Annotated in this window: 94 protein-coding genes, 4 tRNA genes and 1 pseudogene (2 of these 99 running past the window's edge); 59 read left to right on the forward strand and 40 right to left on the reverse strand. The window is 37.8% G+C overall.

What is annotated here, in order from left to right; all coding sequences use genetic code 11:
- Window positions 1-849: the 3' portion of an acetyl-CoA C-acyltransferase FadI gene (fadI, locus tag RI844_RS19580; protein WP_348396323.1), read on the forward strand. It extends 462 nt beyond the left edge of the window; 849 of the gene's 1311 nt are visible here — the last part of the coding sequence; its start codon lies off the left edge, out of view; it ends in the stop codon at window positions 847-849.
- Window positions 850-853: 4 nt separating this feature from the next.
- Window positions 854-3004, forward strand: a complete 2151-nt coding sequence (gene fadJ / locus RI844_RS19585; protein WP_348396324.1) for a fatty acid oxidation complex subunit alpha FadJ — start codon at window positions 854-856, stop codon at window positions 3002-3004.
- A gap of 761 nt (window positions 3005-3765) precedes the next feature.
- Here fadJ and RI844_RS19590 read toward each other — a convergent pair.
- From RI844_RS19590 to RI844_RS19600, 3 genes are all read right to left on the reverse strand, one after another.
- The gene (locus tag RI844_RS19590; protein WP_348396325.1) at window positions 3766-4134 is read right to left on the reverse strand and encodes a hypothetical protein; all 369 of its coding nucleotides are present in this window, start codon (window positions 4132-4134) and stop codon (window positions 3766-3768) included.
- Window positions 4135-4389: 255 nt separating this feature from the next.
- Window positions 4390-8925, reverse strand: a complete 4536-nt coding sequence (locus RI844_RS19595; protein ID WP_348396326.1) for an EAL domain-containing protein — start codon at window positions 8923-8925, stop codon at window positions 4390-4392.
- Between the two features lie 200 nt (window positions 8926-9125).
- Window positions 9126-11891 carry an insulinase family protein gene (locus tag RI844_RS19600; protein ID WP_348396327.1) on the reverse strand — a complete coding sequence of 922 codons (2766 nt, stop codon included), beginning with the start codon at window positions 11889-11891 and terminating at the stop codon, window positions 9126-9128.
- Between the two features lie 233 nt (window positions 11892-12124).
- Here RI844_RS19600 and sixA point away from each other — a divergent pair, with 233 nt between their 5' ends.
- The gene (sixA, locus tag RI844_RS19605) at window positions 12125-12601 is read left to right on the forward strand and encodes a phosphohistidine phosphatase SixA (RefSeq protein ID WP_348396328.1); all 477 of its coding nucleotides are present in this window, start codon (window positions 12125-12127) and stop codon (window positions 12599-12601) included.
- Window positions 12602-12621: 20 nt separating this feature from the next.
- Here the strand turns inward: sixA and smrB are convergent, their stop codons facing one another.
- Window positions 12622-13164, reverse strand: a complete 543-nt coding sequence (gene smrB / locus RI844_RS19610) for an endonuclease SmrB (protein ID WP_348396329.1) — start codon at window positions 13162-13164, stop codon at window positions 12622-12624.
- A gap of 83 nt (window positions 13165-13247) precedes the next feature.
- Between smrB and prmB the strand changes: the two genes are divergently transcribed.
- The 5 genes from prmB to RI844_RS19635 all read left to right on the forward strand — a co-directional run bounded on the left by prmB (window position 13248) and on the right by RI844_RS19635 (window position 22172).
- Entirely contained in the window at window positions 13248-14183 is a 936-nt protein-coding gene (prmB, locus tag RI844_RS19615) for a 50S ribosomal protein L3 N(5)-glutamine methyltransferase (RefSeq protein WP_348396330.1), read from the forward strand.
- Between the two features lie 3 nt (window positions 14184-14186).
- Window positions 14187-15275, forward strand: a complete 1089-nt coding sequence (gene aroC, locus RI844_RS19620) for a chorismate synthase (RefSeq protein ID WP_348396331.1) — start codon at window positions 14187-14189, stop codon at window positions 15273-15275.
- 92 nt (window positions 15276-15367) lie between these two features.
- The gene (locus RI844_RS19625) at window positions 15368-17725 is read left to right on the forward strand and encodes a DUF748 domain-containing protein (RefSeq protein WP_348396332.1); all 2358 of its coding nucleotides are present in this window, start codon (window positions 15368-15370) and stop codon (window positions 17723-17725) included.
- 246 nt (window positions 17726-17971) lie between these two features.
- Window positions 17972-21097: an efflux RND transporter permease subunit gene (locus RI844_RS19630; RefSeq protein WP_348396333.1), complete on the forward strand. Its 3126-nt coding sequence runs from the start codon at window positions 17972-17974 to the stop codon at window positions 21095-21097.
- Window positions 21098-21107: 10 nt separating this feature from the next.
- On the forward strand, window positions 21108-22172 hold the full coding sequence (locus tag RI844_RS19635; RefSeq protein ID WP_348396334.1) for an efflux RND transporter periplasmic adaptor subunit: 1065 nt from the start codon (window positions 21108-21110) through the stop codon (window positions 22170-22172).
- Between the two features lie 83 nt (window positions 22173-22255).
- Here the strand turns inward: RI844_RS19635 and RI844_RS19640 are convergent, their stop codons facing one another.
- The 15 genes from RI844_RS19640 to leuS all read right to left on the reverse strand — a co-directional run bounded on the left by RI844_RS19640 (window position 22256) and on the right by leuS (window position 37462).
- Window positions 22256-22834, reverse strand: coding sequence for a hypothetical protein (locus RI844_RS19640; RefSeq protein ID WP_348396335.1), 579 nt, complete (start codon window positions 22832-22834; stop codon window positions 22256-22258).
- Between the two features lie 301 nt (window positions 22835-23135).
- Window positions 23136-24119 (reverse strand): lipoyl synthase, encoded by a 984-nt coding sequence (gene lipA, locus RI844_RS19645; RefSeq protein ID WP_348396336.1) that lies wholly within the window; start codon window positions 24117-24119, stop codon window positions 23136-23138.
- A gap of 5 nt (window positions 24120-24124) precedes the next feature.
- Entirely contained in the window at window positions 24125-24808 is a 684-nt protein-coding gene (gene lipB / locus RI844_RS19650) for a lipoyl(octanoyl) transferase LipB (RefSeq protein ID WP_348396337.1), read from the reverse strand.
- Window positions 24809-24892: 84 nt separating this feature from the next.
- Window positions 24893-25156 (reverse strand): DUF493 family protein YbeD, encoded by a 264-nt coding sequence (gene ybeD, locus RI844_RS19655; RefSeq protein WP_348396338.1) that lies wholly within the window; start codon window positions 25154-25156, stop codon window positions 24893-24895.
- 54 nt (window positions 25157-25210) lie between these two features.
- On the reverse strand, window positions 25211-26059 hold the full coding sequence (locus RI844_RS19660) for a D-amino acid aminotransferase (RefSeq protein ID WP_348396339.1): 849 nt from the start codon (window positions 26057-26059) through the stop codon (window positions 25211-25213).
- Window positions 26060-26219: 160 nt separating this feature from the next.
- Window positions 26220-27383, reverse strand: coding sequence for a serine hydrolase (locus tag RI844_RS19665; RefSeq protein ID WP_348396340.1), 1164 nt, complete (start codon window positions 27381-27383; stop codon window positions 26220-26222).
- A 163-nt stretch (window positions 27384-27546) separates the two neighbouring features.
- Window positions 27547-28500 (reverse strand): septal ring lytic transglycosylase RlpA family protein, encoded by a 954-nt coding sequence (locus RI844_RS19670; protein ID WP_348396341.1) that lies wholly within the window; start codon window positions 28498-28500, stop codon window positions 27547-27549.
- Between the two features lie 132 nt (window positions 28501-28632).
- On the reverse strand, window positions 28633-29748 hold the full coding sequence (gene rodA, locus RI844_RS19675; RefSeq protein ID WP_348396342.1) for a rod shape-determining protein RodA: 1116 nt from the start codon (window positions 29746-29748) through the stop codon (window positions 28633-28635).
- A gap of 27 nt (window positions 29749-29775) precedes the next feature.
- Window positions 29776-31716, reverse strand: coding sequence for a penicillin-binding protein 2 (mrdA, locus tag RI844_RS19680; RefSeq protein WP_348396343.1), 1941 nt, complete (start codon window positions 31714-31716; stop codon window positions 29776-29778).
- 6 nt (window positions 31717-31722) lie between these two features.
- On the reverse strand, window positions 31723-32193 hold the full coding sequence (gene rlmH / locus RI844_RS19685; RefSeq protein WP_348396344.1) for a 23S rRNA (pseudouridine(1915)-N(3))-methyltransferase RlmH: 471 nt from the start codon (window positions 32191-32193) through the stop codon (window positions 31723-31725).
- Between the two features lie 5 nt (window positions 32194-32198).
- Window positions 32199-32522 (reverse strand): ribosome silencing factor, encoded by a 324-nt coding sequence (gene rsfS / locus RI844_RS19690; RefSeq protein WP_348396345.1) that lies wholly within the window; start codon window positions 32520-32522, stop codon window positions 32199-32201.
- Window positions 32523-32651: 129 nt separating this feature from the next.
- Window positions 32652-33311 carry a nicotinate-nucleotide adenylyltransferase gene (nadD, locus tag RI844_RS19695; protein ID WP_348396346.1) on the reverse strand — a complete coding sequence of 220 codons (660 nt, stop codon included), beginning with the start codon at window positions 33309-33311 and terminating at the stop codon, window positions 32652-32654.
- Window positions 33295-34353 carry a DNA polymerase III subunit delta gene (holA, locus tag RI844_RS19700; protein WP_348396347.1) on the reverse strand — a complete coding sequence of 353 codons (1059 nt, stop codon included), beginning with the start codon at window positions 34351-34353 and terminating at the stop codon, window positions 33295-33297. Before holA ends, nadD begins: the two co-directional genes overlap by 17 nt.
- 8 nt (window positions 34354-34361) lie before the next feature.
- Entirely contained in the window at window positions 34362-34874 is a 513-nt protein-coding gene (locus RI844_RS19705) for an LPS-assembly lipoprotein LptE (RefSeq protein WP_348396348.1), read from the reverse strand.
- Window positions 34874-37462: a leucine--tRNA ligase gene (leuS, locus tag RI844_RS19710; protein WP_348396349.1), complete on the reverse strand. Its 2589-nt coding sequence runs from the start codon at window positions 37460-37462 to the stop codon at window positions 34874-34876. The genes RI844_RS19705 and leuS overlap by 1 nt, the downstream gene beginning before the upstream one ends.
- A 251-nt stretch (window positions 37463-37713) precedes the next feature.
- Here leuS and RI844_RS19715 point away from each other — a divergent pair, with 251 nt between their 5' ends.
- The 8 genes from RI844_RS19715 to RI844_RS19750 all read left to right on the forward strand — a co-directional run bounded on the left by RI844_RS19715 (window position 37714) and on the right by RI844_RS19750 (window position 44778).
- On the forward strand, window positions 37714-38199 hold the full coding sequence (locus RI844_RS19715) for a zinc ribbon-containing protein (protein WP_348396350.1): 486 nt from the start codon (window positions 37714-37716) through the stop codon (window positions 38197-38199).
- Between the two features lie 209 nt (window positions 38200-38408).
- Window positions 38409-40805, forward strand: coding sequence for a Lon protease family protein (locus tag RI844_RS19720; RefSeq protein WP_348396351.1), 2397 nt, complete (start codon window positions 38409-38411; stop codon window positions 40803-40805).
- 144 nt (window positions 40806-40949) lie between these two features.
- Window positions 40950-41120, forward strand: coding sequence for a hypothetical protein (locus RI844_RS19725; RefSeq protein WP_348396352.1), 171 nt, complete (start codon window positions 40950-40952; stop codon window positions 41118-41120).
- 15 nt (window positions 41121-41135) lie between these two features.
- Window positions 41136-41405 carry a DUF1161 domain-containing protein gene (locus RI844_RS19730; protein WP_348396353.1) on the forward strand — a complete coding sequence of 90 codons (270 nt, stop codon included), beginning with the start codon at window positions 41136-41138 and terminating at the stop codon, window positions 41403-41405.
- 170 nt (window positions 41406-41575) lie between these two features.
- Window positions 41576-42493, forward strand: a complete 918-nt coding sequence (locus RI844_RS19735) for a LysR substrate-binding domain-containing protein (RefSeq protein ID WP_348396354.1) — start codon at window positions 41576-41578, stop codon at window positions 42491-42493.
- A gap of 120 nt (window positions 42494-42613) precedes the next feature.
- Window positions 42614-43162 carry an RNA polymerase sigma factor gene (locus RI844_RS19740; RefSeq protein WP_348396355.1) on the forward strand — a complete coding sequence of 183 codons (549 nt, stop codon included), beginning with the start codon at window positions 42614-42616 and terminating at the stop codon, window positions 43160-43162.
- Window positions 43155-43862 (forward strand): hypothetical protein, encoded by a 708-nt coding sequence (locus RI844_RS19745; protein ID WP_348396356.1) that lies wholly within the window; start codon window positions 43155-43157, stop codon window positions 43860-43862. The genes RI844_RS19740 and RI844_RS19745 overlap by 8 nt, the downstream gene beginning before the upstream one ends.
- A 1-nt stretch (window position 43863) precedes the next feature.
- Window positions 43864-44778, forward strand: coding sequence for a hypothetical protein (locus RI844_RS19750; RefSeq protein WP_348396357.1), 915 nt, complete (start codon window positions 43864-43866; stop codon window positions 44776-44778).
- A 121-nt stretch (window positions 44779-44899) separates the two neighbouring features.
- Here the strand turns inward: RI844_RS19750 and RI844_RS19755 are convergent, their stop codons facing one another.
- The 3 genes from RI844_RS19755 to nadK form a co-directional block, all read right to left on the reverse strand.
- On the reverse strand, window positions 44900-45241 hold the full coding sequence (locus RI844_RS19755) for an outer membrane protein assembly factor BamE (RefSeq protein WP_348396358.1): 342 nt from the start codon (window positions 45239-45241) through the stop codon (window positions 44900-44902).
- Window positions 45242-45356: 115 nt separating this feature from the next.
- On the reverse strand, window positions 45357-47021 hold the full coding sequence (gene recN / locus RI844_RS19760) for a DNA repair protein RecN (RefSeq protein WP_348396359.1): 1665 nt from the start codon (window positions 47019-47021) through the stop codon (window positions 45357-45359).
- Window positions 47022-47287: 266 nt separating this feature from the next.
- Window positions 47288-48169, reverse strand: a complete 882-nt coding sequence (gene nadK / locus RI844_RS19765) for an NAD(+) kinase (RefSeq protein WP_348396360.1) — start codon at window positions 48167-48169, stop codon at window positions 47288-47290.
- 180 nt (window positions 48170-48349) lie between these two features.
- On the opposite strand from nadK, the gene grpE reads away from it, so the two are divergent.
- Window positions 48350-48970: a nucleotide exchange factor GrpE gene (gene grpE / locus RI844_RS19770; RefSeq protein ID WP_348396361.1), complete on the forward strand. Its 621-nt coding sequence runs from the start codon at window positions 48350-48352 to the stop codon at window positions 48968-48970.
- Window positions 48971-49260: 290 nt separating this feature from the next.
- Here the strand turns inward: grpE and RI844_RS20310 are convergent, their stop codons facing one another.
- Genes RI844_RS20310 through RI844_RS19780 form a run of 3 tightly spaced genes read right to left on the reverse strand, consistent with a single transcriptional unit; the run spans window position 49261 to window position 50173 of the window.
- Window positions 49261-49602 (reverse strand): response regulator, encoded by a 342-nt coding sequence (locus RI844_RS20310; RefSeq protein ID WP_405054431.1) that lies wholly within the window; start codon window positions 49600-49602, stop codon window positions 49261-49263.
- Window positions 49603-49806: a response regulator gene (locus RI844_RS19775; protein WP_348396362.1), complete on the reverse strand. Its 204-nt coding sequence runs from the start codon at window positions 49804-49806 to the stop codon at window positions 49603-49605.
- 43 nt (window positions 49807-49849) lie between these two features.
- The gene (locus tag RI844_RS19780; protein WP_348396363.1) at window positions 49850-50173 is read right to left on the reverse strand and encodes a hypothetical protein; all 324 of its coding nucleotides are present in this window, start codon (window positions 50171-50173) and stop codon (window positions 49850-49852) included.
- A 74-nt stretch (window positions 50174-50247) separates the two neighbouring features.
- On the opposite strand from RI844_RS19780, the gene RI844_RS19785 reads away from it, so the two are divergent.
- The 5 genes from RI844_RS19785 to RI844_RS19805 all read left to right on the forward strand — a co-directional run bounded on the left by RI844_RS19785 (window position 50248) and on the right by RI844_RS19805 (window position 60688).
- Window positions 50248-55332 carry a response regulator gene (locus tag RI844_RS19785; RefSeq protein WP_348396364.1) on the forward strand — a complete coding sequence of 1695 codons (5085 nt, stop codon included), beginning with the start codon at window positions 50248-50250 and terminating at the stop codon, window positions 55330-55332.
- Window positions 55333-56382 (forward strand): HD domain-containing phosphohydrolase, encoded by a 1050-nt coding sequence (locus RI844_RS19790; protein ID WP_348396365.1) that lies wholly within the window; start codon window positions 55333-55335, stop codon window positions 56380-56382.
- Between the two features lie 158 nt (window positions 56383-56540).
- A complete protein-coding gene (gene dnaK, locus RI844_RS19795; RefSeq protein WP_348396366.1) occupies window positions 56541-58463 on the forward strand; it encodes a molecular chaperone DnaK in 1923 nt (640 codons plus the stop codon).
- 107 nt (window positions 58464-58570) lie between these two features.
- Complete coding sequence (dnaJ, locus tag RI844_RS19800) at window positions 58571-59710, forward strand: molecular chaperone DnaJ (protein ID WP_348396367.1); 1140 nt, start codon at window positions 58571-58573, stop codon at window positions 59708-59710.
- Window positions 59711-59959: 249 nt separating this feature from the next.
- On the forward strand, window positions 59960-60688 hold the full coding sequence (locus RI844_RS19805; protein WP_348396368.1) for a tetratricopeptide repeat protein: 729 nt from the start codon (window positions 59960-59962) through the stop codon (window positions 60686-60688).
- Window positions 60689-60761: 73 nt separating this feature from the next.
- Here RI844_RS19805 and RI844_RS19810 read toward each other — a convergent pair whose 3' ends face one another.
- Window positions 60762-61229 carry an Lrp/AsnC family transcriptional regulator gene (locus tag RI844_RS19810; protein WP_348396369.1) on the reverse strand — a complete coding sequence of 156 codons (468 nt, stop codon included), beginning with the start codon at window positions 61227-61229 and terminating at the stop codon, window positions 60762-60764.
- A 146-nt stretch (window positions 61230-61375) separates the two neighbouring features.
- Between RI844_RS19810 and RI844_RS19815 the strand changes: the two genes are divergently transcribed.
- Genes RI844_RS19815 through RI844_RS19825 form a run of 3 tightly spaced genes read left to right on the forward strand, consistent with a single transcriptional unit; the run spans window position 61376 to window position 63404 of the window.
- On the forward strand, window positions 61376-61960 hold the full coding sequence (locus tag RI844_RS19815) for an elongation factor P hydroxylase (protein WP_348396370.1): 585 nt from the start codon (window positions 61376-61378) through the stop codon (window positions 61958-61960).
- Window position 61961: 1 nt separating this feature from the next.
- Entirely contained in the window at window positions 61962-63095 is a 1134-nt protein-coding gene (locus RI844_RS19820) for an ATP-NAD kinase family protein (RefSeq protein ID WP_348396371.1), read from the forward strand.
- A gap of 15 nt (window positions 63096-63110) precedes the next feature.
- The gene (locus RI844_RS19825) at window positions 63111-63404 is read left to right on the forward strand and encodes a YfcL family protein (protein ID WP_348396372.1); all 294 of its coding nucleotides are present in this window, start codon (window positions 63111-63113) and stop codon (window positions 63402-63404) included.
- Window positions 63405-63416: 12 nt separating this feature from the next.
- On the opposite strand, the gene mnmC is transcribed toward RI844_RS19825, so the two are convergent.
- A complete protein-coding gene (gene mnmC / locus RI844_RS19830; RefSeq protein ID WP_348396373.1) occupies window positions 63417-65450 on the reverse strand; it encodes a bifunctional tRNA (5-methylaminomethyl-2-thiouridine)(34)-methyltransferase MnmD/FAD-dependent 5-carboxymethylaminomethyl-2-thiouridine(34) oxidoreductase MnmC in 2034 nt (677 codons plus the stop codon).
- A gap of 200 nt (window positions 65451-65650) precedes the next feature.
- Between mnmC and fabB the strand changes: the two genes are divergently transcribed.
- The 10 genes from fabB (at window position 65651) to purF (ending at window position 77756) form a co-directional block, all read left to right on the forward strand.
- Window positions 65651-66862 (forward strand): beta-ketoacyl-ACP synthase I, encoded by a 1212-nt coding sequence (gene fabB, locus RI844_RS19835; RefSeq protein WP_348396374.1) that lies wholly within the window; start codon window positions 65651-65653, stop codon window positions 66860-66862.
- Between the two features lie 191 nt (window positions 66863-67053).
- A complete protein-coding gene (locus RI844_RS19840; RefSeq protein ID WP_348396375.1) occupies window positions 67054-68172 on the forward strand; it encodes a 4-phosphoerythronate dehydrogenase in 1119 nt (372 codons plus the stop codon).
- Window positions 68173-68229: 57 nt separating this feature from the next.
- Window positions 68230-69246 carry an aspartate-semialdehyde dehydrogenase gene (locus RI844_RS19845; RefSeq protein ID WP_348396376.1) on the forward strand — a complete coding sequence of 339 codons (1017 nt, stop codon included), beginning with the start codon at window positions 68230-68232 and terminating at the stop codon, window positions 69244-69246.
- A 439-nt stretch (window positions 69247-69685) separates the two neighbouring features.
- Window positions 69686-71623: a FimV/HubP family polar landmark protein gene (locus RI844_RS19850; RefSeq protein WP_348396377.1), complete on the forward strand. Its 1938-nt coding sequence runs from the start codon at window positions 69686-69688 to the stop codon at window positions 71621-71623.
- 174 nt (window positions 71624-71797) lie between these two features.
- On the forward strand, window positions 71798-72577 hold the full coding sequence (truA, locus tag RI844_RS19855) for a tRNA pseudouridine(38-40) synthase TruA (RefSeq protein WP_348396378.1): 780 nt from the start codon (window positions 71798-71800) through the stop codon (window positions 72575-72577).
- Between the two features lie 245 nt (window positions 72578-72822).
- Window positions 72823-73686, forward strand: a complete 864-nt coding sequence (gene accD / locus RI844_RS19860; RefSeq protein WP_348396379.1) for an acetyl-CoA carboxylase, carboxyltransferase subunit beta — start codon at window positions 72823-72825, stop codon at window positions 73684-73686.
- A 14-nt stretch (window positions 73687-73700) separates the two neighbouring features.
- Window positions 73701-74966, forward strand: a complete 1266-nt coding sequence (gene folC, locus RI844_RS19865; RefSeq protein ID WP_348396380.1) for a bifunctional tetrahydrofolate synthase/dihydrofolate synthase — start codon at window positions 73701-73703, stop codon at window positions 74964-74966.
- Window positions 74967-74982: 16 nt separating this feature from the next.
- The gene (locus RI844_RS19870; RefSeq protein WP_348396381.1) at window positions 74983-75639 is read left to right on the forward strand and encodes an SPOR domain-containing protein; all 657 of its coding nucleotides are present in this window, start codon (window positions 74983-74985) and stop codon (window positions 75637-75639) included.
- 89 nt (window positions 75640-75728) lie between these two features.
- Window positions 75729-76211, forward strand: a complete 483-nt coding sequence (locus RI844_RS19875) for a CvpA family protein (protein ID WP_348396382.1) — start codon at window positions 75729-75731, stop codon at window positions 76209-76211.
- Between the two features lie 27 nt (window positions 76212-76238).
- Window positions 76239-77756, forward strand: coding sequence for an amidophosphoribosyltransferase (purF, locus tag RI844_RS19880; protein WP_348396383.1), 1518 nt, complete (start codon window positions 76239-76241; stop codon window positions 77754-77756).
- A 217-nt stretch (window positions 77757-77973) separates the two neighbouring features.
- On the opposite strand, the gene RI844_RS19885 is transcribed toward purF, so the two are convergent.
- From RI844_RS19885 to RI844_RS19900, 4 genes are all read right to left on the reverse strand, one after another.
- Window positions 77974-78573 (reverse strand): Yip1 family protein, encoded by a 600-nt coding sequence (locus tag RI844_RS19885; RefSeq protein WP_348396384.1) that lies wholly within the window; start codon window positions 78571-78573, stop codon window positions 77974-77976.
- 434 nt (window positions 78574-79007) lie between these two features.
- Window positions 79008-79283, reverse strand: a complete 276-nt coding sequence (locus tag RI844_RS19890) for a hypothetical protein (RefSeq protein ID WP_348396385.1) — start codon at window positions 79281-79283, stop codon at window positions 79008-79010.
- Window positions 79284-79401: 118 nt separating this feature from the next.
- Window positions 79402-80769, reverse strand: coding sequence for an aldehyde dehydrogenase family protein (locus tag RI844_RS19895; RefSeq protein WP_348396386.1), 1368 nt, complete (start codon window positions 80767-80769; stop codon window positions 79402-79404).
- Window positions 80770-80810: 41 nt separating this feature from the next.
- The gene (locus tag RI844_RS19900) at window positions 80811-81470 is read right to left on the reverse strand and encodes a TetR/AcrR family transcriptional regulator (protein WP_348396387.1); all 660 of its coding nucleotides are present in this window, start codon (window positions 81468-81470) and stop codon (window positions 80811-80813) included.
- Between the two features lie 184 nt (window positions 81471-81654).
- On the opposite strand from RI844_RS19900, the gene miaE reads away from it, so the two are divergent.
- Together miaE and RI844_RS19910 are read left to right on the forward strand one after the other, a co-directional pair.
- Entirely contained in the window at window positions 81655-82410 is a 756-nt protein-coding gene (miaE, locus tag RI844_RS19905; protein ID WP_348396388.1) for a tRNA isopentenyl-2-thiomethyl-A-37 hydroxylase MiaE, read from the forward strand.
- A 158-nt stretch (window positions 82411-82568) separates the two neighbouring features.
- Window positions 82569-84434 carry a DUF885 domain-containing protein gene (locus RI844_RS19910; protein WP_348396389.1) on the forward strand — a complete coding sequence of 622 codons (1866 nt, stop codon included), beginning with the start codon at window positions 82569-82571 and terminating at the stop codon, window positions 84432-84434.
- Window positions 84435-84801: 367 nt separating this feature from the next.
- On the opposite strand, the gene RI844_RS19915 is transcribed toward RI844_RS19910, so the two are convergent.
- Together RI844_RS19915 and RI844_RS19920 are read right to left on the reverse strand one after the other, a co-directional pair.
- Window positions 84802-85527, reverse strand: a complete 726-nt coding sequence (locus RI844_RS19915) for a UDP-2,3-diacylglucosamine diphosphatase (RefSeq protein ID WP_348396390.1) — start codon at window positions 85525-85527, stop codon at window positions 84802-84804.
- On the reverse strand, window positions 85528-86019 hold the full coding sequence (locus RI844_RS19920) for a peptidylprolyl isomerase (protein ID WP_348396391.1): 492 nt from the start codon (window positions 86017-86019) through the stop codon (window positions 85528-85530). It lies immediately after the preceding gene.
- Window positions 86020-86249: 230 nt separating this feature from the next.
- Between RI844_RS19920 and cysS the strand changes: the two genes are divergently transcribed.
- On the forward strand, window positions 86250-87626 hold the full coding sequence (gene cysS / locus RI844_RS19925) for a cysteine--tRNA ligase (protein WP_348396392.1): 1377 nt from the start codon (window positions 86250-86252) through the stop codon (window positions 87624-87626).
- Between the two features lie 184 nt (window positions 87627-87810).
- Here the strand turns inward: cysS and folD are convergent, their stop codons facing one another.
- The gene (gene folD, locus RI844_RS19930; protein WP_348396393.1) at window positions 87811-88665 is read right to left on the reverse strand and encodes a bifunctional methylenetetrahydrofolate dehydrogenase/methenyltetrahydrofolate cyclohydrolase FolD; all 855 of its coding nucleotides are present in this window, start codon (window positions 88663-88665) and stop codon (window positions 87811-87813) included.
- A 317-nt stretch (window positions 88666-88982) separates the two neighbouring features.
- Here folD and RI844_RS19935 point away from each other — a divergent pair.
- The 10 genes from RI844_RS19935 to RI844_RS19980 all read left to right on the forward strand — a co-directional run bounded on the left by RI844_RS19935 (window position 88983) and on the right by RI844_RS19980 (window position 99486).
- A tRNA-Pro gene (locus RI844_RS19935) sits at window positions 88983-89059 on the forward strand.
- 58 nt (window positions 89060-89117) lie between these two features.
- Window positions 89118-89194 (forward strand) — tRNA-Arg (locus RI844_RS19940).
- Window positions 89195-89201: 7 nt separating this feature from the next.
- A tRNA-His gene (locus tag RI844_RS19945) sits at window positions 89202-89277 on the forward strand.
- A 36-nt stretch (window positions 89278-89313) separates the two neighbouring features.
- Window positions 89314-89390: transfer RNA gene (locus RI844_RS19950), tRNA-Pro, on the forward strand.
- Window positions 89391-90533: 1143 nt separating this feature from the next.
- Complete coding sequence (gene tig, locus RI844_RS19955) at window positions 90534-91844, forward strand: trigger factor (protein WP_348396394.1); 1311 nt, start codon at window positions 90534-90536, stop codon at window positions 91842-91844.
- A 112-nt stretch (window positions 91845-91956) separates the two neighbouring features.
- Window positions 91957-92574: an ATP-dependent Clp endopeptidase proteolytic subunit ClpP gene (gene clpP, locus RI844_RS19960; protein ID WP_348396395.1), complete on the forward strand. Its 618-nt coding sequence runs from the start codon at window positions 91957-91959 to the stop codon at window positions 92572-92574.
- A gap of 163 nt (window positions 92575-92737) precedes the next feature.
- Window positions 92738-94015, forward strand: coding sequence for an ATP-dependent protease ATP-binding subunit ClpX (gene clpX, locus RI844_RS19965; RefSeq protein ID WP_348396396.1), 1278 nt, complete (start codon window positions 92738-92740; stop codon window positions 94013-94015).
- Between the two features lie 499 nt (window positions 94016-94514).
- On the forward strand, window positions 94515-96863 hold the full coding sequence (gene lon / locus RI844_RS19970; protein ID WP_348396397.1) for an endopeptidase La: 2349 nt from the start codon (window positions 94515-94517) through the stop codon (window positions 96861-96863).
- A 287-nt stretch (window positions 96864-97150) separates the two neighbouring features.
- Window positions 97151-97423 (forward strand): HU family DNA-binding protein, encoded by a 273-nt coding sequence (locus RI844_RS19975; RefSeq protein WP_348396398.1) that lies wholly within the window; start codon window positions 97151-97153, stop codon window positions 97421-97423.
- Window positions 97424-97572: 149 nt separating this feature from the next.
- Window positions 97573-99486: a SurA N-terminal domain-containing protein gene (locus RI844_RS19980; protein ID WP_348396399.1), complete on the forward strand. Its 1914-nt coding sequence runs from the start codon at window positions 97573-97575 to the stop codon at window positions 99484-99486.
- 180 nt (window positions 99487-99666) lie between these two features.
- On the opposite strand, the gene RI844_RS19985 is transcribed toward RI844_RS19980, so the two are convergent.
- The 6 genes from RI844_RS19985 to pspF are packed head-to-tail and all read right to left on the reverse strand — an operon-like array spanning window position 99667 to window position 106079.
- Window positions 99667-100446, reverse strand: coding sequence for a peptide ABC transporter ATP-binding protein (locus tag RI844_RS19985; protein ID WP_348396400.1), 780 nt, complete (start codon window positions 100444-100446; stop codon window positions 99667-99669).
- A gap of 2 nt (window positions 100447-100448) precedes the next feature.
- Window positions 100449-101438, reverse strand: a complete 990-nt coding sequence (locus RI844_RS19990) for an oligopeptide/dipeptide ABC transporter ATP-binding protein (protein WP_348396401.1) — start codon at window positions 101436-101438, stop codon at window positions 100449-100451.
- Entirely contained in the window at window positions 101438-102331 is an 894-nt protein-coding gene (locus RI844_RS19995) for an ABC transporter permease subunit (protein ID WP_348396402.1), read from the reverse strand. The genes RI844_RS19990 and RI844_RS19995 overlap by 1 nt, the downstream gene beginning before the upstream one ends.
- Window positions 102321-103349, reverse strand: coding sequence for an ABC transporter permease (locus RI844_RS20000; RefSeq protein WP_348396403.1), 1029 nt, complete (start codon window positions 103347-103349; stop codon window positions 102321-102323). The genes RI844_RS19995 and RI844_RS20000 overlap by 11 nt, the downstream gene beginning before the upstream one ends.
- A 2-nt stretch (window positions 103350-103351) precedes the next feature.
- The gene (locus RI844_RS20005) at window positions 103352-104995 is read right to left on the reverse strand and encodes an ABC transporter substrate-binding protein (protein WP_348396404.1); all 1644 of its coding nucleotides are present in this window, start codon (window positions 104993-104995) and stop codon (window positions 103352-103354) included.
- Window positions 104985-106079 carry a phage shock protein operon transcriptional activator gene (gene pspF / locus RI844_RS20010; RefSeq protein ID WP_348396405.1) on the reverse strand — a complete coding sequence of 365 codons (1095 nt, stop codon included), beginning with the start codon at window positions 106077-106079 and terminating at the stop codon, window positions 104985-104987. Before pspF ends, RI844_RS20005 begins: the two co-directional genes overlap by 11 nt.
- Window positions 106080-106279: 200 nt before the next feature.
- On the opposite strand from pspF, the gene pspA reads away from it, so the two are divergent.
- The 11 genes and pseudogenes from pspA to RI844_RS20065 all read left to right on the forward strand — a co-directional run.
- Entirely contained in the window at window positions 106280-106975 is a 696-nt protein-coding gene (gene pspA, locus RI844_RS20015; protein WP_348396406.1) for a phage shock protein PspA, read from the forward strand.
- A 41-nt stretch (window positions 106976-107016) separates the two neighbouring features.
- Complete coding sequence (gene pspB / locus RI844_RS20020) at window positions 107017-107247, forward strand: envelope stress response membrane protein PspB (protein ID WP_348396407.1); 231 nt, start codon at window positions 107017-107019, stop codon at window positions 107245-107247.
- Entirely contained in the window at window positions 107244-107675 is a 432-nt protein-coding gene (pspC, locus tag RI844_RS20025; RefSeq protein WP_348396408.1) for an envelope stress response membrane protein PspC, read from the forward strand. Before pspB ends, pspC begins: the two co-directional genes overlap by 4 nt.
- A gap of 309 nt (window positions 107676-107984) precedes the next feature.
- Window positions 107985-109427 (forward strand): YcjX family GTP-binding protein, encoded by a 1443-nt coding sequence (locus RI844_RS20030; protein ID WP_348396409.1) that lies wholly within the window; start codon window positions 107985-107987, stop codon window positions 109425-109427.
- Window positions 109424-110452: a YcjF family protein gene (locus tag RI844_RS20035; protein WP_348396410.1), complete on the forward strand. Its 1029-nt coding sequence runs from the start codon at window positions 109424-109426 to the stop codon at window positions 110450-110452. Before RI844_RS20030 ends, RI844_RS20035 begins: the two co-directional genes overlap by 4 nt.
- A gap of 249 nt (window positions 110453-110701) precedes the next feature.
- A pseudogene (gene phhA, locus RI844_RS20040) lies at window positions 110702-111547 on the forward strand (phenylalanine 4-monooxygenase); the annotation flags it as partial.
- An 8-nt stretch (window positions 111548-111555) separates the two neighbouring features.
- Entirely contained in the window at window positions 111556-111897 is a 342-nt protein-coding gene (locus tag RI844_RS20045; RefSeq protein ID WP_348396411.1) for a 4a-hydroxytetrahydrobiopterin dehydratase, read from the forward strand.
- A 175-nt stretch (window positions 111898-112072) separates the two neighbouring features.
- A complete protein-coding gene (locus tag RI844_RS20050) occupies window positions 112073-113623 on the forward strand; it encodes a sigma-54-dependent transcriptional regulator (protein WP_348396412.1) in 1551 nt (516 codons plus the stop codon).
- A 12-nt stretch (window positions 113624-113635) separates the two neighbouring features.
- Window positions 113636-114277, forward strand: coding sequence for a maleylacetoacetate isomerase (maiA, locus tag RI844_RS20055; RefSeq protein ID WP_348396413.1), 642 nt, complete (start codon window positions 113636-113638; stop codon window positions 114275-114277).
- 140 nt (window positions 114278-114417) lie between these two features.
- Window positions 114418-115290: a DUF3014 domain-containing protein gene (locus RI844_RS20060; RefSeq protein WP_348396414.1), complete on the forward strand. Its 873-nt coding sequence runs from the start codon at window positions 114418-114420 to the stop codon at window positions 115288-115290.
- A 15-nt stretch (window positions 115291-115305) separates the two neighbouring features.
- A protein-coding gene (locus tag RI844_RS20065) for a lysophospholipid acyltransferase family protein (RefSeq protein WP_348396415.1) crosses the window boundary here: on the forward strand, window positions 115306-115343 show its beginning. It continues 553 nt past the right edge of the window; 38 of the gene's 591 nt are visible here — the first part of the coding sequence; it begins with the start codon at window positions 115306-115308; its stop codon lies beyond the right edge, outside the window.

The following is a 115343-nucleotide window of genomic DNA, read 5'->3' on the forward strand; positions in this document are numbered from 1 at the left end:
CAAAAAGCTAAACTTATTACCAGCTTAAAATTAAAGGATTTAATGCCAGAGCCACCAGCAGTTGCTGAATACTCTACTGGCCTTTCAATGGGGCAAACGGCCGAACAAATGGCTAAAAGCCACGGTATAAGCCGAGAGGAGCAAGATGCTCTAGCACATCGTTCGCATACGTTAGCGGCTAAAACATGGAGTGAAGGCAAGCTTAACGATGAAGTCATGACTGCCCATTGTGAACCGTATAAAAGAATCGTGACTCAAGACAACTGTTTTAGAGAAAATTCAGAGTTATCAGGATACGCCAGACTTCGCCCAGTGTTTGATCGCAAGCACGGCTCCGTTACCGCAGCTAATTCCACTGCATTAACCGATGGCGCTTCTGCGGTTATTTTAATGCGAGAAGGGCGTGCGAAAGAGCTAGGTTATAACATTTTAGGCTACATACGTTCATATGCATTTACCGCAATCGATGTTTGGGAAGATATGTTAATGGGTCCATCGTATGCTACGCCTCTTGCTTTACAACGCGCAGGCTTAACACTTGCTGATTTAGATTTAATTGAAATGCATGAAGCCTTTGCCGCGCAAACATTGGCTAACGTAAAAATGTTTGGCAGTACAAAGTTTGCCCAAGAGAAGCTTGGTTTAGATAAAGCCATTGGTGATATCGATATGGACAAGTTTAATGTACTGGGTGGCTCACTTGCCTATGGTCATCCGTTCGCCGCAACTGGTACAAGACTAATTACCCAAACCTTAAACGAATTAAAACGCCGGGGCGGTGGTCTTGGACTAACAACAGCTTGTGCTGCCGGTGGTTTAGGCGCAGCAATGATTTTGGAAGTGGAGTAAGCACATGACTGATGCGATTAAAGAAACAACTCAAACAGGAAATTCTACGTTTACGTTAACACCACAAGATAATGGTATTGCGCTGTTAAAAATTGATGTGCCGAATGAGACTATGAACGTACTCAAGGCAGAGTTTGCTGAGCAAATACAAGATATTTTGCAACAAGTTAAAAGCGATAGTTCAATTACCGGTTTAGTTATTTATAGCGGTAAAAGTAACTCTTTCGTTGCCGGCGCAGATATCAGCATGTTGGATAAATGTGAAACTGCCGAGCAAGCAATTGAAATTGCAGCAGGTGGCCAAATGATCTTCAACCAACTTGAGCAATTACCTATTCCTGTTGTTGCTGCTATTAACGGCCCATGTTTAGGCGGTGGCTTAGAGCTTGCTATGGCATGTCATATGCGCGTGTGTAGTGACTCGAATAAAACTGTTTTAGGTTTACCAGAAGTACAACTTGGTTTACTGCCTGGTAGCGGTGGTACGCAGCGGTTGCCAAAACTCGTTGGCTTACAAAAATCTTTAGATATGATGCTAACAGGTAAGCAATTACGAGCGAAACAAGCATTAAAAGCGGACCTAGTGTCAGATGTAGTACCCAATTCAGTTCTATTAGATGTTGCCATTAAAATGGCACAAAACGGTAAACGCAAAGCTAATAGAAAAGTGAACTTTGTTGAAAAAGCATTGGAGTCTAACCCTTGGGGCAGAAAGATAGTGTTCGATCAGGCGACAAAGACGGTGCTAGCCAAAACTAAAGGCAATTATCCTGCGCCTTTAAAAATTATCGACTGTATCCGCACTGGCTATGAAAAAGGCATCACGAAAGGTTTAGCCATAGAGGCAAATAACTTTGGCGATCTCACCCAAACGCCAGAATCTAAACAGTTGCGTAATTTGTTTTTTGCTACAACGGAAATGAAAAAAGAGCAGGGCGTTGCTGGCGTCGCGCCAGTTAAAGTAAATAAAGTAGGCGTGTTAGGCGGCGGTTTAATGGGCGGCGGTATTGCTTATGTTTCAGCAAATAATGCTAAAACGCCGGTGCGTATAAAAGATATCAATCATACCGGCATTTCACATGCACTTAAGTACAGTTTTGATATTTTAAATAAAAAAGTGAAACGCAGGTTTATGTCCAGCAGTACCATGCAAAAGCAGCTGAATATGGTCACTGGGACTGTAGATTATAGCGGATTTAAAGATGCTGATTTAATTATTGAAGCAGTATATGAAGATTTAGCGCTTAAGCAGTCTATGGTGGCCGATATTGAAGAAAACTGCAAAGATGGAATAATCTTTGCCAGTAACACCTCTTCATTACCAATTAACCAAATAGCAGCAAAAGCAGCTAAGCCTGAAAATGTTATTGGCCTTCACTATTTCTCACCTGTAGACAAAATGCCACTGGCTGAAATTATTGCTCATGAGAAAACATCCGACGAAACTATCTCTACAACAGTTGCTTATGCTAAGCGCCAGGGTAAAACACCTATTGTTGTTAAAGATAAAGCCGGTTTTTATGTAAATCGAATTTTAGCGCCCTACGTTAATGAAGCGGCCAATATTTTATTAGCTGGTGAGCCAATAGAAAAAATTGACCGGGCGTTAGTTAAGTTTGGTTTTCCTGTTGGTCCGATCAAATTACTAGATGAAGTAGGTATTGATATTGGTGCTAAAATTAGTCCAATTTTAGTCGCTGAGTTAGGCGAGCGATTTAAAGCTCCTGATGCTTTTGATAAACTGATTGATGACAATCGTAAAGGCCGTAAAACTAAAAAAGGCTTTTATAATTACGTTGGCAAAAAAGCCAACGGTAAAGATGTTGATGAAAGTGTCTATTCATTATTAGGTATTCAACCAACCAGCAAATTGACAGCTGAAGAAATTCATCAGCGTTGTGTACTGTTAATGGTGAATGAAGCTGTGCGTTGTTTAGATGAGGGGATTATCCGCAATGCTAGAGATGGCGATATAGGAACAATTTTCGGTATAGGGTTCCCTCCGTTTATCGGCGGACCATTTAGATACCTTGATAGTTTAGGCGCCACCACAGTTGTTGAAAAGTTAACAACTTATAAAGAAAAGTATGGTGATCATTTCGAACCATGTGCAGCATTAGTTAAAATGGCAGAAACTAGTCAAACTTGTTATTAATAAATAATTAATAAAATGCGGTAAGCAATTGCCGCTTTATCGACTAAGGGGCAATTTATTGCCTCTTTTTTTACTTCAGTATGATGGAATGTAAATTTCGATGGGTGGTTTAAATTTGTAATTTATCGATGAATTATTATATTGAATGGTTACAAGGGGTTAACAAATATACGCAAAAAACATGTTTAAACTACTTTAGTGTAAATAGTCTATTTGTTATACTGCGCGCCTTAACGTTGTCCTATAAGCCTTGTAGAGTTAAATATGTTGTTTGTTGCTGTATCCTTACTATGTGCCGTATTCTTTTATTGCCAAGCTCTACAGTCCGGAATGGGGCGTAAACGTTGGGCTACGGCTGGTTTTGTATTAGGACCTTTAGTATGGCCAATGTTCTGCATGGAGAAACGCATGAAAACCTTTAAAAGGTTTGGTACTAAGTTTGGTATCTTCAACGCATAGTCCTTATAAACTCATCAGTAAACAAATACCTATACGTTGAAAATTGCTCAGTTCGTTATGACCACCAGTTCGAAGCGGTCATTTCATACACTTCAATTCTTGCCGGGGCTTTTGTTATTTTCTTTGTGCCAAATATAGCTTTAAATACTTTTAACATAATCACCTCAATACCTTATTAATAAAGGCTTATGACCACCAGCTGCTTGCTGACATTTCACGAATCTCAATACTATCTGCAACTTGTTTCGCAGTTGTTTTAGAAGTAAATATAGTTTTAATCATTGCAATCATTGTCTTATCTCCTAGATGCGAATCTTGTTGCTTGCCGTAGGCTGAATGCGAATCTTGTTGCTTGCCGTAGGCTGAATGCGAATCTTGTTGCTTGCCGTAGGCTGAATGCGAATCTTGTTGCTTGCCGTAGGCTGAATGCGAATCTTGTTGCTTGCCGTAGGCTGAATGCGAATCTTGTTGCTTGCCGTAGGCTGAATGCGAATCTTGTTGCTAGCCGTAGGCTGAATGCGAATTTTGTTGCTAGCCGTAGGCTGAATGCGAATCTTGTTGCTAGCTGTAGGCTGAATGCGAATCTTGTTGCTTGCTGTTTCAATGAGGCTCAAATCATTTGCTGGAGCACCGGTTGAAAGTAATACTGATAAAATTAATGAACTAAGCATGGTATTTCCTATTTTTATTTTAAATAAATATATCTATAGGAATAATTAAGCTAATAACGTGCCAACATTTAAATAATGCTAGAAAACTTAATGAATTGTTTTTACTAGATTTTAATATCAGGTCTGAGAATGGTATTTTTATCGTGTTTAGTTTTAGGGGGGGTAATTGGGAAGTGTTTAAAATAAATTGCAGCTAAAAATAAAACCTTGATCATTAAACAAGGTTTTCTCAAGTCAGTTAATTAATTTTGATAGTTATATATTATTGTAAGGTGTCGATTTATTAGTGATGATATGAGAAAGAAGATAACGACTAAAGTCTTCTTCTGCTAAAGGTTTGGAATATAAATAACCTTGCATTTGTTCACAGTTAACCGTTTTAAGATATTTAAGTTGGCTTTCTGTTTCTACACCCTCGGCAACAACATCCATACCTAAATTGTGAGCGATAGTCACAATGGTGGCAACCATGTTCCTACCTTCTTCAGAGGTCTCTATATCATCGACAAAGGCTTTATCAATTTTTAAGGTATTAAGTGGGAATTGTTTCAAATAGGCGAGAGATGAATAACCGGTACCAAAATCGTCAAGTGATAAATTAATCCCCATCTTCCTAATTTGATGCATCAGTTCAATCGCCTCTTGAGGAGAGTTCATTACCGTCCCTTCGGTGATCTCAAGTTCAAGGTGTTTTGCCGGCAACTTGGTTTCTTCTAAAATTTCGGCAATAACCCGAACTAAATTAGGCTGTCTAAATTGCACGGCTGAAAGGTTCACCGCTATGCGGCCTTCAAACATGCCATTATCTAACCAAGCTTTAGTCGCTAAACATGCTTTACGTAACACAATTTCGCCAATTTCAATAATTTGGCCAGTTTCTTCTGAAATTGGAATAAAGATATCTGGGCGAATAATGCCTTTTTTACCGGCTTCAAAACGAACTAAGGCTTCCATGCCTTTTACTTTGCCGCTGGCAACATCAATTTTAGGTTGATAAAACACCGAGAATAAATCTTCTTTTAAACCATGGCGTATTAAGTTTTCTATTTGTAAGCGTTTTACGGCTTGTTTGTTCATAGAGTCGTTAAAGAATTGATAGGTATCGCCACCTTTATCTTTTGCGTGATACATAGCAGTATCAGCATTCTTCAACAGCTCGTGCGAATTTGCGCCATCATCAGGGAATAACACTATCCCAATACTACAAGACAACGAAATTTCTTGTTGGCGAATATAATAAGGCTCAACAATAGTATTTAATACTTCATCGGCAATAGAAGTGATTTTATGAACATCATTAGTCCCTTCAAGTATTAACGCAAACTCATCACCACCTAAGCGGTAACAGGTATCTTTAATATTACCTATGGTTGCTATGCGCTCTGTTACTTTACATAACAGTACATCACCAATTTGATGGCCTAGTGAGTCGTTGATCTTTTTAAAGTTATCTAAATCAAAAACAAGCAGGGCATGTTCTGTATCTTGGCTTACCAATTGCGAATGATTTGCCTGGAAGAAAGATCTGTTCGGTAAGCCGGTTAATGTGTCTGAGTTTGCCAACTTACGTAGTTCAGCTTCAGTTTCTTTACGTTTGGTTATATCTGAGAATACACCGACAAAGTGTGATATTTTGTCGTTTTCATCGCGAATAATATCTATGGTGATATCAATTAAATAAGAATCTCCGGTTGAACGTTTACTTTCGATTTCCCCTTGCCAAGTACCATGGGATAGAAGATTTTTTTTCAAATTCTGTAAAAAACTATCTGGGTAAGAATTAAACGCTAACAACTGTCCTAATGATTCTGATCGAGTTTGCCCAGTGATCGTCTGGTAAGAAATATTACAATCTACCAGTTTAAACTGATTGTCATAGACAACAACAGCATCAGATATGTTTTCAATACATTTAGCGAAAAGTTTTAAGCTTTCTTCATTGGCCTTTATTTGACTGATGTCTTTTAAAGTACCGGTCATACGTAATGGCGAATCATTTTCATCACGCTCAACTATTTTACCCCGGTCTAATACCCATAACCAATTATTGGTTTTATCTTTAACTCGGTATGCAGCTTCGTAATGCTCTGATTTACCTGCTTTATGTTCAAGCAATAATTGTTTAACTCGTGGGTAATCTTGAGGGTGTATATTACGACGTTCTTCACCTTCAGCCGTTGTTTCAGACCCTTCCATTGGAAAATCTAAGATGCCCCAAATGTTTGAGCGAAACATTTGATTGGTTTTTAAATTCCAATCCCACATTTCATCGCCAGAGCCCCATAATGCTAACTTTAAGCGTTCTTCAGATTCCTTAATCTTTATATTTGTGAGCTCTTTATTTTGAGCTTGGCGAATGAAATAATAAATTACGAAAAACGCCAACAGAATATACACGGCCCATGCAGTATTTGTTTTCCACCAAGGAGGGAGGATGTTAATCATTAATTGATTTGATGAAATATATTGTTTAGAACTGGAATGATAGGCTTCTATAATAAAAGGATAACTGCCAGCACTTAAATTAGTATATGTCGCTCTCTTATTTTTATAGTTGGTTTCAATCCAATGTTCATCTAAACCAATCAGTTTATATCTATATAAGACTTGTTCAGGGATACTCGAATTTGTAGAAGAAAACTCGATAGAAAATGGAGATTGATCATAATTTAATGTAATTTCTGAAAGTTTATAAAGTTGAGCTGGGAGCGTATAATTATTACCTTTATTTTTATTGGAATTTATAAGGACTTCTTTATTAGTAATTCTTAACTTAGTAAAAAGTGGTTTTAAAATGTTTTGAGAATCAGTTTTGATATCTTCAGGGAAAAAGCTATTAAAGCCGTTAACTCCGCCAAAGAAAAGTTTACCCTGAAGGCTTTTTAAAGATGAGTCTTCAGAAAACTCTTCAGATTGTAAGCCAACACTAGAATCAAAATTGATTATTGATTTTGTTATTGGATCTATCTTACTGATTCCTTTATTGGTGCTAACCCATGCATTACCATTATTATCTAATAAAAAGTCTGCAACAAAATTATTGGCTAACCCTGTACCTTCATTAAAGTTGAAATATTTTTTCTTACTTTTGTCATATAAAATTACGCCTTTATTCCAAAAACCAAGCCAAATATAACCTTCTAGTTCATTAATATTTGTAATATTATTTTCTGCTATTATTTTGTTTGGTGGTAATTTAATTTCAGTAAATAATTGTAAAAATGGGCTGAATTTATAAACTTTTCCTTGGTTGCTGTTCACCCAAATTTCATTGTTCGAGGTTACTGATAAAGTATATAAAGTTTGTGTTTTATCACTGATCTTAAAGGATGAAAGGCTTTTATTAGTCAGAGAATATCGATGAATGGTTGAATTGGTGGAACCAAACCAAATTTCATTATTCAGGTAGGTGAAGTCAATTCTATCATGGGTGCTTATTCCCAAACCTTTGAATGATTCATGTTTTGTTAGTTTATTGTTTTTAATATCGAAATATATCAGGTCATTTTCGTAGGTTATTAACCATAAATTATTTTTATCGTCTGGAAAAAAGGCATTTAATCTACCAAAATCTTCTAAAGGAGCTTTTACAATTTCATTTGTAGTTGAGTCAATTGAATATAAACCATTAAGCTCGGTGGAAATCCAAATATCTCCATTAGATAATTCAGCAAAGCCTAGAACCGTTTTGGGGTTTTTATTATCATTAGATAAATAATGGGCGAAAAGTGAATACGCCTGATTAGATTTATTTGCTCCTCTTTGGTAGGTACCAACCCAAATTGAATCCGCTCGGTCTTTAAATACAGAATAAACAAATTTAATGTCCAAGTGGCTAGAATCTAATTTAGATATAGCTTTAGAGCTAAGCGTGTCTTCAATTAAATTATAACTATAAAGGCCGTCTTCAGTGCCAATCAACACTTCATAATTATTTACTTGTGTTAGTGTTCTTGTTTTACCTGCTAAAGAATTTACTCCGTAATCTAAAGGGGTTATATGTTTTACGAGTTTATAATTTTTATCAACTACAAAAATGCCATTATCAGTCGCTACCCAATAGTTATTTTCTATTTTTTTAATTTCAAATATCCCCTTGGCATCTATATTTAAGTGCCATTTATTTACCCCATTAATTGGAGAAATAAAGTTGAAATCTTTATTAACTATATATAAGCCTTTTTCGAATGTACCAAGCCAATACTGGGAATTTTCATCTTGAAAAATAGTTTTAATTTCTTTGATGTTTTTTGAATGTGTACGAAAATTGACTTTTGAAAACGTGTCTGACTTTTTATTCAGCTTGAAAAGATCGTCAGCAGTAGCAACTAAAAGGTTGTTTTCATGATCTTCATCGATACTCCATATAGGACTACTTTTTAAATTATTATAAGGGCTACTGAATTGATCAAGTTCAGGGTCGTATTTACTGAGGCCTGCTTGTGTACCAACCCATAAATTATTCTGACTATCGACAAATACTACACGAACTAAGTTGTGTAACAGAGAGTTGGGGTTATTAATTTCATTTCTATAATAAGAAAAGTCATATCCATCATATTTATTTAAACCATCCTGGGTAGCAAGCCAAATAAAACCTTCATTATCTTGAGTTATTGAATAAACCGTACTTTGGGAAAGTCCTTGTTCTTTAGACAATTGTTGAAATTTGATTGGTGTTTGTGAAGATGAGTTTGCAGCAACAGAAAAAATGGTAAGCAGAGCCACCATAAGTAATTGGAATACGTTCAGAGCATTAAAGCTTTTCTTGTTATTGTTTTTAAACTGCACACAAGGCCTTTTGCGTAGTGCTTTGTTCCAAAAACTGGAACTTATTTTTTAATAATAAATAAGTAAAAAAAACACTGTATTTATTAATTATGCAAATAATATCTTAAAACAATTAGAAGGTGATTAAAAGGTGAATGTTTTGTAAAAAAATTGTCATTAATTTCAACGGTTTATTCTTGACCTAATAGTGGATTATTTTGCTACGACTTATAGATGTTTTTTTGATGAAAAACATCAATGTCGTTGATTACTCGGTTATTATTTAATAAATAAGCAAGTTCGTCAGAATGCTTTACGGAAGCTAGGCAAATTTTATCGACCGGTTTGTTGTTAGCAAGTTTGTTTTTGATGAAGTCAGCTATGTCTGTAAGTGTTAAATTTTCTATTTCTTTAACCAGTTGTTCCTTTTGATCAAAACCATAATCTTTATTACATATACTGACCCAGTAACGTTGGCTTTTTATTCTTGGACTGGTGTCTTTCTCTTGCAGTTGTCCAATTAAACCATGTTGTAAATGCTGCCATTCATCAGTTGATATGTTGACATCAAACTCATTAATAAAATCATCCATAGCTGAAAATAGAGCATCTGCTGTAGTGTCAGGAGACTGGATGTAAAAGGCTACACCTGGAAATCGGTTCATCGGAACGTAGCCTACTCCGACTAAATAACCAAATTGTTGTTCGGTACGCATTTGATGAAAAAAGTGCGGTGACAATAAATGACTGGTAACCATAGTTAAAGCTACACTTTGCACATCGTCATTTTCCATTGGGTAATATATAACACTGGCATAGTCATGATCAGGAATGTGTAGCGGTAGTAAACTTTTGCCTTTACCTTTATAGTCAACGACTTTGCTACTTACACCTTCGTTCTCGTCTAAATGTTCAGAGAGTTTAGCGCTGATTAACTTAGCCATGCTTTTAGCTTGTGGTTCTAACCAGTTACCGTAAATGAACACTTCTATGCATAGTTTGTTGAAATATGCTTCACAAAAATCGGTGAAATTTTCGTAGCTGACTTGCTCCAACGCTGCCGCTAAGTCTTTGCCGCTTGGGCTGTAGGGTTTCATTAATGCACTTAATTTAGCAAATAATTGTGAAATTGATTTACTCTTTTCGGCATTACGCCAATTAACCACTAACTGCTTTTTAAATAATTTGAATCTTTCAATCGCTAAGGAATGATCTTTTATGCTATCGAGAAGGTTTTCTAGCAACAACGGCTGCTTTTCATTTATGCCAGATAGCTGCAAGGTCATGCCGCCTTGGTGTGGATATAAATGATAATGAATACCAGCAAGTTCTGCGTGGTAATTCTGTTCAAGTACTGAGTCACTAAATAACTCAACAAACAAGCGAGTCATGGCGATATGTGCTTTACTTTCAACCGCAACGGTTGAGTCAATGCCAATAAATATTTGCCCCTTTGGTACAAAAAATGAGCAGTCTTGTTTAAACCACACTTTCAAGCCTGGTTTGTTTTTAATCAATGCAGGTACCGATATTTCATCTTTGGCAGGCACTAATGTTGGTTTATTCACAATATAAGGGTTAGGTTTGGGTAAGCTTAGTTCTTTAAATAAGAGATCACTTTGCCAATGTACGATTAAGTTGCTGTCAATAGCCGATTTTTTATAAGGGACTTTATACCAATGGCTTATTTGATCGGTAGTTACATGTTGGTTAATGCGAATAATACGCATATTTTCAGGTCGTAAATAATCTAAAAATTCGGCGACTAAATCAGGTTTTAGCTCGGCCATTACATAATCACCATAAATGTAATCATGAACAGGGTAGTGTTGCATATTAATGACTAACTGGTTCACTGAGTCTAGCGGTTTTAATTTTTCTTGATATTGAAACGAGAATTCTGAGATGGCCTTTTTTTCATTGAAGTAAGTGTCATTAATACCTGTTTTGCTCATCAACTGAATGTAGGCAAACACCAAGGCTATAATCTCATCTTGATGTTGTTCTCCTTCTTCAGTTAAACGTATGCTTATATTAAAATCTTTAAAATTTGCACCATTAACACCACCACCTGAGGTTAATGCCATTGCCCATTGCTTGTTTTTTAAATAGGCTAAAATGCTGCCGCTGCCTTCGTGGCCTAACAAGTAACTTAAATAACTGACCGGTTTGTACAAATACGAAGTGTCTATACCTGGCATGGCAAAGCTTAGAATAAGCTTGCGATCATCTTTCTCCGGTTTTATATCAACCGATATACCAAGATGTTCTTTTTTATAAAGTGGTTCACTAACTTTAATTTTGGGCTGTATTTCTGACCGGATAGCTGAGAATTTTTCAATAACTAAACGTTCTAAATCGGCAATAGGTTGTGGACCTTCAATGGCAAGTGTCATCCGCTGAGCACAATAATGTTCATTATAAAAACGAGTAACTTCATCTTTTAAGCAGCTATCTGTTCTATCTGAAAGTGTGTCTAAACTGCCCACAGAAAATTTACTAAATGGATGTTCGGGGTTAATGGTTTCTTTGTGAACATCATAAATACGGCGCATATCGTCTTTAAGCTTTAACTTAAACTCGGCGTCAATATTCTGTCTTTCTTTTTCAATAAATTCTTGAGATAACAGCGGGGCAGTAAAAAATTGACTAAAACGATCGATTGCATCATTAAAGTGTTGGTGATTAATATCAAAATAAAAGCAGGTATGTTCGGTTCCCGTCCAAGCATTGCTAGAGCCGTTATGTTGCGATAAATATTGCTGGTATTCACCACTTTCGGGGTATTTCTCCGTACCCAAAAATAGCATATGCTCTAAAAAGTGAGCTAATCCTTGTCTGTCGCTAGGATCGTCAAAATGCCCGGCATTTACAGCAAGGGCAGCTGCGCTACGATTAGACTCACTGTTTTCAATTAATAACACGCGTAAGCCATTTGCTAACGTAAATGGCTTATATTGTTTAGGATCGTTTGGACTTTGCTTCAATAAAGGCTCCGTTGCCAATTATTTAAACAATTTGTTTAAAAACAATTAGTTTAAATGACTATAAGTTTAATGATTGAAATACAAATATACCTGATAATAATTTATTTCTGAACTACTGTTTATCTATGGCAAGTAATTCTTTATTATTGCCTAAAATCAAAGCAGTGCCATTTCTATCTTTGTTGAAGCATTTAAAGAATGGCAAGCATTAACAGTCAAAGACTGAATTAACAATGAATTTATTTATCATGCGTCACGGCGATGCAGACACGAAAGTCCATATTGACGAACAACGTCCGCTTACCGAGCAAGGCGTTTTAGAAGTAAAGGTAATGGCAAAGTGGTTAGCCAATGAAGCTGTAGAATTTGATGCGATCTTTGTTAGTCCATACCTTAGAACTCAACAATCAGCACAAACCTTAAAGGCAGAATTAAATGCCAGTGCTGCTTTGCAAACCTTAGATTTGATCACTCCCGCCGGCTCAGCAAGCGCAGTCCATGACTACTTAGATGGTATGATGACCCTTGAACGTTACAGTAATGTATTAATTGTTTCACATATGCCGCTAGTGAGTTATCTCTTGGCTGAAATGTCATTTGAGAAAAGCGCACCAATTTTTGCCACCGCGGCGATTGCCCAAATTAATTACAATACTAAACTTATGGCTGGGCATATCGTAAAGCATGTTAGCCCTGAAGATTTTTGCTAATTATTTTTTGAGTAGGCTGGTTATTTACAAAAGAAATCGTCTTTTAAATCAACTAAAACCAAGAGGGCTCCAGCTCCGCCATATTCAAGAGGTGCTTGGTGAAATGCCATCACATCAGGATGTTGTACCAACCAATGTGGTACTTTAGTCTTTAATATACGATTGCCAATACCATGAATAATACATACACAATTTACATGTTGCTTTAGGCAAGCAGCGAGCACTGCAGCTATTTCTTGTTTTGATTCTTGCTGTTTTAATCCGTGTAAATCAAGGATAAGTTCAGGCGTATATTCACCGCGCCGTAAAAGCTTAGCCTCAAAGGCATCGACACCTTCTTTAACGTATTTCATTGGGCCTTTGCTTTCTAAAATAGGCTCAAATTCATCAGAAAAGAAAAACTGCTGTTTTTCAAACTCTTTTTTTTGCTTTTGTTGTATACTTTTCTTCTTGCTGACAAGGGTTTGCGGGTGTATTGTGTCCTGCTTAATAGGCTTAACCTTACCTATAGCATCTTTAAATAAACTTTTTTCGTTCTCATTGAGAACATCTTTAAATTTCATTGCTACAGTGTAAGTGATTTAAAGTTTAAATAACACTGAATACCCGTATTTTCAATGGTAAAGGGTATATATAGGAGCCAACTTTGCTTGAGTTAAATATTGATGAAGTCACTAACGATTTGCGCACCATTGCCGACTTTTTACGTTGGGGTGTTAGCCGATTCAATGAGGCTGACCTGTTCTATGGCCATGGCAGTGATAATGCCTGGGATGAAGTGGTTAATTTAACTCTGTTCGCTTTGCACCTACCTGGCAACATGGATAACGCCATTATGCAAACCAGACTCACCAAAACTGAAAAAGTAGCGGTTATTAATTTAATTCTACGCCGTATTGATGAGCGTATCCCAGCGGCTTACTTAACTAACTTAGCTTATTTTGCCGGATTACCTTTTTATGTTGATGAACGAGTACTGGTTCCGCGCTCGCCGATTGGCGAGTTAATAGATAAAAAGTTTGCTGAGCAAATTTCAGCTGAGCCTGCTCGCATATTAGATTTATGTACAGGTAGTGGTTGTATTGCTATTGCTTGTGCGTATGCATTTCCTGAGGCAGAAGTTGATGCCCTGGATTTATCTGATGATGCATTAGACGTTGCCAGTTTAAATATTCATAACCATGAATTAAATGAACAAGTTATTCCGATAAAATCTGACGTTTTCTCTGGTGTTCCTAGGGGCAAGTATGATTTGATAGTCACTAATCCTCCTTACGTAGATGCAGATGATATTGGTGACATGCCTGATGAGTTTCACCATGAGCCAGAGATGGGGTTAGGGTGTGGTGATGATGGCTTAGACATTGTCCGTACTATATTGGCACAAGCTAGTGAGCACTTATCTGAACAAGGCGTATTAATATGTGAAGTTGGTAATTCAATGTTACATGTATGCGCAGAATATCCGGAAGTAGATTTTACCTGGATTGAATTTGAACACGGCGGCTTGGGTGTGTTTAAGCTAATCCAACAACAATTATTGCAACACAAAGAATTATTTGAACAAAAGGCGAAGAAGTAAATTATGGCTGGTAATACAATTGGAAAACTATTTACCGTAACAACATTTGGTGAAAGTCACGGTTTGGCTCTGGGGGCAATTGTGGACGGTTGCCCTCCGGGCATCGAACTTTGCGAAGAAGATTTACAACTTGATCTTGACCGTCGTAAACCCGGTACTTCTCGTTATACAACAGCACGCAAAGAAGCAGATGTAGTTAAAATCCTATCAGGGGTCTTTGAAGGTAAAACCACCGGTACACCTATTGGATTAATGATCGAAAATACCGACCAACGTTCAAAAGACTACGGCGAAATTTCACAAATGTTCCGTCCAGGTCACGCTGACTATACTTACTGGCAAAAGCACGGTATTCGAGATTATCGTGGTGGTGGTCGTTCATCTGCTCGTGAAACCGCAATGCGTGTTGCCGCGGGCTCAATTGCTAAAAAATACCTTAAGCAAAAGTTGGGTATGGAAATAAAAGGCTGTGTGAGCCAAATTGGTGATATTTATGCTGACACCTATGATTGGAATGAAGTTGAAAATAATCCGTTTTTCTTCCCCGATGTAAGCAAAATTGACGCGTTAGATGAGCTTATACGTGGCATATTGAGAGAGAAAGATTCTATTGGCGCAGCCGTAAAAGTTGTTGCTACCAATGTTCCTGTTGGGCTAGGTGAACCTGTATTTGATCGATTAGATGCTGAACTGGCCCATTCATTAATGAGTATTAATGCGGTTAAAGGCATTGAGATTGGTGATGGCTTTGCCTGTGTAAACCAAAAGGGCTCAGAGCACCGAGATGAAATGACGCCGAATGGATTTTTATCAAACTCTGCTGGCGGTGTACTGGGTGGGATTTCTTCTGGCCAAGATATAGTTGCCAATATTGCGTTAAAGCCAACATCAAGCATTGGTGTAAGTGGTAAAACTATCAATATTAAAGGTGAGCCAGCAGATATCATCACTCGTGGTCGTCACGACCCTTGTGTTGGTATTCGCGCAGTACCTATTGCTGAAGCTATGATGGCAATCACGATAATGGATCATTATTTACGTCATATCGCACAAAATGGCGATGTAAATTGCCCAACACCTATTATTGAATAAAAACTAGGGTCAGAGTCAAGTTTTGCGGTGATAACTTGACTCTGACCCTAATTTATTTATTGTTAATACTCTCTTCACGTTAAAGTTTTCTTATGTCTTGGTTATTACAGTTAATACAAACCAACAAGATCAAATTTTCTATTCTGTTTAGTATTTTGGTCTTTATCATATTTCTCCCGTATATCGTACAATTTTGGATCCTGAATAATATTGCCAAGCAAGGATTTGAGCAGGCCAGTATTGATGATGTAGATGTAAATATCTTTCAGGGCGAAATAGTCTTTAAAAAAGTACATTTAATTCATCAAGGCGAAGAAAAACTGATTATTGGATTAATGCGAGCTAATTATCGTTGGCAAGGCCTTTTTAGCGGCGGTTTAACTACCGAGTTATTAGAGATTGAAGATGCATCCTTAGCAGTAAGGCAAGATGAAGATGGTAAACTTGAAGTTGTTTTCCCTATTCAACAGGGAAATGAGATAACTGAGGTAGAGCCTTCAACTGAGCCCGAAGATGACAGCTTGAAAGTCCCCAATTTAGATGTAGATTTAATCCGCTTTAGTAATGTTAATGTCAATATTAGTACGCCTAAATTTGAAGGTGGATTACTCATTGAAGAATTTAAGCTAACACGTGCCTCTACATGGCATGATAACCCTGTGCAATTGCTCATTGCAGCTAAACTTAACGGCAATCAGATCAATGTTAATCTACAAGCTGAACCATTAGCTGCAACACCAACATTGGAAGGTAACATTGAAATTGAACAATTTGATTTATCTAGCTTATCTAAATTAACACCCAAAGATGTAGCACAACTAAATGGTTCCTTCTCAACCAAGCTTGATTTTAGTGGCTACCGAGAAAATAAAAGCACGGTGCACATGTCGGTTAATGGTGAAATAAATATAGAGCAACTACAGGCATCATATAATCCACTGAACATCTCGATAGATAAAATTCAAAATTTAATTTCCAGCAACCTAACGTTAAGTGATTCAAAGTTAAGTTTCGATAGTAGTCACAATATAGATGTAAAGGATGTTCAAATAGTTGATGGTAAACAACAATATTCTCTGCTTTCCATTGATTCAGTTCAGTTAAATAAGCTGCAGCTAACCGATGCATTAACGTTGTCGTTAGATACGCTCATTTTGGAAGGTTTTAGCGCAGTTGAGAATTCTGGAACGAATCATAGTTTATTGGGTAGTAAGCGTACCTTAATCAAAAATGTGCAATTTGAACCTGTGTTGAATTCTTTAGATATAGAACAAATTATGCTTTCGTCTGTACAGGGGCTGTTTAACTTTGATCAACAAGGCTCTCTTATCAATACAGTCCAACTTAACAATACAGTAAATGACTTGCAGGCAGGTGCCATTGAAAAGACTGAAGTTCAATTACCAAATAAAGAACAAGCTGAAACGGAATTAGATACTGGATTAACCCTTAATATAAGTCAGTTTCTGATAGCAGATGAAAGCAAGATCAAAATTTCTCAACGAAAAGAAACTCATAATATATCGACCGTAATATCTATTGATAAAGTATTATTGGCGAATTTAGAACCTACCAATGCAGATTCCAAGTCTGAATTTGATGTTCAAGCGAGACTTGGAAAGTTTTCAACAATACAGGTGAGCGGTGAAGGGCAGTTATTTGCCGAACAGCCTACAATTACAGCTAAAGGTGAACTTGACGCCATTTCGTTAAGTGAGATATCTCCATATATTGAGCCTTTTGTTGGTTATCAATTTACTAGTGGCCAGTTTGATCATGTTTTTCAGTTATCACTCAAGAATAATGTCATTGATATGAGTAACGAATTACTAATACGCAAAGTTAAAATTAAAGATATTGATGGTAATGAACAAGTAACTACTTTGCCTTTACCTATGGCAATTGAAATGCTCGAAGATGGCGATGGCAACATCGATTTAAGCATTCCGGTTAAGGGCGATTTAAACAATGCCGAAGTTGGCTTAAGCTCGATCATTCAAAAGTCATTATCAAAGGCTTTACAAAAAGGATCGGTCAGTTTTCTAAAATATGCTTTGCAGCCTTATGGTGCCATTGTTATGGCCGCTGAATACGCGGTAGATTCTGCAAATCATATTGAGTTTGAACCCATGATTTTTGAGGCGAATTCTGCTGTGATTGATGCTCAACAACAGCCTTATGCGACTAAGCTGGCTGACTTACTGAGCAACAAAAAAGATTTAACCATTACCTTCTGCGGAGTAAGTAATGAGCGAGATAAGCAACAAATCCTGATGGACCCCAGCTTATCCGAGGAACAAGTTAAATTTGCCGTCGGCGATTTGGCAAAGCAGCGAAGTCAGGCATTGAAAAGTTTTTTTGTAAAAAAACAAATTAATCCTAAAAGATTGTTTTTATGTAAATATTCTTACCTTAAAGATGGTATTGGCGGCGTGAATATTTCTATGTAATAACTAGTTCAAGAAATTATCAGACTTGGTAAATTAAAACATTTCAATAAAATATTGGAATGTTTTAATGACAAGGTTTAGCGAAAATCGTTTAAGTCATGTCAAAATGTGTCAGCGTATTACAAACTATTTCTAGCAAGTAACTCATCGTAAATAATCTTCATTTAAACTTATCTGAATATCAAAATAATCAAACGTTGTTAAATTATTGTTAACAAATTAACACCACTTGGTTATTGATAAACTATGAAACTCACCTCGAAAGCGTTAAATTCTCCCGCGGCAGTCGCCGTAGCTGTGGCCTTAATATTATTGGTCGGTTTACTTAGTTTAAATAAACTGCCGGTACAGTTATTTCCAGATATTGAAAACCCTCGCATAGCAATTCAAACCTCATGGCGCGCAGCATCGCCACAAGAAATAGAGTCGGAAATACTTGAGCCACAAGAGAAAGTCTTGCGCGGTATACCAGGATTGCAATCGATGAATGCTTTTGCCAATCGGGGCAGCGCCTTTATTAATTTGGAGTTTGGCATCGATACCAACATGCAGGAAACATTAATGGAAGTGATTAGCCGCATGACTCGAGTTCAATCTCAACCTCGTGATGCAACTCCTCCAAGGGTCATGTTAGGTGGTTTTGGCGGCGGCAATCCAGCGTTAACTTTTTTCTTTTTGCAAGCATTACCTGGCAATGAAAATGAAATCGACGATTATATCGATTTTGCTGAAGATTCTATTCGTCCAAGAATTGAAGCAATAGAAGGCGTTGCCAGTGTGCAGATGTTCAATGGTCAAAATCGTCAAGAATTGCAAATTAGGTTTGATCCAATTAAAGCTGCAGAGTTTGGTATTGAAATCCCGAAACTTATTGCTTTAGTCTCGGGAACTAATGATATATCAGGTGGCTTTATTGATGTGGGGCGCAGACAATATACCTTACGCTTTAATGGCAAGTATGAAGTAGAAGAGCTGTCGCAGTTAATTCTTGAGTCCCGCAATGGTCGCAATATTCGTTTAGGTGATATTGCTACTGTGGTAGTTGGCCGTGCTGATAAAGAAGAGATCGCGGTGCAAAACGGTAATCCGGCATTTTCAATGCGAATTGACCGAGTCAGTGGCGCGAACGTATTAGATACGTTAAACCGGGTAAAGACTGAAGTTGAATTATTAAATAATGAAATACTGGCGGAAAAGAAACTGGTCATGATCCAGTCCTTTGACGCGTCAGTATTTATTTATCGAGCAATAAATTTAGTAACCAGTAACCTATTTGTTGGCGCGGTACTCTCGCTCTTAGTGCTATGGTTTTTTATTCGCCGGGCGCGAGCAACATTCATTATTGCTACGGCCATTCCTATTAGTTTATTAAGCACCTTTATTGTATTACAACTTACCGGTCGTTCACTTAATGTAATTTCACTGGCTGGTTTAGCATTTGCCGTTGGTATGGTTTTGGACGCGGCAATTGTTGTGTTAGAAAATATCCTTAGGATGCGTGATAAAGGCTTAAATGTGCATGACAGTGCCGAACAGGGCGCTAAACAGGTTTGGGGGGCATTATTAGCTTCTACCGCAACGACAGTGGCAATTTTCTTGCCGGTATTTTTTTTAAAGGATATAGAAGGGCAATTATTTGGCGATTTGGCTTTAACCATTGCTATTGCGGTTTCGGTCTCGTTAATTGTTGCAGTGGTATTGCTGCCGGTATTGGCGAAATACTTCATTAAAGAGCAACAGGTTAAGGATCCTAATCAAGCGATTTGGCAAGGTATGACCAATTGGGTGATTAAATTAACGAATAATGGTAAAAAACGTTTAGTCGTATCAGCCAGTCTGTTGATCCTTCCTGTAATTGTTACTGTGTTTACCGTACCTAATCTAGATTATTTACCACCGGTAAAGCGTGATGCAATAGATGCCAATTTGCAATTTCCTCCAGGTGCTAATTTACAAACTATTGAACGTGAGGTGGTAAATCCTATTATTGAACGATTAAAACCTTACATGGACGGCGAAAAACAACCAGCGCTTAAAAATTATTATTTATTTTCAGGGCCTTTTGGTGGAGCGTTAGGCGTAAGAGCAAAAGATCAATCTCAAGTTGAAGAACTTTTAAGGGTGGTTCGTGACGAAATACTTGTCGACTTACCTGACACTAGAGCGTTTGCAGTACAAGGCAACTTATTTGGTGGCTTTGGTGGCGGCAGACAAGTACAAATTCATTTACAAAGTCGAGACACCCAAGCGCTGCAGAATGCTGCTCGTCAGGGAGTAGAATGGGTAAATGATGCCATTGAAGGAGCCAATGTTAGTGCTAATCCTAGCCCTGAAATGTCGGCTCCAGAATTAAGGTTAACGCCCAAAGATAGAAATATACTAGAGCAAGGCTGGTCTCGTCGAGATTTAGGACAGGTTGTAAGAACATTGGGTGATGGTGTTTACGCTGGAGAATACTTTAACGGCAGTAAACGTTTAAATATTATCGTTCGCTCAGAAGGGTGGGACGATCCTGACAATTTAGGCGACGTTCCTGTTGTAACTGGCGCGGGTAATATTACCCAACTATCAGAACTTGTTGATATTAACCGTACTGTTGGACCAAACCGATTAACTCGTATTGATGGTAATCGCACCATCACATTAAATGTAAACCCACCTCCAGGCTGGTCTCTAGAGGAAACTATTGCGGTGCTAAAAAATGAAGTTGCCCCAAAATTAAAGGCGGCATTACCAGCAGATGGTTCAATTGTTTATGGTGGCAGTGCCGATCAATTAGAAAAAGCCATTACTGTGATGAGTGAAAACTTCTTATTTGCATTGGTGATTTTATTCTTATTAATGGCGGCTCTATTTAGGTCAGTTAAAGACAGCGCATTGGTTATTATCACTATTCCTCTGGCTACGGTTGGTGGCGTTCTGGCCTTGCAATTACTTAATGTCTTTGTTTTCCAACCGCTTGATCTATTAACCATGATTGGCTTTGTTATTTTACTTGGTTTAGTTGTTAACAACGCTATTTTACTTGTTCATCAGACTCGTTTAGCTCAAGCACAAGGGGTGAGTAGAGTTGATGCTGTACAACAAGCTTTAAGCTTAAGGTTACGCCCTATATTTATGAGTACCTGCACAAGCTTCTTTGGTATGTTACCGCTGTTATTGATCCCAGGAGCTGGCAGCGTGATTTATCGTGGGTTAGCAGCCGTAATAGTTGGCGGGTTGGCGGTAAGTACCTTATTTACCATTATTTTACTGCCTTGCTTGTTACTTTTACAGCGCCATGATTTTGGCTTTCGAAAATCTTCACTAAATAGCTCTGTAATAGAACCTGAGCTAAATGCGTTAGTGGTTCAACCACAATCAAAAATTTAAGGATAAAACGATGAAAAAATATTTATTAATTCTGGCTTCTATTACGTTCTTTGCAAGCAGCATCACTGTTGCGACCGAAGATGAAGCGCAACTAGTGAGCATCGAAGCGGCAAAGGTTGAACAAGTACAGGCACGCGTTTGGCTGCCAGGTAATGTCGTCAACCGAATGAATGCCCCTATTTCTGCCGAGCAAACAGGGCAGTTGCTATGGATAGTTGATATAGGCACACACGTTCAGCAGGGTGATGTGATCGCCCGTATTGATAATCGAAACTTAAAGCTATTAATGGCGCAACAACAGGCGAAATCAAAACAATATCAAGCAAATGTTGAGTATTTAACCAAACAAAAGCAGCGTTTACTTAAGCTTAATGAAACCAATAACACCGCATTAAGCGAACTAGAGCGCACAGAGAAAGATTTACTTGTCGCCCAAAATGAAATGATTGCCGAACAAATGCAAATCAAACAGACCAAATTAGCCATTGAAAAAACAGAAATTAAAGCACCGTTTTCAGGTTTTATTAGTGAGCGGTTTGCTTATGTCGGCGAATTAATTTCTATCGGCCGCCCTATGGTAGTTTTAGTGGATCCTAACGATCTTGATATCAAAATTGCGGCACCAATATCGATTGCGCCATTTTTAAAGCAAGGGGCTCAAATGCAGGTCAAATGGCAAGATCAATTGATCGAATTGCCTATTAGAACATGGAGCCGCGCCGGTGACCAATCATCTCGCACTTTCAATGTTAGGTTAGCTGCAACTAATCTAGACTTATTATCGGGTACTGCTGTTAGTGTGTCATTACCAAAGCAAAACCCAGTACAGGCGCTAATGATACCAAGGGATGCATTATTACTGAGGCAGTCTGATACATTTGTACTGACGGTAAGTGATGATTTAGTTGCCAAAAAAATTAACGTTATTGTAGGTCAGGGAGAAGGACAGTGGGTATCGGTAGCTGGAGAAATTGTTGCTGGCGATACAGTTATTGTTCGCGGCGGTGAACGTTTACAAGATGGTCAAACGGTCCGTATTGATCAACAAGTCATTGCGCTTGCAAAGCTAAATTAACCAAACTTAAGCTAGGGTCAGAGTCAAGTTTAAGCACATAACTAATACACATAACTTGACTCTGACCCTTGTTAATTTCATTGTCAATGCCCCATAATCATCAAAGGTAAGAATAAAACGAAAGCACCAGCGATTATCACTGTATCGGCAGCTAAGGTAAAAGGTGTTGCAATTACTTTACCTGCGAACTCTACAGGGTTATCTGGGTCTAAAATTTTCACACTCTTTTCATCTTGCAAATCATGATATTTAAGATCGTGGTTTATATCTTCTTCAGTGCCTTTTAGCCGTTTATTAATTAGTTGGTTATTTTCACCATCAAGAGGATAATCTAATTTAATTAATTCAATCGCCTCCTGCTCAGTTAAGTGTACATAATTAACGTTTATATTTAATTCCAGAGAAAGATGATCAGAATAAGGAGTAATGTTTATCGACTCATTAATATTGCTTGTTTCTTGTGTAAGAAGTAGTGTTTGAGTGAGGTGTTCATCTAGGTTAAAACGATAAGCTCGGTCTTTAGCTTTTAACGTAAACTCTTGTTTATCTTCATTAACATGGTAACCAGTAAAGCGTACCATATCATAGTCATCACTCCACATATGGCTTGTGGTATGACAACCTGTTAAACATAACATCACCAGCAATATTATAATTTTCATAACTTTCTCCCTATTGTTCACTATGCACAATTGCATTAAATGTTTTTAATTAAACAGGTTAACGTACTGCTGATTCGTGCTATTTAATATTGAAAGCACCTTATCATTAGGGGGAAATAAGTCGTAATATTATTATCAAAGTACCATTTTTATAACTTTTGGTATCGTATTTTGATACTTTATAGCAAGTCTGGTTGATCGATAACTTGCATTGAAATATTCATTCTCTTTTAATACGGCAATAATTTGCGATCAAAAAAGGCGCTAATGCGCCTTTCATCTAGTAAGGTAAAAGTGTAATTTACTTAACTTCTTCGCCAGCAGCTTGTTTGTCAGCATGATAAGAACTTCGAACCAGTGGACCACATGCTGCATGTTCAAAGCCCATCGCTTCGGCTTCACGTTTAAACATGTCAAAGTCGTCTGGGTGCACGTAACGTTCTACCGCTAGGTGATGCTTACTAGGCTGTAGGTATTGGCCAATGGTTAACATAGTTACACCATGAGCGCGTAAATCACGCATCACTTCTAATATTTCGTCGTTAGTTTCACCTAAACCAACCATTAAGCCTGATTTAGTTGGTACGTTCGGATTAGCTTCACCAAATTTTTTCAGTAAATCTAATGACCATTGATAGTTAGCGCCCGGACGAGCTTTAGTATAAAGGCGCGGTGCTGTTTCTAAATTGTGGTTAAAAACATGCGGTGGATTGGCATTTAAGATATCTAATGCACGGTCCATGCGGCCACGAAAATCAGGGACTAAAATTTCAACTTTAGTATGTGGAGCATGTTCGCTAATTTCGCTAATACAGTCAGCGAATTGCTGTGCGCCGCCGTCACGTAAGTCATCACGGTCAACTGAAGTAATTACCACGTACTTTAAACGCATATCTTTAAGTGTTAAAGCAAGTTTCTTTGGCTCTTCTTTATCCGCCGCTAATGGGCGACCATGGCCAACATCACAAAATGGACAACGTCGTGTACAAATATCACCTAAAATCATAAAGGTGGCAGTACCGTGGTTAAAACATTCTGATAGGTTAGGACAAGATGCTTCTTCGCATACTGAGTGCAAGCCGTGTTTCCTTAGTGATGATTTGATGTGATCAATATTTTCACTTGAACGGGGTAACTTGATCCGCAGCCAATCAGGCTTACGCAACATCGATTTACGGTCTGAAGGCACAACCTTAATAGGAATATGCTGCATTTTGTCGGCATCACGCATTTTTGTGCCTGGGGCAACACGTGTTGTTTTAACTTTTTCTGTTGTTTCTGTCATGACGATTACAAACCTGTCTTATAACTAACTGTGTCAGCATTTAATAAATGCTGTAATTGCTCAACTAAAGCGTTGCCTGTTTCGGCAACGTTGTCTGGACCATTCAAATCAATGGTTTGGATCATTTCTAACCCGGCATAACCGCATGGGTTTATGCGTAAAAACGGTGATAAGTCCATATTCACATTAATCGCTAGTCCATGGAAAGAGCACCCCTTACGGACGCGCAAACCCAGTGAAGCAATTTTTTTACCGTCAACATATACACCAGGTGCATCTGGTTTAGCTGCCGCATCAATATCATATTGCGCCAGCATACTAACAATGCCGTTTTCTATTAGCGTTACTAATTCACGAACGCCCATTTTTCGGCGACGTAAATTGATCATAAAGTAGATCACTTGCTGACCAGGGCCGTGATACGTTACTTGCCCGCCTCTATCAACCTTCACTACCGGAATATCACCAGGCATTAACAGATGTTCTTCTTTACCTGCTTGCCCTTGGGTAAACACCGGCAAATGCTCAACTAACCAAAGCTCGTCATCGACACTGTCATCACGAGTATCAGTAAAGTCTTGCATTGCATGCCAGACTGTTTCGTAATCCATGCTATTTAATTGGCGAATAACCAGTGGGTAACTCAAGGTGTTTTCTCTCTGATCGTTAAGTGGCGACATTATAGCCATATTAACTCAAATATCTACCCTAAGCACAGCATGGGTATTACTGAATTCGTAAACAATTTGATATAGCTCATATTAATTAGTTTTTTACAATACGTAGCGTACTTCTTCAATTGCCGATAACTCTTTGTAAAGTTTCTCAATATGCGCTTGGCTGGTAACTCGAATTGGTATTGAAACCGAGTGATAGTTTCCTTTACTGCTTGGCTTAATTGTTGGAACGTAATCTGCGGGAGTATCATTTTGCAAAACTTCAATGATCAAGTCAGGTAGGTTAGGGACGGCAACGCCCATAATTTTAAAATTTAATACGCAAGGAAATTCAAGTAGTTCATTGAATTTGGTTTTCATACAGCTCTCTTTAAACGTTTATAGCGACATTAGTAAGGGTTTATACCAATGGCACTAATTAATTAGGGTCTTTTTAAATGCTTGAAACTCACCATGGAGCACACTAGCAACAGGGCCTACTTGGCCTGAGCCGATGATTTTACCATCAATTTGGATGATAGGTGAAATTTCTCGTGAAGAAGATGAGATCCACACTTCGTCGGCCGTCAATAAATCATCAACAGTAATGTTTTGTTGGTGTACTTTTAGGCCCGACGCTTCGGCAAGTTCAATAATGACATCGCGGGTGATGCCGCCTAATATTAATTGGTTTTGCGGCGGTGTATAAACTTCTCTGAACTTAACCAGAAATACATTTGAAGTAGAGCCTTCAGTGATTAAGTTATCGCGATGTAGTATTGCTTCATCACAACCTAGCTGCTGAGCCTTATTACGCAGCATGATATTACCTAACAGAGCGATTGATTTAATATCGCAATGCTGCCAACGAATGTCTGCAAGTAATGTTGCTGTTGCTGTTTCAATTGACTCTTCGTTAACAATTAAGGGTGATGCGAGTAACATAACGGTAGGTGTTGAAACTTCATCAATGAGTTGATTTCGATCTTCGCTAACACCGCGAGTAACCTGCAGGTATATTGATAAATGCCCACCACCGTTGCGCTCAATAAGCGTTCGGATAATGTTCTTCCACTCAATTTCAGAGTGAGGGTTGCTTATGTCGAGTTGTTCTAGACAGCAGGCTAAGCGTTCTAGGTGTTGTTTTAAGCGAAAGGGAGTAGAGTTATAAACCGGTATTACTTCATAAATACCGTCAGCAAACAAAAAACCTCGGTCTAAAACCGAGATTTTTGCGTCTTTTTTGGCGAGTAATTCACCATTCAAATAAACGATGTCTGTCATAATGTCTACTTATGCCGTCATTCCCGTGAACGACTCCATGGATGGAGAAGTTAGAGTGAAGCAGGATGCCCGACCCGAGGCGGGAATCCATTTATGGATACTCTAACAATAGAGTATTACTTTATTTGAAAAATTATATGCTGCAAGTTTCAAGTTTCTATTAAAGCAATTGCAACTTCACGTAATCAACCAAACGGCTAAACAAGCTACCTTCATTCACTTCTTGTAACGTAACTAAAGGATATTCACCAACATCTTCGCCGTTAAGTTGTAAAAATACCTTACCAACAACAGTACCCTTAGCTAAAGGCGCTTCTAATTGTTGATCGAGTTTGAAGTTTGCTTCTAAGTTTTTACGTTGACCACGTGGAATGGTGATTGATGTATCGGTTAAAATACCTAAATCGACCTCTTTAATATCACCCATCCATACGCGGTTAGTAGCAAAACTTTCGCCGGCTTTATACGGGGTGATCGTTTCAAAGAAACGGAAACCATAATTTAGTAATTTTTTACTTTCAATTTTACGTGCTTGTTCGCTCTTAGCACCCATAACCACAGTAACTAAACGCATATTACCTTTAGTGGCGCTCGTTACTAAGTTAAAGCCCGCTTTTGAATGATGACCAGTTTTCAAACCATCTACATTCATACTTTTATCCCACAATAAGCTATTTCGGTTATATTGCTTTATGTTGTTAAAGGTAAACGATTTTTGCTTATAAATTGCATATTCATCAGGTACATCAGTAATTAATGCACTGGCTAGTGTGGCCATATCACGTGGAGTAGAGTAGTGCTCTGTACCACTTAAACCGTGTGAGTTTTGAAAGTTACTGCCTAACATACCAAGTTGCTGGGCATGAGCATTCATTAAATCAGCAAATGCACTTTCACTACCGGCAATATGTTCAGACATTGCTACACAAGCATCGTTACCAGAGGCAACAATGATCCCTTGATTAAGTAATTTAACTGATACTTCAGTACCTACTTCAATAAACATTTTTGATGAATCTGGAAAGTTTTTCGCCCAGGCGTTTTCGCTGATAGTAACTAAATCATCATTTGCGATGTTGCCGGCTTCAATTTCCTTACCAATGATGTAACTCGTCATCATTTTAGTTAGTGATGCGGGCTCTAATTGAATGTCTGCATTACCTTCGGCTATTACTTTGCCGGTAGCATGATCTAGTAAAATATAACCTTCAGCATTAATTTGTGGTGGCGCTGGAATAATTGTATTCGCAGAGGCGGTGAATGCGGCTGTTGCTAAAACAAGGCCGCTAAATATGTTTATAAGTTTACGTGCTGAGTTGCTCATCATTTACCTGTAAAATTCGATAATTTTTAGTTTTAATAGTTATAATTTTTAATGTTATATTGCCATGAATTAATTTTTTAATGGCAAAAAATTGCTGGTTAGTATATCAGCATTTAGTTTTAATATAAGCGCTGCTAACCGTTTTTATTCAGCTATTTATCGCTTATTTTGGTGATCTTAACGGGTATGCTTCCGGATAACCTTGTTTCTGTAAATTAGCGAGCAATATTTTTGCCTCATTGGCATTATTTATTGGTCCCACTTGCACCCGAAAAAGTTCATTTTTTTCTGATAATTTTACCGGCACTTGCAATAAGAACTGTATACCTTTGGCGGTATTGTTCGCTAACAGTTTATCGCGTGTAACTAAAACATGAATATAGGGCTTAAAATTTGTCAACATAGTTGCTGTTTTGGTTACTGGTGTGGAAGATGAAAGCTTTACCGGGGTGTTTATTGGCTGAATTGACCTGTTAGATTGGGCTGCTGGTCGCGAACCCGTCGTTACGGATATGGCTTCCAGTTCAGGTAATCGCTCGATTGTATTGGTCGCAATAATGTCGTTTGAAAAAACTGGTTTAGTGAATTTCGCTAAATTAGACTGGGTAATCGCCTCAATACTTACTTTCGCTGTCCCCTTATTTAGCATTCCTAGTTTGTAGGCCGCACTATAAGACAAATCTATTAAACGATCTTGGTGAAAAGGTCCGCGATCATTTACTCGTACAATCACCGATTTGTTATTGGCTAAATTGGTAACTTGTACATAAGTAGGTAAGGGCAGGGCTTTATGAGCCGCACTAAACGCATACATATCGTAAATTTCGCCATTTGAGGTTAAATGGCCATGAAACTTTTTACCATACCAAGAGGCCGTACCTGTAGCTTTATAGCCTTCTGCTGTTTTTAATACACTGTAAGGTTTGCCAAAGACTTGGTAATTTTTATTTCCACCACGACTGGGGGCAACGACCTTAGGAACAGGCTCTTTTAGTTCGAGTTCAGTCGGTAGGCGTGTTGGAATGCTGTCATGTGTTTGTGAATAACGCGAGTTGCTTTGACAAGCGACAAGAGTAAAAAAAATGAATACAAGGAGAATGGGTTTAGCTAACGGCACAATGGGCTTCTTATTATTATAAAAATTTATTCATATAAGCTCGCAGCGCTTATATTTGCAGCAATAAGTGTAGTAAGTTATAGGTATAGACTCAACCGTTTTATTGTTATTTCCAGCCATAAATAACTTTACCTACGAAATCAATCGCCTATGCGTACTAATTGCCATAATAACGCCAAACCCAGCCATCAAGGTTACCATAGAAGTGCCACCATAACTGACCAATGGTAGTGGTACACCAACAACAGGCAATATTCCTGATACCATCCCAATGTTTACGAAAACATAAACAAAGAAGGTTAGCGTTAGACTACCAGCCAGTAATTTTGTGAACGCTTCTTGGGCATTAAATGCAATCCATAAACCACGCATAACAATTAATAGATAGATCAGTAGTAAACCAACAATGCCTATTAAGCCAAACTCTTCACTGAATACAGCAAAAATAAAGTCGGTGTGGCGCTCGGGCAAAAACTCTAATTGCGACTGTGTTCCTTGCAGCCAACCCTTTCCTGAAATTCCGCCGGAGCCGATAGCAATTTTTGATTGAATGATGTGATAACCAGAGCCTAGTGGATCTTGCTCAGGGTTTAAAAACGTTAATACTCGCTGTTTTTGGTAATCACGCATTAAGAACATCCATAAAATGGGCATAAACGCTGAAACAACTCCTGCGGAAATTCCAATTAATTTCCAACTGGCACCAGCCAGAAATAATACAAAAATACCTGAACTGGCAATGAGTAATGAAGTGCCTAAATCGGGTTGTTTAGCTATCATCAAGGTAGGAAGCATTACTAATACAAAGGCAATTAATATATGCCTAGTTTTGGCGGGTAGATCATAACGACTAATAAACCAGGCGATGGTCATTGGCACAACCAGTTTCATGATTTCGGAAGGCTGAAATTTCATAAAACCTAAATCTAACCAGCGCTGCGCGCCTTTGCCAACATGGCCAAACAACAAAACGGCAAGCAACATCAATAACCCTAAAATAAACACGATCACAGCCCAGCGTTGATAGACCGAAGGTGGTATTTGTGCAACAACAAACATTACCCCAAGACCTATTCCTAGGCGGATAACTTGTCTAATGACTAAATCAAGCTCTTGGCCCCCGGCACTGTAAATTACACATAAACCTACGCTCATTAGCAACAACAGCACAAACAAAAGCGGCAAATCTATATGGATCCGCTCTAATAAGGTTTTCTTTTTAGCTTCGTCTTTGCCTACATAACGCATGTTTTATTATTCTCTAAAGGTAATTCTTTATTTAACCGCAACTAGCTTTTTATTGGCAAAGTACTGATCCATGATCTGTCTTGCCACGGGACCTGCGTTAGAGCCACCACCACCTACAGCTACATTTTCAATCGCGATAGCTACCACAATTTCTGGCGCAGTAAATGGCGCAAAGGCAATAAACATAGCATTATCGCGTTTATCTTCTGAAAGTTTGCTTGCATCATAATCAGTATCTTGCGCCCGACCTACGACCTCGCCAGTACCTGATTTACCGGCGGCATCATAACTTGTGCCTAAAAATGCGCGATAACCTGTACCGGCAGGTTTTCTTACTGTTTTATGCATCGCTTCTAAAATAATATCCCAGCTATTTGGGTTGTTTAATTCAATCGGCGGCTTATCATTTATTTCAAACGGGATAATTTCTTTAGTTAGTGCTGGGCTATTAGTCATATCATCTGTTTCGTCATAATTAACTTCGGCAGTAAACGATGAGACTTGATGAATTTTTGATAAAAAGTGCGGCTCTTTAATTTCGCCTTTATTCACTAAAATGGAGGTTGCTTGTGCCAATTGCAGTGGTGTAACTGTCCAATAACCTTGGCCAATACCAATATTTACGGTATCGCCATGATACCAAGGTTGATTATAACGCGCCCGTTTCCAACCTCGACTCGGCATTATTGCTTCACTTTCTTCATAAATATCGATACCAGTAGATTCACCAAAACCAAATTTGGCCATGGTTTCAGAAATTTTATCTATACCGAGTTTATAAGAAAGATCGTAAAAAAAAGTATTACATGATCGCATTACCGCTTCTTCTAAAGTCACCCAGCCGTGTCCCCATTTTAAATGATCACGGTATTTGCGTTTGCCATTTTTAAGTTTGAAAAAACCAGGATCCCAAATTTTTGACGTAGTGGTGATCATATTATTTTCCAGGCCTGTTAAGCCCAAAAATGGTTTGATAGTTGATGCTGGCGGATAAGTGCCTTTTGTTGCTCTGTTGACTAATGGGCGATTGCGGTTTTGTAGTTTTTTATAGTTTTTTGATGAAATGCCATGCACAAACAAATTGCCGTCATAGCTTGGGTTTGAATAAAACGCTAACACACCACCATCTCGTGGGTCGATAGCAACCACTGCTCCACGTTTTCCTGACAGGGCTCGTTTTGCAATCATTTGCAATTCTATATCTAGGGTTAAGGTGAGATCACTCCCTGATACAGGAGGAGTAAAACTTAAGGTACGCAGAATTCTCCCTTGGTTATTCACTTCAACTTCTTGATGCCCCATAGTGCCATGCAACATCTCTTCGTAATAGCGCTCTAGGCCTAACTTACCAATGTCACGAGTGGCTTTATAATCTTCCGACTTGCCTTGCTCGTCTAATTTAATTAAATCTTTGCGATTAATTTTGGCTACATAACCTAAAGAGTGAGTGGTTAAATCCGCAAAAGGGTAATAACGCTTTAAACGCGCTTCGATGATAACCCCTGGATACAAGTGTTGGCTTACTGAAATTTTAGCCACTTGCTCATCGTTTAACCGAGAAATTAACTCAATAGGCTTAAAGCGACGCTTATAACGCATCGCTTCTAAAAAGTCTGTTTTTTGCTCATCAGAAATATCTACAATGGTGCTGAGTAAAGCTAAGGTTTTGTTAATATCTTTAACTTGTTCAGGGATGATTTCTAGAGAATATACGGGTTTGTTCTCAGCTAACAATACGCCATTTCGATCATAAATCAGGCCTCTATTCGGTGCTACCGGCAAAAGTTTAATGCGGTTTTTATTCGATCTAGTTTGGTATTTTTCAAACGAATTGACTTCTAACTCATATAAATTATTAAATAAAATCAATAGCATAACCAATACACCTAAAAAGGTGATAAAGGCTCTGCGGGCAAACAGGTTTGCCTCAGCACTGTGATTTCTAATTGATACGTGTTTTATCGCCACTAACCATTACTCACGATGATAAGGATGGTTATTGTTAATGCTCCAAGCACGGTACAAACTTTCTGCGATCATAATTCTTACCATAGGGTGTGGTAAGGTTAGAGCCGATAACGACCACTTTTGTTCCGAGGCTTTTATGCAAGCTGGTGCTAAACCTTCAGGGCCACCAACCAGTAAAGACACATCGCGACCATCCATTTGCCACTTTTCCAGCTCTTGTGCCAGTTGTGGAGTCGTCCAGGGCTTGCCTTCTACTTCTAAAGTAACAATGCGATTGCCTTTAGGAATGGCGGCTAAGGTCTGTTCGCCTTCTTTTTCTAAAATGCGAGCAATGTCGGCATTTTTACCACGCTTACCTGGGGTTATCTCAATTAAGTCGAAGCTTAAATCACGAGGAAAGCGTCGGGAATACTCGCTAAATCCTTGAGCAATCCAACTTGGCATTTTATTGCCAACGGCAATGAGGGTGAGACGCATATGGGTTATTCGTCAGACCAAAGTTTTTCTAGTTGATAAAGGTCACGAGTGTCATCGGTCATTACATGCACAATAACATCACCTAAATCAAGCAGGGCCCACTCTCCAACATCGGTACCTTCAATACCAATAGGTTTCATCTGTTTGGCTTTCATTGCTGTGTTTAGATTTTCAGCAATTGAACTGACATGTCTTGATGAGTTACCTGAACAAATTACCATGTAATCGGTAAAACTGGCTTTTTCTGCAACATTTAGAGTTACGATATCACGGGCTTTAATGTCTTCTAGTTGGGTTTGTACAAATTCAACTAATTGTTCTGCTTGCAAAGTGTATTCCTTAAAATCTTATGTTTATTATCACCAGAGTGAAAATAAATGCTGCCAGTTCAGGCAAAAATTTATTGTATGGCACTTATTCTAACCCGAAGTGACAAAAGTTAACAGCGGTGCTAACTATTAACGATAAAGTTTATGCTGCTCAATAAATTGCGCCACACTTTTGGATAAAAACTCACTGCAGTCTTCTTTACCGTTAAGTTTTTTACGAATTTCAGTTGATGAAATATTTACCTGGCAAGTTTCTAGTAATAAAATTTTGCCGGCGCTTTGTTGTTTCACCAAGTTAATGTCGTCGGTAATCCTCTTACATATACTCTCATCGCATAATGTAGTTGGGCAATAACCGGGTCTTGTGCTGACTACAAAATGACAAAGTGTCAGCAACTCTTGTATTTGGTGCCAAGTCGGTAATGAAATTAGTGAATCGGTACCAATAAAAAAATAAAGTCTAGCATTTGGATGTTGCTGTTTTAATTCTTTAATTGAATCTATGGTAACTGATTTTGTGTGTCGCTTTAATTCGCGTTCATCCAAGGTAAATAATGAACTTTCATTACAGACTAGCTCTACCATTTTCTTGCGTTGCAATGTACTTGCCACTGTAGATTGCTTATGAGGTGGAATATGTGCAGGAACGAGTAATACCTGTGAAAGGCCAAGTTGTTTGGCGATATCTTCGCTAGGCTTTGTATGACCTAAATGGATTGGGTCAAAAGTACCACCGAAAATGCCAATATGTTGTTGGTCTTTTTCCAGCATGCTAGGCGAAATACTCATAATCGAGTGACAGGTTCTGGGTTACATCACCATAATATAAGGTTAAACAAACATCTGATAACAAAATAAAATCATCAAAATCGCTGCTAGTTTTACTGATCAAGTCGGTTTTAGCCAAACGCATTTTTGCTCGTTTTATATTGGCCAAGGTAACGTTGTTAAGTGCGTGATTGTATAAGGGCTTTTTTTTGTCCCAAATGCGTAGTTCTTTAAATAATGCATCACGATTCTCACCGTTTTTGATTCGAGTTAACATCATCTCAATTTGTAATATTTCTTTATGAACTATCCAAACAAGTTGGGCTAACACCACGCCTTCATGCTTCATTTGAGTAAGCATGTTATTGCATTGTTCGAGTTGGCCAGCGAGTAATGCGTCGGTCAACTGAAATGGACTAAATTTGGATTGTTTGATCAACAGTTGTTCTAGGTCTTCGCTGCGGATAAATTGTTGATCAAATAATAAGGTCAGCTTTTGCAGCTCTTGAGCTAACGCAGGAGTATTGCCAATAAAAAAATCACTTAATAATTGCTGCGCTTGCGAGTCCATGTTTAGCTTTAATTGTCGGCATTGATTATTAAGCCAAATGCTTAAGCTTTTTCCTTCAAGATCATAAAGCGGAATATAACAGCCAATTTTATCTAAGGACTTAAACCACTTTTTCTTGCTGGTAGATGCATCAAGCTTTGGTCCATGAAGAATTAACAACACATCACTTTGACCTTGCCCATCAATAAAATCACCAATATCGCTAAGCGTTTTTACAGCACGGTCATCAAGTTTATTATTGACTAAATCAATTTCAATAATTCGTTTTTCGGCAAATAAACTGAGCGATTGAAATTCATTGTAGACCTGATTCCAGTCAAATTTATCATCGTTACTAAAACGAATTAATTCATCATACCCTTGGTCTTTGGCGCTGAGTTTAATGTTGTCCAAGGCATCATTTTTTTGCCAAGGTTCATCACCAAATACTAACCAAACAGCAAGCAGTTGTTTCTGTAGTTGGTTAGCAAGTTGGTTATGATAAATGCGCATAAGAGAGGTTAAAGCTCTGTAGTTGCAAGGTTACGTAAGATGGTGTTGGCAGCTTCAATACGCATCTCTTTGCGTAATAAGCTTAGCTCTCTGGTTTTAGCGAGTGCTCTATCTGGATCTTCTTGATAATTGCGAGTAATTTCAAAGCTATGGTGTTGGTTATCTGTATTCTCAAACCTGATTTCATAACGTACTGAATAGGTTAATTCATACTCAGCAACTTGACCGTTTTCAAATAAGGATAAAGTGCGACGATTGAGTGAATCTTTTAAAATACGTAGCTCTGGGATGTTAGTGCTGCTTTTATTCAGCACCTTTACATCATTATCTTTTAAATTTGATTTTACAAAGCGGGTTAGCTCACCATGTGGGTCTTGTGAGCTTACATATAAGGTTTGCATTTCATCGGGTAATAAATAATCGCCACGTAAATGAAAGCCACAGCCAGTAAGGAAAGATGCCGTTAGCAGGACGCTAACGGATACTTTTATCCACTTTGTAAAAACAGCGATTTTTGTCATTAATTAGCCACGATGTTTAGAAGCTTGCCCGGTACGTAAATAATTTTACGAACGGTTTTACCTTCTGTAAATTTAACTACATTCTCTTCCGAAAACGCAATCTTTTCAACATCTTCTTGTGAAGCACTGGCACTAACGGTAATTTTTGAACGTAATTTACCATTTACCTGCACAATGACTAGTTTTTCATCTTGTACTAATGCAGCTTCATCAACTGTTGGCCATGTCGCTTCTTCTACAGCCGTACCGTCACCAATAGTTGCCCATAATTCATGGCCTAAATGTGGTGTTATTGGTGTTAGCATTAGTACAATCGATTGCACTGCTTCATGCATAATGGCTTTATCGGCATCAGATTCAAGTTTCGCTTTCGCTAGGTGATTCATTAATTCCATAATTGCAGCAATAGCTGTATTAAAGGTATTACGACGACCAATATCATCACTTACCTTGGCAATAGTTTTATGCAATTCTCGGCGTAAATTTTTCTGCTGTGAATTAAGTTGAACATCAGCTAACGTAGGAATAGCCGTGGCTTTTGTCGCTTCGCTGAAATCAAATACTAATTTCCACACTCGTTTTAAGAAACGATGTGCGCCTTCTACACCTGAGTCGGACCATTCCAGCGTTTGCTCTGGCGGTGAAGTAAACATAATGAATAAACGTACGGTATCAGCACCAAATTGGCTAATAACTTCTTGCGGGTCAATACCATTATTCTTTGATTTGCTCATTTTGCTCATCCCGGCTGATAATACCGGTAAGCCATCTTCTTTATAAGTGGCTTTGATAACTGCGCCTTTTTCGTCACGCTCAACGTCAACATCACTAGGTGCAATCCAAGTTTGAGCGCCATTACTTTCTTCACGATAGTAAGTATCGGCTAATACCATGCCTTGACATAATAAGCTTTTAAACGGCTCGTCTGAGTCGACTAAACCAACGTCACGCAACAATTTGTGGAAAAAACGTGAATACAACAAATGTAAAATAGCATGTTCTATGCCTCCAACATATTGATCAACCGGTAACCAGTAATTCGCTTTGTCAGGGTCTAACATGCCAGTGTCGTGATCTGGAGAACAATAACGAGCATAGTACCAAGATGACTCCATAAAGGTGTCAAAGGTGTCTGTTTCATGGAATGCGGTTTCGCCATTATAAGTGGTTTTTGCCCATTCCGGATCGGCTTTAATTGGTGACGTTACACCATCCATTACCACATCCTCCGGTAAACGTACCGGTAATTGATCTTGTGGTACTGGCACCGACTCACCGTTTTCAAGGGTTAACATTGGAATTGGCGTACCCCAGTAGCGTTGACGAGAAACACCCCAGTCACGTAAGCGGTAATTTACGGTGATTTTTCCTTTACCTGCGTTGTTCAAATTATCTGAAATTGCTTTAAAAGCCGCGTCAAAACCTAATCCATCGAACTCACCAGAGTTGATTAGCGTGCCTTTTTCAGTAATGGCTGCCGTAGAAATATCATCAGCCTCAGAGCCGGTGATCACTTGTTTAATGTTTAAACCGTATTTTGTGGCAAATTCGAAGTCACGTTGATCATGACCTGGTACTGACATAACTGCACCTGAGCCGTAATCCATTAACACAAAATTTGCTGCCCATACTGGTACTAGTTCGCCAGTGATAGGGTGTACAGCTTTAAGACCTGTATCTACACCAAGTTTTTCCATGGTTGCCATATCAGCTTCAGCAACTTTGTTGTTTTTACATGAGGCAATAAACTCACTTAACTCACTGTTATTTTTGGCTGCTTCCAATGCAAGTGGGTGCTGAGTAGCAAGGGCAACATAAGTTACCCCCATTAATGTATCTGGACGTGTTGTATAAATATCGAAGCGTTCTTTAGAGCCTGCTACTTCGAAGGTCATTTCTACACCTTCAGAGCGGCCAATCCAATTGCGCTGCATGGTTTTTACTTGTTCAGGCCAACCTTCAAGTTGGTCTAAATCGTTTAATAGTTCTTCGGCGTAATCGGTAATTTTGATAAACCACTGTGGAATTTCTTTACGTTCAACAATTGCGCCAGAGCGCCAGCCGCGACCATCAATTACTTGTTCGTTGGCAAGAACAGTATGATCAACAGGATCCCAGTTTACCGTGGCATTTTTTTTGTAGACCAAGCCTTTTTCAAAAAGCTGAGTGAAAAACCATTGTTCCCAACGATAATATTCAGGTGTACAAGTAGCTAACTCTCGATTCCAGTCATAACCAAAGCCTAATGATTTTAACTGATTACGCATGTAGTCAATGTTTTCATAGGTCCACTTTGCCGGTGCAGCTTTGTTTTTAATTGCAGCATTTTCTGCAGGTAATCCAAATGCATCCCAACCCATAGGTTGCATTACATTTTTACCTTGTAAGCGCTGATATCGGCTAATAACATCGCCAAGAGTATAATTACGTACATGGCCCATATGTAAACGTCCGCTTGGGTATGGGAACATCGACAAGCAGTAAAATTTTTCTTTACCCGGTTTTTCAGTTGCAACAAATGTATTGTTTTCGGTCCAGCTCTGTTGAATTTTTTCTTCAATAGACTGTGGATTATAAATGGATTCCATTAACGGTATTCTCAAGCGTTGGTCATGCTAAATTTTTTGCTAATCAAATTTTTATTTAGCACTAGACATGAATTTAAAATATTGCTCGGATAATAACTTAAATATTTGCTAAATGGTATAGAAGAGCGCGTCGTTTCTCCCTAATCAGCTCAGTTTGTCTATACTTTTAATGTAAGTATTGAAATTTATACACAATCCAACGCTTTGACGTGAATTAAGTATAAAAATAGTAGGTAAATTTAGGACGGTTTATGAGTGACAAAAATAGCAATTATCAAAACATTTTCGATAAAATTTATCTTTGGTTAAAAGATGCTAAAAATGATGAAGTTAAATCGATCATGCAATGGGTAAACAAGGCCGATGAATTTATTAATGCAGCTGAGCAAGTTTCTATTAACGAATACCAGTTGTCAATTGAGAGTTTTAAGCAAGACTTACTCGGTTTTTATCAACACAACAAAACCGATGCTGAAAACTCTATGTATCTCAATGCTATTAGTGAAGGCATGTGGCAGCATTTGGCTCATATGACCGATCAAACACAAGTTGAGTGGACTGAATTAGTCGATGATTTCAATCATGACGGTACCTATAAAACCGGAGATTTAATTGGCTTTGGGCGTATACAGTGTCAAGGATGTGCTAGGCAGGTTGATGTAACCCACGCAAGTACGGTCATTCAATGTCCAAATTGCGGTTCAAATGAATATTCTCGCCAGGCGTTTAGTGATTAATCTTTCATAACGTGCTCATGCAGAACACTTTTTATACGATTTTAAACTTAGTCAATTTTGGCTTTGCATTTTTATATTACCTAGGTATACACTGATTCTATAGGGTTGTTCTTTTGGTCGAATCTAACTCTTTAAAGTTATCAGTTCGACATGATTAAAATAACAATAAAACCTCCTTCTTTTATGTCTTTAAAGGATATCAATATTACATGACAATATCTAACGACGCACTTAAGGTGCCAGCCAAGAAATTATGTGCTGAATTACCAGAAAGTTTATTTTCCAAAAGCCAGGTAGATGTCAATGTTAAACAGAAATTTATTGGCCATGAGCGGGCCAAAGAAGCGCTGAATTTTGGTCTTTCCATGCCATCAACAGGTTTTAATGTATTTGCCAAAGGCGAACCTGGCAGCGGCAGACAAACGTTGATCAGCCAAATGTTAGCTGAATTTGCTAGTCAACAAGATACAGCCAATGAATGGTGTTACATAAATAATTTTGATGATCATCAAGCGCCGCATAAATTGTATTTAAATGCCGGTGAAGGAAAACAATTACAAGGTAAAATTAATTCATTAATAGATGATTTGATGGATCTATTTCCTGAGATATTTGATAACCCGGGATATCAACGCCAGAAAGCCGCTATAGATCGCGCTTTTAATAAGAAATATGATGAAGCCATTGAAAGTGTTGAAGAACATGCCTATTCAAAAGAAGTTGTTTTGTATGAAGAGAAAGGCGAAATAAGCTTTGCGCCACTCGTTGATGGCAAGCCATTAAACGATAAAGATTTTGCTAACTTAGATGAAACCAAACGAACCGAGTTTTATCAATTGTTGGAAGAGCTAGAAACCATTCTCAGTGAAAAATTACTGGAATTACCATTATGGAAACGTGAGTCCAGCGTTGCCATGCGAAAATTAAAATTTGGTACCGCTGAACAAAGCATACGTCCGTTACTAAAAGAACTTGAACGTGAATTTGCGGCAAACCTTGGCGTGTTGAAATACCTTCATCAAGTGAAAGGATCTATCACTGAGGCGGTATTAGATATATTGGTTGATGAAAACTCAGAAAATCCTCGTGACGACAAAGGTTGTCGCAAAATGATGGAAGAGCGTTTCATGCCAAACTTGCTGGTTTCTCGAGTACCTAACGAGGGGGCGCCTGTTGTTTATGAACAAAACCCTACCTACCAAAACCTTTTTGGCTCTATTGACTATTCATCATTTCAAGGGGCGGTGTATACCAATTACCGGTTAATTCGCAGTGGTGCTTTACATCGTGCCAATGGCGGTTATTTATTATTGGATGCCGAAAAGTTATTAACCCAGCCAATGATTTGGCAACGGTTAAAATTGGCATTAAAAACCGGTGAAGCACAAATAGATCATCCATACGCTGATATGGCTATGGGCAGTAGTGTTAGTTTGCAGCCTGAAAAAATCCCGCTGAAAGTGAAAGTGATTTTACTCGGCAATTCTGAAATTTATTATACCTTACAAGAGTATGATCAAGAGTTTACCGAGCTGTTTCGCGTACTGGCTGACTTTGATCGTCACGTTGATAAAAATCAGGAAAATTTAAAGGCGTATGCCACATTAATACGCCAACACGCACAAAAGCACGATTACCCGATCGTTAATGATAAAGCGGTGAGTTTATTGGTTCGTTATTCTCTGCGAAAGGCTGAGCATCAACAACGCTTGTCTGCCAATATAGTACAAATAAACGATTTGCTTGATGAAGCCAAATTTATTTGGCAAAAATTAGGCAGTGCCGGCAATATTGAAGAAACTCATGTTGAGGCTGCACTTGCGGCAAAAGCGAGAAGAACCGGACGCTTAAGCGAAACATGGCTTCAGGAAATCAAAGAAGAACAAGTGCTTATCTCAACCGAAGGGCAGGCGGTAGGCAAGGTTAATGGCTTAACCGTACTTGAAATTGGTGATAGCGTGTTTGGTACACCTGCACGTATTTCTGCCACCGTTTATGCGGGGGCGCAAGGGGTAACAGATATTGAGCGCGAAGCCGAGTTAGGTAAATCAATTCACTCGAAAGGTGTACTGTTATTGATTGGTTATCTTGGCCATAAATATGGTCAAAGCTTTCCGTTATCAATATCAGCGAATATTGCCATTGAACAATCTTATGGCCATATCGATGGTGATAGTGCATCAATGGCTGAGCTTTGCGCATTAATATCGTCAATTACCAAATTACCAATTAATCAACAGCTCGCCATAACTGGTTCAATGAACCAACACGGTGAGGTGCAATCTATTGGCGGGGTAAACGAAAAAATTGAAGGTTTCTACCGGTTATGTCGTGATAAGGGACTTACTGGTGAGCAAGGCGTTATTATCCCAAAAACTAATAAAATCAATCTAATGCTAGACCCTGATGTGATTGAGGCTGTTGAAAACGGTGAGTTTAATATTTATGCTGTTGACCATGTTGATCAGGCATTAGAGCTGTTACTTGGTCAGGCTGCAGGTGTCTCTAAAAGAGATGGTAGCTATCCGAGAAAATCGATTCATGGTTTAGCCATGGACAAGTTGTCATATCTATCGGATATGATTAATGGCGGGGATAGCGAATAACTTATCAGTTTCGAATACGGTACTTTATACCTACGAATCACGAAGCAGTTATCGAAGTGAAAGGTATTCGGTACTGAGTTTAAAATGTCTTCGTAATTCGTAGTGCAACGTATTCGTAATTCATTACTAAGGAACAAATATTTAATGACTTTACTAATCATCTTAGCTGTAGTGTTTGGTGGTGTTGCTGTTATGGTGATATTAGGTGAAAAATTCGGTAAACCACTAGAAGTTAAAGAGCAGCAAAAATATTCAAAGTGGATCACCATCTTAGTGTTTGTTATGTTATTTGCTGCACTATTCAAATTTATCTAATAGCTAATAAGTTGCATGCTTTTAAAATACAAGTACCAACCTCTGATTAGCGCGTTAATAACAAACTGGTGCATTATATTCTCAGTATCAGCACAAGCAGAAGTAAAACATTGTGCTGATTTACAAGATGAAATACATACTAAAATTTCTAACAACGGTATAGAAAATGTTGATTTGACTGTTGTTGAAAATGATGAAGTCGAAGACCATGATGGCTATAGTGTAGTTGGTAGCTGTGAGGTTGGTTCACAAAAAGTGTTATATAAAAACTTATATGAAGAATAATAAAACTGCAGCGCATTTATATATGGTCACTTCGTGACGTTATTTAAATTTCTCAAGGTCAAAGTTCAGCGATAACTTTGACCTTGAGAAATTTTATTTATTATTGGTAAAAATTCATTATTTAGATTAAGTTTATTAACTTACTATTGTAAATTTGATTGAAAATATCGATGAATACTCATTTACCCAATTTAAAACATCTACAATATTTACTCGCATTAAACGAGCACCAGCACTTCCATCGCGCTGCGGATGCTTGCTTCGTCAGTCAATCAACACTGAGTAGCGCTATTATCAAACTTGAGCAGCTTTTAGATTGTCAGCTTATAGAGCGTGACCATAAAAGTTTTGTTTTTACTGCTCATGGTAAAGCGGTCGTCAAAATGGCTGAACAATTAATTCATAGTGCTACCGATCTAGTCGAATTCTCGATGTCACAAGGCTTGATTAGCAAGGGCCATGTATACTTAGGTTGCATACCCACTATTGCACCATTTTTATTAACTGATGTGATATCTGCCACCTCGCAATTACTACCTGAAATTGAGTTATTCATTAAAGAAGCACCAACAGATGAATTAATCAAGCAATTAGCTAATGGTGATATTGATATCGCCATTCTTGCATTGCCAATTGATAACAAACATAGCCACAATTTCAAGCAAACACATTTGGGCAATGATGAATTTTATTTGGCGGGCAATAATGAGTTAGTTTCACAAGTTATAAATGATGAAAGTTATAAGAATATCCCTGATGAAAGTGTATTTTTGTTATCTGAAGAACATTGCTTAACTGAGCATGCTTTATCCGCTTGTAAATTAGTAAATAAATCTAAAATAAACCCTTTCGCTGCAACTTCATTAGCCACGTTATTGCAAATGACAATTCATCATAATGGCCTAACTTTTTTGCCCGAAATGGCGATAAATAAAGGTATTGCAGGCCATGCGTACCTAACGGTACAAAAGCTACATAAGCACCCTTATAGGGAAGTAGCTATGCTTGAACGAAGTGGCAGCCTTCGCTCTGAAACATTTAAATTACTAGCTAATGTAATTATTGATTTGTTTCAACAAAACCGCTGAATATATAAAGATGAAAATAAATTTAAAAACTTTCAAACTTTTTTCTCTTCTCTTCCTACATATATAGTAAATCGACATTAAAAAAGAAAACAATAATGATAAATTCCCTAGGAAAATATTTTGTTTGAACGCAGTGATGAAGCTCTGATAAAGCTTGCTTTAAAGGGAAAGAAATCTGCTTGGATGACATTGTTAAAACGCTATGAAAAGCCGATTTATAATTATACCTTACGTATGGTTAGTAACCCTGATGATGCTTTAGATTTATTACAAGATATCTTTATAGCGGTATTTAAGAATCTTGCTTCGTTTCGAGGCGATAGTAAATTTAAAAGTTGGTTGTTTCGCATCGCACACTATCGTTGTATTGAATATTACCGCCGTAAAAAGCCTCACCAATCTCTTGATGAGCAACCAGAGCAAGAAGCGGAAGTTATAGATAGCTGTCCTGAGAATTGTATAAAGCAAGCGCAACAATCAGAGGCATTAGCCACAGCGATGAAAATATTACCAATAAACCAGCGTACAGTGGTTGAGCTAAAGTTTTTTCAACATTTCACTTTTGATGAGATTGCTGGTCAACTTGGTATATCGAGTAATACGGTGAAATCACGTTTATATAGTGCACTAAACAAATTAAAAGGTGTTTTGGAGGTGGATTATGTCTAATTCAGAAAATCAAAAAGAGCTCGAATTTCAATTATGGCTAGAAGGTAAACTAAGCCCTTCGCAGAGTCTGAAGTTTGAACAAGATATAGCTGATGATGAGCCAATGCAGCAACGCCTAGCAACGGCAAGGTTTATTGAACAACAAGTGCATTGTTATGAGGAACAAGCTGTTCCTGCTTGGGATAGAGAAAGTACCTTTAACAGTGATTCAAAGCCTTGGTGGCAATGGCAAGGTCTGCCTGCAATGTCTATGGCATTTTCTATATTTGCTATTTGCTTGGTCATTTTTAAAGTTGAATTGGTTATGCAAGATAGTGGCCTTTTAGTTAGGTTTGGTGGTGAGAAAAGTCAGCAAAATACAGTTGAAGTTGAGCAACTGATTAACCAACGATTAAAAGAATTTGCAGCTGAGCAGCAAGTCGTTTTAGCCAATTACGCGACAGATATGAAAGATGATCAACAAGATAATAATTTAAAGCTTGCCACTTATTTAATGAGTGCTGCCAGACAAGAACGTAAAGAAGATATTTCTAGTTTTGTTAAGTTTGTCAATGATCAACGAGATGAAGACTCAATAGATCAAAAGTTACGCTTTCAGAAACTTGAATATGCATTGCTGTCGCAATCAATTAAAAACAAATTAAACAACCCTACGCTGCAAAAGGCGAATTATGAACAACAACCGATGCAGGAAAAATAATATGAAGATAATTAACAACACGGTACTGCCTCTAGCATTTGCTTGTACACTAGTTTCAAATAGCGTTAATGCTATGGATTTTGATAACTTACATCAACAACTCGATATTATGAGCGATATTATTAAGAGCACAATTAAAAGACAAAGTAATAATCAAGGACCTCGACTTACTCGAATTGACAGTCATTATTTAGCTGGTCAGGGGGTTGTTTTTAATTTGAATGTATCTCGGGTTTTTTATTATGGCCACAATAACAACATACCCGTTATGCCTGTAGCTCCTGTAGCTCCTCGAGCACCCCAAGGGCTAGAAGGGGAAGAGCTATTTGGTGAAAATTTCGAAATAGTTATTGAAGAGGCGATGGAAGAAGCAGCGATAGCTATTGAAATTGTTAATGAAAACATGCGCTTTGATGTTGAAGAGCAACGCGAATTGAGAGAGCAGGAGCGAGAGCTTGCATATGAATTAAGGGATTTAGCTCGTGCAGAACGCGATCTGAATTATGAAAAACTGCATTTAGATAATGATGAAAAAGCCGAAAATCAAAAAGAGCTGGGAGAACTTGAAGAACGTAAAGCTGCTATTGAGCAAGCGAAATTAAACGCTCAAAAGCGTGCCGATGAACATCAGAGAAAAATCGAAAAAATACAAGCGGACAAAGCTAAACAGCAGCAAGCCTACTATACAAAACTTGAAACCACAGTTAGCGAAGTATTGTGTAATTATGGCGGCGGCTTGAAAGCGTTACCTGATTCTGAATATATCTCTATGATAATTAAAGGTGCAGGAGCGACAGTTGAAGGGCGAATTAAGGATAAAGTACTGGTATTTAACAAGTTAGATGTTAAAAACTGCGTACTTGAAAGAATAACTGCGCCAACTTTATTAGGTAAAGCGAATGGCTATCAGTTCTAATCGACCGTGCTACGCAGGGGGATAGGCCACTTCGTGACAATTTAACCTTGAAATAAAATAAAGGCCTGTATTTAATAATACAGGCCTTTTATATGTAATTTGTTCAAAACAAAACTAGAAACTATTGACCCATAGGTACGTTAAAGTTTTCACCTATTTCAAAATCACCTTCAGCCTTAGTGAGTAAGTCACCATCAAAGCTTAATACCAGTTTTTTACGTTTATTAAAGGCTTCGTCTTTGCCTGATAGAAACTCATAAACATAATACCAAGTGTCACTATTAAAACTGTCTTTTATTACCGGGTTACCAAGTACGTATTTTACTTGTTCTTTGGTCATGCCTACTTGTAATTTGTCAATTTGTTTTTGTTCTAAGTAATTACCTTGAGCCACGTCTATTTTGTATACACAGCCCGAAACTAAGCATAATGCTAAGCTTAAAATTATTGCGCGAGATAACATCTATTATTTATTCCTATCTTTCCTGAGCAAGGATAATAACCAAGGCAGTTAAGAGATTAAAGGTTTTTGTCATTTATTTGCAAAAATTATTATTATTGCTGTTTATATTGAGTAACTATCCTGCTAAAAGTTCCTTAGCATTAGCCAAACTGGTTTTTGTTATTTCATCCCCTGCTAATAATCGGGCAATCTCATTCTCTCTTGCATCAAGGGTTAGCTCTGTAACGCTGGTTTGAGTATTTTTACCGTCGGTAAGTTTTGCAACGAACATCTGCTGATGGCCTTTACTCGCCACTTGCGGCAGGTGGGTAACGCAAATAACTTGCGTAGATTCACCAAGTTTATTCAACTGCTGGCCTACTTTGGCCGCCGTTGGACCACTAATACCAACATCAACTTCATCAAAAATAAGAGTAGGGGTAACAACCTTTTCAGCAAGAATCACCTGAATAGCAAGACTGATCCTTGATAACTCTCCACCAGAGGCTACTTTAGCTAAAGGTTCTACCGGTTGTCCTGGATTCATACTTACCAAAAATTCAATATCATCACTGCCATGTGCGGTTGGCTCTAATATGTCTTTTTCAGTCACGTCGAGTTTAAATATTGCATCAGGCATATTCAATTGTCGAATTGACTTAGTGATTGCTTTTTCGAGCTTAGTTGCGGCTTTAATTCTGCTTGTTCTCAGCTTGCAGGCAAGCTCTTTGTATGCAACTAAACAATTCTCCATTTCATCATGAATGTGCTCTAATCGTGAATCATCTGATGCTATTGCATTGAGCTCCTTGCAAATGTTTTGATGAAAATCAACTAGATTTTCAGGTGCAACTTTGTGCTTCCTGGCCAAATCAATTGCAGTTGAATAGCGCTCTTCGATTAGAGCAAATGTTTGTGGGTCTAAATCAATACTTTGTTGGTAGTCAACCAGATCGTGACTGGCTTCTTCAAATTGAATTCTTGCCTCATTTACTAATGTCGCTATTGATTTAACGCTTGAATCAAGTTCTGCAAGTTGATTTAAGTGTTCGGTTGCTTTTTGTAATTTATCTAGAAGATTGAATTGCTCATCAGCAGATATTTCTTGTACGCATTGCTCAGATAACAAGAGTAATTGTTGGGCGTTACTATTACGCTTAAAGTCTGCTTCTAGCTGAGTGAATTCATGTTCTTGTAGAGCAAACTCATCTAGCTCTTTGACTTGATACTGCAACAATTGTTGCTGAGCAAGACGCTGCTGTTTATTTTGCTGCAGAATTTGTAGCTCACTTTTTAGCGAGTGCCACTGATTTTGGTAAAACTTAAGATCAGTTAACAGCTCTTGATGGTTGGCATAATCATCTAATAGTCGACGTTGCTCCAGGTTTTTCATTATTAACTGATGATCGTGTTGGCCATGAATGTTTAAAAGATATTGACCAAGATCTTTCAATTGCGCTAAAGGGACAGGACTGCCATTAATGTATGCTTTTGAACGGCCTTCTGCGCTTATAACTCGTCTGACAATACATTCATTATCTTGTTGTAGATCATGGGCAGACAGCCACTTTGATGCTTTTGGAATATCGGCGATCTCAAAAGTCGCGGTGAGTTCAGCTTTATTGCTGCCAGGTCTAACCGTATTCGCTAATGCTCTACTACCTAAACATAACCCTAATGCATCGATGGCAATTGATTTACCTGCACCGGTTTCGCCGGTTATTGTAGTCATGCCTTTTTGCCAATCTATTTCTACAAAGCTGACAATGGCGAAGTTTTTTATGGCTAAATTTAATAACATAGTTGCACTCAATTAGTTATTACCAAGAGGTAAAAATAAACACTGTTAATATATACAGTAAAATTAACAGTGTTTATTTTTGAATGCAAGTTTATTTTACCTTCAGGGATGAAGGTATGCCGAACTACCAAGGACGGTATAAGTTCGGCGAGCTCTCAGGGATGAAGGTATGCCGAACTACCAAGGACGGTATAAGTTCGGCGAGCTCTCAGGGATGAAGGTATGCCAATCGGCTTATTATAGATTTCGGTGAATTGTATTTGTCGTTAATAAACTTTATTACCCCAACTCAATTTTGTTCTTAATACATTGAAGTAGTCATGATCTAGTGGGTGAACCAAACGGAGTGTGTATTTACATTTTTTGATTCGTATTTCGTCGCCTGGCATAACGGCTAAAATCACATGACCATCACAACTTACTTGTAATTCTTCATGATTATTTGTGGCTACAACCAGTTTTATTTCACTGTCGCCATCGACCACAATTGGACGAGAGCTTAGCGTATGCGGAAACATTGGCACTAACGAAAGGGCATTTAAGTTTGGTGTCATAATAGGACCACCGGCCGACATAGAATAAGCTGTTGACCCTGTTGGCGTAGACACAATAATTCCGTCAGAGCGCTGTGAAAACATGAATACATCATCTAAATAAACCGCAAACTCCATCATACTGGCAACTTTACCTGGATGAAGTACAGCTTCATTCATAGCACTATTAGAGCTTTTTAGCTGACCATGGCGATAGACTTCTGCTTGAATTAAAAATCGTTGTTCTGTTTTTGAGTGACCATCTAAAATAGCTTCAAGAGGCTCAATCAAGTTATCAGGCGATAAATCTGTTAAAAAACCTAAGTTGCCGCGGTTAACACCAAGCACAGCAATGTCATAACTTGATAAAACTCGGGCAGCACCTAGCATATAGCCATCGCCACCGACAACAATTGCCAAATCAGCCTGCTTGCCAATTTCAACAATATCAAAGGTATGAATGTCTTCTTTATTTAGTTTGTTGGCCACGGCTGTTTCTATCATGACTTGGTAGTTATTACCTTCCAAATAATGATGAAGCGCTGCAATAGTTGCTAAGGCTCCTTCATGCTCGGGTTTACCGATAAGGCCTATTGTTTTATACATTTTAGTCATTTAAATCGTGCTAATTTATTGTTTATTATGGCAGTTTTACCGACATTTTTCCTATTGTAAAGAGCACATATGCTAAATAGTTAAAAAATCTCCTTGAAACCTTTAATAAAGCCCCCATAATTATCACAATTATGAATTAAAAAGTCCGGTTTAGGACGAAATGATATTGTGGAGTTATCGATGACTACTGAGTCAACAAATACTGATAAAGATGTTTCAGCAAGTGAAGCTGAATTGAATGCAACTGAAGAGCAAACGGTTGAACAAAGTGATATAGAGCAAACTGAAACGGTTGAAGACGAAGTGGTTGTAGAATTAACTGCAGAGCAACAAAAAATTGCTGAACTTGAACAAGCGTTAGCAGCTGCACAAATGACTGTTGCTGATCAAAAAGACTCTGTTATTCGAGCTAAAGCTGAAGTAGACAACATTCGTCGTCGCAGTGCGCAAGAAGTGGATAAAGCGAAAAAATTTGCTTTGGAAAAGTTTGCCGGTGAAATGCTAAACGTAGTTGATAACCTTGAACGTGGTTTAGCAACAATTGATGCTGAAGCAGAAGAGCAAAAATCTGTATTTGAAGGGGTAAATTTAACCCTGCAAGGTTTGTCCTCAGGCCTCGAAAAGTTTGGTGTTAAATCGGTCGATCCAAAAGATCAACCTTTTAACCCTGAATTACATCAAGCCATGTCGATGCAAGAAGTTGAAGGTGTTCAGCCAAATACTGTTATTGCAGTAATGCAAAAAGGCTATGAACTGAACGGCCGTCTTATTCGTCCTGCGATGGTTATGGTTTCAAAATAAACCTAATACCAATCTGCATAAATATATGGTCAACTCAGTGATTATCAAACGCTCGAGAGTAATCAAAATTTGAAGTAAATAGTTATTCTATATTCTTGAAGTTTTGGGCCGTTATCGTGGGTTTGATAAGCATCCAAAGGGCGATTGTTCTTTATGTAGAATGGTATAACACTGAATTCACCATAAAAGAGCAAGCTAGTCTTGCTCTTTTTTTTACTTCAAGGAAGAAGGAATGCAAACTGCCATGGACCGCTCAAACGCGTCCATGCGAACACGGCATTCAATACATCCTATATCTCATGGCAATAAGTTTGTAACTCATTAGATTGATTGATCAAAAAGTCTATTTGTTGTTGTAAAACTCTGCTTTGTAAAATTAATTGGCTATGTGTTTTTACTCTAGCTAATAATATTTTGGGGATGATAGGCTTAGTTATGTAATCTACCGCTCCGATCTCTAGCCCTCTAACGACGTCCTTTACACTTGCTAACGCGGTAGTAAAAATTACTCTTATATTTTGAGTCAGTGGATTTGATTTTAGTTGTTTACAAAATGTTAAACCATCAATTTCGGGCATCATTATATCGAGCAAAATTATATCGGGTGGATTATTTGAAAGGCAAATTTTCATCTAAGAATTAGCATTGTTAGCTGCCTTCACCTTAAATTTACCTTTAAGTGTACCAGTAACGATTTCAATATTTGAGGGTATATCATCAGCAATAAGTATTTGTATATCTTCAAGCCTGGCTACGTTTTTAAAATGATGGTTTATTGCAGACTTTGCTAGTTGCTGTTTATGGTTTCTTACTGGAAATTCAATGGCATTTATCAATCTTTCTTCAATGAGTGAAGATGTCAGTGGCAGTACAATGTACTCAGTTATACCAAGCCTGATTAATTAAATTTGGCGCAATAATATTTAAGATCACAACTATAGGTAATTTAAAGAGGTTCTTATTGGATCTAATGTGGCTAATCAATAGCTTGATATATTCATCGTTATTGTTTTGCCAATAACAAATTACCAAATCATATTGCTTAGCTTTTAAATAATTTTGACTTTGTGCTAATGAGTCAGCCAAATTACTACTAAAATCAAAGTTTGCGATATACTGCACAGTATTATCGTATTCTCCATTAGCAAAATTAACCAATAGTACTGATTTTCCTTGTAAAATTTCAATAGAACTTTCCTGCATATTTCCCTTAATAAAGTCGCAATTTTCAATACTCTTTATATACTAGATTAAAAGTCGTATAAAAATTCGTAAAAATGTATTCTTTTAAAAAAATATTTTTCAGCTCACTTTGTTTACTTTTACAAATTGTTTGCCTTGAAATTAATGCACAAGAGTTATCTGCTGATTTAAAAGCATGGGCAGAGAAAAATCCTGTTATCTCAATTGCAATCGATTCGAGTCTTGCTCCTTTGGACTATCTTGATGAAAATGATAAAGCCACAGGGATCGGAGCACTGTACCGGAATGAATTAAATAAAATCCTGCCGGTAAAGTTAGAGGTGACTTCCGCCTTAACATTTTCTGAAGTACTTAGTGAAGTGCAAACCCACCAAGTAGATGCATTATCTTTGTGTTCCTATACAGAGTCGAGAGCAGGAACGGTTCTGTTTTCTAAGCCAATCCTTTCCAGGGCGTCAATTTTAGTGGTAAGTAAAAGCTCTACCATTAAAACTATTTCCGACATATCCAAAAATAATACAATCGGTGTAGTAAAAGGCTTTGTGAATTTAGAGCACGCGATTGCTTTGGTTGGCCACAATAATTCAATTCAAGTCGATAATTTAAACTTTGGTTTAGAGCAAGTTCATACCGGGGAGTTGGATGCTTTTATTACTTCTTCCGTAGGTTTAATTTATGCTGAAAAAGATCAGGTAGAAGACAGGTTTCATACAATACCTTTAAATCATCTAAGGGCCTTTGACTTAGGATTTTGTATTGATACCAATAAACCGGAACTGCAAGCAATATTAAACTGGGGAATTGATCAATTAGGCAATGATGCTTGGCAGAATATTAGCTACGATTGGACAAATTCATTAAAAAAGCAACCACTAGCTTCTGAAGCTTTTAGTATAGACTATCAATTTTATCTATTTATATTGGCAGGTATTTTAGCGTTAATATTTATGGTTATTGAAGGTCGAAAATATGCAGATGAAATAGCGATTAAATTCGGTACCGAACGCTTTAAAGCAATTTATATAATGGTTGTTGTACTTATTTTATCTATATTAATCATAGCAGCAACTTGGTATTTACAGGATTTTAAAAAGCAATCATCAGCCAAAGTAGAACAAATATTAGATTTAAGTCAAGATCGAATTTCTAATGATTTAAATAATTGGTATAACTCACGACTTTTACTGGTAAAGCAGGTTAGTAGGTTACCTTTATTTAAGCAACAAGTTGAAGCATTAGTAACAGCTAAAAACAGTAATGATACTAATGAAATTAGCAATGTCAGAGATAGTTTACATCAATTCTTTGCGCAACGACCCTCAACAACATTAAATGCCCGTGGATACAATATAATATCCACGTCAGGAGTTAATTTACTTAATCATATTAATGAACTTACTGGTCAACAAAATGCAATCACTCAACAGCGTATTGATATATTTAAACAAGTCCTCAATGGTGAAACAAAATTTATACCGGCGGTAAAACCCCACCTAACTTCGTCATCGGAAGAAAATCGCGAAAGTTTTATTTATATAGCTAGTCCTGTCTTTGATAGTGACGGTAATATTATCGCTGTATTCGCCTTAAATTTTGATCCGCTAAAAAGTTTTACTTCAATTTTTACCCAATTAAAAAAAGGTGAAACATTTGATGCTGTAGCTATAGATGTTAATGGTCAATTAGTTTCCGGTAGTCGATTTCAAAAAGCACTAATAAAAACAAAGAAAATATCGATAAAACAATCAGCCATATTAAACGTATCTTTACCAGATACACAAAATAACCAGATTGTACAAAGTACAATATTAGGCATTGGTGGGAAGAGCTTTTCAGGTTATCTAAATTATCGAAACAAATTGGTTGTTGGGACTTGGAAGTGGCATAAGTTATTTAATATCACTACCGTAGTTGAATTAGATTTTGAGGAGTTTGAAGAAGAATATATACAGTTAAGAGATGTTCTGTTTAGCATTTTATCGGTTACAATTTTTATTCTCATCGCCTTGTCATCTTTCATGTTTATTATTTCACGACGAGCAAACGAAATTAACAATCGTTCAAAAGCTGAACTAGAAAACTTGGTTGCTCATCGAACTGAAGAGTTAGCAAATTCTGAGCGTAAAAACCGTTCGGTATTAAGCTCTGTTGCCGATGGTATTTTTGGTATTGATAAACAAGGGAATTGTGTATTTTTTAATGAGTCGGCTTGTACTCTATTAGGCTTTACTGAAGCGGAAGCTATTGGACAAAACTACTTAAATTTGTTTAACCATACAAATGCCGATGGCTCTGAAAATACGATTGAAACGAGCATCATTGCCAATGCAATTAAAACTCAAAAAACTATTCGAGTTTCTAACAATGTATTTTGGCATAAGGACGGTGAAAAGATTTTTGTTGGATACTCAGTGGCGCCGATCACGTCAACGGATGATGGCTTGGTTGCCGTCGTAGCTTTTAGTGATATAAGTGATAGGTTGAAAGAACGGGAAAGAATTGACAGTCTGTTAGAGACTGCGCCAATTACTATGTTGGTAGTAAATCAGAGCGATTTGATTGTACAGGCCAATGCAACAACTCAGCGGATGTTAGGTTTTACGCCAAATGAATTAGTTGGTCAGCCATTATCAACGCTTGTGCCTGAGCACCGGCGAGCAGAGCACCATTCTTTCACATTGGATTATTGGAAAGATCCTGTGATCCACCGCAGTGGGATTGATGACGGTGCTCTTGACTTGCTGACTAAAAATGGTGGGAGCATTGAAGTCGAGTCGGTTTATACGCCAATTAACATTGCCGAAGAACAACTTTTAATTATTTCCATTCGTGATATTACCCAAGAGAACTTGGCGAAAAAAGCCTTAGTTGCAGCGAAACAATTGAGTGATGAAGCGAGCAAAGCCAAATCAGACTTTTTAGCCAATATGAGTCATGAAATCCGAACGCCAATGAATGCGATTATTGGTATGTCACATCTAGCTTTAGAATATGATTTAGACAATAAGCCAAGAAATTACATTCAAAAAGTACATAAAGCTGCTGAATCATTACTTGGTATTATTAATGATATTCTCGATTTTTCAAAAATTGAGGCTGGTAAGCTAGATTTAGAACGAATTGATTTTCACCTAGAAGATGTTATGCACGACCTGGCTAATATTATTGGCTTGCAAACCCATGAAAAAGGCTTGGAATTATTATTTAATATCGCCCCCGATATACCAATATATTTAACCGGTGATCCGCTTCGTTTAAATCAAATATTAATTAATCTTGCTAGCAATGCGGCAAAATTTACCGAGCAAGGGCAGATTGTTATTTCAATCAAGCTGGTAGAGCTTGAATCTAAACAAGTTAAATTAAGATTTGCCATACAAGATTCCGGTATAGGTATGAGCGAAGAACAATTACAAAAACTGTTTAAGTCATTTTCACAAGCCGACTCATCAACCACTCGTAAATACGGCGGCACTGGCTTAGGTCTTACTATTTGTAAAAAATTAGTCACTCTTATGGGCGGAGATATCTGGGTTGAAAGTAATGTAGGTAAAGGAAGTTGCTTCTTTTTTGATGTCTGCTTAGAACTACCTAAAGGTCAGGTGGAACAAAAATTTACTGAGCAACAAATGCAAATGTTGGCCAATAAAAATGTTCTCATAGTCGACGATAATCCAATGGCACTGGAAGTACTGCAAGCAATAATGAAATCATTTAAGTGTAATGTCATTACTGCAACAAATGGTCTTGAAGCTATTGCTGTTGCGCAAGCATTTGACAGTGAATTCGACTTTGCCTTAATAGATTGGAAAATGCCGGGCATAGACGGTATTAAAACTATTGAAAAATTAAAAACACTAGTGTCAGATAAAACCAAAAATTTTATTATGGTTACCGCTCATGGCCGAGAAGAAATAAAACGCTATGCCCAAGATGTTGGTAGCGACTTTATTGATAGCTTTATAGCAAAACCAGTAACAGCCTCATCTGTATTTGATGAAATGATGCACTTAATGGGGCAGTCATTTATCGAAACCAATCGTACGTTGAAAAGAACAAATGAATTACGCCAAGATCAACAGTCCTTAGCGGGGGCAAAAATTTTGTTAGTTGAAGACAATGAATTAAATCAGGAACTTGCGATGGAATTGTTAAAGCAAGCAGATATCATAGTTGATCTTGCTGAAAATGGTGAACAAGCGGTGAATATGGCTAATGAGCAAACTTATGATGGTATTTTAATGGATCTGCAAATGCCAATTATGGATGGTTACACGGCTACCGGAATTATTCGCCAGGAATACCCTAAACTTCCTATATTAGCGATGACTGCAAATGCTATGGCTGGAGATAAAGAAAAAGTAGTTGCTGCAGGCATGAATGATCATATTGCCAAACCCATTAATGTTGGTGAAATGTTTGCCATTATGAATAAATGGATAAAGCCAAGTGGACTGTCTGTAACTCAAAAGCAAGGCATAGCTGAGCAAGTCAAACAAATTGCTAATATAGAAAAACCAGTTGTTACTGATATTACACTAGTTAGCTTTAGCCATATAAATATTAGTTCCGGCCTTGCTATATGTAATGGTAATGCAGAACTATATACCCGCTTATTGAAGAAATTCACCTCTAATCAAAGCTCATTTTATTTAAGCTTTAATGAAGCATGGTCTGAGAATCAAATAAAAGATGCCACGTTAATTGCGCATACATTAAAAGGTGCTGCCGCAAATATCGGAGCTAAAGTCTTACACCAGCAAGCTGGTGAGTTAGAAAGCGCTTGCGTCAATGAGGAAGAAACTGAAGTCATTAGTAGCGAATTTCAATTATGTAGTCAAAAGTTACAGCTAGTAATGACTGAGTTAAATGAATTTTTTGAAAAACAAGACTCCTTAGAAAATGGCGCTACACTTAATAAAGATGAACCTCTATTTGATTTACACGCTTTATTGCCTAAGTTAATCGAGTTATTAGCTCTTGTTAATGAGTTTGATGCTGATGCAAGCGAATTGGCGGAACATATTATGAAGGAGATCGCTGCGAAAGATATAAAGCAAAACTTTAAAGTAGTATTAAAAGCTATTGAATCATACGACTTTGATCAAGCGACTGTGCAATTAGTACAGTTTTTAGATAAACATAATTTGGAATATTAAATGAGCGAACAATTCACGGTATTAATTGTTGATGACAACGCCGATAATATTGACGTGTTAAATGGAATTTTACGACCATTTTATAAAGTTAAAGCTGCGCTAAATGGTGAGTTGGCATTAAAGATTGCTAATGGTAAGCAAAAACCCGATCTTATTTTACTCGATGTAATGATGCCGAAAATGGATGGCCATGAAGTGTGTCGACGCTTAAAAGCTAGCCCGGTAACCTCAGATATCCCAGTAATTTTTGTCACCGCTAAAACTGAAATCGCCGATGAACAAAGTGGCTTTGCTTTAGGAGCTGTTGATTATATTACCAAGCCGGTTAGTGTGCCTATTGTTCAAGCCCGGGTAAAAACTCAACTAGCGTTGTATGATCAACAACGAGAACTAGAAAATAAAGTTAAAGAAAGAACCAAAGAATTAGAAAATACCCGAGCTCAAATCATTAGGCGATTAGGTAGAGCGGCTGAATTCAAAGATAATGAAACCGGTATGCATGTAATTAGGATGAGTTGCTATGCAAAGTTTTTGGCTGTTGAAATTAATGCAAATAGTGAATGGGCTGAATTACTGTCTAACGCGGCGCCAATGCATGATATTGGAAAAATAGGTATTCCAGATCATATTTTGCTAAAGCCTGAGAAACTTAATGATGAAGAATGGCTAGAAATGCAGCGCCACGTTGAATATGGAGTAGAAATCTTAGGTAACCATGATTCACCGTTATTATCTCTTGCAGTTGAGGTTTGTGCCTATCATCATGAAAAGTTTGATGGTAGTGGTTATCCAAACCAACTTAAAGGTAAGGATATTCCACTAAGTGCTCGGATAGTCGCAATTGCTGATGTTTTTGATGCGCTAACTTCTGAGCGCCCATATAAAAAGGCATGGAGCATTGAACAGGCTTTTGCTTTCATTGATGAGCAGTCAGGAAAACATTTCGATCCAGACTTAATCGCACCGTTTAAAAATTGTTTAGAGCAAATCAAACAAGTAATGTGCGAATATGCTGATGAACATGAACGTGCCACTTTTGGTAATGTGTAGTGGAGTATCAAGTGTTATTACCGCTTTAATTAACTATTTTTACAAAAAAGTTCATTTTTTTTAATTTTTTTTATTTTTTCTATTGAAAAATAATTACACCCACCCCACTTATTGAATATCAAAGAATTATCTGAAATATTTTAAGTGGAGATCCTCAAATGGGCAAAATTATTGGTATTGACCTTGGGACAACAAACTCATGTGTTGCTGTATTAGACGGCGATAGCGTACGTGTTATTGAAAATGCAGAAGGCGATCGTACAACTCCTTCTATCATCGCATACACTGCGGAAGGCGAAACGTTAGTTGGTCAACCAGCAAAACGTCAATCAGTAACGAACCCAACGAATACATTATTCGCTATCAAGCGTTTAATTGGTCGTCGTTTTGAAGACAAAGAAGTTCAACGTGACATCTCGATCATGCCATTTGGTATTGTTAAAGCTGACAATGGTGATGCTTGGGTTGAAGCAAAAGGCGAGAAAGTAGCGCCACCACAAATTTCTGCTGAAGTTATCGCAAAAATGAAAAAGACTGCGGAAGACTTCCTAGGTGAATCAGTAACTGAAGCTGTTATCACTGTTCCTGCATATTTTAACGATTCACAACGTCAAGCAACTAAAGATGCTGGTCGTATTGCTGGTCTTGATGTAAAACGTATCATCAACGAGCCAACTGCTGCTGCACTAGCTTACGGCATGGACAAGCAAGAAGGCGATCGCGTAGTTGCTGTATATGACTTAGGTGGTGGTACATTCGATATCTCCATTATTGAAATTGATGAAGTTGAAGGCGAGCACACGTTTGAAGTTCTAGCGACTAACGGTGACACACACTTAGGTGGTGAAGATTTCGATAACCGTTTAATCAATTACCTGGTAGCTGAATTCAAGAAAGATCAAGGCATGGATTTAACAACCGATCCACTAGCGATGCAACGTTTGAAAGAAGCGGCTGAAAAAGCTAAGTGTGAGTTATCTTCGGCACAACAAACTGATGTTAACTTACCTTACATCACAGCTGATGCTTCTGGTCCTAAGCACATGAACATTAAAGTCACTCGCGCTAAATTAGAGTCACTTGTTGAAGATATGGTTAAAGCGACATTAGAGCCGTTAAAAATAGCGCTAGCTGATGCTGACTTATCAACGTCTGATATCACCGATGTGATTATGGTTGGTGGTCAAACACGTATGCCTATGGTGCAAGAAGCGGTTACTAACTTCTTCGGCAAAGAGCCACGTAAAGATGTTAACCCTGATGAAGCTGTTGCATCTGGTGCTGCAGTTCAAGCCGGTGTTTTATCTGGTGATGTTACAGACGTGCTTCTACTTGACGTTACTCCATTATCTCTTGGTATTGAGACTATGGGCGGCGTGATGACTAAAGTTATCGATAAGAATACAACTATTCCAACTAAACAGTCACAAACGTTCTCAACAGCTGAAGATAACCAATCTGCTGTAACAGTACACGTTGTACAGGGTGAACGTAAGCAAGCATCACTAAACAAATCTTTAGGTCAATTTAACCTTGAAGGTATTGACGCAGCGCCTCGTGGTACACCACAAATCGAAGTTACTTTTGATATCGATGCTGATGGTATCTTGCACGTAACGGCGAAAGATAAAAATACTGGTAAAGAACAAAAAATCACTATCAAAGCATCATCTGGTTTATCTGACGATGAAGTAGAGCAAATGGTACGTGATGCTGAAGCTAACGCTGACGCTGACGCTAAGTTTGAAGAGCTAGTTACTGCTCGTAACCAAGCTGACGGTATGGTTCATGCTACTCGTACGCAAATTACTGAAGCTGGTGATGATTTACCAACTGAAGACAAAGACAAAATTGAAGCTGCATTAACCGAACTTGAAGAAGCTCTTAAAGGCGACGACAAAGAAGCTATTGATGCAAAATCTCAAGCAGTAATTGAAGCGTCTGCAAAACTTATGGAAATTGCTCAAGCTAAAGCACAAGCTCAAGGCGGCGCAGCTCCTGAAGGTCAAGAGCCACAAGCTCAACCTGCAGACGATGTAGTAGATGCTGAGTTTGAAGAAGTAAAAGAAGACAAAAAATAATAACTAACTAAGTACACCTTAGGTTAGATATTTAATAAAGCGCTGCAGAGACTTAGTCATGCCAGCGCTTTATTGTTTAAAACGAAAAAGTTGAAATAAAGATTATTATGTCAAAACGTGATTATTATGAAGTTCTTGGTTTGTCGCAAGACGCTGGTGAACGTGAAATAAAAAAAGCTTACAAACGCCTTGCAATGAAATTTCATCCTGACCGCACCAAAGGTGACAAGGATAAAGAAGAGCAATTTAAAGAAGTAAAAGAAGCTTACGAAATTTTAAATGATGATCAAAAGCGTGCTGCTTATGATCAATACGGCCATGCAGCTTTCGAGCAAGGTGGTCACGGAGGCGGCGGTGGCTTTGGTGGCGGTGGCTTTGGGCAAGACTTTGGTGATATCTTTGGCGATATTTTTGGCGGCGGTGGCGGCCGAGGTCGTCAACAACGTCAACAGCGTGGTTCAGATTTACGCTACAACTTAGACCTAAGCCTTGAAGAAGCCGTTAAAGGTAAAACCGTAGAGCTTAAAGTACCAACTTATGTGAACTGTGATCCTTGTAAAGGTAGCGGAGCTAAAAAAGGCACTTCAGCAAGTACTTGTCAAACTTGTCATGGCCATGGCCAAGTACAAATGCGCCAAGGTTTATTTGCGGTACAGCAAACCTGTCCAACGTGTTCTGGTCGCGGTAAGGTGATTAAAGAGCCATGTACATCGTGTCGTGGTCAAGGCCGAGTTGAGAAAACCAAAACATTATCAGCTAAAGTTCCAGCAGGGGTTGATACTGGCGATAGAATTCGTTTATCTGGTGAGGGTGAAGCCGGTGAAATGGGCGCACCAGCAGGTGATTTATATGTTCAGGTTAATGTGCGTGATCATGATATCTTTGTTCGTGATGAAAATAACTTGTACTGTGAAGTACCAATCAGTTTTACTACAGCTGCGCTTGGTGGTGAAATTCAAGTGCCCACACTAGACGGTAAAGTAAAACTGAAAATACCTAGCGAAACTCAAACCGGAAAAATGTTCCGCATGCGTGGTAAAGGTGTTAAATCAGTGCGCAGTTCAATTACTGGCGACTTAATGTGTAAAGTTGTAATAGAAACGCCGGTAAACTTGAAAACTGAACAAAAAGAGTTACTTGAACAACTACAAGCGAGTATGGGTGAAGGTAAAGACGCCGCTCACTTTCGTCCGAAAGAGCAAGGTTTCTTTGATGGCGTAAAAAAATTCTTTGATGGTTTAAAGTAATAAGTTAATGAAAACTGGTAATCGAAAGGCTGCAATTTTTTGCAGCCTTTTTTGTTTGAATAATGTCTGGATAATTATCCTTTTCAAGGATAATGTTAGTTTAAAGTCGGCCCACCTCAAGGCTAGTTTAGGTCTGGCTGATGTGAGCCTTGAATAGCGTGAATTGATTCGTCAGTTTTGGTAAAAAATTACTCGTTAGATGAGTATTTTAGACTATAATAGTAATACTTAATTTTAGGAGTTAACAGAATGGTTTCTATTAAAAAATTCTTCGTTTTAATATTTTTTATGGCTGTTACTGGTCCGGCACTATCTGGTTATGATGAAGCTTTAGATTTGATCAATAGAGGCGAATTTATTGAGGCTGTAGAAGAGTTAAAGCCACTCGTTGAATTAGGCTACCCACCTGCGCTGTACCACCAGGCAGCTCTTTATGAAAATGGTCAAGGTGTTAAAAGAGATCAGGTTAAAGCGTTTGAATTATACACGCGAGCTGCCAATCGAGGTATAGCTGAAGCTCAGTTTTCCTTGGCGCAAATGTACCTTGAAGGTAGGGGGTGCACAAAAGACACAACACAAGGATTTGAATATACTCGTAGAGCGGCTGATAAAGGTTTAGCTGCTGCTCAATATAATTTAGCTGTAATGTATCAAAAAGGTGAGGTTACAACTCAGAGTTATCGCAATGCGGCAATTTGGTATGAAGATGCAGCAATGCAAAATTATGCCTTAGCTCAATTTAATTTGGCATTGTTATATTTTGATGGCCTAGGTGTTACCAAAAATATGGAGATGTCTTATATTTGGAATAGAGTTGCTGCATTTAATGGTTATGAGCCGGCAGAGAAAAGTATGAACTTGGATTCTAAAAAGCTCTCTAGAGAGCAAATCAAAAGTGCTCGAGAGCGTGCCGATGAATTGTATTTAAAAATAACACCTGATGAGAAAGATTATAAACCATTTAGCTTTGACGGTTAAATCGTTAGGGTCTAAAAACTAGGGTCAGAGTCAAGTTACTTTTCAATAACTTGACTCTGACCCTCTGGTTTACTTAACTGAAATTAGGTATTGCCGCGCTTCTACTATGCTCAAAAACGAGTGCTGTTTCCACATTAGTAACCTCATCACGCGAGGTTATCGCTTCAAACACAAAACGTCGTAAATGTTCAGTATCTTTAACCGACATATGGATGTAAAAATCAAATGCTCCGCCCATATGAAACATACTGACAATTTCAGGTAAAGGTAAAAGCTCATCGCGCAATGAATTTACAATTTGCTCTGAGTAGGGTTGTAATTGAATCGCTGCCATCGCCTGGATATTACCACCTATGGTATTGTAATTTACGTCGATAAATGAGCCCTTGATCACTCCCGCTGTTTTTAATCGCTTAACTCGCTCTAAACAGGTTGACGGGGCTATGCCAATTGCTGCAGCCAGATCTTTGTTGGTGATGTCCGCATCTTTGAATAACAAGGTTAATATTTGCAAGTCGACATCATCAAGCTTCTTCATCATTGGTTCTCTGTTCGTGGTTTTTATAGTTGAAGTACTATATCGTAAAGTAGCTATTAGATCAGGTTAAATAACAATTAATTGTACTGATTTACGCTGTAAGGTTTTATTGTTAAAATGCGAGCAATTTACTGATATTAATAACTTCCATGACGCACAATTATCAAGACTTAATCAACATCTTTGCAACACAATTCTCCCTCACAGAGAATACTTGCTTAGTAAAAGGTGATGATGAACCTATCTATCTACCGGCAGATGAACGCAATAACCAGCACAGGGTTATATTTGCTCATGGGTTTTATGCGAGTGCATTTCATGAAATATCACATTGGTGTATTGCTGGTAAAGAGCGACGCTTACTAGAAGATTTTGGTTACTGGTATGCGCCTGATGGCCGTGATGCAGTACAACAAAAGAAATTTGAACAAGTTGAAATTAAACCACAAGCGTTAGAATGGGCTTTTTGTATTGCCTGTGGCTTTAAATTTAATGTATCTGCTGATAATTTATCTGGTATAGAAGTCGATAGATATGGTTTTCAATGTAAAGTGTTTGCGCAAGTACTGCATTACCTGGAGCATGGTTTTCCCAAAAGAGCCGGTTTATTCATTGCAGCGCTTATTGATTTTTATCAACCTGGTTTGATTTTAAGCGAAGAAATGTTTGAGTTTAATCACCCTATAGAGCCTACATGTATAAACACAGCCTTAACTATGGAAGGTGTAATTTAGTATGACACAATTTAAGTTGGGTTTTTTAGTCAACCCTATAGCAGGTATTGGTGGAAGTGTTGCGTTAAAGGGCAGTGATGGTAAAGACACTACACAAATTGCACTAGGCTTGGGGGCTCAGCCTAAAGCTAACTTACGAGCTAAATTGGCTTTAGAAATACTGCTTCCATATAAAGATAAAATTACTATTTATACTGCCAATGATGAGATGGGTGAAACTACAGCTAAAGAATTGGGCTTTAATGTTGAGCTGATTTATCACTACAGTGGTCAACAATCCAGCCCGGACGACACCGAGAACTTGGTTAAAGCACTGCAACAGCAAGGTGTCGATTTGTTATTATTTGCCGGAGGTGATGGTACTGCTCGCAATGTTTGCCACCAAGTTGATGGTTATTTTCCTGTGCTAGGAATTCCGGCAGGTTGTAAGATTCATTCTGGCGTATATGCATTAACACCAACGGCAGCTGGTAGAGTAGTAGAGCAAATGGTAAATAATGAACTGGTGTCATTTACCGATGCCGATGTAATGGATATTGACGAAAATGCATTTCGACGCGGTATTGTAAAAGCTCGGCGTTATGGTGAAATGCAAATCCCTAGTGAGTTACAATATATACAAGCGGTAAAGTCGGGAGGTAAAGAAACCGATGAAATGGTGCTAATGGATATTGCGGCGCATGTTATTGAGCTTATGGATGAAGAGCTGTTTGTGATCGGTTCTGGTTCAACAGTTGCAGCTATTATGGAAGAACTTGCTATCGATAATACGCTATTAGGTGTAGACCTACTGCAAGAGCAAGAATTATTACGTAGTGATATTATTGAAAATGAATTATTTGAATTTATAGTTGATTCAAAATTGCAGACCAAGTTGGTCGTTACAGTTATTGGTGGTCAAGGTCATATATTTGGTCGAGGTAATCAACAACTAAGTCCTCGTGTTATACGCGCTATTGGCACTGAAAATATTATTGTTGTCGCCACCAAAAGCAAACTACAAGCGCTTAATCATCGACCGTTAATTGTTGATACCGGAGATCAACAGCTAGATAAAGAACTAACCGGTTTTATTCCCGTAGTCACCGGTTTTCATGACCAAGTATTATACCCAGTCGCCAGTCCCGGCTTATAAAATAGAAGTTGAATAATGTTAACACTGATGCAAAATATAGAAAATCTTGAGCAATTATTTAGCTATTTTGATGGCCTAATTGAATTAGATTGTGATGATCAACTATTTGCAAGTAGCTACTTGCGAGGATTTTTAGAGGTCGCGGCTGTTGAATTTGGCACACTTCAACAGCCACTATCCGTTGCTTTATATAATAAAGTTGATGGGCAATTGACCGCTTCGCAAGCTGAGCTTTCAGAGCAAGATAAAATTTTTGTAAGCAACTTTTGGCAAGCACTAAAGCCTTATTTTTATTCATATGAACAGTAAATAACTGGCGAGTTAATTTTTTGATTTGATCAAATCGCGAATAACAAAACGGTTTGGTGATAAATTAAATAGCATTTCTTCATTTACCGGATAATCAAGGTTACAAATTTCGGCGGCAAGAATATCGGCAAGTAATGGTGCTGAACAAAGCCCTCTGGCTCCTAGTCCGGTTAATACATAAAGACCATTTTTTAATGGTGCAGCTTGGGTGTAATGCCAGTTCTTATCTTTACGTAAATGAGCATAGTATTGTTTGTGTAATTCAACATCAGGCAAACGGCCAACAAGGGGTAAATGATCGGGAGTACAGCAGCGTAACCTTGCTTTACTCGCTTGTACGTCCTCACTGGTCCATTGACCAATATCACCTAAACAACGCTCCAGCATCTCAATATTGTAGGTATCATCGATAGTACGTGACGATAAATCGCTATCGTCTTTATCAAATGTTGCACCTATACAATGTACATTGTCATTTACTGGTGTTAAATAACCTTTGTGACAAAGCACTGTTTTTAAATTATTAATCTTCTCATTGGTTTTCATTTGACTAACCTGACCTCGTACAATGGATAGTGGCATGTCATTTAAGGCATCAATTGCTAAGCTGTCTGCGCCAGAGCAGAGAATTAAATTTTGCACTTGTTTTTGTTCTTGCTTTTTCCCTTTTTGAGTTGTTAACAGCCACCGATCGTTATCTAGAGCTTCTACAGCTACAAATTTCCTGTTGGTTTTTACTTTAACCTTGCCGGTATCTACAGCTGCTTGCACAATTGCATTAACTAACTCGGGTGGACAAACCCAACCCGCTCTTGGCATATACAAGCCTGGGTGATTCACTTCAATACCACTAATTTCATTAACTTGTTGAGCAGTTATGCCGTGAATTAAATCTACCGGCCAGGCCTCTTTTTGGCAAAACAGGGTTTGCCTTTTTACTAATGCATTTTTATATGACACCTCAATAAGACCGTTAAATCCATGGCTAAACTGATATCCTTGCGTTAATAGCTCTTGATATAAAATCATTGAACGTTCAAAGCCCTGTTGATAAAAGTCGCTTAACGGGTCTTTATTTTGGTGCAGCAGTGGATAAACAGCGCCAATGGCATTACTCGATGCTCCTTGCGCGAGCTGTTCATCTTTACATAATAATGTGACTTGAATGCCCTTCTTTGCCAGAGCAAGAGCCGTACAAGCACTGGCTAAGCCTCCACCAATAATCGTCGCGTGTTTAGAGCTTTCAACTTTGCCCCGCACTTTAAAGCCTGTTAATGGCTTGCCCTTACGTAAGCCAATAAAGGTAGCGGTTAAAGATTGTGATTTTTCAGCTCGTTTTTCACTGCTTGCCTGCGAAGCTTCCTCATGCTCAATTTTCCTTACTTTAAACCCAACCTCTTCAAGGCCTCTTCTGACTACTCCTGCGACTGTAAACGTAGCTAAAGTGGCTCTTTTTTTTGCAATCCTGGCAAGTTGTAAAAATAAGCCTTTATTCCACATGTCAGGGTTTTTAACCGGAGAAAAACCGTCAAGGTAAAAACAATCAACCAAACCTTTGTGCTCTACCTCTAAACTGGCAAATGCTTTTGCGGAGTCAGAAAATATAACTGTTAACTCCACCTCTATATTTGTAAATGAAAACGTTTGCAGTTGCTCATTCAAATTGTATTGTGAGAGTAATTCATTACTATACTTGGCGTGCTCCGGCCATAATGCTAGAGCACTAGCAAGGTCACTCTTACTTAATGGATATTTTTCCGTGCTGATAAAGTGAAGCTTTAAGGGTGAGCCAGTTTGTTGCTTGAAATTTATGAAGCGCTCTAATGTAAGGAAAAAGTTTAAGCCTGTGCCAAAACCGGTTTCAGCGATAACAAATGTTTCCTCACCATAAGTGTGCCAAACTTGTGGAATATTATTTGCTTCGATGAACACTTGTACACTTTGTGAGCAGCCTTGGTTACTATCAAAGTAAATATCATCAAATTCTTGAGAAAATGGTGCACCATCTTCAGTAAAAATTACATTTGCTGTTTTTATTTGTACCACTAAGCAGAAACCTTGTTATTAAAGCTGAACGAAAAATAGTGCAATAACTTGCTAATTTTGTTAAATTTTAACCCTTAGTCGAGCGATTATCTACTAAAGTCTATGGTAAATCAGCGTACAAGTGTACACTGGACAGACCAGATAGAGATTTTTTCGTAGTATGATACGCACAATTAAATCAATTAACGATGGTTAAATATATGAAACGTGTAGTTATTACAGGTCTTGGTATTGTGTCTAGTATAGGTAACAATGCAAACGAAGTACTAGATTCTTTACAAAATGGCCGTTCAGGCATCAGCCGAGCTGAAAGTTTTGATGAAAATGGTTTAAAAAGCCAAGTTTGGGGACAACCTAACATTACGCCAAGTGAACACATAGATCGTAAAGTTATGCGCTTTATGGGTGATGCTGCAGGTTATGCTTATATCGCCATGCAAGAAGCAATTGATGATGCAAAATTAACCGATGAGCAAGTTTCTAATGTTCGTACAGGTTTAGTTGCTGGTTCTGGTGGTGCATCTTCAATGAACGTAATTAGTTCATCAGATACGCTTCGTGCAAAGGGAATTCGTCGTGTTGGTCCTTATGCAGTACCTAAAACTATGTCGAGTACGTGTTCTGCCTGTTTAGCGACACCATATAAAATTTTAGGTGTGAACTACTCAATCAGCTCAGCATGTGCAACATCAGCTCACTGTATTGGTCATGCTGCAGAACTAATTCAATTAGGCAAACAAGATGTTGTTTTTGCTGGCGGTGGTGAAGAAGTAGATTATTCACTAGCTATGATGTTTGATGGTATGGGCGCGTTATCTACTAAGTATAATGATACGCCTGAACTTGCTTCACGTACTTATGATGCTAACCGCGACGGTTTTGTTATCTCTGGTGGTGGCGGAATGGTTGTTGTTGAAGAACTAGAGCATGCTCTTGCTCGTGGCGCACACATTTATGCTGAAATTGTAGGTTACGGCGCAACTTCTGATGGTTACGATATGGTAGCTCCAAGTGGTGAAGGCGCAGTACGTTGTATGCAACAAGCAATGCACGGCGTAGAGGGCAAAGTAGATTACTTGAACACGCATGGTACATCAACGCCAGTAGGTGACGTGAAAGAGTTAGGTGCAATTCAAGAAGTATTTGGTCATGATTCGCCAATGATCTCTGCAACTAAAGCAATGACAGGCCATGCACTAGGTGCTGCCGGTGTTCATGAAGCTATTTACACTATGTTAATGATGGAGAACAACTTCGTCGCTCCTTCAATTAACGTTGATCAGTTAGATGAAAAAGCTGAAGGCTTAAATATCATCACTGAAAAACTTGATGCTGAAATCAACCTAGCGATGTCAAACAGCTTCGGTTTTGGTGGTACTAACGCTACGTTAGTAATGCAAAAATATAAATAAATATTAATTGTTTATTTTGAAGGGCTGGGTATATCCCGGCCCTTTTTGTTTGTAGTATTAGATACGAGATACGAGATACGAGAAACGAGAAATGAGAGACCTCCGTTCTAACCGACACACCAGTGTCGTCCCGAACTTGATTCGGGCTCTCATTTAAGATCTATATTAATTTCCTTTGCTGAGAAACAAATTTGAAAATTTTTTACGATGAAAACATTCCTTATGCCAAAGAGTTTTTCAGTGACTTTGGTGAGCTTGTGCCGTTTGCTGGTAGAGAGTTAACTGCCGAGCAGGTTAAAGAAGCCGATGTTTTACTTGTACGTTCAATTACCCAAGTAAATGAACAATTGTTGCATTTAAACACTACGCTGAAGTTTGTTGGTACCGCAACAATCGGTTTTGATCATATCGACCAAGCATATTTACAGCAAAGAGGTATTGTTTTTACCAATGCGCCTGGCTGTAATGCCATATCGGTTGCCGAATATGTCCTTAGTGCCCTAATGGTATTGGTTGAACGTTTAAACGTTAACTTAATAACTAAAACGGTTGGCATTGTTGGCGCGGGTAATACCGGAACGCGGTTATCTGAAAAGTTAGAAGCATTAGGCATTAACTATTTATTATGTGATCCGATCCTCAAAAAAGCTGGCGATAGTCGAAAATTTTGCTCATTAGATGAAATTAGAAAATGCGACATCATCTCTTTACACGTGCCAATAACAAAAAATAATAAACACAGCACTTTTCATATGTTTGATCAGTTGGTGCTAGCAGAGTTATCTAATAAACAAATATTGATAAATGCTTGTCGTGGTGAAGTAATCGACAATCAAGCGTTGTTGCAATTGAAAAAAAATAATAAAGGTCCTCATTTGGTTTTGGATGTTTGGGAAAATGAGCCCAATATATTAACTGAGTTAATACCATATTGTCAGTTAACTACCGCACACATTGCTGGTTATAGCTTAGAAGGAAAATCTCGTGGAACAGAGATGCTTTATCAGGCATTATCTAAACTACTGAATAAACCTGTAGAAATGCAGCTTGGGAAAATTTTACCTAAAGCTGAAATTACATGTAAAAATCAACTTTCTGACAACATATTAGACATTGTAAAACAAAGAATTTTTGACGTTTATGATGTGAGGCGAGATGACGAAATCTTCCGAGAACAGTTGAATATTAAATCTTTTGACTATTTACGTAAAAATTACCCTGTTAGAAGAGAGTTTAGTGCGCTAGAATTATCTGCCCAGCAATGCTGGTCAGAGACATTAAAAAACCTTGGCTTTAACGTAAAAAGTTAACGGTTAAAAATCGAAGTTAAATTAATCCAGTAAAGTGAATTGAGTAGAGAAAGAATAATGGCACAAAAATTTGATGTAGTTGTATTAGGTGCAACGGGTCTAGTTGGTAAACATATGATGGAAATTCTTGAAGAGAGAAAGTTTCCGGTAAATACCCTTTATCCATTAGCAAGTAGCCGCAGCGCCGGTGAGTTCATTGAATTTAATGGCCAAAGTGTTGAAGTACTCGATGCTGACACATTTGATTTCACTCAAGCTCAAATTGGCTTCTTCTCAGCGGGTGGCGCAACATCAGCTAAATTTGCCCCTATTGCTGCCGATGCAGGTTGTATTGTTATTGATAATACTTCTGAGTATCGTTATGACCCAGAAATTCCATTAGTGGTTCCAGAAGTTAACCCGCAAGCGTTAGCCGATTATCGTAACCGTAACATCATTGCTAACCCGAATTGTTCAACAATTCAAATGATGGTCGCGCTTAAGCCTATTTATGATGCTGTAGGCATAGACCGTATCAATGTAAGTACTTACCAATCTGTATCAGGTGCCGGTAAAGAAGCTATTGAAGAGTTAGCAAAACAATGTGCAGATTTATTATCAGGCAAGCCAGTTAAAGTCGAAGCATTTTCTCGTCAAATTGCGTTTAACTCAATTCCACAAATTGATTCATTTGAAGATAACGGTTACACCCGTGAAGAAATGAAGATGGTTTGGGAAACTAAAAAAATACTTGGCGACGAAAGCATTCTTGTAAACCCTACTGCGGTTCGAGTACCTTCGTTTTATGGCCATGGTGAAGCGTTACATATTGAAACAACACAACAAACATCTGCAGAAGAAGTTAAAGAATTACTTGCGCAAGCGCCAGGTATTGTTTTGGCTGCTAAAGATGAAGATTTCCCGACACAAGTTAGTGATGCTAGTGGTAAAGACGAGGTGTTTATTGGCCGCGTACGTGAAGATATTTCACACCCAAATGGTATCAATATGTGGATTGTTGCAGATAATGTTCGTAAAGGCGCAGCAACTAACAGTGTTCAAATTGCTGAACTGTTAATTAAAGATTATTTATAAAAACAGCTAATCTATTTATATACCCGTTACTATTCAAGATGCAGGTTTCAGAGCGCTTGAGCGATTCCAATACAAGGCGCAGTTATGTAGTAATGGTTATTCCCTTACAAATAGCTGCAACGAAGTAGTGGTGTTGCTCAAGCACTTCTTCGATGGGTTTAAAAGCAATTTATGCCGCATTATTAATTTTAACAATGGAACAACCATTCTCTAAATTTAATGCCTGCCTAAATTGCTTTTAACTCCCACTGAAATCCTGCACTTTGAATGGCAACGAGTATATAAGTAAACAGCTTTAAATAAACCAGAAATCAACTCGGAAAATATTAATAGAATCCGCGTTATTTCTGGTTTATAGTATCTGATTAAGCAGTAAAGAAATTCTAGACCTTCTTTGCTGCAATGTATAAAATTGCCTCAGAATAGGACGGATCTTTTCATGGCTGACAATAACAATAAATCGTTATTTACAACGATAATACATTCAATTTGTGTTTTGCTCATATTGACTGCCCCTATACATGCGACAGCTCAAGATGAAAACTCTGAACTGAGTGCAACCAATCAAACAACTGATACTTCTAGCCCAAACTTTGATGAAGATAATAAAGCCTCATATGGGCCAATTCTTAAATCGGATACGTTGTGGAAAATAGCCGTTGCCAATCGTCCAAATAGTACCGTATCTAATTACCAAGTTATGATGGCGTTGTTTAATACCAATCCTAATGCATTTTTACGAAACGATATAAATACATTAGTTGAGGGACAGTTCCTCCGTATCCCTACACTTGAAGAAATACGCCAAGTTGCCCCATACCCATATGGCAATACAAAAACAGTAACGACGGAGATGGAAACAACAGATTTAACTGAGAAAGTAGAGATAGTGACAGTTGCCTCTATTGAAGATACTTCTGCTGTAGAACTCACTGTAAAAGAAGAAGTAGAAGTAAATACTTCTAATGAAGAGACCACAGAAACTGTTGATGTCGAATCATCTACTCCTAACACCATTGCACATGTTTTTAACGTTGAACAGGAAGCTGACCTTGGCACTGTAGAAACTTTAAAAGCTGAAAATAGTGAACTTAAAGAAAGCTTAAGTTCGGTTGATGACCAATTGTCTTACTTGCAATACGAAGTTGCAAAAGCAACTGAAATGCAAGCACAAATGGACGATAAGTTAGCGCAACAAAATGCACTGCTTAAAGAAGTAAAAACGCGAGAGCAAAAGTTATTGGCACAACAACGTAAACTTTCTGAGCATCAGCAAGGTTTATTTAATAACCCAATAACGTATTGGTCTATTAACGGCTTATTAGCGATATTAGTCGTTATTTTATTTGTGCTGGTGTCTCGTCGTAAAAAAATAGAACAAACTGTAAATAATGTAAATGCTACAGATAACGTTTCTGTTAAAACAGAGCAACTAGAAAAATCAGAGCTGACGATAAAAGAAAGTGTAAAAGAGGCAATTGATGAAAATGCTGAAGTTACCACTGTTGCTATCGAAAAGTATGAGCAAATTGATGTTGTAGAACAAAGTGCTGAAATTAATACCATTGAACCAATACCAACACCTTCTGAAAATGAGCATGTAGTAACTGCTTTTACAGCGATGGAGTTAACTCCTGAGAAACCTGATGCTGAAATATTAGATGACGAAGATTTATTGGCTAAATTAGTACCTGGAGGCGTGCAAGATAATCGCAATGAAGATAATGTAACAATTCAAGCAACTGAAGACGATTTAGATATTGAGCAAATCATCGACGATATGCTTGATGAAGAATCGAAACCAGCTAAGCTACGCTCAGCCAGAGAGCCATTAGAAGAATTAGTTACTCCGGATGAGACTAATGAACAGGTTTCAAAAGAAAGCAGCTCTGAAGTACATGAAATTAATGATTATGATGATGTTGAGTTTGATAAATTATTAGCAGAGATATCAGCAGAATCAGAACACATTAAGCCACCGAACAATGTTACACAGCTACGAAGAACTACCGAAGTTAAAGAACATGCGATTCAAGATGTGGTTGAACAAATAAAACCGAACCAAGAAGAAAAAGAGTTTATTGCAGTTGAAGCGCTACTTGAAGAATCAGCCTTGGCTGAAGAGTTAGATGAAAGCGTTTTTGACCATCATAAAATTGATGTTGGTTTAGATGAATTTCCAGAGTTCACTTCACAAGTAAACCATGTTAACGTCGATGATGATAAGCATGGCGTTAATGCTAAATTAGATTTAGCACAGGTTTATATAGAAATAGGTGATCTAGATAACGCTGCAGTTATTCTAAAAAGTGTGATGAAGCTAGGCAATTCTGGACAACAACAGCAAGCTCAGGACTTATTGTATTCAATTAAATAGTTTTTAATTCAAACCAAATTAAACACCGGCAAATGCCGGTGTTTTTGTTTCCAGCCGTTGTATTTGGCATTAGCATTGATAAGTAAAATAGACGATAATAGCGAAAATTTTATTTTTGCTTATATATTTAACCAGATTGATATGAGCTGGGTCGAACTAAAAGGTTAGTAATAGATGCGAATAGCATTAGGCATTGAATACGATGGCAGTAATTATTGTGGTTGGCAGCGTCAGAGCCATGTGGCTAGTGTTCAAGAGAAGTTAGAAAAAGCAATATCGGTTGTCGTAAATCAACCAACTGAAATTGTTTGCGCCGGTCGCACCGATACTGGCGTACATGGAACCGGGCAGGTGATACATTTTGATTCACCAGTCGATAGAGGCGACCGTGCTTGGACGTTAGGAGTAAATACTAATTTACCAAAAGATATATCGGTAAAATGGAGTCAACCGGTAACTGAAGACTTTCATGCCCGGTTTAGTGCTACAGCAAGACGTTATAAATACATTATTTATAATGGCAGCAAACGCCCGGCTATTTTTTATAAAGGTTTAAGCCATTGCCACGACCAATTGGATGCAACCTTAATGCATGAAGCTGCGCAGCATTTGGTTGGTAAGCATGATTTTACTTCTTACCGCACAGTCCATTGCCAATCCCACTCGCCAGTAAGAACCATTATTCATTGTAATGTTTTTCGCCAAGGCGAATATGTGGTTATAGATATAAAAGCTAATGCTTTTTTACATCATATGGTCAGAAATATTGCAGGTAGTTTAATGCGTGTTGGCAGAAAAATTGAAACTATACAATGGATTGATGAAGTACTTGCACATAAGAACAGGTGCAAGGCAGGGATGACAGCTCCATCAGGCGGCCTGTACTTTATCGAAGTTGATTATCCCGAGCACTTTAATATCCCACAGACCGAAAATGGCCCATTATTTTTATAAAATTATTTAACTATTGCTTAAAAGTTAGGCAAAAGTGTTGATTTTAAGGTAAAATACGAGAAAACAGACCAGTTTTTACTGTAAATCACTAGGTGATTTATGGTTAAATTGGCGCTAATTTATTTTATAAGTTTATTGATCTGATAATTTCATTTTCGATAAGCAAAAAAACTAATATTTCAGTGGCAAAATGAAGCAATTTACGCGGCTGAAAATAATTACCAATATAAAGGTATACTCAAATTATGAGCTGGATTGAAAAGATTCTACCAAAACCGAAAACATCGTCTTCTAGTAAGCGTAATATCCCTGAAGGTGTTTGGAGCAAATGTAATTCTTGTGGTGCTGTGTTATACACCGCTGAATTAGAACGCCAATTAGGTGTTTGTCCAAAATGTGATCATCATATGCGCCTTACTGCACGTAAACGTTTAGAATCATTTTTAGACCAAGGCGAAAAAACCGAATTAGGTAAAGAATTAGAACCTCAAGATAAACTTAAATTCAAAGATTCTAAACGCTATAAAGACAGGATCGTTGCAGCACAAAAAGCAACCGGTGAAAAAGATGCTCTAGTTGCACTTCGTGGTGAACTCGCTGGTATGCCTGTTGTTGCAGTTGCGTTTGAGTTTTCTTTCTTGGGTGGCTCAATGGCATCGGTTGTAGGTGCCAGGTTTGTTAAAGCTGCTGAAGAATGTTTAAAACATGATTTACCATTAATATGTTTTTCTGCTAGCGGTGGTGCACGTATGCAAGAAGCACTTATTTCTTTAATGCAAATGGCTAAAACCAGTGCTGCATTAGCGAAAATGAGTGAAAAAGGTTTACCTTTTGTTTCTGTATTAACTGACCCTACTATGGGTGGTGTATCGGCTAGTTTAGCTATGCTAGGTGACATCAATGTTGGTGAACCAAAAGCGTTAATTGGTTTTGCCGGTCCTCGAGTTATTGAGCAGACGGTACGTGAGAAGTTACCTGAAGGTTTCCAGCGCTCTGAATTCTTACTTGACCACGGTGCTATCGATATGATCGTTGATCGCCGTCAAATGCGTTCAACTCTTGCTCGCATGATAGCTAAATTTATGGGTCACCCAGAACCAACCATTTAATTTGTAAGATTTTTATGAATCAATTAAACAGCCACTTGCAGCTAGCCAGCCTAGATGAGTGGCTTTTTTATTTGGAGTCTATTCATCCAACTGAGATAGATATGGGGCTGTCCCGTATCACAGAAGTTGTGCAACGATTGAATATTTCTTTAACACCTTCAAAAATCATTACTGTTGCTGGTACGAACGGTAAAGGCACAACCTGTGCGTTTATTGAAAATGCTTTGCAAGATGAAGGGCACAGCGTTGCAGTATACAGCTCTCCTCATATTGAAAAGTTTAATGAGCGGTTGCGTATCAACAAAGTTTTAATTGACGATGAAAGTTTGATCGCAGCTTTTAAACGTATTGAACAAACTCGAAAAGAAATATCGTTAACGTATTATGAATATACTACATTAGCGGCACTGTTAATTGCCGAAAAAGTTAAACCGGAATTCTTGATTTTAGAAGTGGGTTTAGGTGGCAGGCTTGATGCAACAAATGTGATTGATGCTGATATTGCCGTCATTACTAGTATTGATATTGATCATCAAGCTCTTTTAGGTAACACCAGAGAAGCTATAGGCTATGAAAAAGTAGGCATTGCTCGGGTAAATACTCCCATTATTATTGGTGACTTGAATGTTCCACAGAGTGTTAAAAATTATTGTGATGACATAGGCTGTATAGCAAAAATAAGAAATCAGGATTTTCATCTATTAAGTGAAAACTTAACCAGTCATTGGCAGTGGCAAGCCGAAGGGGTTTTAATCGCAAATTTACCTGCGCCGTTTATTCCTCGTGACAATATTGCCACAGCATTAATGGTACTGAATGAGTTAGGTATAAATTTTAAGCCTAAACAAGTTGTTCATTGGATTAATACCACAAAACTTGAAGGTAGAACTGAGATTGTAAAATCTGAACCTTTGGTTGTATTGGATGTTGGCCACAACCCTCATGCGGCGCGATATCTTAATAAATTTGTGAAGGCTAATCAAAAAGGTAAAGTTCACGCCATAGCGGCGATGTTAGACGATAAAGATATACAAGGCACCTTATCTGAAATGTATGATTGTGTTGATTTTTGGTATGTATCTAGTTTGTCTGTACATCGAGGTGCAAAGCAGCAAAAACTGAATCAAATACTTAAAGATGATAATATTAAATGTAATAGCTTTGACAATGTTGATGATGCCTATAGAATAGCTTTAGCTAATGCAGACAATAATGACATGATTCTAATTTTTGGCTCGTTTTTCACTGTAGCCAAAATTAAAAAATCAGGTTTTAAATAAGACTTAAGGAGCCGTTTTGTCGACGCCGTTTCAAAACAGAATAGTGGGGACTATTATAGTTGCCGCCGCTGCAATTATATTTTTACCCGATGTCTTTGATGGAGAAAAACAAGCCTATCAAGCGCAATTTGAAGCTGTACCAGATGGTGCAAAAACCGTTCAACAAATTGACATTAAAGCATTTCCGAACCAAGATTTCTCAACCTTGAACAAAGCTCAGCCATTAGCCGAAGATATCGCGCTTGATGCTAATAATGAGCAAAAAACAACATTGTCTGTAGATGAACTGCCAATAAACGCACCGATTAAGCAAGCAAGTACTGAAGTTGTGGCCAAGCCGGCTGAAAAGCCTAATACCAAAACAAATGCAGCCGTACAGCACAAACCTAAAGTTATTAATGTCACACCTCCTTCAGTTAAAAAGACTCAAGCCTATGTAATTCAGCTTGGCAGCTTTAAACACAAGAAAAATGTTGAGCAATTAGTTAAAAAATTAAAGTCTTCAGGTTATACGGTATTTACCAAACCAATTAAAACTGCAGCCGGTAATTTAACCAAAGTTTTTATTGGCCCGGAAATTAGTCAAGCATCCTTACAAGCTAAGTTAGTGAAACTTAAACAGTTAAGTGGTGTACAAGGCAGGATTGCTGTTTATCAACCGATCGACAAGTAATGTCATTTGTTAGATAAAGCAATAAATCAGTAGTAACTAAAGCGGTGATTCGGTAGAATGCGCCGCAACAAAAGTAGGAAAATTTGCATATGATTTGGATCGATTATGCCATCCTAATAATAATAGGCATATCAACGCTGATCAGTTTAGTCCGAGGCTTTGTTAAAGAGGCGGTGTCATTAATTGTTTGGGTATCTGCTTTTTTTGTAGCGAGTACTTTTTATCAAGACTTGGCTGCATATTTAACAAATATAAACGACCCGATGTTTAGAAACGCAGCGGCAGTCGCAATCTTATTTGTAACAACTTTAATTCTAGGTGCGGTGATCAATTATTTGATTGGGCAACTAGTAACAAAAACTGGATTGTCTGGTACAGACCGAGTTCTTGGGTTAGCATTTGGAGCATTAAGAGGGGCCTTAGTTGTAAGTGCAATCCTCTTTTTCATGGATGCATTTACTCCAGCACCATCAAGTACTTGGTGGCAACAGGCAGTTTTAATCCCTGAATTTAGGGTAGTAATCGAGTGGTTTTTTGATTACATCAAAACCACCTCAAGTTTTCTAACTTAATTCAATATTCTTGCGGAGAGAAGATTCATGTGCGGTATTGTTGGCATCGTAGGTACATCACCGGTAAGCCAAGCTTTATATGATGGTTTAACTGTAATTCAACATCGCGGCCAAGATGCCGCGGGTATTGTTACAATTAGTGATAACAAATTTAGACTAAGAAAAGGTAATGGTTTAGTTAAAGATGTTTTTCACACTAGACATATGCTTAGACTACAAGGTGATATTGGTATAGGGCATGTTCGTTACCCTACAGCTGGAACATCTAGCTCTTCTGAAGCACAACCGTTTTTTTCAAACTCGCCTTACGGTATTTCTTTAGCTCATAATGGTAACCTTACCAATGCAGAAGAACTTGCCAAGTGGTTATACAATAACGCTCGTCGTCATGTAAATACTACCTCTGATTCAGAGTTATTATTGAATGTTTTTGCGCACGAATTACAAAAGTCTGATAGTTTAGACCTTACCCCTGAAGAAATCTTCAAAGCGGTAAGTAACGTACATCGTCATGTGCGCGGTGCTTACGCAACTGTTGCGTTAATTGTTGGCCATGGCTTAGTTGCTTTTCGTGACCCACATGGCATTCGACCACTAGCTTTTGGTAAACGTGAAACTGAAAAGGGCACAGAATACATGGTTGCCTCTGAATCGGTTGCATTAGATGCTTGTGACTTTGAATTTATTCGTGACGTTGCACCAGGTGAAGCCATCTTCATTACCGAAGATGGTCAGTTATTTAGCCAGCAATGTGCGCAAAACCCAGCTTACAATCCTTGTATTTTTGAGTTTGTATATTTCGCACGTCCTGATTCAACAATGGACAAAATGTCTGTTTATGGCTCTCGAGTAGAAATGGGTACTGCTTTGGGTAAGAAAATATCTCGTGAATGGGAAGAAGATCAAATTGATGTGGTTATCCCAATTCCTGAAACATCGTGTGATATAGCCTTACAAATTGCCAACGAATTAAACATTCCATATCGCCAAGGTTTTGTAAAAAATCGCTACGTGGGTCGTACTTTTATCATGCCAGGGCAAGCTGAACGTAAAAAGTCAGTTAGACGTAAGTTAAATGCCATTGGGGCAGAATTCAAAGGTAAGAATGTGTTACTTGTTGATGATTCTATTGTTCGTGGTACAACATCTGGCCAGATCATCGAAATGGCACGTAAAGCTGGTGCTAAGAAAGTGTATTTTGCTTCAGCAGCGCCAGAAGTACGTTTCCCTAATGTATATGGCATTGATATGCCAAGTGCAAATGAATTGATTGCTCATGGTCGTGAAAACGAAGATATTTGTGAGTTGATCGGTGCAGATAAACTAATATACCAAGACTTAGAAGATTTGATCAGTGCCGTTGGTAAAGGCAATAAAGACATTAAAGAATTTGAAACATCAGTATTTAATGGCCATTACATTACTCAAGATATCGATCATGATTACCTTGAACAACTCGATGCTTTACGTAATAACGATACTAAAGAAGACTCAGATAAAGAAGCTGATTCTATTTTAGATCTACATAACGAAGGTGCAGAGTAGTTTTAACAACTTCACGCTAAAACGTTTAAAGGCTGCATTTGCAGCCTTTTTTACTTCACGATTTGAATACGCTTTGTTTCGGAGCCGCTATGCTTCGATAGTATTCTAATTCAAAGGTAAAAATTATCGTATTCACAGTGCAGCGTATTCGTGATTCGTTACTTAATAAAAAAGGCGCTGTAAAGCGCCTTAATTTTAGAGTCGATAATGATTAATGCTAACCCATAAATTCAGGGCCAAAGCCCAAAGTCCACATCATGGCGGTAGCGACTAAAATACATACAAGTAGTACTAAACCAACCGTTACAACCGAGCTTGCATAAATAAAGCCTTTCTCTTCCGGAATGTGCATCATAATTGGTACACCTGAATAAAGTAGGTAAACAGAATAGGCTATTGCTAACATACCGGCTAAAGCAACAAACCATAACACTGGGTACAATGCAGCTAAACCTACCATCAATACAGGAGTCGCAGCGTAAGCGGCTAATTCTAGTGCTTGAGTAAAGTTTGGAGTGGCATCAAAGGTTTTCGCCATCCACTGGATTAAATAAGCTAGTAAGAACACCCCGGCAATGATAGCTGCGTACATGCCACTTGCTAAAATTAACGCACTAGATTCAGTAATTTTAACAGGATCGCCAGCACCAATACTCCAGCCAATATGCGCTGCGGCATAATAACCACAAATTGATGGAATTAGTGCAACCAGTAAGACATGAGTTAAGCCATAAAGCATATTTTCATGCTTGGTATCAATGTCGTTCCATTCTTCTTTTGGATGGGCATATAAGCCCCAAATGTGATTCAATATCATTTATAACTTCCTCTTTTGCTATCCCCATACCCAAAAAACTGTCGTAATATAGACATCTATTGAGCAACTTCTGAGCAGATACGCTATGTATGTTTTTATATTTTTATAATCTGCTTATATTAGTTATGTAGCATGTTGAACAATTCGTCAAGACTTGTTTGATAAACAACCGAAAAAAAAGCTATTTTGTGGGAAATAGCTTGTTTGGGTTGTCCTGAATTTATTTCAGGATCTTTTCAGGTTTTGTTGATTTCTGTACGAAATAGATACTGTTGACTATCCTGAATATATTTCATGACCTACTTATATTTGGAAGGGGGTTGTTAAAAATAGTATGTTTGGATTGTCCTGAATTCATTTCAGGATCTATGCGCTTCGTAATTGCTTAGTGAGCCGAAATGGAATGTATTGGTAATTCATTACTTAGTTAAGAATTAACTTTGTTTCAATCTTACGACTTTCATTGTTTCAAACTCTAAACCAGCAACGGTATTTATTTCAGGGTAATAGGTAAGGTTTACTTGCGTACCCTTTAATGATTTATAGGGTTGCTTGCGTTTGTATTTGAATGGTACATCAATACCTTCAAGCATCAATGTATTTATATACCAATCATCTTCTTGGCGTTGTACATGAGAAAGAACCTTTAAACCTTCGCTATGGATTAAATTTTCATGATTTGCTAATAGTTTTTTAACGTCTTTGCTCATCGATAGTCTTAATTTTTAGAAATGAAGGTCTTATTATAGCAAAGGCAAGTAATAGGGGGACTATAACTTGCCTTTAGCTGGAATAAATGGATGCTGAAATAAATTCAGGACAAGTAAATTATCTAATTTTACGTAATAATTTAAATTTCAGATCAGTATAAGGTGCAAAACGTACCGGTAAGTCTTTAAAAAATGGGCGTTTAAGGACCGATTTCAAATGACTAAAATTATCAAAACCACTTTTTCCACTGTATTGCCCCATACCGCTTGGGCCTGTGCCACCAAATGGAAGGTCAGGTACAGCATTAAACATAATTACATCATTAACACATTGGCTCCCCGAGCTGATGGTATTTACCCAATCATTTTGCTGATTTTTATCTTTGCTAAAAATATAGGCCGCTAGCGGTTTTTCTCTATTGATTACTAACTCTTTTGCGGCAGGGTAGTTATCCACAGTAATAATTGGGAATATTGGACCAAAAATTTCTTCTGACATTAGCTTTGAGTCTAATGCCGGGTTGACAACAATTGTCGGTTGAAAGAATTTGTTCTCAATATCAAACTTTCCACCAAAAACTACTTCACCACTATCAAGGTAAGTTGAAAGTCTTTCGGTATGACGTTGGTTTACAATACGTCCGTAACTATTACTTGTCGAAGGGTCTTGAGAAAACATCTCATTTACTTGTTTGATAAGAGCATTAACTAAAGGTTCAACCAGCTCTTCACTTGTTAATAGATAATCTGGAGCAATACAAGTTTGTCCAGCATTCATCCACTTCCCCCAAGCTAAGCGTTGTGCCGCAATATTAATATTTGCACTTTTATCTAGATAAACGGGGCTTTTACCACCAAGCTCTAATGTAACCGGGGTTAAATGTTTCGCTGCAGCCGCCATAACAATCCGGGCTACAGCACCATTTCCAGTGTACATAATGTGATCAAAAGGTAACTCTAGCAGCGCTGTAGTTTCAGGAATGGCACCTTCAACTACGGCAAAAGCGCTGTTATCTAAATATTTAGGTACTAATTTAGCGATTATAGCTGATACTGCAGGGGCTAAATCTGAAGGCTTAATTACAGCACAATTACCTGCGGCAATTACGGCCACTAATGGGGCAAAAACTAACTGCAACGGGTAATTCCAAGCACCCATTATTAATACCGAGCCAAGCGGCTCTGGTTGGATAAACGATTTACCAGGCATTGCAACTAAAGATGTTTTAACTTTGCGTGGTTTAGCCCATTTTTTTAAATGTTTTAGAACATGGTCTACATCACCAGTAATATAAGATAACTCGGTAGTCCAAGCTTCTTGTTCGGGTTTTTGCAAATCTGTTTTTAATGCTTTTAACAGGGCTTCTTCGTTATCAATAACAAGTTGCTTTACTTGCTTTAACTGCTGGATACGCCAATTAAGGTCGCGAGTTACATTACTATTAAAATATTCTTTTTGTTGGTCTAATAAATGCTGATAATTCAAAATAATCCCTAATTTTTTATTTGTTAACTTTCTTATTATTTTTATTGGCGCTTCAAACCCATTACCCAGCTTATTTGGCGCTTTATAAGTCGATGTAACTCATCAAAGTTAACCTCATCTTTAGGCGTGGCTAAATATTTATACTGAATACGAGTAATTGCAATTACCGTTAATTCACCATCGATTTCAGGATCAACTTTATTAAAGTAAGCCGCAAAACGAGTAAATGGTTTTAACAATGAGCTTATATGCTTATCGGCTAGATCTTTAAGCTCTTCGGAGTATAGCATTTCAGTAAAGAAAACCTGCTCTACCGCCAGGCTGGTCGGATTATTAATGATGTTATCATACATATGATTTGCTGCAATAATGCTCAATTGTTTACAAACTTGTTCTTTTACCGAGACTTTACGCAAGGTTGCAGCATCAAAATTATCAAGCAAGTTAAACACTTGTTCCCATTCATCTTGAGTTGAATTAAGAATAGTTTTAGAGCTTAAAGTTATTGCTTCTCTTATGAGTTCTTTAATATCTTTAAAGTAATATGTTGTTAATGACAGTTGAGTATCTGCTTTGGCTGCAACCGCTCTATGCGTTGTACCTTTAATACCTGAAACAGCAATGACTTCTATTGCGGCTAATAATATTTTTAGGCGGGTTTTTTCACCCTTTGATCTACGATTTACTTGGCTTGTTGTCATATAATCCTAGCTTTATCTAATAGCTTTCCTTAAGTGAAAAAGCTCGTTGGAATTTATGCCTTTAACTTAAATGTTACCGTAAAAATTAGCAACTTTTTTGTAAATATAATTGTTTTTGAAAGTTTCCTGGTTTTTCTATAAATTCAGTATGCTAAACTCTGCAAAACAGATATAGAGAGCAAGTATGTACTCAGCATTATTGGCACCAATCAACTCCTTTTTAAAATGTGAAACCCCTTCACAGTGGATTGAAAAAGCGAAACAGCCTGAAAATTTACAGTTATTATTAACGGATCATTTAATTTGTGAGCTAAAAGCTGCACAAACTGCAATGTGGTTAATAAGAAAATACGCTGTTGATAAAGAAAGTGGTGCTGCGTTGCTAGCTTGGTTATCTCCCTTTGAGCAATTTATTTATAAAAAACAGGGCAGTTTAGCCGAATTAGCCAAGGCCAATAAATTATCAAAAGCAATTGTTCCAAGAAGTAACTCTGTTTACGGCCAAGATTTAATTGATAAAATGGTTTTACTGATTAAAGAAGAAATTCATCATTTTTATCAAGTCTTAGAGATCATGACAAACCGTAGCATTCCTTACGACAACATTAGTGCAGGACGTTACGCCAAAGGCATGATGAAGCATGTTAAAACTCATGAGCCTGAAACATTAATCGATAAACTAATATGTGGCGCTTATATTGAAGCGCGTTCATGTGAACGGTTTGCCAAACTCGCCCCACATTTAGATGATGAACTGAATAAATTTTATGTTTCTTTGCTGCGCTCTGAAGCTCGTCATTATCAAGACTATCTTGCTTTAGCCGAACAAGTTGCAGGAAAAGATATAACAGCACGAGTACAGTTTTTTGGTGACATTGAGGCTGAATTAATTACCAGTGATGATGCAGATTTTAAATTTCACAGCGGTATGCCTATATAATAAATTTATTTCTTAAATTGGAATTGTGAATAAGATGTAAATGAAATGTTACATCTAATTTACCGCCCGCTATTGCTTTATCTTACAAGCCGTCTATCCTTTTTAAGTATTTTTGCCAATTTGGCAGCCATAATAATAAAAAAATAGAGACATAAACGATGCAAAAAATTCTTCCTTTACTTGGAGTCGCCGCTTTATTGGGTGCATGCCAACCAGATACACAATCAATTAACACTGAAAAATCAACCGCTGTAGAAACTGTTGCTCAGGCCGAACAAAACCAAACAACTGAAACCGAACGTTTGAACGAATGGTTCGCGGAAAAATTCGAAAAACAGCTACAAATGAGTCCTATTTGGATGACTTTTCTAGGTCGAAAAGAAAAGTATGACCAAATTGATGACATGAGTGAAGCTGAAGAAAAAAGGCAACTGCAATGGCAAGCAGACAATGTTGCCGAGCTAAAGAAGAATTTTGATTACAACAAACTTACCGATGAAGCAAAACTTTCATACGATATTTGGGTTTATCAGTTTGAGCTAGATGCTGAAGGGGAGCAGTTTACCGACAATGGTTATGTGTTTACTCAAATGCAAGGTATTCAAGCATTCGCCGCGCAGTTTTTAATTAACTTTCATAAAGTTGATTCTGTAGCTGATATGCATGCCTACAATAAACGCATAGCTGGTATTTCAACTGCAATCAGTACCTTACTGGGAAGAGCACAAAAACGTGCTAAAAAAGGCGTGAGACCACCTAAATTTGCTTACGAAGGTGTAATAGAACAAGCACAAAATTTAATTACTGGTGCCCCGTTTGATGAAGCAGAGCAAGAATCAGCACTGTGGGCTGATGCTAATCGTAAAATAAATGCTTTATTAACAGCACAAACTATTGACCAAGCAACTGCAGATGAATTACTAACAGAGAGTAAAAAAGTTTTAATGAATAACTTCTTGCCAAGTTATCAAGCGTTAGTTGCCTGGTTTAAAGCTGACATCATTAATACTGACGAAATTGCTTCTGGAGTTGGCAACCAACCAAATGGTGAAGCATTTTATAACTTCCGTTTAAAATCAAATACGACAACGTCATTAACCGCAGAAGAAATACATCAAATAGGCTTAGCTGAAGTCGCCCGTTTAACTGCTGAAATGGAAACCATTAAAACTAAAGTTGGCTTTACTGGAAGTTTACAAGAATTTTTCAAGCATGTTGATAAAGGCGAACAGTTTTATTACCCAAATACCGATGAAGGTAGACAAGGTTACATCACTGATACTGAAACATATTTAGCATTTATTAATGAACAACTTCCTATGTACTTTGGAATTTTGCCAAAAGCTGATCTCGTGGTTAAACGGGTAGAAGCGTTTAGAGAACAAGACGGCGCTGCCCAACATTATAATCCGGGTACTCCTGATGGTACTCGTCCTGGTGTCTATTACGCACACTTGTCTGATATGAGTGCAATGCCAAAAAATGAGATGGAAGCCATTGCTTATCATGAAGGTAATCCTGGCCATCATATGCAAATTTCTATTGCACAAGAGTTAACTTCCATTCCTGAGTTTAGAACGCAAGCTGGCTTTACTGCATATAGTGAAGGCTGGGGTTTATACTCTGAATTATTAGCAAAAGAAATGGGCGCTTATAAAAGTGATTACTCTGACTTTGGCCGCTTAGTTACCGAAATTTGGCGTGCAGTACGCTTAGTTGTAGACACAGGCTTACATTCAAAAGGTTGGACCGAAGACGAAGCCGTTGCTTATTTTAAATCGAAAACCCCGGTTCCACCGGAGGCTATAGTATCTGAAGTACGCCGATATATTGTTTGGCCAGGACAAGCAACCGCCTATAAAATTGGTATGCTGAAAATTTTAGAACTTAGAAAAAATGCGAAAGCAGAACTAGGAGATAAATTTGATATCCGTGGTTTCCATGACACTATTTTAGGTGGCGGAGCTATGCCTCTAGATTTATTAGAGCGTAGAGTGAATACCTGGATAGCAAGTCAAAAGTGACGTAGTCATCCCGTACTGGTTACGGGATCTAAAGTATTATTGAGTGTTTAAAAGAGCGGCAATGCCGCTCTTTTTTTTAATTCACGGATGACTTAACTTAGAATTACCAAGGATGGTGCAAATTCTGTAATTCACGGATGACTTAACTTAGAATTACCAAGGATGGTGCAAATTCTGTAATTCACGGATGACTTAACTTAGAATTACCAAGGATGGTGCAAATTCTGTAATTCACGGATGAATTAACTTAGAATTACCAAGGATGGTGCATATTCTGTAATTCACGGATGGATTAAGTTAGAATTGCTCTGAAAGGTATACATTTTGTCACGCTGCGTGGAGCCGCTTATTATAGAGCACCGCAGCTTTATTTAAATGATGTGCTTAATAATTCATAACCATCTGGCGTAAACTTAAGCCAAGCCCCTTGCTCGTACCAATCACCTAGCACAATACGAGTTGCCGGTTTGCCATTCGCTTCAAGTTGGTGAATAGCTGGCCTGTGTGTATGGCCATGAATCATTAACTGGCAGTCATTATCTTCGAGCTCTTTAACAACTTCACTTTGAGTAACATCCATGATCTCAGGTGTTAGATCATTTTTTTTCATCGCGGATTTGGCGCGATAGTCTCTAGCCATCTTTTTTCGTAACCATAATGGCAAACATTGAATGCCTTTACTCCACCACCAAGATCGGGACTTTTTTCTAAATTTTTGATATTCAATATCATCAATACAAAGCGAGTCGCCATGCATAATTACGGTTTTTGTGCCGTATAAGTTGATAACTTGAACATCTGGCAATAATGTCATGCCACATTTTTTTGCGTACTTTTTGCCGATCAAAAAGTCTCTGTTACCCACAATAAAGAACAGTTCAGTCCCTATAGCACTTAATTTTTTTAATTCATTTGCAATGTTAAGAACAAAAGGGTGGTCGTCGTCATCACCAACCCAAAACTCGAAGAAATCACCGAGGATGTATAGTTTTTCGGCTTTTGGTGCTTCATTACGTAAAAAACTCAGAAAGCAATCGGTTATATCCGCTCGCTCCTGAGTTAAATGTAAATCAGCTATAAAGTAAGTGAGCAATTATGCTACCTCAACAGACTCTATTGTAATGTCTTCTTGCGGTACATCATCGTGATAGCCGGTGCGGCCAGTAGTTACTAAAGTCATTTTATCAACAATATCCATACCTTCTACGACATTAGCAAATACACAATATCCCCAACCTTGTACTGACTCATTTTTAAAGTCTAAGAAGTTGTTATCAACCAAGTTGATAAAAAATTGTGCTGAAGCTGAATGAGGATCTTGAGTACGAGCCATAGCTAAAGAACCGCGAGTGTTGCTTAGGCCATTGTTTGCTTCATTATCGATAGCACCGCGAGTTGTTTTTTCACTCATGCCTGATTCAAAACCACCGCCTTGTGCCATAAAGCCTTTAATTACACGGTGAAAAATTGTTCCGTTATAAAAACCATCTTCACAGTATTGTTTAAAGTTTGCGGCTGTTTTAGGGGCATTATCAAAATCTAATTCGATTTTAATGTCGCCTAAATTTGTTTTAAATGTGATCATCTCTTGTTTCCTATGTTAGTTGCCTGAGGCATTTATGGCATGAATTGTAACCTAGTGAGATATTCTGTAAAGAACAAAACAATGAAGAATCAATAAAGTATCCTTAAAAACAGCGCATTTTAGCTAATTAATGAAAATATCAGCGCTTTTAGTATCCTCATTCTAGTTTCTGGTATCTAGTTCGGGTACAATTGCGCGGCAAATTTTTATCAGTATAAAAGAGAGAACAAATGTTACAGATATACAATACATTAACCCGTCAAAAGGAAGAGTTTAAACCGATTAATCCTGGAAAAGTGGGTATGTATGTTTGCGGCATTACTACTTATGATTTATGTCATATAGGCCATGCGCGTACTTATGTGGCATTTGATGTTATCTCTAGATATATTCGTCATTTAGGTTATGAATTAACTCACGTTCGTAATATTACTGACGTTGATGACAAAATTATCAAACGTGCTAGCGAGAATAATGAATCATTTGAAGAGTTAACCGAACGCATGATTGCCGAGATGTATGCCGATCTAGATGCGTTGAATATTGCTCGACCTGATATCGACCCGCGTGTATCTACTCACATGCCTGAAATCATCGAGATGATTGAAAAAATTATTGCTAATGAACATGCCTATGTAGCTGCCAACGGCGATGTGATGTTTGACGTACCATCTTTTAAAGATTACGGTAAATTAAGCTTACAAAATTTAGATATGCTACAGGCGGGTTCAAGAGTTGATGTTGATGATGCAAAACGTAGCCCCCTTGATTTTGTATTATGGAAAACGGCAAAACCTGGTGAGCCATCTTGGGCTTCGCCATGGGGTGAAGGACGTCCAGGCTGGCATATAGAATGTTCTGCGATGAATTCAAAACACTTAGGTGAACACTTTGATATTCACGGTGGCGGTAGCGATTTACAATTTCCTCATCATGAAAATGAAATCGCGCAATCATGTTGCGCATCTAAAACCGACTATGTGAATTATTGGTTGCACGGCGGCATGGTACAAATTAACAAAGAGAAAATGTCTAAATCGTTAAACAATTTCTTTACCTTGCGCAGTGTTCTTGAAAGCTATGATGCTGAATCGGTTCGTTATTTCTTGGTATCAAGTCATTATCGCAGTCAGTTGAACTATTCTCAGGAAAACCTGGATCAGGCTCGTGCTTCGATTGAGCGTATTTATAATGCATTAAGAGGCGTTACGCCGATAAGTGTTGAACTATCAGGTAACGAATATGTACTTCGCTTTGAACAAGCGATGAATGATGATTTTAATACTGCTGAAGCATTGCCGGTTATCTTTGAATTATCAAAAGAAGTTAACCGCTTAAAAGCCAATGATTTACAAAAGGCGGGAGAGTTAGCATTCATTTTGAAATCGTTAGGCGCAATTATTGGTATAGCACAAACCGAGCCTGAGGAGTTTTTCAAAGCGGGTAGTGATGATGACGCTGAATTAATTGAACAATTAATTGTGCAGCGCAATACCGCTCGAGCAAATAAAGACTGGGCAATGGCTGATGATGCCAGAGATAAACTTAAAGCGATGAATGTTATTCTAGAAGACAGTGCAGGTAAAACAACTTGGCGTAAAGGCTAAAAAAGACTCCACTAATTTAAAATAATAAACTAAAAAAAGGCGCATCAGCGCCTTTTTTACTTCATGGAAGAAGGAATGCAAATTGCGATGGACCATTCTTTCACATCCTGTGATCATGGCATATACAACATCCATGTTGAAAACGGTTTTAAATTTGTACTCACTCCACTCCTAGTTCCTAGTCTTAGCTATGAAAGTCTTCACAAGCAATTAGTGTATTTTCGATTAAGCTTGCTACAGTCATTGGTCCAACCCCACCGGGTACGGGAGTGATAAATGCAGCTTTTTCTTTAGCAACAGTAAACTCTACATCCCCAACCAATTTGCCAGTATCTAAACGGTTAATACCAACATCGATCACTATTGCGCCTTCTTTGATCCAATCGCCAGGAATAAACTCAGGTTTACCTACGGCTACTACAACTAAGTCTGCTTGACGAATACGAGCTTCTAGGTTTTTAGTAAACCTATGAGTAGTCGTGGTTGTACAACCTGCTAGTAATAGCTCTAGCGTCATCGGTCGACCAACAATATTTGATGCGCCAACAACAACTGCTTCTAAACCGTGAGGTTTAACACCTGTTGATTCAATAAGGGTCATGATCCCCTTAGGAGTACAAGGACGAAGACCAGGCTGACGTAAGCATAACTTACCAACATTAGCCGGGTGGAAACCGTCAACATCTTTATCTGGATGAATATGCTCAATGATCAAATTAGCATCTAGCTCTTCAGGTAATGGCAGCTGCACTAAAATGCCATCAATCTCATCGTCATTATTTAATTGATCAATTAAATTGTATAATTCTTCTTGCGTAGTTGTTGCTGGTAAGTCGAATGATTTAGAAATAAAGCCAACCTCTTCACAAGCTCGGCGCTTACTGCCAACATAAACTTCAGAAGCAGGGTCGCTGCCAACAAGAACAACGGCTAAACCAGGCGCTCTTTTTCCGTCATTTAAACGTTGTAGTACTTTCTCTTTTACTGAATGTCTAATTTGCTTGGCAATTTCCTTACCGTCAATCAGTTGTGCTGTCATTGTTTTGAAGTTTACCTTAATTAAATTGGCCGTATTTTCTCATAAAATTATTGCTGGTGATAGCTAAATGGCTAGGTATTCATTATTTTTAAGCTAATGTTTTGTTAACTGCATCGAATGGCGACTTTATAATTAGCTATCCCAACGAAAATATTACCTGAACTGTTTGTTTATTGTTAAATGTTGTTGGTTTTTGCACAATATGCTGTAAAAACAACCGAACGATCATTTTTTTATAAAAAGTGTTTGACGCCATACGGTCAGCTAGGTAATATGCGCATCCGTTAACGCAGTGATGTGTTAGCCAGAAAATCTGTCGGTGATTAGCGCAGCTTGGTAGCGCACTTGGTTTGGGTCCAAGGGGTCGCAAGTTCGAATCTTGCATCACCGACCACTTTTCTAACTTGTTAATTTAAAAATTTTATTTTAACAAACCCTGTAAAGGTTGTTTTGCGCCCTTAGCTCAGCTGGATAGAGCAACGCCCTTCTAAGGCGTGGGTCAAAGGTTCAAATCCTTTAGGGCGTGCCATACAGTGGTGGCTATAGCTCAGTTGGTAGAGCCCCGGATTGTGATTCCGGTTGTCGTGGGTTCAAATCCCATTAGCCACCCCATTTTTCTACACCTTGTAGTTAAATAGAAAAGAATATCGGTGATTAGCGCAGCTTGGTAGCGCACTTGGTTTGGGTCCAAGGGGTCGCAAGTTCGAATCTTGCATCACCGACCACTTCTTTATCTCTCGCAATACTCAAAATCGTAATAATATTCTAAACATCAAATATTCGAACTTGCGAAGCAAGTTTTAAAATTTTGTCTGGAACAAAATTTCACGCACTTGTGCGCCCGAAGGGGAAAATACAGGACGTATTTTATACATCTTGCATCACCGACCACTTCTTTATCTCTCGCAATACTCAAAATCGTAATAATATTCTAAACATCAAATATTCGAACTTGCGAAGCAAGTTTTAAAATTTTGTCTGGAACAAAATTTCACGCACTTGTGCGCCCGAAGGGGAAAATACAGGACGTATTTTATACATCTTGCATCACCGACCACTTCTTGAAAAGTCTGAAATATTCGACGTTAAAACCTTACTTCAATAAAATACTTATTCGAACTTGTGAAGCAAGTTTGATAAATTTGTCTGGAACAAATTTAAACGCATGTAGTGCGACAAAGGGGAAAATACAGGATGTATTTTATTCATCTTGCATCACCGACCACTTCTTCTTTTAATTACACCAAAAAATTTTCATGTCGTAATTTAACAAATTACATGCAAATTAATTCCATCAACCTTTCTATGCGTTATTGACTAAGTAATCAGAAAACTTTTTACAATACTCTCGTTTCTCGTTTCTCGTTTCTCGTTTCTCGTTTCTCGTTTCTCGTTTCTCGTTTCTCGTTTCTCGTTTTAGGCCCTTAATTACAAAATAATTCAATTTTCTTTATTTTACTGTTGTTTTTAAATTCTCTGCCCATATATAAACGCATAGCGTGACTTATTAATAGGCTAAGTGGTTGTTAGTAAAAAGAACAATAACCTTACTAATTGTAGGCTCTACAGAGCAATGCTTATAGTAAACCCATTTCAAAATGGTTTGAATTTACGATGAAGCAAATTAGTTACTAACTCAGCTATTTACACCTGCGGTTAGCACCGCTATAATTCCGCGTCACATTTTAATCGAGTCTATGTTAATTAGACGATAGAACATCTTTTTTGCGAAAGGTTACAGATTAATCTTTCGACTCATAATTCACTGTAAGGGTGGTTTATGGATAGGCAGTAAATATAGTGTTTGCTGGTAAATATATAGAGATGCATTAATAGGCGTTATAAACGTCAGAATTTGAGGTACAAAAATGCAAGTTTCAGTTGAAACTACTCAAGGCTTAGAACGTAAAGTATCAATTTCTGTTCCTGCCGAAACAGTAGATGTAGAAGTAAAAAACCGTTTGCGTCAAATCGCAAAAACACAAAAAATCAACGGTTTCCGTCCTGGTAAAGTGCCACCTTCTGTAATTCAGAAGCGTTACGGCAAATCAGTACGTCAAGAAGTTGCTGGTGAGTTAATGCAACGTCACTTCGTAGAAGCAATCGTAGCTGAAAAATTAAACCCTGCTGGTCGTCCTGCATTCGTAGCAAAAAGCAACGAAGAAGGTAAAGAGTTAGAGTTTGATGCAACTTTTGAAATCTACCCTGAAGTAGAGCTTGCTGGCTTAGAAACAATTAAAGTTGAAAAGCCTGCTGTAGAAGTAACTGAAGCAGACCTTGATGAAATGTTTGTTACTTTACAAAACCAACACAAAACTTGGAAAGAAAACAAGCGTAAAACTAAGAAAGGCGACAAGCTTACTTTAGATTTTAACGGTCGTGTTGATGGCGAAGAATTTGAAGGCGGTAAAGCCGAAGCTTTCGAACTTGAATTAGGCGCTGGTCGCATGATCCCAGGTTTTGAAAAAGAAGTTACAGGCATGAAAGTTGGCGAAGAGAAAACTATCTCTGTTACTTTCCCTGAAGATTACCATGCAGAAAACCTTAAAGGTAAAGATGCAGAGTTTGATATCGTAGTTCACAAAACTGAAGGCCCAGTGCTTCCAAAAATTGATGAAGAATTTGCGAAATTATTCGGTGTAGAAGAAGGCGGTATTGAAGCCCTTCGCGCTGAAGTTCAAAAGAATATGGAACGTGAATTATCTCAAGCTGTTAAAGCTAAAGTTAAAGAACAAGTACTTGAAGGTTTAGTTTCTGCAAATGAAATTGATACTCCAAAAGCATTAGTTACTCAAGAAGTTGATGTGTTACGTCAACAAGCTATGCAAAAATTTGGTGGTCAAATGGATCCTAAGAACATGCCACAACTTCCTGCTGAAATGTTCCAAGAACAAGCAGAACGTCGTGTTAAAGTTGGCTTGTTATTAGGTGAAGTGATTAAAACCAACGAACTAAAAGTTAATGATGACAAGGTTAAAGAGTTAATCGAGTCAGCAGCATCTGCTTACGAAGATCCAAAAGAAGTGGTTGATTACTACATGGGTAACCAAGAACTTCTACAACAAATGCAACACGTAGCTCTAGAAGAGCAAGCGGTTGAATTGATCTTAGAAAAAGCAGCTGTTAAAAACAAAAAAACAGCTTTTAAAGACATCATGAACCCACAAGCTAACGCTTAGTAGTTATTTACGAGGTTTAATCGTCTTTTGCATTGACATTGTCTCTTGCAATAGCTTAAATGGCTTATATGAATTTCATATAAGCCATTTTTATTTCTTTAAGGATATTTTTTTGTTTACTTCCAATAATAATTCAACACCAATCGAAAATGCATTAGTACCTATGGTGGTTGAGCAAACACCTAAAGGTGAACGCTCTTTTGATATTTATTCACGTTTATTAAAAGAACGTGTTATTTTCCTTTGCGGGCAAGTTGAAGAGCATATGGCTAATCTTATTGTGGCGCAATTGTTGTTTCTTGAGTCTGAAAGCCCAGAGAAAGATATTTTCCTATATATTAATTCGCCAGGTGGCTCGGTAACTGCGGGTATGGCGATATATGATACAATGCAGTTTATCAAACCAAATGTTAGTACTGTTTGTATGGGGCAGGCGGCGAGTATGGGCGCGTTTCTATTAACCGCTGGTGAAAAAGGCAAGCGCTTTTGCTTACCAAATGCACGAGTGATGATCCATCAGCCTTTAGGTGGCTTCCAAGGACAGGCATCTGACTTTGAAATTCACGCGAAAGAAATCCTGTCTATTAAAGAGAAGCTTAATCGTTTAATGTCAGATCATACCGGTCAAAAATATGAAAAGGTAGCTAAAGATACCGACAGAGATAACTTTTTAAGTGCACAAGAAGCGGTTGATTATGGATTAGTTGACTCCATATTAACTAAGAGATAGTTAGTACTACCCAAAAAAATTGGGCTTAAAAGTATGTTCACATTGTTAAAACTACATTTTGTGAACATACTTAACAGTGAAACTAGAATTTTTTGTCCCTGAAAAGGGCACTATCAATAGCTAATTTATTGATAGGTTATGTTTAGATTGAGGTAAAAACCGTATGACCGACGAGATTAAAGGTAGCGGTGATAACGAAAAGTTATTGTATTGTTCGTTTTGTGGCAAAAGCCAACATGAAGTAAGGAAGCTTATTGCAGGGCCTTCTGTATTTGTTTGTGATGAATGTGTAGAACTGTGCAACGACATTATTCGTGAAGAAATAAAAGATATTTCTCCGAAAACTGAGTCAGATAAATTACCAACTCCGCAAGAGATCAGAGCAAATCTTGATGATTATGTTATTGGTCAATCACATGCCAAAAAAGTATTGTCAGTAGCGGTTTACAACCATTATAAGCGTTTGCGGAATGGCGATAAGCATAATGGCGTTGAATTAGGTAAATCCAATATCCTATTAATTGGTCCTACAGGCTCAGGTAAAACACTACTTGCTGAAACGTTAGCGCGTATGTTGGATGTACCGTTTACTATGGCTGATGCTACTACGTTAACTGAAGCTGGTTATGTAGGTGAAGACGTTGAAAACATCATCCAGAAACTTTTACAAAAATGTGAGTATGATGTTGAAAAGGCACAACGTGGTATTGTTTACATTGATGAAATCGACAAAATTTCACGTAAATCAGATAACCCATCAATTACTCGCGACGTTTCCGGTGAAGGCGTTCAGCAAGCATTATTGAAACTGGTTGAAGGTACTATTGCAGCGGTTCCTCCACAAGGTGGCCGAAAACATCCACAACAAGAGTTCTTACAAGTAGATACTTCTAAGATCTTATTTATTTGTGGTGGTGCGTTTGCCGGTCTTGATAAAGTTGTTGAACAACGTTTAATCACTGGTACGGGCATAGGTTTCGGTGCAAAAGTTAAAGACAGTGATTCTAAAAAAACGCTGACCGAAAGCTTTCAAAACGTTGAACCAGAAGATTTAGTTAAATACGGTTTAATTCCAGAGTTTATTGGCCGTTTACCAGTTGTTGCAACATTAACTGAACTAGACGAGCATGCGTTAATTCAAATTCTGCAAGAACCTAAGAATGCCTTAACCAAACAATTTACTGCTTTGTTTGATTTGGAAGGTGTTGAGTTAGAGTTTAGAGAAGATGCGCTTAAAGCCATTGCTAATAAAGCTATGGTACGTAAAACTGGCGCTCGTGGTCTTCGCTCTATCGTTGAAGGTGTATTACTTGATACTATGTATGAACTACCATCGTTAGTTGATGCAAGTAAAGTTGTAGTTGATGAAACTGTGATTAAAGGTGAAACAAAGCCAATTATCATGTTTGAAGCACCAGAAGAGAAGCAAGCGAACGAATAAAACATAAAAGTTTTATATATCATAAAAAACCAGTCCATAGTGACTGGTTTTTTTATGCTTGTTAGAAACGAGAAACGAGAAACGAGAAACGAGAAACGAGAAACGAGAAACGAGAAACGAGAAACGAGAAACGAGAAACGAGAAACGAAGACGGTGGTTGTAACCCCAAAAAGGGAAGTGGCTTCGCCATTACGCGCGAACACAGAATTAATACCATCCGTGGCAATTCTAGGTTAAATCATCCATGATTTAAATTTCACGCCAACCAGTAGTTCTGGTCTTGTTGGTCCGAATTCATTCGAACGTAATCCCCGAAGGGCGTTACTGACTATTCTTTTACCCTATTTTTAATTTTTTGGTATTAGTTATTGAAACCTTAAACGCTATCCCCATATACTTAAATAGAGCATTAAAAAACTGCCGACTTTTTATCTAAAGAATAAACAACAATAGAGATAAATAGTTAGGTTAAAACATCACTTTTCCAAGAGAATTCCCCATGACTATAGAGCATTCAGGACAAATAGAAACCCCGGTATTAGCCTTACGTGATGTCGTTGTCTATCCACAAATGGTAATTCCATTGTTTGTAGGCCGTGAAAAATCAATTCGTTGTTTAGACCGAGCAATGGAAAACGACAAAAGAGTTTTCCTCGTAGCACAAAAAGATGCAAGTGTTGATGACCCACAAGCTGAAGATTTATTCCAAATTGGAACGGTTGCCACAATATTACAAATGCTTAAATTACCTGATGGCACAGTAAAAGTACTTGTTGAAGGCATGCAGCGTGGCAGTATTAAAGAATTTACTGAAACTGAAGAGTATTTTATTGCCGATGTTGATTTTTTAGAAGCCGAACAAACTGATATTGATAATCATGAAGTACTAGTGCGCAGTGCGGTTTCGCAATTTGAAGGTTACGTTAAACTAAACAAGAAGATACCTCCTGAAGTCTTAACTTCTGTATCAGGTATCGATAGTGCCGAACAACTTGCTGATACTATGGCTGCTCATATGCCGTTAAAATTGCAAGATAAACAGCATGTGTTAGAGATTATTAATGTTGGCGAACGTTTAGAGTATTTAATGGGGCTGATGGAAGGTGAAATAGATCTTCTACAAGTAGAAAAGAAAATTCGCGGCCGGGTTAAAAAACAAATGGAAAAAAGCCAACGCGAGTACTATTTGAATGAGCAAATGAAAGCGATTCAAAAAGAACTAGGCGATATGGATGATGTGCCCGACGAAGCTGAGTTATTAGCTAAGAAAATAGACGAAGCACAAATGCCCAAAGAAGCTAAAGAAAAAACCTTAGCTGAACTGCAAAAATTAAAAATGATGTCTCCGATGTCAGCAGAAGCAACTGTTGTACGCAGTTATATTGATTGGATGATCTCCGTGCCATGGAAAAAGCGCAGTAAATTAAAGCGTAATCTTAAGCTTGCTGAAGATGTATTAAATAAAGATCATTACGGCTTAGAAGAAGTAAAAGAACGGATCATTGAATACCTAGCCGTGCAACAACGTGTGACTCAGCTTAAAGGTCCTATTTTATGTCTTGTTGGTCCTCCTGGGGTTGGTAAAACATCTTTAGGTCAGTCTATTGCTAAATCTACTGGTCGTAAGTACGTGCGTATGGCGTTAGGTGGAGTAAGAGATGAAGCTGAGATACGTGGTCACCGCCGAACTTACATAGGTTCTATGCCGGGCAAGCTAATTCAAAAAATGGCGAAAGCCGAAGTTAAAAATCCATTATTTCTATTAGATGAAATTGATAAAATGGCCTCGGATATGCGTGGCGATCCAGCTTCGGCATTACTGGAAGTGCTAGACCCTGAACAAAATAATAATTTTAACGACCATTATTTGGAAGTGGATTATGATTTGTCTGATGTCATGTTCGTTGCCACCTCAAATAGTATGAACATTCCAGGCCCGTTATTGGACCGTATGGAAGTTATTCGCCTATCGGGGTATACAGAAGATGAGAAACTCAACATCGCTCGTAATCACTTATTAGCAAAACAAATTAAGCGAAATGGTTTAAAAGATAACGAAATAGAAATTGAAGATAGTGCCATTATCGGCATTATTCGCTACTACACTCGTGAGGCTGGCGTACGTAGTTTAGAACGAGAAATCTCAAAACTATGTCGCAAATCAGTGAAAAAAATACTGCTTAACAAAGACATTAAAAAAGTAGTGATCAACCAAGAGAACCTGGAAGAGTTTTTAGGTGTACAGCGATGCGATTATGGTAAAGCGGAAGATGAAAATCGCATTGGCCAAGTAACAGGTCTTGCCTGGACTGAAGTAGGGGGGGAATTATTAACGATAGAAGCTGCCTCTGTTCCTGGTAAAGGCAAATTACAATTTACCGGCTCACTTGGTGAAGTTATGCAAGAGTCAATTCAAGCTGCAATGACAGTGGTAAGAAGCCGTACTGAAGGTTTAAGAATCAACGCCGATTTTAATGAGAAGCGTGATATTCATGTTCATGTGCCAGAAGGCGCTACACCAAAAGATGGTCCAAGTGCAGGTATTGGCATGTGCACGGCATTAGTGTCTAGTTTAACTGGTAACCCGGTTAAAGCGGATGTTGCCATGACTGGTGAAATTACTTTGCGTGGAGAAGTGCTAGCGATTGGTGGCTTAAAAGAGAAGTTATTAGCTGCACATCGTGGTGGTATCAAAACGGTGATCATTCCAAAAGATAATGAACGAGATCTAAAAGATATTCCTGATAATGTAAAAGCTGACTTGTCGATACACCCAGTTAAGTGGATTGATGATGTGCTAGATCTGGCGTTGGCAGAGTCACCTGATAAGTGGTCTGTAGCCAGTTAGGTTAAGTTATTGTTAAGTGTTGTTTGAAAAGTAACCGTTTTTGAAAGAAAATTTCGAAAAATTTTAAATTAGGGCTTTTCAAACAAGTTATCTGTGGTAATCTGATTGTCGAATTAAGCTTGGCCTGCTCTACAGGATAGTAATAGTAAGGCACAGACAGATATTAATTAATTTTAATAGATAAATTATTTTTAATAGATGGAGCTTGCAGTAGTTAAAAATGCCTGATATAAAATGTTCAAGTATTTTTTTAGTTCCAAATAATAACAATTAAAGGGGAAGACAAAATGAATAAGTCTCAATTAATCGAAAAAATCGCAGCAGGTGCTGACATTTCTAAAGCTGCAGCTGGTCGTGCGTTAGATTCTTTCATCGATGCAGTTTCTGATGAATTAAAATCAGGCGAGCAAGTTGCTCTAGTTGGTTTTGGTACATTCTCAGTTCGTGATCGTGCAGCCCGTCAAGGCCGTAACCCACAAACTGGTGCTACAATCGAAATTGCAGCAGCTAAAATCCCAGCATTTAAAGCCGGTAAAGCGCTTAAAGATGCGGTAAACTAAAATTAAATTTTAGTTTCATAAAGCTGGCTTAGGCCGGCTTTTTTTATAACAAAAATAAATTCACTTTTTGTATATTAATACTTCAAGCACGCTAGTGCTTTTGCTACAATCAGGGATTAAATTTTTTGTCCGATGTTAAAGAGACACACATGTTAGAAAGAATAAGAGAAGGCTCTTCAGGAATTACTGCCAAAGTTATTTTAGGCTTAGTAATTGCAACGTTTGTATTTGCTGGTGTTGGTAGTTATACCAACTCTGTAGATACTTCAGCAGCCACAGTAAATGGTGAAAAGATTAGCCAGCAAAAGTTTGATCAAGCGTATCAAAATCAACGTAACCGCATGGAACAACAATACGGTGAAATGTTTGCACAGTTAGCTGGTAACGATATGTACATGCAATCTATGCGCAGTAATGTACTAGAGAATTTGATCAATGAAGAATTGCTTGATCAAAATGCTCGTGAATTAAATATTCGCATAAGCGATCAACAAATCAAAGAAGCCATCCTTGCCATGCAAGAATTTCAAGTTGATGGTGTATTCAATAATGATCGTTATTTAATGGTAATTAACCAAGCTGGTTTTTATCAACCTTCTGCATTTAGAGATTACTTACGTGTAGACATGGCTCGTCGTCAATTAATGCAAAGTGTAATGGCAACTGAATTTAGCATGCCATATCAACAAGATTTGGCTGTGAAGTTAACCAACCAAACTCGTAGCATTCGCTATGCAACTATTACTGCAGAGCAATTTAAAGCGACAGTTGAAGTGACTGATGAAGAAATTAACCAGTATTATCAAGAGAATCAATCACGTTTTGCTACGCAAGAGCAAGTTAAAGTTGAATACATCAGCCTTGATATTGCCAACCTCAAAAAAGACGTAGTTATTGAAGACAGTGAAGTACAGGCTTATTACGATGATAACCTTTCATCTTATTCTACAACTGAACGTCGTCGTGCATCACACATTCTGATTGAGTTTGGTGAAGATGACGTAGCTGCTGAACAACAAGCTAAAGACATCCTTGCTAAAGTTAATGCTGGTGATGATTTTGCCGCACTTGCTAAAGAATTTTCTGCAGATACATTCTCTGGTGAAAATGGCGGCGATTTAGATTGGTTTGAACAAGGTGCTATGGATATTGAGTTTGATAAAGCGGTATTCGCATTAACTAAAGAAGATAACCTTAGTGACATTGTTAAATCTGATTTTGGTTTTCACATCATTAAGCTAACTGACATTGAAGAAGTTGCAACAAAGCCTTTTGCTGATGTTAAAACTGAAATTTTAGCGCAATTAACTAACGATCAAGCTTTAGAAGTTTATTACGATTTACAAACTCAAATGGCTGAAGTCGCATTTGAATCTCCTGATTCGCTTGAAGAAGCAGCTGCAGTAATTAATGCAGAAATTCAAACCAGTAACTGGTTAACTCGTGGTAATAATCCTGCACCATTTAATAATAGTGATGTTGTTGAAGTTGCTTTTTCTGATGTAGTTCTACTTGATAATATGAACTCTGATGTTGTTGAAGTTTCTGCAGATCAAGTTGCAATGGTGGTACGTATTAACGATCATCAGGAAGCTACAACTAAGCCTTTAACTGAAGTTTCTGAGCAAATTAAAGTTCAACTTGTTAACAACAAAGCAAGCTTAGCAGCACAACAGGCAAGCGAATCATTACTATCTAAAGTTTTAGCGAATGAAGATGTTACTGTAGCTCTTGCCGCAACTGGTTCTAGTTTTGTTGCAGCTGATAATATTACTCGTAACGGCGCTGAAGTTACCAATAATATTGCCAAACAAGCGTTTACCTTAGCTCATCCTACTGAAGGTCAAGTATCTGCAGCAAGCACGTTAATGCTTTCTGGTGATTATGCAGTAATAGAAGTATTAAGTGTAACGGAAGGTGTTGCCGGTGATGCAGATGCTAATGTTGCTCAGCAACAAGCTATGTCAGTGTCGCAAGCTGTGTTTGAAGGCTATATCGCTAACCTTAAGGAAAACGCTGAGATCACTCGTAACTTACCAGCGAACTCTTCTCCATTACTATAGATAAACTGCTGCGCATTTTGTTATGGTAACTAGGTGACATAAAATAATAAAGGCCGCATATTGTATGCGGCCTTTATACTTTGATAGTTCTTAGTTCTTAGTTCTTAGTTCTTAGTTCTTAGTTCTTAGTTCTTAGTCCTTAGATCTCATACCTAGTTCTTAGCACCTCGTTCCTAGTGCTTATCTGACTTTTGTTTTTCTTTGCGACAAAATAAGCTTGCGGGTAAATTTATCTTTTGGATTTGTTAATACATCGCTGGTATTGCCATATTCAACAACTTTTCCTTCTCTAAGTACCATCAATTTATCACTAAAATGTTCGACTACATCAATATCATGCGAGACTAATAAATAGGCAAGTCCCATTTGTTGTTGCAACTCAAGCAATAAGTTGATCATTTGGGCCCGTAACGACAAATCTAAAGAAGCTAATGCTTCATCCAAGATAACCAGTTGTGGCTGCAAAATAATAGCTCTAGCAAGCGAAATACGCTGCTTTTGACCACCAGAGAACATATGAGGGTAGAAGTGCATATGATCGGCTAGTAAACCTACTTTCTGCAATGTGGCTCTTATCATTGCTTTACGTTCGTTTTCATTCAAGCGGGTATTTAAAATTAAAGGCTCTTCAAGTTGTTGCCTTATGGTTAAACTCGGGTTTAGAGTATCACCAGCATTTTGGAAGATCATCCTCACATGTTGACAGCGTTGCTTAAAATTACCCGTTTGCAGATGCTGCCCGTTCAAGCTTATTTCGCCAGTAGTTGGTCTTGCTGCGCCTACTAGCAGTTTAGCAAGCGTAGACTTTCCCGATCCAATCTCACCAATAACAGCAAGAGTTTCTTTTGCTTCTAATTTAAAAGAAATAGGATGTAAAACAGTCACTGATTTTTTTTTGAACCAGTTAGACTTAATTTTGTATCGCTTACTTAAATTTTTTACTTCAATTAAACTTGTCACAATCAATAATCCTTACGATGAGAAAAATGACAACTGACTTGATGACCATGATATGACTCGATCTGTGGCGCCTGAACACACTTTTTTTGCGCATTTGGACAACGCGGTCCTAAACGACATCCAATAGGTAAATGTTGCAACCCCGGAATACTTCCTGGCATAGCGTGTAAACGACATTTTTTTTCTATATTATTTCTAGCTCTAGGGGTACTGGCAATCAGTGCTTTGGTGTAGGGATGAAAAGGAGTGTTAAATATCTGCTCTGTTGTGCCTGCTTCAACAAACTGGCCAGAGTACATTACGGTTAAATAATCAGTCCAGTGACTTATTTTTTCTAACTCGTGGCTGATTAATAGAATCGACATGTTTTTTAATTGATTAAGACTGGATAATAAGCGAAATATTTGTGCCTGATTACTTGCTTCCATGGATGCGGTTGGCTCATCAGCAATAAGCAATTTAGGTCTTTTTGCCAACGCTATAGCAATCATCACCCGCTGACACAAAGCATTAGTGAGTTGGTGAGGGTAACTTTTAGCACAAACTTGATGGTTTTTAATGCCTACTTTATGCAATAACTTTGCTGCCGCAGCTTTTCTCTGTTGTGCTTTTTGCCAGAAAAAGCCTGAAAATTGTTCGCTATTTAACGACTCTTCTATTTGCTCGCCAATACTGTTGGTCGGATCTAGGCAGCTCATCGGCTCCTGAAATATCATTGCCACATCTTTAGTAATAATTTGCTTTCGTTCTTCCACAGGTAAACGCAATAGATCGATGCCTTGCCAATGAAATCTATCAGCCTCAACATGCCATTTATCATCAAGAACGCCAATAATTGCTTGCGCAAGTATTGATTTACCTGAGCCAGATTCACCTACCAAACCTCTTATTTCGCCGTCTTTTAATGCGAGTGATACTCTATCCACGGCTAAAATATTCTCACCGTGGCTGGTTAATTCAATACTTAAATTTTTAATATCGAGTAAATTCATTAATTATCTTTTTGTATTTTTAAAGAGTGACGAAGGCCTTCACCAACCAGGTTAGTTACTATCACGGTAAACAATATGGCTAAACCAGGCAAGTAAGATGTCCAAGGCGCGATATAAAATAAATCTAAAGAGTTTTTTAACATAGAACCCCACTCAGGCATAGGTACTGGTGCGCCTAACCCTAAGAAACCCAAAGCGGCAATATCTAAAATTGCCGCTGATTGAGCCAGAGTTGCCTGAATAATAATCTTATCAATAATATTAGGATATATGGAGGTGATCAGTACTCTTGTTTCAGTTGCACCATCAAGAATAGGAGTTAACACATAGCCTTTCTTTTGTTCTTCTTTTATCGCATTACGGGTAACATGAATAAATTGCGGAATAGACACCAAAGCGATAGCCCAGAGCACGTTTTCAAGGCCTTGCCCTAAAATTGCAACAATAATTATGGCGAGTAAAAGTGACGGTGTTGACAATATCACATCGAGAAAATGAGTCAGAAAGCTTGATTTAACACCACGAGTAATTGCCGATATTGAGCCAATAACAACCCCTATAGTCATTGCAAAAATAACCACCACAAAACTCAGGCCAAACGTTAAAGATGTACCATGAATAAGACGTGACAGCATATCTCGGCCCAAATCATCAGTCCCTAATAAATAACTAATATTACCTTCATCATTCCAAGCAGGGGGAACCAATAATTGATCCAAATTATTTTCAAGCACATCATGGGGAGTAAGAAAACTGCCAAAAACAGCCATAAAGACTAAAAATAAATAGCAACTAAAACCAATCATGGCAACCGGGGTATTACGAAAGGTATACCAAAGTTGTTTAAATGGTGACGGAAACTCTTCCTCAGAATAAATATGCTCACGTGCCATGTTTTTTATGCCTTTCTAATGGATTAAGCGTAGCGTAGAGAAAATCTGACAAAATATTAATGAAGAAGGTAAATGTGGCCAATGCAATTAAGCCACCTTGAATGGCGGTATAATCACGCTCAAATATACTTTGAATTAGCCAGCTGCCAGCTCCTTGCCAATCAAATATCACTTCGGCAATCATAGCAATGGTGACCAAATTGGAAAAATTTAAACCTATTTGTCTTACTATACCTACTAGGGAGTTACGAATGCCGTGATGGTAAATAATATGTGTTTGCGACAAGCCTTTTGCTTTTGCAGCTTTAATATAATTAGATTCTAAAACATCAAGCATTGAGGTGCGTGCCAAACGAATGAATATTGTCATTGGCGCCATAGCCACAGCAAAAGCAGGCATTATAATGTGCATAAAAGCATCTTTTAATGCTTGCCAAGTGTAAGAGCTGTCACTGAGAATGATATCAATAAATTTAAAACCAGTGACTTGCTCAATTTCAAATAATAAATTTAATTGGCCAGAAGAGGGGAACCAAGACAAGGTTATCGAAAATATAAGTATTAATATTAAGGCCAGCCAAAATACAGGAATTGAATAGCCAATCATGGCAAACGTTAAAATAACTTTATCAATGGCTTTATTATGAAATACCGCCGCTAAAAATCCTAAGGGTACGCCAAACAATAAAGCAATAAATAAAGCCGCTAAACAGAGTTCTATGGTTGCCGGTAAAAAGGTTACTAACTCGACACTTATCGGCATTTGGCTAGACATGGAAATACCAAAATTACCATCAAATATTTGGCCAACGTACGCTGCATATTGGTGGAATATGCTCTGATCCATTTGATATATCTGAGCAAGTTCTGCGAGCTGCTGCTCATCGGCATTTACTTGACCGGTTAAATTAATTAATTCGTCGCCTGGAAATAAATAACTTAAACTAAATGACATGATAGAAAGCATCAGCAAGGTAAAAAACAGTAAGTTTAGTCGCCTTAAAGTAAAGGTTAACATTGCTAGTCAGCTCCTTTTTTATTGACATCTTCAAAACTAATGCCGCCAAATGGAGTAAGGATATTACCTTCTATTTCTTTAACTTTAGCTTGAGCTCTTTTTCCGTGTGCAATTGGGAAAACTGGTAACTGCTCTTGTAGCAATTGTTGAGCCTGAAGATAAAGTTTTTTACGTGTATTTGAGTTGTTGGTTAATAACGATTTTTGTAATAGTTTATCAAATTCTTCATTACACCACATTGCTCGGTTACCACCAGTCTTGACCGCAGCACAACTCAGTAAAGGAGAGAAAAAATTGTCAGGATCAGGGTGATCGGCTTGCCAGCCAATTAACACCGATTGATGTTCGCCTTTAGCCAGTTTCTTCAAAAAAGTTGTCCATTCAAAAGTGATAATATTCACTTCTATGCCAACTTCAGCCAAGTTAGATTTTATTAATTTTGCCATTTTACGGGCATCAGGGTTATATGCTCTATGCACAGGAACTGCCCAAACATCTATACTAAAGCCATCGGATAAACCAGCATCACTAAGCAACTTAACTGCTAACTCTTTTGAATATGTAACTTCTTCAACCTGATCTGAATAAGCCCAAGAGGCTTTTGGCAACAGAGATTGCGCTACTTCGGCTTGATCATAATAGACGGCACTAACAATGGCATCTTTATCTATTGCATGAGCTACAGCTTTACGAACTAGCGGGTTATCAAACGGTGGCACTTTAGTATTAAAGGCAAGAAACGCGACATTAAAAGAGGTTACTTGCTCCAGAGATAGGTCTGGCCTTGATGCGATTTCTTGAGTTGCAATAGGGTAAGATATTACATCGCATTCATGGGTTAGAAGCTTCGTTAAACGACTAGTATTGTCAGTACTAATGTTAAATAGTAAATTTTCAATATTTACTTTTCTGCGCCAATAGTTTTCATGGCGCTGAAAACGAATTAACGATCCGTTTCTATAGTCTTTATATTTAAATGGTCCAGTGCCAATAGGCAAGTTATCTATTAATGTTAAATCCTTTTTAGATTCAATTAAGCTATCAGCATATTCTTTTGACAAAATAACTGAAAATGGCGCAGCAATATTTGCTAAAAATGAGCTTTGTGGATGAGTTAATCTAAAACGAACAGTGTAATCATCAATTTTCTCTACATCTTTTACCAAATCATCAAATTTAACACTTTGAAAAAAAGGAAATTTACCATCGACTGACTGATAAAAAGCTTGTTCTTTATCTAATATTCTATTGAAACTAAAAATGACATCGTCGGCATTCATATTTCTGGTGGGAGTGAAATACTTTGTTTGATGAAATTGCACATCTTTACGCAAATAAAAGGTGACTAGTTTATTATTTTTCGTTACATGCCATGATCTTGCCAGCGCCGGAATTTTTTCAAAATTGCTAGGGTCAAAATCGAGCAAGCGATTATAGATTTGCTTTGAAGTTGCATCAATAGTGGTACCAGAGGTAACCAATTGTGGATTAAATGAAGTCGGAGAGCCTTCTGAGCAATAGACAATACCTTCAGTTAAAATTGAATCGGAACCGACTTTTCCACAGCTGCTCACCATTAAAGTAAAAAATGCCGCGGCAATTACTTGTCGAGTATTTTGTATTGGCAACCAAGACTTAACTTTCATCAGCGTCACTACTTTCTAATAGGTTGTATTTTTTTAAATAACCTCTTAATTGATGGTAGGTTAATTTTAACGCTTCTGCTGTTTTCTTTTGGTTAAATTGACATGAGGCTAATGCATCTTTTAACAGCGTTATCTCATAATCATTAGACAAATCTTTCAAAGAAACAGGATACGATAATGGGCTCAATGAGCTACTTGAATCAGAAAGCTTAGTGTCGGAACTTACTACAGATGCTAAATCTGTATTCTTCTCTTCTGTTGTTGCTTGCCTATCGGCTGTTTTAATACGGTTATTAGGTCTAAAAGGTGACTCAAAAGGATCAATAATTAATTGATTCACTGGTAAGTGAGGATTGTTATGACGATAAACACTGCGTTCTACAACGTTTTTTAACTCCCTAATATTGCCTGGCCAACGGTAAGCTAACATGGATTTTTTCACTTTTTCAGTGAAGCCACTAAATAGTTCAAACTCTAGCTCCCTTGCCATATTAATAGCAAAATGCTCAGCAAGAATTAAAATATCTTCAACACGCTCTCTTAATGGGGGCAGGGTAATTACATCAAATGCTAAGCGATCAAGTAAGTCTGCTCTAAATTCACCTTTCTCAGCAAGCATTGGCAAATCTTCGTTAGTCGCGGCAATTAAGCGAACATCAGATTTTACCGTTTTAGAGCCACCGACACGTTCAAATTCACCATATTCAACTACGCGTAGCAGCTTCTCTTGAATTAGCCCAGAAGTATTTGCTAGCTCATCAAGAAATAATGTACCGCCATTAGCTCGCTCAAAACGACCTTCATGGCGCTTACTCGCACCAGTAAAAGCACCGCCTTCATGTCCGAAAAGTTCGCTATCTAAAAGGTTTTCATTTAAAGCTGCGCAGTTGAGTTTTATATAACTTTGATCCCATCTTTTTGAAAGATAATGCAGGCGTGCGGCGACCAGTTCTTTACCTGTGCCGCGCTCACCAATTAATAAAACTGGTTTAGCAAGGGGGGCTACCTGTGAGATATGTTCCAGTACTTCTAAAAAGCTATTAGACTGGCCAATTAAATTGTCTTGTTGTTTAAAACGGGTCATAGGTGACCTAATTATTGGTTTTTTTCACTAACAAATAGTGTATTTCATTAATGATGAGCTGAAAAGTCTTTTTTAAATTTAATTAATTTTATTATAAACAACGAGTTACAGTTAATTGAAAACTTGGCATTAATAATGAATGTATTTGCATAGGTATAAAATTACTAATAAATAAAATTTATTAATACGAGGAAGTTATTATGGGTATTTTTTCAAGATTTACAGATATCATCAATTCGAATATCAACAGCATATTAGACAAGGCTGAAGATCCCGAAAAAATGGTGCGTTTAATTATTCAAGAAATGGAAGACACACTCGTTGAAGTTCGCTCATCTTCAGCGCGTACATTAGCAGATAAAAAGGAATTAACTCGCCAGATAACGCGTTTAGATACTGATTCAGAAACTTGGCAACAAAAAGCAGAGTTAGCGTTAAGTAAGGGACGTGATGATTTAGCAAGAGCAGCATTAGTTGAAAAAAATAAATGTGAAGATGCAGCTCAATCCATGAATGATGAATTGGCCAGCTTTGATGATCACATTGCAAAACTACAAGATGAAATATCACAATTACAAGAAAAATTAGCAGATGCTAAAGCTCGTCAAAAAGCTATCGTTATGCGTGGCAAAACAGCGAGTTCTCGATTAAAGGTGAAAAGCAAACTTGATAGTGGCAAAGTAGAAGATGCACTTAGCCGTTTTGATCGTTACGAACGTAAAATCGACGACTTAGAAGCACAAGTTGACTCCTATGACTTAGGTAAAAAGTCTTTAGCAGATGAAATTGCCGATTTAGAAACAGATGATAGTGTCGATAATGAGCTTGAGGCCCTTAAAGCCAAAATGCAAAAACCAAAAAAAGCAGCTACAAAAACTAGCAAAGCTAAAAAATAAAACGCACTAATTTATAAGCTCAATCGTTAAGGAGAATTATTATGGATCCAGGTCTTTTAATGGCACCGATCATTATATTTATGGTTATTGTGGCACCAATTTGGTTAATTTTACATTACCGTTCAAAGCGTCAAATAAGCCAAGGTTTAAGCGAAGATGAATATAGACAATTATCAGATTTATCGGAAGCTGCAGATCAAATGGCAGAAAGAATCCAAACCCTCGAAGCCATTTTAGATGCTGAAACTCCAGACTGGAGAAAGAAAGTATGAAAACATCAAGAGGTGAACTATTTCGAGACCCGACTAAAGGCAAAATTGCCGGAGTCTGTGCCGGATTAGCACAGTATTTTGGCTGGGAAGCCTGGCTTGTAAGAATACTGGTTGTGTCAGGTGTATTACTTGGTATGGGGTGGTTTGTAATTCTTTACATCGCAGGTTGGTTTATTTTAGATAAAAAACCAAACCGTCTTTCTCCGAAGCAAGCGGCAAAAAACGTTAAAGACAAAATTCATGAAGAAGAAATTTTTAATGAATCAATTAAAGTAAAAGCAAAAATTTGGCAGTCTGGAGAGTTACCAAAACAAGCGGTGCGAGATATAAGCCTTAAGTTTAAATCTCTAGAACATGAATTGCGTAATATGGAGCGCTACGTAACTTCACCAGAATTTACAGTTTCAAGAGAAATCAACAAGTTATAAATGTTTAACATCTTTATCAAAGGTCGCTATTAGCGACCTTTTTAATTTTTATGATTTGAAACGAGAAACGAGAAGCTAAGAGAAGGGAGCATGAGATGACTCCGATTTAGTGGACACCTTGCTGAACTCGCTTCAGGCTTCCCTCTTGCTTTTCGGTTCTAGCTTCTAGCACTCTCTTTTCTGAACTCGTTTCAGGAGCTATTTTGTTTTTTCATTTTTCTTTACTCTCTAGTAAGTTTTAAGCTTTTGTTTTACATTAGATATTAAGATAAAGAAAAATATTAATAAGCGATTTTAAAGCGTGGAGCGATGGCAATAATTAATAAAAAAACGATCAAAAATCTTCAACGACGAGTGAAAGATTCAGCGAGTGAGTTGTTTAATAGAAGCCTTGATCAGCATGTTAACCTAGCCGTTACGGGCTTGTCGCAAAGTGGTAAAACCGCATTTATTACTTCTTTGGTAAATCAACTAATCAATGAAGGGAATGGCAAACCGTTAACATTTTTTAATGTTGTCCATGAAGGACGATTTATTGCCGCTAAACGGGTGCCGCAATCCAATTTACACATTAGTCGTTTTGATTATGATGGTGCAATGCAAAACTTGGGGGAAGATGAACCCATTTGGCCAGTACCAACTAAAAACATTAGCGAGTTGCGTTTAGCTATCCGTTATTACCCTGATCAATCATTATTAAAATATGCCAAAGAGATGGCGACATTATATGTAGATATTACAGATTACCCTGGTGAGTGGTTACTCGATTTACCTATGTTAAATCAAACTTTTGAAGAATGGTCAGAATACATGGGCGAATTACTTAAGCAAGAGCCCAGAAAAGAACTTGCCGCCGACTTTCTGACAAAGCTGAATGAAGTTGATCCCCTTGGGCCTGTAAATGAAGATTTGCTAGCCGAACTTGCTCATGATTATACCCAAATTTTGATAAAGTTTAGACACGAACAAGGCCTCTCTGTTATTCAACCAGGCCGTTTTATTTTGCCCGGCGAGCATGAAGGTGCACCTATCTTACAATTTGTGCCTTATCCATTTTTTAATGATATAGAAAAAAATGATTATCAATCAGCAGGGCAGGACACCTTCATTGGTATGCTCAGAGCCCGTTACTTAGAATATAGAGAACGAATAGTCAGAGAGTTTTATAAAAAACATTTTGTTAAATTTGATCGACAAATTGTTTTAGCAGACTGTTTAACCCCATTGACAAATGGTCCGTATGCTTTCGATGATTTACAACAAGCGATAGCGTTAATTTTAGAGAGTTTTGCTTACGGCAAAGCAAATATTATTACGCGTTTGTTTTCGCCAAAAATTGATAAATTATTATTTGTAGCGAGCAAAGCTGATCATGTTACCGGTGAGCAACATAGCAATTTAACATCGTTACTCGAGCAGTTAGTCTATAAAGCTAAAAAAGCATTAAGTTTTGATGCAATAAAAATGAAAACTCTTGCTATCGCTTCAATTCAAACGACCAAGCAAGGTAAAAGTGAGTATCAGGGAAAATCTATAGCTGTGCTAAAAGGTAAACGCTTAGATACACAAAAATTAATCACCGTTTACCCTGGCGCTGTGCCAGCAAAATTGCCGAGTAAAGAGTATTGGCTTAATCAAGGATTCAAATACATAGCCTTCAAACCGATGAATAAAATTGACGAGCATGAAGCATTGCCAAATATTAGGTTAGATCAAGTATTACAGTTTTTATTGGGAGATAAATTAAAATGAGTCAGGAAAATGATAAATACGAACAGCAAATATTGTTCAATGAAGCACCTGATTTAAGCAATGTGCAGGCAGATATAGATAGCCAACCTGAGAACCAGGTAATTTTACCTGAAGCTGCATGGCAACCCATTGATGAAAACCTTACTGAAGATATTATTGAGCTTAAAAAGTCTAAACCACGATGGTTGTGGCGTTTAGCTGGAGTATCGTTTTTAACTTTACTTGTTTATGAATTAATTAATTTTTTAATCTTGGGTTTTAGTAATTCGCCAATAATAACAAGCATTTATTCAATGTTTTTTGCTGCAATAGCGGGTATTTCTGGTTTAGCCTTATTGAAAGAATTAAGAGGGTTAAGGCAATTTAAATTGCAAACCAAAAATCAACATAAAGCTGCGCAACTCTTAGCCAATGAAACATTTTTTGATGCTAAAACATTTTGTCAAAAAATTAGCTGTAAACTTCCAAGCGATGCTGTTGAAGAGCATCAACAAATGTTCGAAGATAATATAGGGGAAGAATTAACTGAACAGGAAATTTTAACCCTATATTCAAAGCAAGTGCTAAGCCATGTTGATGAACAAGCGTTAGCTCAGGTTGCAAAATTTTCTACTGAGGCTGTTGTTTTAGTTGCAGTAAGTCCTGTCGCTATTATAGATATGCTGGTGTTAATGTGGCGTAATTTGCGTATGCTCGATAAAATTGCTGGTCTTTATGGGGTAAGGCTTGGTTATTGGAGCCGGCTTAAGTTAATTAAGCATGTATTTACGAACATGGCCTATGCGGGCGCTAGTGAAATCATTGCGGATGTTGGCCTGGATCTGCTTGGTGTTGAAACTCTTGGTCGATTATCAACTCGTGCTGCGCAGGGCTTAGGGGCTGGGATGCTAACTGCTCGCTTAGGAATTAAAACGATTAACCTTTGTCGACCTATTCCATTTGTTGATAAACCACCTGGTATTAGCCAAGTTCGTCAACAAGTTATTGCTCAAGTAAAAGCGTTATTAACGTCAAAAGTTAAGTAATACCATTTTGCATAAGTACTGAGTTGACTATATGCTTATGCAGATTGGTATAATTAGCCGATATTTTTTTGTTAACTTATTGAAAACTTGGCATTGTTAATTCTCTGTAAAGAAAAACATACAAGTTTTCAGGAAAGTTTCCTTTGTAAAAATTTCTCATCAAGAACCACTTCTTATAGTCTTAGGTCCAACTAATAAACAGATTCCAATAACAAAGAATGTTGTGAATCTGTAAATCCTCTTGTAGGTACAAAAAGGACAAAATACATGGCGAAGGCAACTTCATATGTTTCTAAAACAGCCGATGAACAAGGCTTTATCAGCTGGACCGAGGAAGAAAACTCTACTTGGCAAAAGCTCTATTCTCGTCAAATAGCCTGCATTAAAAATAAAGCCTGCGATGAATATTTCCAAGGCTTAGATAAACTCAGTTTACCAGAAGACCGGATCCCTCAGCTCGCTGAAGTAAGTAAAGTTCTCCTCAAAGAAACTGGTTGGCAGTGCCATCAAGTTCCGGCATTGATTGGCTTTGGTGAATTCTTTAAATTGCTATCAGAGAGAAAATTCCCCGTTGCCACGTTTATCCGTAGCACCGAAGAATTTGATTATTTGCAAGAGCCTGATATTTTCCATGAAATATTTGGTCATTGCCCATTACTAACTAATCCATCTTTTGCTGATTTTACTCAGCTGTATGGCGAGATCGGGTTAAATGCGAGTAAAGAAGATAGAGTTTTTCTGGCACGTTTATATTGGTTTACCATTGAATTCGGTTTATTAAATACTGAAGACGGCTTACGTATTTATGGTGGTGGGATTTTATCGTCACCAGGAGAAACGTTATATGCCATGCATGATGATTCTGTCATTAGAAAAGAGTTGGATAATGCTGAGCAGTTGGTTGACGTTTATAGAACACCGTATAGAATTGATATAATGCAACCTATTTACTTTATGTTAAACAGCATAAAAGAATTAGACAAAATTGGTAAACTCGATTTACTGGCATTGGTAAAGCAGGCTAAAGCGCTTGGTTTACATGAGCCTATGTTTCCACCAAAAGAGCAAATTAAACAAACAGCAAAAGCAAGTTAAGGATGCAAATGACAACTACATTAGCAAAACAAGAATGCGAAGCATGCCAAGTGGGTGCTCCAAAGGTTTCAGAAGAAGAATTAGCACAACTTATTGGTCAAATTCCTGATTGGGTACCTGAAGTCCGTGATGGTGTGATGATGTTAGAGCGTGTATTTAAATTTAAAAACTTTAAGTTAGCGTTAGAGTTTACCAATAAAGTTGCTGAATTAGCAGAAGCTGAATTTCATCACCCGGCAATTACCACTGAATGGGGAAAAGTCACGGTAACATGGTGGACGCACGCTATTAAAGGTCTTCACCAAAACGATTTTATTTGTGCGGCCAAGACTGACCAATTACTCGATTAATTAACGAATACATCACTTCGTGGTTCGTAGCAAAGCGTATTCGCAGTGAAACGTATTCGAAATAAATAGTTTTTTACAAAGACGGTAAATATCTATTGGTATTTATCGTCTTTTTTGTTGTAAAATTAACTTTACAACAAAATTAATAGAAATATTAAAACTAGCGGAAGGTAAAGTGCGTTTACAAATTGAATGTCAGGACAGGTTCGGTATAGCTCAAGAAGTATTAGCCATATTCGTCGATCGAGAAATTAATGTTAAAGGGATAGATGCAATCACAGAGTCAGGGCAAATTTTTGTGCACATACCTGATCTGGAATTCAGCCAGCTGCAAGACTTCATGCCACAGCTTAGACTGATTGATGGGGTGCTTGATGTTAAAACTACTACTCATATGCCTTCAGAGCGTGAACGTGAAGTATTAGACACTATTGTAAGAACATTGCCTGATCCCGTTGTTACAATTGATGCGAAAGCCGCGGTTTATGGTGTGAATGACGTCGCCAAACAAAAAATATCAGCTGATTTAAAAGATATTATTGGCCAGCAAGTAAGCCAGTGGCTTAAAGGTTTTAACTTTAATCGATATTTAGAATCAGATGAAACATTACCACATACCCGTAAATTAAAGTTTCTAGACGAAGACTATGTGGCAGATATTTTACCGGTCACTGTGTCTGGTGAAAGTGAAGAGAAAGTTCTTACTGGCGCCATTTTAATGCTTAAGTCTGAAGCTCGTCTTGGTCAGCAAATTACCGCATTTAAACATCCCAAAGATAATGACTTTGCTGGTATACAAGCAAGCTCTGCATTAATGCGCAAAGTGGTTCGTGAGGCTCGTAGAATGGCTCATTTAGATTCCTCTATTTTAATTATGGGAGAAACAGGTACCGGTAAAGAGTTATTGGCACGATCATGCCATAATGCCAGCGATAGAGCTGATAGCCCATTTGTCGTATTAAATTGTGCAGCCTTACCTGATGATGTTAGTGAGACTGAATTGTTTGGTAAGTTAGTTAACCCGACAGAAACTAAAAAAGGTATTTTTGAATTAGCCGATGGCGGCACTATCTTTTTAGATGAAGTATCTGAAATGTCAGAAAAGCTGCAATCTAAGTTAATTAGAGTACTGGAAAGTAGCAGTTTTAGAAGAATTGACGACGAAAATGAAATAACCGTTGATATTCGCTTTATCAGTTCGACCAATAAAGATTTATTGTCTATGGTTGAAAAGGACGAATTCAGAGAGGATTTATATTATCGTTTAAATGTATTGGGCCTTGCCATTGCTCCACTTAGAGATAGAAGGCAAGATATTTTACCACTTGCCGACACCTTTATTCGCAAAGCGGCACAATTAAATCATCGAGCTAATGTATTGTTTGATAAAAATTGTCGCGATTTCATTGAGCATTATCCTTGGCCTGGCAACGTTAGGCAGCTTGAAAATGTTATTTTAAGAGCTGTGTCACTACTAGAAGGTGATGTGATCAGGATCTCAAATTTACAATTACCAAACTACACTCCTGATCATGGTTATCTTGAACATGAGTTTGAAGGCACACTAGAGGACGCAGTTAAAGGTTATGAGGCTGATTTATTAAGAAAGCTTTATCCGGCTTACCCAAGTACAAGACAATTGGCAAAAAAGCTTGGCTTAAGTCATACGGCAATTGCAAACAAGCTACGTGAATACAATATCAACAAAAAAACAGTGAAAATATAGGGCTAAATAAATATGATTACTTTATATGGGTACTGGCGTTCATCGGCTGCTTATCGAGTACGAATCGCATTAAACTTAAAGAAAATTAAACATGAGCTGATTTCTGTTCATTTAGTAAAAGACGGCGGGCAACAGCATAGTGAAAGTTATGTAAAATTGAACCCAAACCATCTTGTGCCAACATTGGTTGATGGTGATTTTAGTTTAAATCAATCTTTAGCGATAATAGATTACCTTGATGAATCTTTTACAAACGTTAGCCTTTACCCAAGTAATATCAAAGATAAAGCGTTAGTTAGAGCCTTAGCTTGTGATCTCGCCTGTGAAATCCATCCATTAAATAATTTAAGAGTGCTGCAGTATTTATCAAATCAGTTAAACATTAGTGATGACCAAAAGACTGCTTGGTACCATCATTGGATCCTGGAAGGTTTTTCCGCATTAGAATTGCGTTTAGCAAAAACTGCTGGCCAGTATTGTTTTGGCGATAGTGTTACTGTTGCCGATTTATGTTTAATTCCACAAATTTATAATGCCAAACGCTTTAATGTAGACATGTCAGTATTTCCCCTGATCAATAAAATTGAGCATAACTGCTCATTATTGCCTGAATTTATTGCCGCTATACCTGAGAATCAAGCTGACGCAAGTTAAAACTCATTCAGTTGCTGATATGATGATTGCGCCTTCGCTAGCGTTTATGTTTATTTTTTAATTAAATATAAATTACTTTAAACTTTTTTATGTTTTGACTATCTTTATATATGTCACAATTAAATCTTTAAGGTATTCATTTGTCAGCTGCAAACTCAAACATAGATTCATCGATCACTAGCAAAAGCTCTTCGTCTACATTAGTGTTTGTAATTATTCTGGTAGTAGTTATTACTGTTTTCGGCTATTTATTTTTACAAGATGATGAGGCAGAGATAAAGCCCGTAGCTAGTGAAGAAATTATCACAGAGCCTGAAGTTATTGTTCCTGTTAAAGTCGAAACAATCAGCGTACCTGTTAAAGTACAAGAGCCAGTTGCAACAGAGCCTGAAATTGTCAAACCATCCCTTCCTGTTTTGGACCAAAGTGATGCCTTTGTTGTCGCTAAAATAACTGAAATATCATGGCGAAAAGAGCTACTGGGTTTATTACTAACAGATGATTTAGTACGACGAGTTGTTGTCTTTACTGATAACTTTTCTCGGGGAGAAATGGCCTACAGTCATTTGCCTTTAAAGCCACTAACTGGAAAATTTTCAGTCAAGCCAGATATTAATGAGGCAGATGATATATACCAATTTAACGACTCTAACTTTACCCGCTATGAGGATTATATAGAACTACTCCATTCGTTTGAACCAGAAGCCTTAGCAAGCAACTTCATTCTAATAAAACCCTTATTTGAGCAAGCCTTCACTGAATTAGGTTATCCCGATCAAACTTTTGAACAAGTACTATACCTTGCAATTGAACGGGTACTCGATTTTCCCGTACCTAGCGAGCAGCCGGTATTGGTCCAACCTAGTGTGGTTTATAAATATCAAAACCAAAAGCTTGAATCTTTAGCTGATGCTGACAAGTTTTTATTACGTTTAGGTAAAGAAAATTTATTGCAACTAAAAGCCATAGCTCTAGAGCTGGATAATCAACTTAACTTGCAAAACAATCAGTAAAAGCTCATAACATCTATGGATAATTTATCTCAGATTGTACCGGTGAATATACC

The organism is Thalassotalea fonticola, assembly GCF_032911225.1.
GTDB classification, from domain to species: Bacteria; Pseudomonadota; Gammaproteobacteria; order Enterobacterales; family Alteromonadaceae; genus Thalassotalea_A; species Thalassotalea_A fonticola.

Coding starts and splice junctions, on each gene's coding strand:
- fadJ (WP_348396324.1), top strand. CDS start 854: ATGACTGATGCGATTAAAGAAACAACTCAAACAGGAAATTCTACGTTT.
- RI844_RS19590 (WP_348396325.1), bottom strand. CDS start 4,134: ATGCTTAGTTCATTAATTTTATCAGTATTACTTTCAACCGGTGCTCCA.
- sixA (WP_348396328.1), top strand. CDS start 12,125: ATGAATTTATTTATCATGCGTCACGGCGATGCAGACACGAAAGTCCAT.
- smrB (WP_348396329.1), bottom strand. CDS start 13,164: ATGAAATTTAAAGATGTTCTCAATGAGAACGAAAAAAGTTTATTTAAA.
- aroC (WP_348396331.1), top strand. CDS start 14,187: ATGGCTGGTAATACAATTGGAAAACTATTTACCGTAACAACATTTGGT.
- RI844_RS19625 (WP_348396332.1), top strand. CDS start 15,368: ATGTCTTGGTTATTACAGTTAATACAAACCAACAAGATCAAATTTTCT.
- RI844_RS19630 (WP_348396333.1), top strand. CDS start 17,972: ATGAAACTCACCTCGAAAGCGTTAAATTCTCCCGCGGCAGTCGCCGTA.
- RI844_RS19635 (WP_348396334.1), top strand. CDS start 21,108: ATGAAAAAATATTTATTAATTCTGGCTTCTATTACGTTCTTTGCAAGC.
- RI844_RS19640 (WP_348396335.1), bottom strand. CDS start 22,834: ATGAAAATTATAATATTGCTGGTGATGTTATGTTTAACAGGTTGTCAT.
- lipA (WP_348396336.1), bottom strand. CDS start 24,119: ATGACAGAAACAACAGAAAAAGTTAAAACAACACGTGTTGCCCCAGGC.
- lipB (WP_348396337.1), bottom strand. CDS start 24,808: ATGGCTATAATGTCGCCACTTAACGATCAGAGAGAAAACACCTTGAGT.
- ybeD (WP_348396338.1), bottom strand. CDS start 25,156: ATGAAAACCAAATTCAATGAACTACTTGAATTTCCTTGCGTATTAAAT.
- RI844_RS19660 (WP_348396339.1), bottom strand. CDS start 26,059: ATGACAGACATCGTTTATTTGAATGGTGAATTACTCGCCAAAAAAGAC.
- RI844_RS19665 (WP_348396340.1), bottom strand. CDS start 27,383: ATGAGCAACTCAGCACGTAAACTTATAAACATATTTAGCGGCCTTGTT.
- rodA (WP_348396342.1), bottom strand. CDS start 29,748: ATGCGTTATGTAGGCAAAGACGAAGCTAAAAAGAAAACCTTATTAGAG.
- rlmH (WP_348396344.1), bottom strand. CDS start 32,193: ATGCGTCTCACCCTCATTGCCGTTGGCAATAAAATGCCAAGTTGGATT.
- nadD (WP_348396346.1), bottom strand. CDS start 33,311: ATGAGTATTTCGCCTAGCATGCTGGAAAAAGACCAACAACATATTGGC.
- holA (WP_348396347.1), bottom strand. CDS start 34,353: ATGCGCATTTATCATAACCAACTTGCTAACCAACTACAGAAACAACTG.
- RI844_RS19705 (WP_348396348.1), bottom strand. CDS start 34,874: ATGACAAAAATCGCTGTTTTTACAAAGTGGATAAAAGTATCCGTTAGC.
- leuS (WP_348396349.1), bottom strand. CDS start 37,462: ATGGAATCCATTTATAATCCACAGTCTATTGAAGAAAAAATTCAACAG.
- RI844_RS19715 (WP_348396350.1), top strand. CDS start 37,714: ATGAGTGACAAAAATAGCAATTATCAAAACATTTTCGATAAAATTTAT.
- RI844_RS19720 (WP_348396351.1), top strand. CDS start 38,409: ATGACAATATCTAACGACGCACTTAAGGTGCCAGCCAAGAAATTATGT.
- RI844_RS19725 (WP_348396352.1), top strand. CDS start 40,950: ATGACTTTACTAATCATCTTAGCTGTAGTGTTTGGTGGTGTTGCTGTT.
- RI844_RS19730 (WP_348396353.1), top strand. CDS start 41,136: ATGCTTTTAAAATACAAGTACCAACCTCTGATTAGCGCGTTAATAACA.
- RI844_RS19735 (WP_348396354.1), top strand. CDS start 41,576: ATGAATACTCATTTACCCAATTTAAAACATCTACAATATTTACTCGCA.
- RI844_RS19745 (WP_348396356.1), top strand. CDS start 43,155: ATGTCTAATTCAGAAAATCAAAAAGAGCTCGAATTTCAATTATGGCTA.
- RI844_RS19750 (WP_348396357.1), top strand. CDS start 43,864: ATGAAGATAATTAACAACACGGTACTGCCTCTAGCATTTGCTTGTACA.
- RI844_RS19755 (WP_348396358.1), bottom strand. CDS start 45,241: ATGTTATCTCGCGCAATAATTTTAAGCTTAGCATTATGCTTAGTTTCG.
- recN (WP_348396359.1), bottom strand. CDS start 47,021: ATGTTATTAAATTTAGCCATAAAAAACTTCGCCATTGTCAGCTTTGTA.
- nadK (WP_348396360.1), bottom strand. CDS start 48,169: ATGACTAAAATGTATAAAACAATAGGCCTTATCGGTAAACCCGAGCAT.
- grpE (WP_348396361.1), top strand. CDS start 48,350: ATGACTACTGAGTCAACAAATACTGATAAAGATGTTTCAGCAAGTGAA.
- RI844_RS20310 (WP_405054431.1), bottom strand. CDS start 49,602: ATGAAAATTTGCCTTTCAAATAATCCACCCGATATAATTTTGCTCGAT.
- RI844_RS19780 (WP_348396363.1), bottom strand. CDS start 50,173: ATGCAGGAAAGTTCTATTGAAATTTTACAAGGAAAATCAGTACTATTG.
- RI844_RS19785 (WP_348396364.1), top strand. CDS start 50,248: ATGTATTCTTTTAAAAAAATATTTTTCAGCTCACTTTGTTTACTTTTA.
- RI844_RS19790 (WP_348396365.1), top strand. CDS start 55,333: ATGAGCGAACAATTCACGGTATTAATTGTTGATGACAACGCCGATAAT.
- dnaK (WP_348396366.1), top strand. CDS start 56,541: ATGGGCAAAATTATTGGTATTGACCTTGGGACAACAAACTCATGTGTT.
- dnaJ (WP_348396367.1), top strand. CDS start 58,571: ATGTCAAAACGTGATTATTATGAAGTTCTTGGTTTGTCGCAAGACGCT.
- RI844_RS19805 (WP_348396368.1), top strand. CDS start 59,960: ATGGTTTCTATTAAAAAATTCTTCGTTTTAATATTTTTTATGGCTGTT.
- RI844_RS19810 (WP_348396369.1), bottom strand. CDS start 61,229: ATGATGAAGAAGCTTGATGATGTCGACTTGCAAATATTAACCTTGTTA.
- RI844_RS19815 (WP_348396370.1), top strand. CDS start 61,376: ATGACGCACAATTATCAAGACTTAATCAACATCTTTGCAACACAATTC.
- RI844_RS19820 (WP_348396371.1), top strand. CDS start 61,962: ATGACACAATTTAAGTTGGGTTTTTTAGTCAACCCTATAGCAGGTATT.
- RI844_RS19825 (WP_348396372.1), top strand. CDS start 63,111: ATGTTAACACTGATGCAAAATATAGAAAATCTTGAGCAATTATTTAGC.
- fabB (WP_348396374.1), top strand. CDS start 65,651: ATGAAACGTGTAGTTATTACAGGTCTTGGTATTGTGTCTAGTATAGGT.
- RI844_RS19845 (WP_348396376.1), top strand. CDS start 68,230: ATGGCACAAAAATTTGATGTAGTTGTATTAGGTGCAACGGGTCTAGTT.
- RI844_RS19850 (WP_348396377.1), top strand. CDS start 69,686: ATGGCTGACAATAACAATAAATCGTTATTTACAACGATAATACATTCA.
- truA (WP_348396378.1), top strand. CDS start 71,798: ATGCGAATAGCATTAGGCATTGAATACGATGGCAGTAATTATTGTGGT.
- accD (WP_348396379.1), top strand. CDS start 72,823: ATGAGCTGGATTGAAAAGATTCTACCAAAACCGAAAACATCGTCTTCT.
- folC (WP_348396380.1), top strand. CDS start 73,701: ATGAATCAATTAAACAGCCACTTGCAGCTAGCCAGCCTAGATGAGTGG.
- RI844_RS19875 (WP_348396382.1), top strand. CDS start 75,729: ATGATTTGGATCGATTATGCCATCCTAATAATAATAGGCATATCAACG.
- purF (WP_348396383.1), top strand. CDS start 76,239: ATGTGCGGTATTGTTGGCATCGTAGGTACATCACCGGTAAGCCAAGCT.
- RI844_RS19885 (WP_348396384.1), bottom strand. CDS start 78,573: ATGATATTGAATCACATTTGGGGCTTATATGCCCATCCAAAAGAAGAA.
- RI844_RS19890 (WP_348396385.1), bottom strand. CDS start 79,283: ATGAGCAAAGACGTTAAAAAACTATTAGCAAATCATGAAAATTTAATC.
- RI844_RS19900 (WP_348396387.1), bottom strand. CDS start 81,470: ATGACAACAAGCCAAGTAAATCGTAGATCAAAGGGTGAAAAAACCCGC.
- miaE (WP_348396388.1), top strand. CDS start 81,655: ATGTACTCAGCATTATTGGCACCAATCAACTCCTTTTTAAAATGTGAA.
- RI844_RS19910 (WP_348396389.1), top strand. CDS start 82,569: ATGCAAAAAATTCTTCCTTTACTTGGAGTCGCCGCTTTATTGGGTGCA.
- RI844_RS19920 (WP_348396391.1), bottom strand. CDS start 86,019: ATGATCACATTTAAAACAAATTTAGGCGACATTAAAATCGAATTAGAT.
- cysS (WP_348396392.1), top strand. CDS start 86,250: ATGTTACAGATATACAATACATTAACCCGTCAAAAGGAAGAGTTTAAA.
- folD (WP_348396393.1), bottom strand. CDS start 88,665: ATGACAGCACAACTGATTGACGGTAAGGAAATTGCCAAGCAAATTAGA.
- tig (WP_348396394.1), top strand. CDS start 90,534: ATGCAAGTTTCAGTTGAAACTACTCAAGGCTTAGAACGTAAAGTATCA.
- clpX (WP_348396396.1), top strand. CDS start 92,738: ATGACCGACGAGATTAAAGGTAGCGGTGATAACGAAAAGTTATTGTAT.
- lon (WP_348396397.1), top strand. CDS start 94,515: ATGACTATAGAGCATTCAGGACAAATAGAAACCCCGGTATTAGCCTTA.
- RI844_RS19975 (WP_348396398.1), top strand. CDS start 97,151: ATGAATAAGTCTCAATTAATCGAAAAAATCGCAGCAGGTGCTGACATT.
- RI844_RS19980 (WP_348396399.1), top strand. CDS start 97,573: ATGTTAGAAAGAATAAGAGAAGGCTCTTCAGGAATTACTGCCAAAGTT.
- RI844_RS19990 (WP_348396401.1), bottom strand. CDS start 101,438: ATGAATTTACTCGATATTAAAAATTTAAGTATTGAATTAACCAGCCAC.
- RI844_RS19995 (WP_348396402.1), bottom strand. CDS start 102,331: ATGGCACGTGAGCATATTTATTCTGAGGAAGAGTTTCCGTCACCATTT.
- RI844_RS20000 (WP_348396403.1), bottom strand. CDS start 103,349: ATGTTAACCTTTACTTTAAGGCGACTAAACTTACTGTTTTTTACCTTG.
- RI844_RS20005 (WP_348396404.1), bottom strand. CDS start 104,995: ATGAAAGTTAAGTCTTGGTTGCCAATACAAAATACTCGACAAGTAATT.
- pspF (WP_348396405.1), bottom strand. CDS start 106,079: ATGACCCGTTTTAAACAACAAGACAATTTAATTGGCCAGTCTAATAGC.
- pspA (WP_348396406.1), top strand. CDS start 106,280: ATGGGTATTTTTTCAAGATTTACAGATATCATCAATTCGAATATCAAC.
- pspB (WP_348396407.1), top strand. CDS start 107,017: ATGGATCCAGGTCTTTTAATGGCACCGATCATTATATTTATGGTTATT.
- pspC (WP_348396408.1), top strand. CDS start 107,244: ATGAAAACATCAAGAGGTGAACTATTTCGAGACCCGACTAAAGGCAAA.
- RI844_RS20030 (WP_348396409.1), top strand. CDS start 107,985: ATGGCAATAATTAATAAAAAAACGATCAAAAATCTTCAACGACGAGTG.
- RI844_RS20035 (WP_348396410.1), top strand. CDS start 109,424: ATGAGTCAGGAAAATGATAAATACGAACAGCAAATATTGTTCAATGAA.
- RI844_RS20045 (WP_348396411.1), top strand. CDS start 111,556: ATGACAACTACATTAGCAAAACAAGAATGCGAAGCATGCCAAGTGGGT.
- maiA (WP_348396413.1), top strand. CDS start 113,636: ATGATTACTTTATATGGGTACTGGCGTTCATCGGCTGCTTATCGAGTA.